Source organism: Sphingomonas sp. RB1R13 (genome assembly GCF_036663775.1).
Lineage (GTDB): Bacteria > Pseudomonadota > Alphaproteobacteria > Sphingomonadales > Sphingomonadaceae > Sphingomicrobium.
Genome location: NZ_JAXOJM010000002.1, coordinates 340876 through 454569 on the forward strand (window position 1 = coordinate 340876; position 113694 = coordinate 454569).

Here is a 113694-nt window from a genome sequence, read left to right on the forward strand (position 1 = left end):
GATAACGCTCGATAGGGGCGCGATATATTACAGCGTGACGTCGGCCTTGTGGTCCTTGCTGTGCTCCGTGCCGGGATCGACTTTGAACAGCGCTTTGAGCGCCGCCGCCTTGAGCGTCGAACCCTTGTCGGCCTCCCAGATCGTCGCGCGCTCAGTGTCAAAGCGCAGCAGCAACAGGTCGGGATCGTTCTTGCCGTCCTTGTACCAGCTGGCGACAAACGGGGTCCACAGACGGTCGATCACGGCGCGGTCGTCAGTAACCGACAACGTGCCATGGACATGGGCGAACAGCGTGTGGCCCTTGGCGGCATAGGCCGCGACCGCGCGCGCCGAACCGGTGATATTCTGGCCAACGCCATCGCTCTTCGAGGCGAAGAAGTAAATCGGCCCACCATCCTCGCCATCACCGCCTTCGGGGACGTCGACCTGCGCGGTCATCGGCCGCGTCTGGTCGTCCTCGACACCTTCCAGACCAAGCATCATGAACGGACTGTCGTCGATCGCTTTCCACAACGCCTTGGTCAGGCGGGCGTCATTGTCTTGGTCGTTGCTGCTGAACATTGGAGCGCTCCATGATGGATTTGCCCCGATAACGGTTGGGCAGGAAGGGCGTTCCTGCCCCGCAGCCCGCCACCCATCAAATGCTAGCGCAGTCGTTTGATCGCCAGCCGTCCGTCGGATCCGGTCTTTACCTCGAAATTGGGGACCGCCTTGATCAGGTCGCTGAGCCTGGAAAATCCATAGTTGCGCACCGCGAAGCTCGACACGGCGGTAGCGCGCTGGCCGACCTCCGACAGCGAGGCGAAGCCGTCGTCATCGCGCTTCGACGCCTTGAACGCGGCCCCCAAAATCTGGAGCAATTCGGCGTCGATCGTCCGCTGGCCCTCGGCCGGGGCAGGGGCCTCCATCGCCTCGGGGGCATTGGCGGCCAGTGCGGCGACATCGAAGAAACGCGTGCACGCCTGCTGGAAACTGACCGGGGTCTTGGTCGTGCCAAAGCCATAGCAGGGCAGGCCGTCCTCGCGGATTCGCTGGGCGAGCGGCAGGAAGTCGCTGTCGCTCGACATGATCCCGAACCCGTCGACATGCCCGCGATAAAGCAGGTCCATCGCGTCGATCACCATCCGCATGTCGGTCGCCGACTTGCCCTTGACGATGTCGAACTGCTGCATCGGCACGATCGAGTGAAGCCCGGTCAGCGTGCCCCACGTCTTGAGGCTGGGTTTAGACCAATTGCCATAGGCCCGCCGGATATTGATCGTGCCCAATTCGCCCAGCACAAGCAGCACTTCGTCGAGGTGATCGGGCGAGGCATTGTCGGCGTCGATCAGCAGGGCGATGTTGAGCATCTCGTCGCGGCGGGTTTCGTTCATCATGTGGCTCCAATTGAACATCCATACCGCATCGGATGCGGAACGAAACCGCCTGTTCGCACGCTTTAGGTGCCGGTGCGTATGACTCTGAGAGGAATGGACATGAAGAAATTGGTAATGGGTGCGGCGCTGCTTGGCAGCCTGTCGCTGTCGGCTTGCGCGACGAATCCGTACGACCAGTATGGCTATAACAATGGCGGCGGCTACAACAATGGCCAGCAGACCACGGCGGGCCGTGCAGTGACCGGCGCGGTTGCCGGCGGCGTGGCGGGCGGTGTTCTCGGCGCGATCATTCCCGGCGTCAGCGTAGGGACCGGAGCGCTTGCCGGTGCGGCACTCGGCGGCGTTATCGGCGCAGTCTCGGGTGGTCACCAGTGGTACCGCGATACCCGCGGCTATTGCTACTACGTCGATCGCAATGGCCAGCCGGTCTATGACTATAACACGCGCTGCTAGTTAGCGCAGGTTCGCTGGCCTCTAGGCGGGGCGGAATTTATCGTCCGCTTCGTCAAGCAGGAACAGTTGCCCCTTGAAGATCGAGAAATGGCAGCCGTGGAGCGAAAGCTTCCCGGCTGCTTCTCGCTCCGCAACGAACGGAAAGCTGCGCAAGTTCTTCAGGCTTTGGCGGATTCCGGCCTCTTCAAGCAAAATTGCCGCGTCGGCCCCCATGCCATGCTCGGACACGATCTTGTTGCGCGGCTCCTCCAATACTTCCATCCAGCCCGCGATGAAGCCGCCTTCGCCTGCGGCCGCATTGGCGAACTGACCGGTCAGCGATGCCTGGATCCCGCCGCATCGTTCATGCCCCATGACCACGATCTGCGGTACTCCGAGCTGGGTGACAGCAAACTCCAGCGCCGCCGAAACGCCGTGCCGCCCGCCCCCCGGTTCGAACGGCGGGACCAGGTTGGCGACGTTGCGAACCACGAAGATTTCACCGGGGTTGGCGTCGAAGATCGTCGCCGGATCGGCCCTGCTATCGCAGCAGGCAATGATCACCGCCGCGGGCGATTGACCCTCGGCCAATTCGCGCCAGCGCGCCCGCTCCCCGGCATAACGTTCGCCACGAAAGCGGCGGTATCCCTCGATCAGATGGCCGAACTCGTTCATCGATAAGCTCCCTGAAGCATCGCGCTGCGCCTAATCGGGCCGGGGAGGGGTGGCAAGCGGGGCCGCGCATCGCTATCTGCGCAACCATGAACGCTCCCGTCTCCGTTCCGCCCCTCCCGCTACCCCCTCGGGCGCGCAAGCCCGACTGGATCCGCGTCAAGGCGCCGACCAGCCAGGGCTATGCCGATACCAAGCGGCTGATGCGCGAACTCAATTTGGCGACAGTGTGCGAGGAGGCGGCCTGCCCCAACATCGGCGAGTGCTGGACCAAGAAGCACGCCACGGTGATGATCCTGGGCGATACCTGCACCCGCGCCTGCGCCTTTTGCAACGTCAAGACGGGGATGCCGCGTGCGGTCGATGCGCTCGAACCCCAGCACACCGCCGACGCCGCCGCCGCGCTGGGCCTTGAACATATCGTCGTCACCTCGGTCGACCGCGACGATCTTCCTGACGGCGGCGCGAGTCAGTTCGTGAAAGTGATTGAGGCACTACGCCGCACGACCCCCAACACGACCATCGAGATCCTGACCCCCGACTTCCGTAACAAGCATGAGCGCGCGGTCGAGGCAATCGTCGCGGCGCGCCCCGATGTCTACAACCACAACCTCGAGACGGTCCCCAGGCTCTACCCCACCATCCGCCCCGGTGCGCGCTACTATGCCTCGCTGCGGCTGCTCGAGACGGTCAAGAAGCTCGACCCGTCGATCTTCACCAAGTCGGGGGTGATGGTCGGCCTCGGCGAGCAGCGGCTCGAGGTGCACCAGGTGATGGACGACATGCGCTCGGCGGGGATCGATTTCCTGACGATGGGCCAATATCTCCAGCCGACCCCGCGCCATGCCACGGTCGAGGAGTTTGTCACCCCCGACGCATTCAAGGCCTATGCCTCGATCGCCCGCGCCAAGGGCTTTCTCCTCGTCGCCGCCTCGCCGCTGACCCGCTCGAGCTACCACGCCGGCGACGACTTTGCGAAGATGCGCGCTGCCCGGCAGGCGCAGCTGGCAAAATCCTCACCGAGCTTGCTCGGGGAGAAGTAATGCCGCGCCACTCGGAAACGAAGCATCTGCCCTACACCCCCGAGCAGCTCTTCACGCTGGTCGGTGACGTTGGTCGCTATGCCGAATTCCTGCCGTGGGTGGTTGCCGTGCGGGTTCGCTCTTCAACTGAGACCGAGACGATCGCCGACCTCGTTGTTGGCTTCAACGCCTTCAAGGAGCGCTTCACCAGTAAGGTGACCAAACAGGCACCTGATCGGATTACAGTCGATTACATCGAAGGCCCGCTTAAATACCTCAAGAATGAGTGGCGCTTCGAACCCGCACCGGGTGGCGGCACCAACCTTTGTTTCTCGGTCGATTTCGCGTTCAAGTCGCGCATTTTCGAAGCCATCGCCGGCCAGATGTTCGACCGCGCGCTTCGCCGAATGACCGGCGCGTTTGAAGCCCGCGCCGCCGATCTTTACGGAAGCGGCAGCAGCAGTTCGAGCGCACAAAGCGCCGCCTGAAACCGGACGCCGCTGCGATCCTCGTCGGCGAAATAACGGATGTCGGTGTCAATCTCGTTGGAATCCCCGCCGCGCATCGCGCGTGCGAAGACGACCGTTCCCACCGGCTTGCCCGGGGTGGCCCCGCCGGGCCCCGCAATCCCGGTGATCGAGACCGCAAGATCGGCGCTTGAATTGACCAGCGCCCCGCGCGCCATCGCCCAGGCGGCGGCAATGCTGACCGCGCCAAACGTGTCGAGGACCTCATTCGAGACGCCAAGCTCGGTCACCTTAGCCTGGTTGGAGTAAGTCACCCACGCCCCGTCGAACACGTCCGAAGCCCCCGATACTTCGGTAAGCGCGGCGGCGACCAGACCGCCGGTGCAGCTTTCCGCCACCACGATCCGCGTTCCCGCCGCGCGATGTCCCTCGATCACTCGCGTGGCGAGGTCGATTAGCGGTTGAGGCAGCAATATCATGGTCGCGCGCTAGCAGGTCAGCGGGGAAGGCGCACGCTGGCAATCGCCTGCGCCGATATCCCCTCGCCGCGCCCGGTGAAGCCAAGCTTTTCGGTGGTCGTCGCCTTGATGCTGACCGATCGCTCGTCGATCGCCAATATTTCCGCCACCCGTGCACGCATCGCCGCCCGGTGTGGCCCGACCTTGGGCGCCTCGCAGATCACGGTGCAGTCGACATGGTCGATGATCCCGCCCTCGGCGCGGATCAACGCGGCGGCATGCGCCAGGAAGCGGTCCGACGAGGCGCCCTTCCATTGCGGGTCCGACGGCGGAAAATGCTCGCCGATGTCGCCTTGGCCCACCGCGCCGAGCAGCGCGTCGGTGATCGCGTGGAGCACGACATCGGCATCGCTGTGCCCGGCCAGTCCGCGGTCGTGCGCGATCTCGATCCCGCCCATCATCAGCGGCCCCGGCCCATCGAAGGCATGGACGTCAAAGCCCATCCCTGACCGGCTGATCATCGCAGCCCCCAGGCGTGCCTCGGCTTCGGCGAAGTCGGCCGGCGTCGTCAGCTTGTCGAGCATATGATCTCCTTCGACGGTCGCGACCTTCAGGCCCGCCGCCACCATCACCTGGCTTTCGTCGGTCGCCAGCCTTTTGCCCTCTTCCTCCAGCGCATAGAGCAAATCCTCGCGGAAAAACGCCTGCGGGGTCTGCACCCTTAGCAGTCGCTTGCGGTCGACCTGCTCACCCAGCATCGCGTCGCCCTTAGCCAGCGTGTCGGCCACTGCCAGCACTGGCACCGCGCCATGGTTGCCCTTGGCCAGCGCGTCGAGCAGCCGGTCGATCACCGCCGCCGGACAAAAGGGGCGGGCGGCATCGTGGACCAGCACAATCTCGCCATTGATCGCGGCGAGACCCTTGGCGACGCTCTCGGCACGCTCGGCCCCGCCGGTGATGAAATCTGCGACGTCGATCCCGGCCAGCGCGTCGGCGGCCAGCGCTTCCTGCCCGGCCCCGATCACCACCCGGACAGAGTCGATCCGCGGATGCCGGACCATCGCCTCGACCGCATGACGCAACACCGCCTTGCCGCCGATCAGCCGAAACTGCTTGGGCACATCGCCGCCCATCCGGCTGCTTGCTCCGGCGGCGACGATGAGGGCGGTGACCTTGTCCATGTCCGCGCCTTGCCCGTCAGCGCCCCCTCCTGTAAAGGCGCGCCTTCCCATGGCTCGCGCACATTCCCTTGGCCCAATCTCGATCGGCCCGCTGACGCTGGACGTCCCCGTCATCCTCGCGCCGATGACCGGGGTCACCGACCTGCCGTTCCGCAAGGTCGTCAAACGCTATGGCGCCGGCCTTACCGTCAGCGAAATGGTCGCCTCGGCGGCGATGATCCGCGAAACGCGCCAGTCTCTCCAGAAGACCGAGTGGGATCCGTCCGAAAACCCCGTCTCACTCCAGCTGGCCGGCTGTTCACCGCACGAAATGGCCGAAGCGGCGAAGCTCAACCAACAGCGCGGCGCGGCGATCATCGACATCAACATGGGCTGCCCGGTCAAGAAGGTCGTCAACGGCGACGCCGGATCGGCCCTGATGCGCGACTTGCCATTGGCGAGTGCGATCATCGATGCGACGGTGAAAGCCGTCTCGCTCCCGGTCACGCTCAAGATGCGGATGGGCTGGGATCATGGCAGCCTCAACGCCCCTGAACTCGCCCGCATCGCCGAGGATCTGGGCATCAAGATGATCACCGTCCACGGCCGAACGCGGAACCAGATGTATAAAGGCTCGGCGGACTGGTTGTTCGTCGCCAAAGTGAAGGCCGCGACTAGCCTGCCGGTCATCGTCAACGGCGACATTTGCTCAGTCGACGATGCGCGTGAGGCACTGGCCCAATCGGGCGCTGACGGCGTGATGATCGGCCGCGGCGCCTATGGCAAGCCATGGCTCCTCGGCCAGGTTATGAGCGCGCTTGCCTCGGACGGTACCCGCCCGACCCCCGCGCTCGACGAGCAATTGGCGGTGATCCTCGAACAATATGACGCCATGCTGTCGCTCTACGGCGCCGATGCCGGGGTCAAGATCGCCCGCAAGCACCTCGGCTGGTACACCAAGGGGCTCACCGGTTCGGCCGAATTTCGCAACAAGGTCAACACGATCGACGATCCTGTCGTCGTCGTCTCGATGCTCCGCGAATTTTACGTGCCATGGCTCGATCGCGCCGCTGCCTGACAATTGGCGCCTCGAAGATAAATTCCTCACACTGTGTTTTTCATGCAACGCAGCCATGCTAGAGCGGCTGGCGAATGGATGCTCGGGTTCCCGATTCTGATTTAAGCCCGCCTGTCGGCTGGCTTGCGCGCGAGCGGGAAAGCGGGCGCTTTTATCGCCTTGCCAAGCTTGGCGCGGCGCTGGCCCTGATCCTCGTGCTGGGTGCCACCATCGCCGTGTTCAAGCGCGGGTCAGACCCCGGCACGCTGATCTCGCCGCCGCTGATGGCGCTTTTGCTCATCGCTAACCTCGTCCCCGCGATCGTGCTGATGGTGCTCGTCGCGCGCGATGCGGCGCGGCGCGATGCCGAACGCAGCGGGGTCGGCACCGGCCAGCTCCACACCCGCCTCGTTGCACTCTTCTCGCTGGTCGCCGCGGTGCCGACGGTATTCGTTGCCATCTTCGCGTCGCTCCTTCTCCAGAGCGGGCTCGAATTCTGGTTCTCCAACCGCGCGCAGACGATGCTCGAGAAGACCGTCTCGCTGACCAGGATCAGCTATGATCGAGAGCTCGACAGCGTCGCCAGCGACACGATCGCCATGAGCAGTGACATCGCCGGCTATCTCAAATTCGTCGCGATCGATGATCCGCGCTTTGCCTACGCTTACGGCCGCACCCAGGTTTACCAGCGCAAGTTGACCGAATCGATCATCTTCACCGTCGGCGCCGATGGCCACATCCGCACCCTGGCGCTGGTGAACCCCTATGAGCGCAACCTCGAAAAGCTCATCACTTCCGACAAGATCGCCGTGCTCGCCAAGCAGAGCGTCGTCGAGGTCAGCTCGTCTGATCGCATCGGCGTGCTCACCCGGCTTGCGGCGGGTCCCAATCTCTATCTTTATGCCGCCAAGACATTTGATCCCCAGTTCATCGAGCAAATCCAGCGCGGCAACGAAGTCTTGCGAGATTATCAGGCACTATTGGCCCGATCGCGGGTCAACCAGTTGCGCTTCAATATCGCGCTTTATCTCGGGGCCTTGCTGATCGTCGGCCTCGCCATCCTTGCCGCGCTGAAACTTGCCGACCGGCTCGTCCAGCCGGTCAGCGGACTGGTCGATGCCGCTGGTCGCATCGAGGAAGGCGATTTTTCCGCACGCGTACCGGTCGCGCAGGGGAGCGACGAAATCGCGATGCTCTCGACCGCCTTCAATCGCATGGCCGGCCGACTCGATACCCAGACCAACGCCCTGCTCACCGCCAACAGCCAGCTCGAAACCCGCCGCGCCTTCATCGAGGCGGTCCTGTCGAGCGTCACCGCCGGCGTCCTCACGCTCGATGCCTCGGGCAAGATCCTCCTGACCAATCGCTCGGCCGCCGCGCTGCTCCGCTCGGGCGGCGACGCGCTCGAGGGCAGGGTGCTCGCCGACCTCTCGCCCGAGCTTGCCGAATTCATGGCCGGTGAAGCGCGCGACGCCAATGTGCTGGTCGCCGCCGGAAGCGGCCAGCGCACGCTGGCGGTCAAGCGCGTCCGTTATGGCGAAAACACCGTCCTGACCTTCGACGACATCACCGACCAGTTGTCGGACCAACGCCGCGCCGCCTGGTCGGACATCGCCCAGCGGATCGCGCACGAGATCAAGAACCCGCTGACCCCCATCTCGCTCGCCGCCGAGCGGCTCCAGCGCCGCTATGGCAGCCAGGTGACCAATGATCGCGAGACTTTTGACCGGCTGACCGCGACGATCGTTCGTCAGGTCGGCGACCTGCGCCGGATGGTCGACGAATTTTCTGAATTCGCGCGCATGCCGAAACCGCAATTCCGCGATGAAAATATCCACGACATCGTCCGTAATGCCTTGTTCCTGCACGAAGTTGCCCACCCCGACGTCAACTTCACCATCACCCCGAAGCTGGCCGATATCCGGCTTGTGTGCGACCGCCGCCAGATGGGCCAGGCGCTGACCAACATCGTCAAGAACGGGGTCGAGGCGATCGAGGCGCGCCGCGCGCGGGGCGAGGACAGTGCCGATGGCGACCGTATCGCGCTGGCGGTCGAGCGGGTCGGCGAGCAATTGGTGATCGAAGTCACCGATACCGGCGTCGGCTTGCCCGAAGAGCGCGAGCGATTGACCGAACCCTATATGACAACGCGCGTCCGCGGCACCGGTCTCGGCCTCGCAATCGTCAAGAAAATCGTCGAGGAACATCTTGGCGATATTGCATTTCTGGATCGACAAGGCGGCGGGACCAGGGTCCGTATCGCGCTCGATGCAGACCGACTGGCGGCGCTGGAAACGAGCGGCGAACTCGCCGACATAAGCGATGATAGGGACAGTGAAGATGGCGCTTGAAGTGCTGATCGTCGACGACGAAGCCGATATTCGTGACCTGGTCGCGGGTGTACTCGAGGATGAGGGCTATACCGTCCGCACCGCGCCCGACAGCACGAGCGCGCTCGAGGCGATTGCCGAGCGGCGCCCGTCGCTGATCCTGCTCGACGTATGGCTTCAGGGGTCGAAGCTCGACGGGCTCGAAATCCTTGAACAGGTCAAACGGCGCGACCCGACCCTGCCGGTGATCATGATCTCGGGCCATGGCAACCTCGACACTGCCGTCGCCGCGGTTCGCGAAGGCGCGGTAGACTTCATCGAAAAGCCATTCGAGGCGAGCCGACTGCTCCATCTCGTCGGCCGCGCGACCGAGACCGAACGGCTCAAGCGCGAGAATGCCACGCTTCGCGAAAAGGTCGGGCAAGACGACACGCTCAACGGCTCGTCCGTCGCGATCAACTCGGTCCGCGCGACATTGAAACGCGTCGCGCCGACCGGCAGCCGGGTGATGATTACCGGTCCCGCCGGGGTCGGCAAAGAAATTGCGGCACGGACGATCCACAATTGGAGCCCGCGCGCCAACGCTCCGTTCATCGTCCTGTCGGCCGCCATGATGAGCCCCGACCGCGTCGAGGAGGAGTTGTTCGGCACCGAGCGCGAAGGCGTCGCGCGCCCCGGCCTGCTCGAGCAGGCGCATGGCGGCACGCTGTTCCTCGACGAGATTGCCGACATGCCGCTGACCACCCAGGGCAAGATATTGCGCGTCCTCACCGACCAGAGCTTCTCGCGGGTCGGTGGGCAGCGCGCGGTCAAGGTCGATGTCCGCTTCCTCTCGGCGACCTCGCGCAACCTCGCCGACGAAATCGCCGCCGGGCGGTTCCGCGAAGACCTTTACTACCGCCTCAACGTCGTTCCTGTCCGCATGCCGCCGCTGACCGAGCGCCGCGAGGATATTCCCGAACTGGTCGACCATTTCCTCGCACGCTTCGCTGCCGAGCGTCGTATTCCCCCGCCAACCCTGTCGCCCGAGGCGGCGGCAGCGCTCCAGGCCCATGAATGGCCGGGCAACGTTCGCCAGCTGCGCAACATCATCGAGCGAACCCTGATCATGGCGCCGGGCGATCGCGCCGAAAGCATCGACGTCGACCTGCTGCCGGCGGAGATCGTTGATTCACGCGGCCCCGCCGGGACCTCGACGACGACCATGGCGATCATGGGCTCTCCGCTTCGCGAAGCCCGCGAAAGTTTCGAGCGCGAATATCTCAAGATCCAGATCCGGCGTTTTTCGGGCAACATCTCGCGCACCGCGTCGTTCATCGGCATGGAGCGCTCGGCGTTGCACCGCAAATTGAAAGCGCTGGGACTTGGCGACAAGAAGGAAGAAGAACAATAATGGCTGATAAGTCCTTCTCACTGCAGGATCATTTTCTCAATGGCGTGCGCCGGGCGAAATCGCCGGTAACCATTTTCCTGATGAAAGGCGTCAAGCTTCAGGGGATTGTGACCTGGTTCGACGCCTTTTCGGTATTGCTGCGCCGCGATGGCGAGAGCCAATTGGTCTACAAGCACAGCATTTCGACGATCATGCCGGCCAATGTGCCGATCGACCTGCTCGCCGGGCTCGACCGCGGCACGCGCGAGGCGCAGGCGCGCAAAGCCAATTCGCTCCAGGATATCTTTCTCGCCGCCGCCGAGAAGGAACGTGAGCCGATGACGATCTTCCTCGTCAACGGCGTCATGCTCCAGGGTGCGATTGCCGGGCATGACCAGTTCAGCCTGCTGCTAGAACGGGGCGGGCAGGTCCAGCTGGTCTACAAGCATGCCATGTCGACCCTCCAGCCCGAGCGGCCGCTCTATCTCTCGGGCGAGGATCCCGCCGACGATACACCGCGCGACCCTGCTCGCGACGACGATGAAGACGACACCGACGATGCCGGGGCAAGGGCAGGGGACGGAAGCTGAGCGTTTTCAACCGCGCTGACGACGAGGGCGTATCGCGCGGCGAACGCGCGCTGGTGGTGTTGCCCGATCGCGTTGACGTCAAGTCGATGCGCTCGCTTGACGCGCGGCTCGACGAGGCTTCCGGGCTGGCCGCTGCGATCGGCATCGATGTCGTCGGGCGCAAGAGCTTCCGCATTCGTGCCGCGCGCCCGGCCAGCCTGTTCGGCAAGGGCCAGCTTGACGAGGTCAAGGCGCTCGCCGCCGAGGTTGATGCGCATTTGCTGATCGTGGACGCCGCGCTGACGCCGGTCCAGCAGAAGAATATCGAGGATATCACCAAAGCCAAGGTCATCGATCGCACCGGCCTCATCCTCGAAATCTTCGGCGAGCGCGCCGCGACGGCTGAAGGTCGGCTTCAGGTCGAGCTTGCACATCTCGATTACCAGGCAGGTCGACTAGTGCGCAGTTGGACCCATTTGGAGCGCCAGCGCGGCGGTTTCGGCTTCCTTGGGGGCCCTGGGGAAACCCAGATCGAAGCGGATAGGAGACTAATCCGCGACCGCATGGCAAAAATCCGCCGCGAACTAGACCAGGTAAAGCGCACCCGGGGGCTGCATCGGGAGCGGCGACAGCGGGCGCCGTGGCCGGTGGTCGCACTGGTCGGTTATACCAACGCCGGCAAGTCGACGCTGTTCAATCAGATGACGGCGGCGACGGTGATGGCCGAGGACCTGTTGTTCGCGACGCTGGACCCGACCATGCGCGACGTGCGGATCCCCGGGTTCGACAAGGCGATCCTGTCGGACACGGTCGGCTTCGTATCCGAATTGCCAACCCAGCTCGTGGCGGCATTTCGCGCGACGCTCGAGGAAGTCTCCTCGGCCGACCTGATTATCCACGTCCGTGATATCGCCCATCCCGACAGCGATGCCCAGGCGTCCGATGTTGCGACCGTGCTCGGATCGCTCGGGCTCGACGAGCCGGGATCGCCGCCCCGGCTCGAGGCGTGGAACAAGCTCGATCTGCTCGACGGCTCCGATCGCGAGGCGACGCTCAACGAAGCGGCACGGCGCGATGACGTTGTCACCCTTTCGGCGCTGACTGGGGAGGGGGTCGAGCGACTGCGCGAGGAGATTGGCCAGCGGTTGCAGGATGGGGCGGTAGTCCACCGGGTCAAGCTGTCGGCTTCGGACGGATCGCGGATCGCCTGGCTTCATGCGCGCGGCGAGGTGCTGGACCAGCGCTCCGAAGGCGAGACGATGCATCTTGCAGTCAAGCTGTCAGCTGACAATTGGGCGCGCTTTCAAGCGCTCTGAGCCAGTTTTGCCGCCTGCCAAAGCTGCTCCATTCCATCGAGTGACAAGTCGCCAAAACCAGGCGTGTTCTCGATCGCACGAAAGCGGCGCTCGAATTTTCGATTGGCTGCACGAAGCGCGTCCTCGGGGTCGATCTTCAGATGGCGTGCGAGGTTGACCACCGAGAACAATAAGTCGCCGAGTTCCTCGGCGCGTTGATCGGGCACGGCCTCGGCCAGTTCGGCCAACTCCTCGTCGATCTTGGCTCGGGGACCGCTCGCATCTGGCCAGTCGAACCCGGTTCGGGCGGCCCGCTTTTGCAATTTGGCAGCGCGTTCCAGTGCCGGCAGCGCCAGTGCAACGCCAGCCAGTGCGCTCTGGTCGGGCTTGGCGGCGCGTTCTTCGGCCTTTATCTGCTCCCACAGATGATGGCCGCCATGCGCGGCCTCACCGAAGATATGTGGATGGCGACGCTCGAGCTTGTCGCAAATCCGCCCAATAACGTCGTCGAGCGTGAAGTGGCCGGCTTCGCGCGCCATCTGCGCGTGGAACACGACTTGCAACTGGAGATCGCCAAGCTCGTCGGCCAGGTCGGCCATGTCGTCGCGCTCGATCGCATCGGCGACTTCATAGGCTTCCTCGATCGTGTAGGGCGCGATCGAGGCGAACGTCTGGACGCTGTCCCACTCACAGCCGCTGACCGGATCGCGCAGCCGCTCCATGATCGCGACGAGGCGGTCGAGATTCACCGGGGGACCCTCGACAGCGGCCAATCCTCAAGTCTGATAATATGCATTATGTAAATATCCAGCATAAGGAAGGAGGTTGTCAGCCTTCGAGGATCAGCCATCGCCCCTCGACGCTCCAGCGTTTGAGGCTCGACAGGAAACTCATTCCCACGACATTGAGATCGTCATTTTCGGCGATGTAGACGAGCTGGTCGCGGCGCACGATCGATCCCACGTCGATTGTTTCGGCATGCGCGCTCGACACGTTGACGATGCCGTTGCCGGTCCGCACTAGCTGGTCTTGATGCTCCTCCTTCTCGAGGCTGGCCTGCCGCGCAAAGGCAGCCCCTACGGTGGTCACGGTCGCACCGCTGTCGACCAGGAATTTCGCCGACACGCCGTTGATCGTGGCGTCGATCCAGAAGTGACCGTCGATCGCCATCGGGATACGGATGGTCCGGCCAGCCACGATTGGCGTGCCAAAGGTTTCGGCCTTGAGCCGCTGCCCGACATAAGTAAGATTATCGCGGAATGTGAATAGGATAAAGCCGCCGCCGAAGATCGCGACCCACATCAATGCCATCTTGACCAGCTTGGCCCAATGTTCGCGGCGCGACATCAAAGACCCCAGGACGAGCATCATCGCCATCAGGAGGTACAGGCTGCCGAGCATGAGGTCGTTGGTCATCAGAGCCTGTATTCGGCGCCGTCGAAGGCCGGGCTGGCCCATGACGGAAGCGTCTCTGCAAGGTCGGTGAAGTCCATTGAATTATCAAGGTGGGTCAGCACCAATTGCCCCACCTTAAGATCCTTTGCCCAACCAAGGACGGCATCGAGATGGGCGTGGGTCGGGTGTGGACGGCGGCGCAGGCAATCGCTGATCAACAGGTCGAGCCCCATGTAGAGCGCGGCCATCGCCTCGGTCATGTCATGATAATCGATCGCATAGGCGGCCGACCGTTCGCCTTCGTCGATGCGGATGCCGAGCGAAGTGATGCCGCCATGGGGCTGGTCGACGAAGCGGAGCCGGGCGGCACCCAGTTGCTCCTCTTCGACAAGGACTTCGCCCATTAGAACAGTGGGATAGAGCGGGCTTCCGACAAAGGCGTAGCGGAAGCGATCGACGATCCGGTCAAGGGTAATTGCCCGCGCGGCGAGCCGGACCGGGCGTCTCATGACGAGTGCAACCTGGCGAAGATCATCGATCCCGTGGAGATGGTCGGCATGATCGTGAGTGACGATGACCCGATCGAGCGTCGACACGTCGGCCGCAAGCAATTGCTCGCGAAGATCCGGGCCGCAGTCGATCAGCAGCCGCTCCCTCGCGCTTTCGACCAGCAGCGCTGATCGGCTTCGTCGGTTGCGCGGATCGGCCGGATTGCAGCGGCCCCAGTCGTTGCCGATGCGCGGCACGCCCGACGACGTCCCGCAGCCCAGCACGCGCAGCTTCACGCGGCGGCTTTCCTGAATAGACTGAAGAAGTTGGCCGTCGTACTTGCGGCTAGCTGCTCGATCGGCTCGTCGCGCAAATTGGCGACAAAGGCGGCGGTATCGGTGACGAAGGCCGGCTCGCACGTCTTCCCGCGATTGGGCACGGGCGCGAGGAACGGCGAGTCGGTTTCGACCAGCAGTCGGTCGGCGGGGACGAATTTCGCCACGTCCTGCAAGTCGCGCGCATTCTTGAACGTCACGATCCCCGACAAGCTGATGAAAAAACCGATGTCGAGCGCGGTCCGGGCGAGGTCGGCGCTGCTGGTGAAGCAGTGGAGTACCCCGGTAACGCCCCCCCTCCCGACGGCCTCGACCAGCATCGCCGCCGTATCCTCCTCGGCATTCCGGGTGTGAACGACCAAGGGAAGCCCGGTGGCGCGTGCCGCCTCGATATGCGCCGCAAACCGCTCGCGCTGGGCGGCACGGTCGGACTTGTCGTAGAAATAATCTAACCCGCATTCGCCGATCGCGACGACCCTTGGATGCGCGGCGGCCTCGACCAACGCGGCACAGCCGAGATCGGGGTGCGCGTCGGCCTCGTGCGGGTGGACCCCGACCGTTGCCCAAACATCGGGGTTGCGGTCGGCAGTGGCGATGATGTCGGCCCACTCGCTCTGGCGGGTCGAGATGTTGAGGAACCCCGCCACCCCGCGCGCCCGGGCGGTGGCAAGCACTTCGCCCTGGCGCTCGATGAGGCCGGGGTAGTTAAGGTGGCAATGGCTGTCGATCAGCGTCATTCGGGGTCTGCCGCATCGAGCTCGAGGCGCGGGAAGATCGGGGTTGGCTGCGCGATCGACTGCCCCCCTTCCCCACTGTCGATCAGCGCGATCAGCTTTGCCGCCGACCCGGGGATGATCGGCTGTACCGCCAGCGCCAACTCGCGCACTGCGGTGACCAGCGTTCCGAGCACCGCCGCCATGCGATCGGGATCGGTCTTCTTGAGGCCCCAGGGGGCGGTCGTGTCGACATAGGCATTGCAGGCGTAGACCGCCGCCATCCACGCTTCGAGTCCGGCGGCGAAGGCAAAGCGTTCGAACTCGGCGGGAAGCGTTTCGTGGCACGCAGTGCGGACGATTTCGAGCAGCGCATGATCTTCTTCGGCTTCGCCCTGTGCGGGAAGGACCCCGCCCAAATTCTTGAAAACCATTGAAAGACTGCGCTGGGCGAGATTGCCAAAGCTGTTGGCAAGCTCAGCGTTCACCCGCCCGACGATCGCTTCGTGGCTATAGCTTCCGTCCTGCCCGAACGTGACTTCGCGCAGCAGGAAATAGCGTAGGGCATCGACTCCGTAGCGCTCCGCCAGGCCGACCGGTTCGACGACATTGCCGACGCTCTTCGACATTTTCTCCCCGCGGCTGAGGAGGAAACCATGGCCATAGACCTGCTTTGGAAGCGCAATCCTTGCCGACATCAGGAACGCCGGCCAGTAGACCGCGTGGAAGCGAACGACATCCTTGCCGATGAGGTGGACATTGGCCGGCCAATAGCGGTCGAACAGTTCGCCGCCATCGGGATATCCCAATCCGGTCAGATAGTTGGTCAACGCGTCGAGCCAGACATACATGACATGGTCGTCGCTGCCCGGAACCTTGATTCCCCAGTCGAAGCTGGTCCGCGAAATCGACAAATCATTGAGTCCGCCCTCTACGAAGCGGAGGACTTCGTTGCGGCGGCTGTCGGGCTGGATGAATTCGGGGTGCGCGACATAATGGTCGAGCAGCGGCTGCTGATAAGCTGACAGCTTGAAGAACCAGCTTTCCTCGACGGTCCATTCGACCGGCGTTCCCTGCGGCGAGCGGCGCTCCTCGCCCTCCCCGGTCAGTTCGCTCGCGTCGTAAAATGCCTCGTCGCGGACTGAATACCATCCTTCGTACCGGCCGAGATAGAGGTCGCCATTGGCCTCCATCGCCCGCCAGATCGCCTGGCTCGCGCGGTGGTGATCGGGCTCGGAGGTCCGGATGAAACGATCATATGACACATCCAGTGCGTCGCACATCGCTTTGAAGTTGGCTGACATCTTGTCGGCGTAATCGGCCGGCTCGACCCCTTCGACGCGCGCCGCCTGGGCCATTTTAAGGCCATGCTCGTCGGTCCCGGTCTGGAAGCGGACGTCGCGTCCCTGTGACCGCTGGAAACGGGCGATCGCGTCGGCGGCAATTGCTTCATAGGCATGGCCGATGTGCGGCACGCCATTGGGGTAACTGATCGCGGTGGTGATGTAATATGGTTCGGCCATGGAGCGTGCCCTAGCGGGCGCGCCCGGCGGCTTCAAGGAACCGAGGCGAGGATCGCGCCCAGCTGGAAAATCGTCGCCGCCGGATCGAGCGACAAGCGCCGCGCGACCGCAGCGGTCTCGCGCGCTTCGGCATAGGCGTTGAGTGCCCGCTCACGCCGCGCGCCGTCGAGGCCACGCGCTTCGCGGGCGATCAGCGACGGGATCAGCGCCAGGAAGGCGGCATAGCGGTCGGCCGCGGCCTTACCCGACATGCCCTGCGCCAGCTTTGCGCGGCGTGCATTGTCAGGATCGCCTTCGCGCAGGATCGTCGTTGCCGCCGCTTCAAGCGGGGCGAGATCGAGCTGACCGATGTCGAGCGCACGACCCGCCGACCCCCCTGCGATCGCCACCAGTTTTGCAATCTTGCCAGCATCTTCGCCAGGGAGCGCATGTTCCAATATTGACGTCATGGCGTCATCGGACAGCGCCTGGAAATCGAGCCGACGACAGCGCGAACGGATCGTCGGTAGCAGTCGCCCGGGGGCGTGCGATACAAGCATGAACAGGCAATTGGCGGGCGGTTCCTCGAGCATCTTGAGCAGCGCATTGGCGCCCTCGGGTTCCAGATCGTCGGCGCAATCGATCACCACCGCGCGCCACGGCGACAGGAACGGCGTCGACGAGAACAGGTCGCCGAGCGAGCGCACCTGGTCGACCGAAATGTTGCGCTGGAGCCCGCCCTCCTTTCGCTCGATCCGCACCAGTTCGCGATAATCGGGGTGGCTCCCCGCCGCGAGAAAGTGCGAAATGGGGTGCTCGATCGGGGTCTCGATCCCGGGCAGCGTGACCGGCGGCCCCGCCGCTTCGGCGAGCAGCCGCCGCGTCGCCTCGCGCGCGAAGCTCGCCTTGCCGACCCCGCGCGGCCCCGCCAGCAACCACGCATGGTGAAGCGCGCCCGAGTGCATCGCCTCGGCGAAGCGGGCGACGGCGCGGTCGTGACCGATAATCACCGGCAGGTTCGCTTCACAGCAGGTCCGACAGCTGATCGAGCAACCGCGTCGTCACTGCCTCGCGTTCGCCGGTCGCATCGACCAGCCGCACCCGCGCGGGCTCAGTAACGGCGAGCTGTCGAAAGGCGCGATCGACGCTCAGGTGAAATGACGGACCGCGTCCGCCGATCCGGTCGCTGGCCCCGCCGTCGCGCGCATCGGCCCGGCCAATTCCCTCCTGCTCGCGAAGCATCAGCACCAGCGTCCGCTCGGGCAGGAAATCCTCGCTTCCAAAGGCGTGAAGCGCGCGCACCGCCTCGGTTCCCAGTTCCGCGCCGCCGCCCTGATAGGCCAGGCTGCTGTCGAGAAAGCGATCGGCCAGCACCCATCGCCCCGCCGCAAGAGCCGGGCGAATTGTCTTCTCGACATGGTCGGCGCGCGCCGCCGCAAACAGCAATGCCTCGGCCCGAGGCGACCAGCGGCTGTCGTCTCCGTTCAGTAGCAGCTGGCGGATCGCCTCGGCGCCCGGGCTTCCTCCCGGCTCGCGCGTCGTCAATAGGTCGATACCGCGGTTACGAAGGGCGTTGCCGAGCGCGGCGAGCTGGGTGGTCTTGCCCACGCCTTCCCCGCCCTCGAGGCTGATGAAGCGCCCAGGCCCCGACGTCACGCCATCCCCAGCATCTGCTTGAAGCCGATCCACGCACGCGCGAAGAAACCCGCCTCGCCAACCGCTTCACCCGCACTGAGCGGCATGACCTGTGGACCATTGTCGGTTGTCACAACCAGGTCGGCGACGTGTGCGCCCTTGGCGATCGGCGCCTGCAACGGTCCCGAATAACGGATGCGGGTCGACTTGATGTTGCTGCCCAGCCCTGCCGGCAGCGTCAGCGCGATATCGCGCGGCGCGATCAGGCTGACCGTGCTCGCCGACCCCATCTGGACATTGGCGGTTCCGACCGTGACGCCCGCTTTATACAACGGCTTGGTAGTCCACGCGGCGAACCCCCAGTTCACCAGGCGGACGCCTTCCTCGATGCGCTGGTTGAAGCTCGACATGCCGGCCATGACGACGATCAGGCGGCGGCCGTTCTGCTCGGCTGAGCCGGTAAAGCCATAGCCCGCCTCGTCGGTGTGCCCGGTCTTGAGCCCGTCAGCGCCCGGCACCCGGCCCAGCAGCGGGTTCCGATTATCCTGCTTGATGTCGGCGCCAGAGCCCAGCGTCTTGCCCCAAGTGAACGACGTCTGGGCATAGAATTTCTTGTACAGCGCGGGATGTCGTTCGATGCTCGCCCGCGCCAGCTTGGCAAGGTCGCGTGCGGTGACCATTGTGACGTCATTGTCGGGCCAGCCGTTGGGCGTTCCGAAATAACTGTTGGTGATACCCAGTTGCTTGGCCAGCACATTTTCCTGCGCGACGAACGCCTGCTCGGTCCCGGCGATGCACTCGGCCAGCACGATTGCGGCGTCATTCCCCGACAAGGTGACGATCCCGTGGAGCAAATTCTCGACACTGACCTGTTCGTTGGGCGACAGGAACATCGTCGATCCCGCCGTAGGCCCATGCCATTTCGCCCACGTCTGAGGCTGTACCGTGCACATTTTCGAAAGCGACAGTTGGCCCTTGTCGATCAGCTCGAACGCCAGTTCGGTTTCCATCATCTTGGCCATTGATGCCGGTGGCATGCGGCGGTCGGCGTCCTTGGCGTACAGCTCGGCGCCCGACGACAGGTCGATCAGATAGGCCACCGGCGCCGGGGTCTCATAGGGCGGGGCGGCGGCGGGAGCGGCAGTCGCGAGGGTCACGGCGGCAACGGAGGCAAGCAGTACGGCACGGGTCAAAGGGCGACTCCCGGGAAGCTAAAGGATGCTCCCCCTCTACCCCTGCAATCGCGCCTGCGCGAGCCTTAACGCTGTGCAATTTCGTCCGCGAGCAGGCCAACCGCCAGCGCATAGAAGTTCGAACAATTATAGGCGAGGATCGCGCGGTAATTGCCCGTCAGCAGATAGGCCGTTGCGCCCGGGCCATCGGGTTCAAGCAACGAGGCGGGCTCATCCTCGGGCAGTGATCGGCGCACCGGAACCACGCCGAGCGCCCGCCATTCGCGCATCGTCAGCCACTTGCTGTGGCGAGCGAATACCCGTGGGCAGCGCGGCGCGACCACCGGATTGCGAAGCGCGGCGCGGTCAATCCCGGCCGGCACCCGAACCGCGACACCCCACGGTACGTTTGCCTTCCATCCGGCGTCCTTGAGAAAATTGCCGATAGAAGCAAAGGCGTCAGCCTGGCTCGTCCAGATATTGGCGCGACCATCGCCGTCGCCATCGATCGCCAAGCGAAGCACTGCTGACGGCATGAACTGCGGATAACCTGTCGCCCCTGCCCAGCTGCCCTTCAACCGGCTGCGCGGCGTGCCCTGGTCGAGCAGGCGGAGCGCCGCGATCAATTCGGATTCGAACAATTCTCGGCGGCGCCCCTCATAGGCCAGCGTCACCAGCGCATCGAGCAGGTCAAAATTGCCCGTCACGCTGCCGTAGCTCGTCTCATGCCCGAAGATCGAAATGGGAATGGCGGGATCGACCCCGGTGCGTGCCTGGATGCCGGCAAGTCGCGAAGTGTTGGCAGCATAGACCAGCCGACCGCGGCGAATGAGGTCGGCGCTGACATGCTCGCGGCGGTACGGCGCGAAGGCCGGGGTCGAATTGGGATTGCCGATATTGCCCGGCTGCCCGCGATCGAGCTGGATCACGCGGGGGTTGAGCGACAGCCACGGCAGGGTCGAACTGACTGTCGTCTCGCTGATCCCGGCGGTGCGGGCGCGCGCGATGAGATGCTGCTTGTAGGCGCCGAAGGCGAACGCCGCCGAATTTGCCTGCGGTGACGGCAGGCGCGCCACCGTTGGCGCTGGCACCAGGATCGGCCTGACAGATGTCAAAGCCGGTGAGACGATGGGGCGGGACTGCTCTGGCAGCGGCGCCAGCGGATCGCGCTGCTGGGCCCATGCGGGCGAAACCAACACGCCTCCAAGCGTCGCAACCACCACCAAAACTGCCTTCACCGAATACCCCAACTCGATCATTTTACTCACGCGACGCTACGCGGGCCAACGCGCCATGCCCATGGCGGTTCATCGTAGCGCTTGCACTGTCCATCCGCTTGAGGCTAGCCGGATGAACATCGCGACAATGCGGATGGGTGGCCGAGTGGTTTAAGGCAGCGGTCTTGAAAACCGCCGTAGGTGAAAGCTTACCGTGGGTTCGAATCCCACCCCATCCGCCAGCGACGTGCCGCCAAAATGGATCGTTTCGATCGCGAAATCTGCGCAGGGGTGGGGCATGACACAGCTTCACTCGCTGGAGGCCGCAATGGGCCGGATCATCCTTGCCGAAGACGAAGAAATTTCCGGGACGATCGCCAGCAGCGCGCTGATGAATGCGGGCCATGCGGTCGGTTGGCTCAAGGATGGCAAGGAAGTGCTCGCGGCCATGGTTCGGCGGCCGCCCAACCTCGCCATCCTCGACTGCAACATGCCCGGGATGAGCGGCGTCCTTGTTCTGCGCGAGATGCGCCGCCGTGCCGACCTGTGCGAGGTGCCGGTACTGATGCTGACCGGGCGGACGAGCGATTCCGACGAGCGCATTGCCCGCTTTGCCGGGGCCGACGAATATCTGACCAAGCCGTTCGACCTTATCGAACTGGTCCAGACCGCCGAGGATCTGATGAATGGCAAGAGGCGCCGCCTCTCCTGACCCTGCTTTTCCGGATCCGCTGCTGCGGGGTGGCGTCGCTGCTCGCCCGGCGCTAAAGCGCGCCATCTTTTCAGCGCGTTGGAGACTGTCGTGAGCGAGCCCAAGATCATGCCGTTTGACTGGGCCGATCCGTTCGACCTCGACAGCCAGTTGAGCGATGAAGAGCGGCTCGTGCGCGACACGGCCGAGGGCTATGCCCAGGATAATCTCCAGCCGCGCGTAACGAAAGCCTATCTCGACGAGGATTTCGACCGCGACATCTTCCACGAAATGGGTGCACTCGGCCTCATCGGCGCGACAGTACCCGAACAATATGGCGGCGCCGGGCTGGGCTATGTCAGCTACGGCCTGATTGCCCGCGCGGTCGAGCGAGTCGACAGCGGCTACCGCTCGGCGATGTCGGTCCAGTCGAGCCTCGTGATGTACCCGATCTTTGCCTATGGGTCTGAAGAACAGCGCCGCAAATATCTGCCGGGACTGGCAAAAGGTGAACTCGTCGGCTGCTTCGGCCTGACCGAGCCCGACGCCGGTTCTGACCCCGGTGGCATGCGTACTACGGCGACGAAGACTACCGACGGCTACCGGATTTCGGGCGCCAAAATGTGGATCACCAACTCGCCCATCGCCGACGTGTTCGTCGTCTGGGCCAAGAGTGAAGCGCATGGCGGCGCCATCCGCGGTTTCATCTTGGAAAAAGGCATGAGAGGGCTGACCGCGCCCAAGATCGGCCAGAAGCTCAGCTTGCGCGCCTCGATCACTGGCGAAATCGTGATGGACGAGGTGGAGGTCGGCGAGGATTCGCTGCTCCCCAATGTCGAAGGATTAAAGGGCCCATTCGGCTGCCTCAACCGCGCCCGCTACGGCATTGGCTGGGGCGTGATGGGCGCCGCCGAGGCCTGTTACACTGCGGCGCGCCAATACACTCTCGACCGCAAGCAGTTCGGCCGACCCCTCGCCGCCACCCAACTGGTCCAGCTCAAGCTGACCAACATGATCACCGAAATCACCGTCGGCCTGCAGGCCGCGCTGCGCGTTGGCCGCCGCCTCGACGAAGGCGTCCTCGTCCCCGAGACAATCAGCCTGATCAAGCGCAACAATTGCGGCAAGGCGCTCGATATCGCCCGCGTCGCCCGCGACATGCACGGCGGCAATGGCATCAGCGCAGAATATCAGGTCATGCGCCACGCCGCCAATCTCGAGACGGTCAATACCTATGAGGGCACCCACGACGTTCACGCGCTCATCATGGGCCGGGCAATCACCGGGATCGCTGCGTTTTAGTCAGAGCGCTGTTCCGGGCCGGAACCGTTCCTCCAGCTCTAACGCCGCCGCCGGAACAGCGCGATATGCTCGTCGCGATACACCGCATCGGGTTCGCGCACGAAACCCAGCCGCTCGGCCAGTCGCATCGACTTGGCATTCTCGGGCGCAATAATCGCCGGAATTTCGGGTGGAGCATAGGTTGCGTCGATCCACGCTAGGGCAGCGCGTCCGGCCTCCCCGGCAATGCCCTGGCCATGGATTGCGCTTTCGAACACCCAACCCATTTCGGGCATGCCGCTGATGTCGGGGGTCATGCCGCGTTCAAAATCGGCAAAGCCGATCTCGCCGACCATCCGCCCGTCGGCCTTTTGCTCGACCGCCCAATAGCCCATGCCAAGCAGTGGCCAGTGACCTGCGGCCATCGTCAGTCGGCGCCAGCTATCCTCGCGATTGAAGGTATGACCGCCGAGGTGCCGCACGACTTCGCGATCGGCAAGCTTGGCTGCATGCGCGTCAAGATCGTCGCGCGTAAAGGCACGCAGCACCAGCCGCTCGGTTTCCAGTCGTGGAGCCGCAACGATCGCCAGCCGTGGCGCGGCTTGATCGGGCGAGCTTTGGCCCGGGGCGCGAGCGCCCGGGGTTCCGCTCACTTCTTGGAGAGCGAGAGACCGCCGAAGCGCTTGTTGAAGCGAGCGACCTGGCCGCCGGTATCGAGCATCCGGGAGTTGCCGCCGGTCCAGGCCGGGTGCGCGCTGGGATCGATTTCGAGCGCGAGCGTGTCGCCTTCCTTGCCCCACGTCGAACGGGTCTGGTAGGTCGTTCCGTCGGTCAGCTGGACGGTGATGAAGTGATAGTCCGGGTGAGTCCCGCTCTTCATGGCAAATTTCCTTGTGAGGTGGCTGGTTTCCGACCAGCCCGTTCAAGCGTGGCCCCCTAGCCTGCGGCTCGCCGGTTGACAAGTATCGGCTCGCCGCCGTAGCCGCACCGCAGGACTTGGGTTCCGGCGGCGAAAGCCATCGGCGAAGAGGAAGCCGGCGAACATCCGGCACTGTGCCCGCAACTGTATGCGATCATCACGATTGCAAAGTCAGATACTGGCCCCGGTCCGTCGTTCGCTTCCCCCGGCCGGGTCCAGCCGTGGGCGGAGGGCCGGGCGATATTGCTCATCCCTTTCGTGACGACAGGTCACGAAAAGGATATTTGCTGATGATTGATACCCCCCCTGCCCTTGCGGCGCATGCCGTCACGCCCGTGACTCGCGATGAGATTGTCGTCACCGCCTCGCGCCTACCAACCCGTGAAACCGCGACCGCGGCCAGCGTCTCGATCGTCGATCACGCGCTCATCGATCATCTCGCCTCTCCCTTCGTCAGCGATTATCTTCGCCTTCTCCCCTCGGTAGCGGTCGCCGTCAGCGGTCCCGCCGGATCGCAGACCGACGTCCGCATCCGCGGTGCCGAGGCCAACCACACATTGCTATTCATCGACGGCATCCGCGCCAACGACCCCGCTGCCGGCAATGCCCCTCGCTTCGAACTGCTCAACGCCGACATCGCCTCGCGGATCGAACTCGTGCGCGGGCCGCAGTCGGCGCTTTGGGGTTCCGAAGCGATCGGGGGCGTCGTCGCGGTCGAGGGCGATCCGGGCACGAAGACCGGCGGATCGCTAATGGCCGAAGCAGGCTCATTCGCGACGTATCGCGGATCGGCCTCCGGAACCTATGTCGGCAACGGCTTCACCGCCTCGCTCGCTCTTGCCCATCAGAAATCCCGCGGGACCGACGCCTTCGACGGCACCGGCGACAAGGACGGCTATGACAATCAGAGCGTGCGCGCTCGCCTGACATGGCAAGCCGCCCCCGCTCTGCTTATTGGCGCGTCGGCTTTCGCGACTTCGGCGCTATCCGAATATGACGGCTATTCGACAGTCACTTATCTCCACGCCGACACACTCGACAATACGCGCAACAAGCTCGGCGCGGTGCGTGGCTGGGCCAGCGTCGGCGCAGTGGACGATGCACTGTCGGGAACGCTTTCGGCGAGCGGGCTGTGGTCGTCAAACCTCAACCGCCTCGACCAGACCGAGATAAACCGCACACGCGCCGATCGCCGCACCCTGTCGGGCGAACTTCGCCATCATTCGCATCTTGGCGAACTTGACCAGCACATCGTCCTTGCGGTCGAGCAGGAGGACGAGAATTTCCATGCCCGCGACGTCGCCTATGGCGGCTATACCGACCAGGATCGCGACCGGCGGCATCGCTCGGTCACGCTCGAGTATAAGAGCGATTACAAAGCGCTGACCGGCGATGTTGCGATCCGGCGTGATGTCTTCAACCGCTTTCGCGATGCGACCACGGTGCGCGCCTCGGTGCTGGCCCGGCTCGGCAGGGGGTTCGAAGTCGCGGGCAGCTATGGCGAAGGCATCGCGCAACCGACCTTCTTCGACCTGTACGGCTTCTTCCCGGGCAGCTTTGTTGGCAATCCAAACCTCGTCCCCGAAAGCTCGCGCGGTGGCGAAGGATCGATCCGCTGGCATGACGCAGGCTGGAACGTGTCGCTGACCGCTTACCGCCAGCGCCTCCAGAACGAGATCGTCGGCACCTACGACCCGTCGACCTTCCTCTCGTCGACCGCCAATGCAACCGGCACCAGCCGCCGCGAGGGCGTCGAGGCCGAACTGGGCTGGAACCCCTCCCCGGCGCTGCGGATCCGTGCGCAAGGCACTTATCTTCATGCCACCGAGCCGAATGTTCTTGGTCAGCAAATCAAGGAAGTGCGGCGTCCCAAATGGTCGGGCGCGCTGGTTGCCGATGGCGAGCAGGGCAAGCTGAGCTATGGCGTGTCTCTGGCTTATAACGGCGCCCGGACCGACGTCGATTTCGACCAATTTGACCCGGTGACAAAAAGCAGCAAGGTGGTCAGGCTCAACGGCTATGTCCTTGCGGGCGCACGGGTGGGGTATCGTGTGTCGCCGGGGGTCGAGTTGTTCGGCCGGATCGCGAACGCGTTCGACCGTGACTATCGCGACGTCGTCGGTTATCGCCCGTCAGGGAGGAGCGTTGATGGCGGCATTCGCCTCGCTGTTGGCCGCTAGCACAGTCCGGCTCGCCTCGCTCAACCTGTGCAGCGATGAATATGCCCTCCTCCTCGCCCACCCGGGCGAGGTGGTGAGCGTGTCGCGCCTGTCACAGGATCCGGCCGAAAGCGCGCTTGCCCCCTTGGCGAGGCGCGCAGCGGCTAACCGCGGCCGGCTCGAGGATATCGTCGCCACCCGCCCGACTATCGTTCTTACTATGGGCGGCGGTGGGCGGTCGAGCGCGGCAATCGCCAGAGCGCTGGGCCTGACCGTCATCGACTTGCCCCAGCCCGCGACGATGGCCGACGTCGCCGCCAACCTCATCCGTGTCGCGTCAGCCCTCGGCGATCGCTCGCGCGCGGCGCCATGGATTGCGCGACTAGCGATCCTGCAGGCGCGCCTGCCAGTCCAGCGCGACGCCATCTACCTCGGCCATGGCGGGCTCAGCCAGTCGCCGGGCTCGCTCGGCTCAACATGGATGGGGCTTGCCGGTCTTCGCCAGCGCTCGCTTCCGGCTGGCCGCGCCACGCTCGAAACCCTCGCGACGCGCGCGCCACAAGTCTTGCTGCTGAGCAACTACCGCAGCGGGCAAGTCTCCAGTGGCCAGCGCTGGCTCCACCACCCACTCCTCGCCCAGCTCAAGTCACGCCGCCTCGTCACCGACGGTCGGGCATGGACCTGCGGCGGGCCGCTGATGATCCCCGAGATCGAGCGTTTGCGGCGGCTTGCGCGTTGAAGTCCCTCCTCGCAGTCCTGCTGACCTTGCTTGCCCTTGTCCATCTGCTCACTCCGTGGAGCGTCCTGGCGATTAACCCCGACCTCCGCTCGCTGCTGCTGATCGACCTGCGCCTTCCCCGCACCCTGCTCGTCATCGGCTATGGTGCAACCCTCGGCTTGACCGGCGCGGCGCTTCAGGCCCTGTTCGCCAACCCCCTCGCCTCGCCCGACGTCACCGGGAGCAGCAGCGGCGCCGCCCTCGGCGCGGTCGTTGGCGGCTATTGGCTTGGTCTCACGGAACCGCTCGCGCTGGCGGCGTGTGGCGCCGCAGGTGCCCTCATCGCTCTCCTCGGGCTGCTCGCGCTGGCCGGACGTCGCGCCGAGACTTCGACCCTGCTTCTGGGCGGGCTCGGCGTCTCGCTGGCGTGCGGCGCCGCGACCAGCCTCGCACTGGCGCTCGCTCCCTCGCCGTTCGCCTTTTACGACGCCTTCGACTGGCTGATGGGCAGCTTCACCGACCGGAGCCTGACCCAGGCCGCCGCCGCACTCATCCCCGCCGCGCTGGCCGGCGTAGTCCTCATACGCAAAGCCCGCGCCCTCGACGTGCTCGCGCTCGGCGAAGACGTCATGGCGTCACTCGGCCATTCGCCCGCCGCCACCGCGCGAATCATCGTCGTTGCCAGCGCAATTGCCATCGGCGCCTGCGTCGCGGTGTGCGGAGCAATCGGCTTCGTCGGGCTAATCGCGCCCTTCCTCGCCCGGCGCCTGACGCGCGGTCACCCGGGACAGGCGATGCTGCCCGCCGCGCTGATCGGCGCACTGCTGCTGCTGCTCGCCGACTTCGCGACGCGCAGTTTTGACCGGCCGATCCCGATCGGAGTCCTCACCGCGCTCGTCGGCACTCCGCTTTTCCTGTGGCTGATCACGCATCGCCGAAGGGGGATGGCGCTGTGACGCCGCTGCTCGACGCGCGTGCCCTGACACTCGAATCGCGTCTCGCCTGTCTCGATCTTGTCGCCCAAAGCGGCGAGATGGTTGCCCTTGTCGGTCCCAACGGGTGCGGCAAGACCAGCCTGCTTCGCGCTCTTGCCCGGGTTGAGGGAGCAGGCGGTGACGTCCTCGTCGGCGGCGAGCCGCTCGACCGCGAGCCTGAGCCGCGCCGCCGCCAGCTACTCGCCTTCCTGCCCGCCTCACGAGACGTGCCGTGGCCGATCAGTGTGCGCGACATCATCGCACTGGGCCTGTCCGGGCGTGACCATGGCCGGGTGGAGCGCCGGATCGCCGACTTCGACCTAGACGAGGTGCGCAACCGCCCGATCGGCAGCCTATCGACCGGCGAGCGTTCGCGCGTCCTGCTCGCCCGCGCAATGGTCGCCGAACCCCGCCTGCTGCTGCTCGATGAGCCACTCGCCAACCTCGATCCCTATTGGACGCTGCGAACGATCGAGCTGTTGCGCGAAGCCGCCGCAGCCGGGTCGGCGGTCATCATCGCCCTGCATGACCTGGCCCAAGTCGATGCGTTCGATCGGCTGATGCTGATGCGCGCTGGAAAGGTCGTCGCCGACGGCACCCCCGGCCAGCTACGCGACCAGCTTGGTGCTCTGTTCGGGGTCGAAGCGGCAGAAGGCGGCTGGCGCCTGCGCCGCTAATCAATCGCTCGGCGGGTCGGCAATCATGGCGGTAAAATTGGCTTCGGCAGCAAGCTTGTCGCCAATCAGCGCGCGGCCTTTGAACTTGCACACGCTTGACCGCTTCTGGACAAACTCGACCTCTAGCGTCAGCAGCACGCCCGGCTCGACCGGGGTGCGGAACTTGGCTCCGTCGATCGCCATGAAATAGACCAGCTTGCCCGACCCGGCGAGGCCGAGGCTTTCGACCGCGAGGACGCCGGCGGCCTGCGCCAGCGCCTCGACGATCAGTACCCCGGGCATGATCGGCCGTCCGGGAAAATGGCCGGCAAAGAAGGGCTCGTTGATCGTTACCGCCTTGGTGGCGACGATCCGAACGTCGGGCTCCAGCCTCTCGACCCGATCGACGAGCAGCATGGGATAGCGATGTGGCAGCGCCGCCATCACCTTGCGCACGTCCATCGGTCCGAGGGCCGGGCGCCCTGCCCCGTCTTCGCTCATTTCCGGGTTTAGCGGCCGGTGGTGGTGGTGGCGGCTGCGCCCGGGGTCACGCTGACCGACGGGAGCACGGCATTGAGCGCGACCAGCACGTCGGCGGTCACGTCCATGCCCGAACCAACAGCCAGCGTGTTGTTCATGTCGATGGCAAGATTGGCACCCTTCGCCAGCATGACCTGCTTGATCGCTGGCCCAAGTTTGGCATTAATCTGGCGAAGCACATTGGCCTGACTCGACTGCAGGTTCTGCTGGAGGCGGCTCAGTTCCTGGTTGGCGCTGTTCTGCTTGGTCTGGAAAGCCGTGGCACGCGCCTGAAGCGCAGCGTCCGGGGTTTTGCCAGCCAGCGCATCGGCAGCAGCCTGAAGCGCCTGGGCTTCGGTCTTCAACGGAGCGGCAAGCGCCGTCTGGCGCGCCTGGATCGTCGTGGCCTGCGCCTGAAGGCTGGCCTGGGCCGAACGGCATGCATTGCACTCGGCATAGATGCGCTCATTGTCGACGACGACGACGTTCGCGGGCGCGGCCGATGCTGCCACCGGAAGGGTCACTGCAAACGCGGCAAGCGAGGCGAGAAAAACAGTTTTTGTCATCAGAATTGGGTTCCTACGTTGAATGAAAAGAGCTTGGTTTCGTCGCCCTTCTGCTTGAGCAGCGCCTTGGCGAGATCGATGCGCAAGGGGCCGAAAGGCGAAGTCCAGTTGACGCCGATGCCGATCGACAGCCGCGGTTTTGGCGAATTGCCAAGGAAGGTTTCCTTGTAACCCGGCGTGCGGGTGTAAGTGCCTCCCAGCGTCGGACAAGGAGTCAGCGCGGTCCGGATCAGCGTTGTCGTTCCCGTCGTGTTGGTCGCATCGGGCGTGCAAACCGCATAGATGTTGTCGACCACTGGCGATTTGAGTGACCAAACCGATCCGGCATCGATGAACGCTGTCGGGCGAAGGCCCAGGCTGCGCGCGCCCGCACCCAGCGGAATCTCGACCTCGAGGCGGCCCATGTAATAAGCCCGGCCGCCAAGCGAATCGCTGTAGTTGTTGTTCTTCGTCACCGGAATAAGTGCCTCGGTGGTGTCGTAGGTTTGGCGCGTGATCCGCGGGCCGATGCCACGAATGTCGAAACCGCGCATCTGCGCTCCGAAAAAGCGATCGGTCAGCCGGATCGCGTCGATCTGGTTGCCTGAACTATCAAACTTCTTGCCACCAAGCGGCATGATATAGCCGCCCTCGGCATGTGCCGAGAAGATGAACCCGCGCGGCAGTGCGACATATTTTGTGCCGTTGATCTGGCTGCGAAGATATTTGACGCTGCCACCTAGCCCGGCAAAATCCTGGCTGAAGGTCAGGCGTTGGCCGCGCGTCGGGCGGATGCCGTCGGTATTGTCATAGCCAAGCGAGTAACCGACCGACGAGGTGATCCGCGTCCCGATTTCGTCGCACAAGTAACGCCCGGCCTTGAGCGGATCGCACGTTAGCACCCCATTCTTAAGTGAATAGAAGGTCGCCTTGTCGAGCGTGACCTTGTCCTGGATAAGCGAATAGCGCGTGCCGAAGCTCGCAAATTCGGTAATCGGAAAGCCCAGCTTGATGTCGCCGCCGGTCGACAGCTGTGAATAGGTCGTATTCCGCTGGGTGCCGATATAGTTGAAGCTGTTGTAATCGCGCCGGTACAGATCGCCGCCAAGCAGGATCTGCTTGTCGAGGAAATAAGGCTCGGTGAAGCCCAAATTGACCGACTTGGAATAGCGTGACCAGTTGACCCCGGCCGACAGCGTCTGGGCCATCCCGCGGAAGTTGTTCTGCTCGATCGACGCCGAGATGATGAATTTCTCGAGGCTTGAATAGCCGGCCGACAGCTGCAAATTGCCGGTCGCCTTTTCCTCGACGTCGACACTCAGGTCAACTCGATCGTCGGTCGTTCCCGGGGTCTGCTTGATCTCCAGCTTCTCCTGGAAAAAGCCCAGGCTCTGGATGCGGTCCTGGCTGCGCTTGACCTTCAGCGAGTTGAACGCATCGCCTTCGTTAACGCGGAATTCGCGGCGGATGACCTTGTCTCGCGTCGCGGTATTGCCCTGGATGTTGATGTGCTCGACATAAACCCGCTTCGCTTCGTTCGCGTGGAAGGTGATGTTCATCACCTTATGCTCGCTGTCGCGGTCATAGTTGGGCGAGATGTCGGCAAAGGCGTAGCCCAGCGTTCCTGCCAGCTCGTTGAGCCCGTTGACGGTATCCTCGACCGCCTTGGCGTTGAACCAGGTGCCTTCCTTCAGCCTGACCAGCGAGTTGAGCTTGGCGGCATTGAGGTCGCGAAGGTCGCTTTCGGCGTTGATCTTGCCGAATTTGTAGCGCGGGCCTTCCTCGACCACATAGGTGATCACGAAGTCCTTGCGGTCAGGCGTCAACTCGGCGAGCGCGCTGATCACGCGGAAATCGGCATAGCCCTGCGTCAGGTAGAAGGCGCGCAGCTTCTGCTGGTCGGCTGCCAGCCGGTCGGGATCATAGCTGTCGTTCGACTTGAGAAAGCCAAGCGCGCCGCCAGTTTCCTTGGTGTACATCTGCTTGCGCAGGATCCCGGCCGGGAAATGCTCGTTGCCGATCAGGTTGATCGCGCGGACCTTGGATTTGTCGCCCTCGCGGATTTCGAACACCAGGTCGACCCGGTTCTGGTCGAGCTGGACGATCTTGGGTTCGACCGAAGCAGCAAACCGTCCCTGACGCTTGTATAACTCGATGATCCGGTCGACGTCGGCGCGAACCCGATCGCGCGTGAAGATCTGCCGCGGGGCAAGCTTGATCTCGGGGGTGATCTTGTCCGACTTCAGCCGCTTGTTGCCCTCCAGCACGATGCGGTTGATGACCGGATTCTCGCGGACCGTGATGACGATCGTGCCGGTGTCGGCACCGCCAATCACGACGTCTGCGAACAGCCCGGTCGCGTAAAGATCCTTGAGCGCGGTATCGAGCGTCTCGGTCGTATACGTCTGGCCCGCCGCGAGGTTGGCGTAGGCACGGATCGTCTCGGGCTCGAGGCGCTCGGCCCCGCGAACCGAGATCGACTGGATCGTCCCCTGGCTCGGCGCGGCGACGGTGGTCGCGGCTGGGGTGGTCGCGGCTGGGGTGGTCGCGGCTGGCGGGACCGCCGCCGGTGCCGTCTTGGCCGCCGGAGCGCTCGTTTGTGCCATCAGTGGCGTTGCGCCCGAAGCCAGCGCCGTCCCGATAAGGAACATCGCACCGGTTCGCCGAAAGTGATTATTGGTCGCTACGTTCACGCGTCCCGCCCTTCAAATACCAAATCGGGCGTCTTGACGGACGCCCATTGCGGCCCTGCCCTAACCCCCGGTTTCAATCAAGCTTGTCCGCCGATCAACCGGCCGAGCCGTGCCCAAACTCCGAACGAGTTGAGATCATTAGTTGTCGTGAACAAAAGCAGCGCAAGGATCAGCGCCAGCCCGCCACGAAAAGCCCATTCCTGCACCCGGTCGCTGACCGGCCGTCGCCGCACCGCTTCGACCAGATAAAAAAATAAGTGGCCGCCATCGAGCATCGGCACTGGCAACAAGTTGATGAATCCCAGATTAATTGAAATCAGCGCGACCAGCTGGATGAACTGGAACATGCCAAGGCTGGCCTGTTGTCCGGCGACTTGCGCAATCTTCAGCGTGCCTCCCATCTCCTTGACTGACCGCTCGCCCGTCAGAATCTGGCCAAGGCCCGTGATCATCGATCGCGTCAGGGAAAAAGTATAGCGAGTCGCCTCGGGGATCACCGACAGAAGCGGAGGGTGGATCCACTCAAGCCGGGTCGTCGCAACCCCCAGCTGGCCGATGCGCGCCGCCTGGCCGAACTGGTCGCGCCGCTCGGTTTCGCCAAGCCGGACGGGACGCACCTGCTCCACCCCATTGCGGCTGAACCGAATGTCGAGCTGCTCGCCGGGCCGCAGCGAAACGGTTCGCAAAATATCTTCGAACGAGCTGATCGAAGTCGATCCGATCGCTTCGATCCGGTCGCCAGGCTTCAATCCGATCGATGCTGCTGCCGAGTTGGGCATGACCATGCCCACCACCGGCGCGCTGCGCGGGATGCCGAGCGCCACGAACAACCCTGCGAAAATCAGGATCGCAACGATGAAATTGGTCGCTGGCCCGGCCAGCACAATCAAGAATCGCTGCCACCACGGCTTGGTGTGAAAACTTCGGTCATGCTCTTCGGGGGTTAGCGGCTCGGCGCCGGGCCGGCTCACCGCATCCGCATCGCCGGCAAATTTTACATAACCGCCCAGCGGGATCAGGCTGACCTTCCACCGCGTGCCGCGCTTGTCGGTCCATCCGAACAACTCGGGGCCAAAGCCGAACGAGAAGCTGTCGGCGCCCACCCCGAATGCCCGCCCGACCAGATAATGGCCAAGCTCGTGGAGAATGACGAGCGGCCCGATCACGGACAGGAAGGCGATCAGGATGAACCAGATGGGGGGCTGCGCGAGCATCAGGCCATGTGCGCTAGCATGAGGCCACGCATCTCGTCGCGCGCCATGCGGTCGATGTCCACGACCTCCGCGATGGAGCGGGGCGCGGGCGCGTCCACCCGCACCAGCAGGTCTTCGACTAGATCCGCGATGTCGCCAAAACCGATTCGCTGGTCGAGGAAGGCGGCGACCGCCTCCTCGTTGCCAGCATTCAGCACGATCGGCGCAACGGCACCCGAATCGAGCGCCTCGCGGGCTAGCCGAAGCGCCGGAAAGCGGTTCTCGTCGGGCACTTCGAAGTGAAGGCTGGCGAGCTTAGCCAGGTCGAGCCGCGCCGCCGGGGTCGCGATTCGCTCGGGCCAGGCCAGCGCGTGCGCGATCGGGATCCGCATGTCGGGACTGCCCATCTGCGCCAGCACCGACCCGTCGACATATTCGACCATCGAATGAATGACCGATTCGGGATGGACCAAAATATCGATCCGGCCGGGCGGGAGCCCGAACAGATGATGCGCTTCGATCAGCTCGAGACCCTTGTTCATCATCGTCGCCGAATCGACCGAAATCTTCGCGCCCATCGTCCAGTTGGGATGAGCGACCGCCTGTTCGGGAGACATGTCGCGCATCTGGGCGAGGCTGCACGTCCGGAACGGCCCCCCGCTCGCGGTCAGGATAATCCGTGACACATCCTGCGAACGACTGCCGGCAAGGCACTGGAAGATTGCATTATGCTCGCTGTCCACAGGCAGGATCGTGGCGCCATGCTGCTTCGCCGCCCCCATCATCAACGCACCCGCCGAGACCAGCGCCTCCTTGTTCGCGAGCAGGATCGTCCGCCCTGCAGCGATCGCCGCCATGACCGGTTCGAGCCCGGCACAGCCGACGATCGCCGCCATCACCACCTCGGCCGACACCGCCGCCTCGATCAGCGCGTCGCGCCCCGTCGCGGCGCGGCAATCGGTCCCCGCCAGCCGCTGCTCGAGCTCGGGCAGCAACGCCGCGTCGTCGATCACCGCCAGTCGCGCGCGTGTCCGCCGCGCGGCATCGGCCAGCTCGGCCACCCGCGTCGCTGCGGTCAGCGCGACCACCTCGAACCGCTCGGGATGGCGTTCGACCAGGTCGAGCGTCGAGGTCCCGATCGACCCCGTCGCACCAAGGATCGCCAGTGTCCTGCTCATTGCGCCATCGCCAGCATGGTAAAGCCGGTCAGCACCGCGACGACGACCAGCCCGTCGAGCCTGTCGAGCGCGCCGCCGTGCCCGGGCAGCCACGTCCCGCTATCCTTGACCCCGGCCCGTCGCTTGAGCCCGCTTTCGAAAAGGTCGCCCATCTGCGCGCCCAGCGCGAACAGCGGCGCCAGCAGCAGCAACAGCCGCGGCAGGTCGAGAAACATCACCCACGCCCCGCCCAGGACGGCAGCGGCAATCATCCCGCCGATCAGTCCCGCCCAGGTCTTGTTGGGGCTGACCGTTGGCGCCAGCTTTGCCCCGCCAATCGCGCGCCCGGCGAAATAGGCCCCGATGTCGGTCGACCAGGTGACGATGAATACCCAGATGAGCATCTCCAGCCCATTCGGCCCGCGCTCGCGGATCCACAGCAGGGCAAGCGACGGCAGCAGCGCATAGGCGAACCCCGCGACGAACCAGCCCGCGCCCCAGCCACGGACGATCCGGCTCCATTCGTAAAACATCATCGCGCCCGCAGCCGCGACCAGCACCGCGAAAAAATAGCCTCCGGTCACCGCTGCACCCAGCGCAACAATGATCATGACCACCCCCGCAAGGGCGCGCCTGGCAAGTTCGTTCATCGCGCGCTCAACGCCCGCCAAAACGGCGCTGACGCCGGCCATATTGGGCAAGCGCGTCGGCGAACACCGCCTGGTCGAAGTCGGGCCACAGCGTGTCGAGGAAGATGAGCTCGGCATAGGCCGCCTGCCACAGCAGAAAATTAGACAATCGCACTTCGCCCGAGGTGCGGATCAGCAAGTCGAGTTCGGGCCAGCGCGCGGTCTGAAGCTCGGCCGCGATCATCCCCTCGTCGATCGCCGCCGGGTCGATCTCGCCCGACTTGGCCCGCTCCGCCAGCCGCCGCGTCGCCGTCGCCATCTCGCCGCGCGAGCCATAGTTTAGCGCCATCACCAGCGTGATCTTGTCATTGCCGCGGGTCCGCTCGACCGCTGCTTCGAGCCGCGCGGCGAGGTCGGGTCCGAAGCCCTCGGGTTCCCCGATCAGCTCAAGCCGCACGCCTTCTTTCTCGAGGCTGGCAAGTTCCCGCTCGAGGTAGAAGCGCATCAGCCCGGTAAGGTCCGATACTTCCTCGGCCGACCGCCGCCAATTCTCCGACGAGAAAGCGTAGAGCGTAAGCACTTCGACCCCGGCTTCGGCCGCCGCGCGCACGGTTGTCCGCACCGCTTCGGCCCCGGCACGATGCCCGGCAACGCGAGGCAGTCCGCGCTTGGCGGCCCAGCGACCATTGCCGTCCATGATGATCGCCACGTGGCGCGGGACACGCAACTCGCCGCCCGCGGGGGCGCCCTCGCTCTGTAACTGAGCTATCGGGCGCATCGGCTTCATTTGCCCAGGATTTCCTGTTCCTTGGCATAGGCCGCGGCGTCGATGTCCTTGATCGTGTCGTCGGTCATCTTCTGGACTTCGGTCTCGTGACGCTTGCGCTCGTCTTCGCTGATCTCGTTCTTCTTCTCGTCGGCCTTGAGCGCGTCATTGCCGTCGCGACGAACGTTGCGCGCCGCGATGCGCGCCTTTTCGGCATATTGATTGGCCAGCTTGGCCAGCTCCTTGCGGCGCTCTTCGGTCAGGTCGGGAATCGGAAGCCGGATGGTCGTCCCGTCGACAATCGGGTTGATCCCCAGGCCGGCATTGCGGATCGCCTTTTCGACCGGGGTCACGTTCGACCGGTCCCACACCTGGACCGAGATCATCCGCGGCTCGGGCACAGACACGGTCGCCACCTGGTTGAGCGGCATGTTCGCGCCATAGACCTCGACCTGGATCGGATCGAGCAGCGCAGTCGACGCGCGCCCGGTGCGCAAGCCCACGAGGTCGCTCTTGAGGGCTTCGGTCGCGCCGGCCATGCGGCGCTGGATGTCGGACTTGTCATAGGCAGCCATAATCTATTCCTCGCTTTGCACGATCGTCGCGACGCCTTCACCGGCAAGCACCTTGGCAAGATTGCCCGGCTCGCGAATGTTGAACACGACGATCGGAATATCATTGTCGCGGCACAGCGCCACCGCAGAGGCGTCCATGACCTTCAAATCATCGGCCAGCACGCGGTGGAACGACAATTGGTCGTAGCGCTGCGCGGTCGCCACCTTCTTGGGATCGGCATCATAGACGCCATCGACACTGGTGCCCTTGAACAACGCGTCGCACTTCATTTCGGCGGCGCGCAGCGCGGCTCCGCTATCCGTCGTGAAATATGGGCTCCCCACTCCGGCCGCGAAGATCACGACGCGGCCCTTCTCCAGATGGCGCTCGGCGCGGCGACGAATGACGGGCTCGCACACCTGATCCATCTTGATCGCCGACTGGACCCGAGTTTCGACGCCCAGCTGCTCAAGCGCATTCTGCATGGCGAGCGCATTCATGACCGTGGCGAGCATCCCCATATAGTCGGCCTGCGCGCGGTCCATGCCCTTGGCGGCGCCGGCCATCCCGCGAAAGATATTGCCGCCGCCGATCACCAGGCACAGTTCGAAACCAGCTTCCTTGGCGGCCTTGACCTCGCCCGCCAGCCCAACGACGGCATCATTGTCGATTCCGAAGCCCTGAGTGCCCATCAGCGCCTCGCCCGACAGCTTGAGCAGGATGCGATGGAAGCGCGGGCGAGTCATCGTGTGGTTCATCCTCTCAGCCCGAACAGCAAAACGGGGCCGGAAGCGCTCTTACGCACCCCCTGCCCCGCTGCCAACCGCCTAAGCGGCGTCGCGTACGTTAAGCGACCGGGTCGACCTTCTTGATGCCCGCAGTCGCAGCGACTTCGGCGGCGAAATCGCTCGTCGCTTTCTCAATGCCCTCGCCCAGCTGGAAGCGCTCGAACGCCTTCAGCACGATTGGCGAACCGGCGTTCTTCGCGGCGGCGGCAACCACGTCGGCGACGGGGGTCTTGCCATCGATCACGAACAGCTGGCTGAGCAGCGCATTCTCCTTGCGATACTTCGCAAGACCACCCTCGACCATCTTCTCGATGATGTTGGCCGGCTTGCCGCTGTCCTTGGCCTTTTCCATCGCAATCGCGCGCTCGCGCTCGACCAGTGCGGGGTCGAGGTCGGCGGCATCAAGCGCCAGCGGATTGGCAGCGGCAATGTGCATCGCCAGCTGCTTGCCCAGCGCGGTCAGCACATCACTCGGCGCCGCGCTCTCGAGCGCGATCAGCACCCCGATCTTGCCCATATTGGGGGCGGCAGCATTGTGGACGTAGGACACGACCGCGCCCTGCGACACTTCGAGGATCGCAGCGCGGCGAAGCGACTGGTTCTCGCCGATTGTGGCGATATTGTTGGTCAGCTTCTCCTCGACCGTCCCGCCGCCCGGATAGGCCGACGCTTTCAGCGCTTCGACGTCGGTGCCTACGGTCAGGACAAGTCCTGAGATATCACGCACAAACGACTGGAACTGCTCGTTCTTGGCGACGAAGTCGGTCTCGGAGTTGACCTCGACGACCGCACCCTTGGTGCCTTCGACAGCAACCCCGACCAGGCCCTCGGCGGCGGTACGGCCGGCCTTCTTGGCGGCGGCGGCAAGACCCTTGGTGCGCAGCCAGTCGACCGACGCTTCCATTTCGCCGCCATTTTCCGTCAGCGCCTTCTTGCAGTCCATCATGCCAGCGCCAGTGCGCTCGCGCAGTTCCTTGACCGAGGCAGCGGTGATTTCAGCCATGGCAGATTCCTTCTCACTCCCTCCCGCTCGGCGGAAGGGTCGGGGTGGGATAAAATAATAGGGATGAGGCGCCCTTAGTTGAAGGACTGGCCCCATCCCCTGCCCTCCCGCTTGTCCGGGAGGGCTGTGGCTTACGCCAATACTTCTTCGACCGGCGGCTCGACCATCGCGCCGATGTCGACGCCCTTGGCGGCCTGGTTGCCGCTCTTGCCCGCGTTCGCCGCCTGGGCGATCGAATCGGCATAGAGGCGAATGGCGCGGCTGGCATCATCGTTACCCGGAACCGGGAAGGCGATGCCCTGCGGGTTCGAGTTGGAATCGAGGATCGCGACGACCGGGATGCCAAGCACATTGGCTTCCTTGATGGCGAGCTCTTCCTTGTTCGAATCGATGACGAACATGACGTCGGGAAGCCCGCCCATGTCGCGGATCCCGCCCAGGCTCTTCTCCAGCTTGTCGCGCTCGCGGGTCAGCTGGAGGACTTCCTTCTTGGTCAGGCCGGCGGTGTCACCCGACAGTTGCTCCTCAAGCGTCTTGAGGCGCTTGATCGAATTGGAAATGGTCTTCCAGTTGGTTAGCATCCCGCCGAGCCAGCGATGATTGACAAAATGCTGGCCCGACACGCGCGCCGCATCGGCCACGGCGTCCTGCGCCTGGCGCTTGGTGCCGACGAACAGCACCTTGCCGCCGCGCGCCGTCGCCGCCTGGACGAAGTCGAGCGCCCGAGCGAACAGGGGCACGCTCTGGGAAAGATCGATGATATGGACGCCGTTGCGCTCGCCGAAGATGTACGGCTTCATGCGCGGGTTCCAGCGATGGGTCTGGTGGCCAAAGTGGGCGCCAGCTTCAAGCAATTGCTGCAGGGTGACGACGGTGGTCGCCATAAGAGTGTCTCCTTACCGGTTATTCCTCGGCGGGGCCAAGAACCGATCGTGAGATCGGCACCGGGTGAACGGCTCCGCCTGTGGGGTGGCGCGCCCCTAGCCCAGGCCGATCGCGATTTCAACCCGGTGTCGGTTCTTCGCGGGTCGCTTCGCGCGCCCGACGTCGCGCCCTCGTCCAGCAAACCGCCAACAGCCTGTGGATAACGCGACTACTTGACACGCGCGAACAAAACAAGAACAGTGGCGCAATGGAGCGGGAAACGCCGCCGAACTGGAACGAATCGGGACGACAGGCATTCCGCCTTCAACTGGGAGACTCATTGTGATCGCTGCCCTTGCCACCCTCGCTTTCCTGATCGCCGGCTGGGCCGCGCTGACCGCCGTCATCATGACGAGCGACGACAGCGGCGCAAAGATACTCGCCGCGCTCAAGGGCAAGTCGTTGGTATCGCGGCCGCTGATGGTGCGACCGGTGACGGTCCGCTTCAGCCAGCGTTATCCGGCACCGCGCCTGGCGCCGATGCGCGCGACAGCCGAGTGGCGCGCCGCCGCTTGACCCGGGCATAGCTCGCAAGGCTCAACGGCACGCTGATCAGGTAAGCGAGCGACACCAGCAGGAGCGTGAGCCAGGGTTCGTTGATCAATGCCGCTGCAACCAGCGCGATCCCCGCCAGCGCCGCGACTCGCCAGCTCTTTCGAATGCGGATCGAGGTCCAGCTGAAAGTCGGGATCGCCGAGATCATCAGCACCGCCACGAACAGCGTCCACGGCATCACCAGCCGCCAGTCGCGAAACACGTCGTTTGACGTGATCAGCCACAGATAGATTGGCGCAAAGGCCAGTCCCGCCCCCGCTGGCGCTGGAACACCGGTATTGAAGCCGGCCGACTTGTGCGGCTGGACATCGGCATCGATCCGCGAATTGAACCGCGCCAGCCGAAGTGCACAGCTGATCGCCAGCGCCAGCGCCACCGTCCAGCCGAACTTGGGGGCTTTTGCCAATGACCATTGGAACAGGATGAGCGCTGGCGCGGTGCCAAAGCCGATATTGTCGCACAGGCTGTCGAGCTCGGCACCGAACTTGCTGTTGGCCTTCAACATCCGCGCGATCCGCCCGTCCATCCCGTCGAGCACGCCCGCCACGACGATCGCGATCATCGCCTTTTCCCACTCGCCGGCAATGCCGTAGCGGATGCCGGTCAGTCCCGCGCACAAGGCCAGTACCGTCACCGCGTTCGGGATAAATGCCCGCAGCGACAACCCCTGCCCTTCGGTCGGGCTCACTGGCTTTTGCCGCCCAGCGCACGGTTCTGGCCGATTGTACCGAGCACCGTCTCGCCGGCGATCGTCCGCTGCCCCAGCAGGACCTGCGGGCTCGTCCCCTCGGGCAGATAGACATCGACCCGGCTGCCAAAGCGGATCAGCCCGATCCGTTCGCCCGCCTCGACGACATCGCCTTCCTTGACGAACGCCATGATCCGCCGCGCCACCAGCCCGGCGATCTGCGTAAAGCCGATCGACACGCCATCGTCGCGGGTTACCAGGAAATGCTGGCGCTCATTATCCTCGCTCGCCTTGTCGAGGTCGGCGTTGAGGAACTTGCCCGGCACATAGGCGACCTTGGCGATCCGCCCCGCGATCGGCGATCGATTGATATGCACGTCGAACACCGACATGAAGATTGACACCCGGGTGAACGTCCCGCTCATCACCCCGGCAAGCTCGGGTGGCCCCTGAACAGGCACGATCATCGTGATCAGCCCGTCGGCCGGCGCAACGATCAGCGACGGATCCTGCGGCGTTGTCCTGATCGGATCGCGAAAAAAGGCCGCGACCCAGATTGTCAGGCCGACCAGCAGCCAGCCGACGAAATGGCTGACCCCGGTATAGATGACCAGCGTCAGCACTGCGGCGATCAGGGTGAATTTGCGGCCCTCGGGATGGACCGAGGGGAAGCGCCACTTGACGGCGGTCAACTGGCTGTCGGGGTTCTGTATTTCAGGCATGGCCCATCCCTACAGGGCGATGTCGGGAGCAGCAAGTTGCGTAGCCCCTGACGTTGCGTAACCCGCCCCCGACCCTTAAGGCCCGCGCCAACACCAGCCTTTCTGCGGGACGAAATTCATGGCCAAGATCAAGGTAAAGACTCCGCTCGTCGAGCTCGACGGTGACGAGATGACTCGCATCATCTGGCAATGGATCCGCGAGCGGCTGATCCAGCCCTACCTCGACGTCGACCTGATCTATTTCGATCTCGGCATGGAAAAGCGCGACGAGACCGACGACCAGATCACCATCGACAGCGCCGAGGCGATCAAGAAATATGGCGTCGGCGTGAAGTGCGCCACCATCACCCCCGACGAGGCCCGCGTCGAGGAATTCCATCTCAAGCAGATGTGGAAGTCGCCTAACGGCACGATCCGCAACATTCTTGGCGGGGTCGTCTTCCGCGAGCCAATCGTGATCAGCAACATTCCCCGCCTGATCCCCGGCTGGACCGATCCCATCGTCATCGGCCGTCACGCCTTCGGCGACCAGTATAAGGCAACCGATTTCCTTGTCCCGGGTCCGGGCACGCTGACAATGAAGTTCGTCGGTGACGACGGCCAGGTGATCGAAAAGGAAGTCTTCCAATACCCCGGCGCCGGGGTCGCGATGGGCATGTACAACCTCGACGAGTCGATCCGCGACTTCGCCCGGGCCTCGCTGAACTACGGCCTCAACCTCGGCTGGCCGGTCTACCTCTCGACCAAGAACACCATCCTCAAGGCCTATGACGGCCGCTTCAAGGATATTTTCCAGCAGGTTTTCGACACTGAATTCAAGGAGTCGTTCGCGAAAGCTGGCATCGAATATCAGCATCGCCTGATCGATGACATGGTCGCGAGCGCGCTCAAATGGAGCGGCAAGTTCGTCTGGGCATGCAAGAATTACGACGGCGACGTCCAGTCCGATCAGGTTGCGCAGGGCTTCGGTTCGCTTGGCCTGATGACCTCGGTGCTGATGACCCCCGACGGCAAGACGATCGAGGCCGAGGCCGCGCACGGCACCGTCACCCGCCATTACCGCATGCACCAGGCGGGCAAGGCGACCTCGACCAACCCGATCGCCTCGATCTTCGCCTGGACCGGCGGCCTCAAGTACCGCGGCAAGTTCGACGACACCCCCGACGTCGTCAAATTCGCTGAGACGCTCGAGCGGGTCTGCATCGAGACCGTCGAGCAGGGCGCCATGACCAAGGATCTCGCCATCCTCGTCGGCCCCGACCAGGCGTGGATGACCACCGAGCAATTCTTCGAAGCGATCCGCGCCAACCTCGAGAAAGCGATGATCGCCGAAGGCATCGCCGCTTAACCGACCGGCGACGTCACCCGCTCCCGGCGCACGCCCAGTCCGATTAGTCGGCCAGGGATGCGCCGGAACAGCGGGATCCGATCGAGCAACCGAACCGTGAAGGGCGCGCGAACGATCGCAGCGCCGCTCAGCACGCGCCCGACAATGCGATCCTGCGCCAGCTTCTGCGCCGCCTGGACCAGCCGGGTCGGCAGCAGGCGCCGATCCTGGACCTTGTGCAACAGTGGATCGACCGGTCGCCCTTGAGCAATCGGCCCGGCAAGGATGTTCGCCGCCGCCACCGCGTCCTGGATCGCAAGGTTGATCCCGATGCCGCCGATCGGTGACATCACATGGGCCGCATCGCCGATCGCCAGCAGGCCGGGCCGGTGCCATGTCGTCAACCTGTCGAGCGCCACCGTCAGCAAATGCAGGTCGTCGATCGACCGGAGCGGCGCTGGCCCGAAATCGAGATCGGGAAAGGCGCATTTGACTTCGCCCGCCAGCCACTCGACGCCGCGCGAGCGAACGCCATCGGCACCGCCCTTGGGCACGAGGTAGGCGACCTGCCAATAGCTCCGCCGGTCGATAAGCACGACCATCCGCCCGCTCGCTACCGACCCGCGCAAGGCCTCCCCGACGTTATCGAGCTTGTCGATGCGAAACCACAGCACGTCCATCGGCGCGCCGAGCACTTTTACCGCCAGCATCTTGCGCACCAGTGAGGATCGACCATCCGCCGCAATCACCAGTCGCGCACCGATCCGCCGCCCGTCGGCGAGGCTGATCGCGGGCGCCTCACCCTCCTCCATGCCGATCACTTCCGCATTCATCTCCAGCGCAAAACCTGGAAAAGCGGCCGCCTCATCACGCAGAAAATCGAGGAATTCCCATTGCGGCATCATCGCGATGAACGGCGCCGGCGTGCGCAAATGCGACAGGTCGCCGATCGCATAATCGCGTCCGGCGATACGAATTTCGGCCCGACTTAGCCGCTCATAGGGCCGCGCGAGAAACCGTTCGAGCATGCCCAGCTGGTCGAGGATCTCCATCGTCGACGGGTGGACCGTGTCCCCGCGAAAGTCGCGGAAGAAGTCGGCATGTTTTTCCATCACGCGCACCCGGCATCCGGCGCGGGCGAACAACAGCCCGGCCATCATTCCGGCCGGGCCGCCACCTACGATCACGACATCTTCAATCGCATTCATTGCACGGGGCAGTTTGCCACAATCCGCTCCGCCAGCAAACTCAACCCTTCGTGAGCGCGCCCGCCTTGTGCGCCGCCTGCTTGCCGCTCTCGGTCTCGACCAGAAATTCCGGATTATCCTTTGACGCCGCCACCTTGTGGCCCTTGATCATCCGCGGGCTGGTCAGCTTCTTGACCACCTTGCCAGTCGAATGACCCCCGCTCGACTCCCATCCGACCCTGTCCCCGACCTTGACGTCGCCGACCTTGACAGATTTCACCATGTTACACCTCCATTGCCGGGTCCAACGCGGCAAACTCGGTGCGGTGCCGTGGTGACTTGGCGCGCCGACCATGGTTAAGAGCCATCCATGGCGGCCACCAATCATTTCAGCGGCACCGGCTTCTCCGACGCGCTGACCGTGCTCCTCGCGGCGGGGATCGTCATTCCGACCTTCGCCCGGTTCAAAGTGTCGCCAGTCATCGGCTTCATTCTCGTCGGGATCATCGCCGGGCCGTTCGCGCTCGGCGCGATGGCGCAGGCCCATCCGTGGCTGGAAACCTTTTCCATCTCCAACCCCGAGGGGATCGAGCCGTTCGCGGAGCTCGGGATCATCTTCCTCCTGTTCGCCGCAGGACTGCACCTCAGCTTCCGCCGCCTTGCCACCATGCGCCGCGCGGTGTTCGGGGTCGGCGCGGCCGAACTGCTCCTCTCCGCCGGGCTCATCGCCATCGGCATGCTGGCGATTGGTGAGCGGATCAGCAGCGCGGTCGCGCTCGGCCTCGCACTCGCCCTTTCCTCGACCGCCCTCGTCCTGCCCATCGCCGGAACCAAAAGCCCGGTCGGCAAGGCCGCCTTCGCCATGCTCCTGTTCGAGGATCTGGCGCTCGTCCCCTTGCTCTTCCTGCTCGAGGTGATGAGCGGTGACGCCACCCTCGCCGGCTTCGTTCGGACCGCGGTCGGCGGCGTGCTGGTCGTGGCGGCGCTCCTCGTCGGCGGGCGCTTCCTCCTCCCCGGCCTGTTCGCCCAGGCCGCGCGGACCAAGAGTCCCGAGCTGTTCCTTGCCGTCAGCCTGCTGGTCGTCATCCTCGCCAGCCTCGCCACCGGCGCGGTCGGCCTGTCTCCGATCCTCGGCGCCATGATCGCCGGGATCCTCATCGCCGAAACTGAATATGACGCCGAAGTCGAGACCGTCACCGCCCCTCTTCGCGGGCTTGCGCTCGGAATTTTCCTCATCACCGTTGGCATGCGCATCGACCTCGCCGCGCTGATCGCCGACTGGCCCAGGCTGCTCGGCGCGACTGTCGCACTGCTCCTCATCAAGGCACTCGTCACCGCCGCGCTGCTTCGCCTCAACGGCGCTCGTCACGGCACTGCGGTCGAAGTTGGCGTCATGATGTCAAGTCCGTCGGAAACCAGCCTGATCGTCATCGGTGCCGCCGCCTCCGCCGGGCTCGTGCTTCGCGCCAGCGCCGACTTCTGGACCGTCGTCACTGCCATCGGCCTGACCGTCACTCCGCTCCTCGCTGCCGCCGGCAAGCGCATCGCACGCCGCGTCGATGATCGCAGCGCCAGCACTGACGAGATTTCGGGCGCGGGCCGCACCGTCATCTTCGGCTTCGGGCGCGTCGGGCAAATGGTCGCCGACATGCTCGCCGCCCACGACAAGCCCTATCTGGCGATCGACAGCGATATCGATGGGGTCAAGGAAGCGCGGGCAGCGGGCTATTCAGTGCAGTTCGGCGACGTCTCGCGCGGCGAACTGATCGACCGGCTCCAGCTCGGCCATGCCGCTGCGCTCGTCCTGACGATGGACGATCCGGTGCTCATCGTCCGCCTCGCCAAGCGCATCCGTGGCTGGTGCCCGACGCTGGCGATCATCGCCCGCGCGCGCGACACGGATCATGCCGCCGAACTCTATCGCGCCGGGGTCACGGATGCCGTCCCCGAAACCCTCGAAGCCTCGCTCCAGCTGTCCGAAGCCGTGCTGGTCGACATCGGCACCGCCATGGGCCCGGTCATCGCCAGCATCCACGAAAAGCGCAGCGAGCTTCGTGCCCAGATCATGGCCGAGGGCAAGCTTCAGGATCTGCCCGGGTTGGGGCGGCGGACGGCGCGGGACTCGGCGCCGAAATAGGCCGCACCTGACTCAGGCCGAGACCGTGGCAAGGGCTTCGCGAATGGCGTCCATCGCCTCGCCGGCCTTGGTGCCATCGGGACCGCCGCCCTGCGCCATGTCGGGCCGACCCCCGCCGCCCTGCCCGCCCAGCGCCGCGACCGCCGCCTTGACCAAATCGACAGCCGACACGGTGACGCCCTCGGTCACGCCGACCGCAACGCTCGCGCGGCCGTCGTTGGTCGCGATCAGCGCCGCAATCCCGGCCCCGCCCAGCCGTTGCTTCATCGCATCGACCTCGGACCGCAGCGACTTGGGGTCGAGCCCGTCGACCACTTGTCCCAGAAACGCATGGCCGCCGACTTGCTCGGGCCCCGCAGCCTCGGACTTGCCGCCGCTGCCTCCCCCATTTGCGTTGCTCAGCGCTAGCGCCTTTTTCGCCTCGGCCAGCTCGCGTTCGAGCCGCTTGCTGTTTTCGATCAGCGCCGCAACCCGGCCCGGTACTTCATCCGGGCTCGACTTCAGCGTCGCTGCGGCCTCGCGCAGCTTGGCATCGCGCTCGCCCAGCCACTGCCGCGCCGCTTCGCCGGTCAGCGCCTCGATCCGCCGGACCCCCGACGAAACCGCGCTTTCCGAAATGATCTTGAACAGCGCGATATCGCCCAGCGCATTGACGTGGGTCCCGCCGCACAACTCGACCGAATAATCGGCGTCGGCGCCGATCCCCATCGACAGGACCCGCACCTCGTCGCCATATTTCTCGCCGAACAGCGCCATTGCTCCAGCTTCGATTGCATCATCAGGCGTCATCAACCGCGTCGAAACGGGCTGGTTATGGCGGATATGCCCATTAACCTCGGCTTCGATCGCCGCTATGTCTGCCGGCGTCAGCGCGGTCGGGTGGGAGAAGTCGAACCGCAGCCGGTCGGCCGCGACCAGGCTCCCCTTCTGCGTCACATGCCCGCCCAGCCGGTTCCTCAGCGCGGCATGAAGCAGGTGCGTCGCCGAGTGATTGGCCCGCACCGCAGCGCGCCGCTCGACGTCCACATATTGCTGTACCGTATCGCCTGCTTTTATAGCTCCCGAAACGACCTTCACATGAAGCGCGTGAAGCTTTCCGAGTGGTTTCGACACATCCTCAACAACAGCCTCCAACCCATTGATCGAACGCAATACTCCAGCATCCCCAACCTGCCCGCCGCTCTCTCCGTAAAACGGCGTCTGGTTGACCAGGACAATCCCCTCCTGATCGTGTCCAAGCGTGTCGCCTCGCACCCCGTTCTCGATCACCGCCAGGACGATCCCCTCGCCCTCATGACCCGAGTAGCCGGTGAACTCGGTCGGCCCATGTTCCTCGACCAGGTCGAACCACAGATCGTCCGACGCCCGCTCGCCCGATCCCTTCCACGCCGCCCTTGCCGCCGCCTTCTGCGCCGCCATCGACTGGTCGAACCCCGCTCGGTCGACCTGCAGCGACCGCGCCCGCAGCGCGTCCTCGGTCAGGTCATAGGGAAAGCCGAACGTGTCGTAGAGCTTGAACGCGGTTGCGCCCGGCAGCGTGTCCCCCGGCCCCATCGTCGCGGTCGCCTCATCGAGCAGCCGCAGCCCGTTGACCAGCGTCCGCCGGAACTGAATCTCCTCCTGCTGCAGCGTCGCCTCAATCAGCGGCTGGGCGCGTACGAGGTCGGGATAGGCAGCCCCCATTTCGGCGACCAGCGCCGGGACCAGCCGGTGCATCAGCGGATTGGCCGCGCCGAGCAGATGGGCATGGCGCATCGCCCGCCGCATGATCCGCCGCAGCACATAGCCACGCCCCTCGTTCGACGGCAGCACTCCGTCGGCCACCAGAAAACCCGACGTCCGCAAATGGTCGGCGATGACCCGGTGGCTCGGCTGGCTGGCACCCTCGGCCCGGGTCTTGGTCAGCACCTCGCTCGCCGCGATCAGCGCCTTGAACGTGTCCGTGTCATAATTGTCGGTCACGCCCTGCATCACGGCGGCGATCCGCTCCAGTCCCATGCCGGTGTCGATCGACGGCTTGGGCAGGTTGGACATGATCACGCCACCGACCTGCTCATACTGCATGAACACCAGGTTCCAAATCTCGACGAAGCGATCGCCATCCTCGTCAGGCGACCCCGGTGGTCCTCCCGGAATGTGATCGCCATGATCGTAGAAAATCTCCGAGCACGGTCCCGACGGACCATCATCGCCCATCGCCCAGAAATTATCCTTGGTCGCGATGCGGATGATGCGCTCGTCTGGCAGCGCGGCAATCTTCTTCCACAGCGACGCCGCCTCGTCGTCGGTGTGATAGACGGTGATGGTCAATCGGTCAGGCGCGAGCCCCCATTCCCTGGTCAGCAGGGTCCACGCGTTGGTGATCGCCTGCTCCTTGAAATAGGCGCCGAACGAGAAATTGCCGAGCATTTCAAAGAAAGTGTGATGACGTGCGGTGTAGCCGACATTGTCGAGGTCGTTATGCTTGCCCCCAGCGCGAACGCACTTCTGGCTGCTCGTCGCAGTCACATAGGGCCGCGTCTCGAGCCCGGTGAAGACGTTCTTGAACGGGACCATCCCGGCGTTCACGAACATCAGCGTCGGGTCGTTGTGCGGAACGAGCGGCGCCGACGGCACCCGCGCATGACCTTGCCCTTCGAAATAGTCGAGGAACGAGCGGCGGATGTCGTTGGTGCTGGTCATGGGGCGGCGATGTAAATGGAGTGATGCTGTGCGGCAAGCGGTGGCGTCACTGCGGCGGACGGCCAGCGAACATGCGGATCATGAGCGTCGTGACATTGCGCTCTTTTTGCGAGTAATTTGGCTCGTCCATAGAAGGCCCGTCTTGGCGCCGACCCGCTACTCGCTTAAGGATCGCCGGCCCTTGGCGCGGCGTTAGGATCGCCGGCCCGAGATGGAAGACTTTGTTGACCACTTTACCTCCCTCCTTGCGCCATCCTACGGCCAATCTGGAAACGCTGTTTGCTGCCAGCCAGACTGCCATGTCGATCATCGACATGATCTTCGAAGGTGATCGCCCGGTCGATTATCGCTTCGTCGAGACCAATGCAGCAATGGAGTTACTGAGCGACGCCGGTCGGCTCAACGGGCGCTTGCTTAGCGAGATAACGCCGGATCCGGATACTAGTTGGCTCGGGCTTTTGGCCGAGGTTGCGGATGGCGCTGTCCCTCGTCGCGCCGACTTCTTCAGCGCAGCCTCGCGCCGCTGGTTCGACGTCGAACTTATTTCGCTTGATCCGGCGGTAAAGCGCGTTGCCGCAATCCTCACCGATATCACCGCGCAAAAGGAAAGCAGCGCCGCGATCGAACTAAGCGACGAACGATTTCGTCAGGCGATTGCTGCTGGTGGGGCGATCGGCGCATGGAATTGGGATATCCCTGAAGACAGGGTCATCGCCGACGAGAATTTCGCGCGGCTGTATGGTGTCGATCCAGACCTTGCTCGCCAAGGTGCCGGACTGGCCGAATTCTTCTCTGGCATGCATCCCGAAGACATCGATCGGGTACGCCGCAAAATCGACGAGGCAATCGATACGGGCGCGCTGTTCAGTGAAGAGTATCGGCTCGTCCAGCCATCGGGCGAACACCGCTGGGTGCTTGCGTCAGGCAAGGCCATCGCCGACGAGCATGGCAAGGTCACTCGCCTGCCGGGAGTTTCCTTCGACATTACCACGCGCAAGCAGGCCGAAATCCGCCACGCGACGCTGCTTTTGCTGAGCGATCGCATCCGCGAATGCACCGATCCTGACGAGATCAGCTTCGTCGCCGCCGGAGTGCTTGGCCAGGCGCTTGGCGTCGATCGCGTTGGCTATGGCGTGATCGACAAGGAAGACGAGACGATTTCGATTGCGCGCGACTGGAACGCGCCGGGCGTGACCACCATCGCCGGGACGCTCCATTTCCGCGACTACGGCAGCTATATCGATGATCTCAAGGCGGGCCGCACCGTCTCCGTCGCCGATGTTCGGCTCGACGATCGCACGCGTCATACGGCAGCCGCGCTCGAGGGAATCAATGCCCGCGCCTTCGTCAACATGCCGTTGATCGAACAGGGCGGGTTCGTGGCATTGATCTTTGCCAATCACGGCCAGCCACGCAACTTCAATGACGACGACCTCCTCCTTGTGCGCGAAATTGCCGAGCGCGTTCGCACCGCCACCGAACGATTGAGAGCGGAGGCCGCGCGTCGCGCCAGCGAGGAGCAGTTCACCGTTTTCGCGCAAGTCATGCCCAATCATATCTGGGCGGCCCGTGCCGATGGCTTTTTGTATTGGTTCAATGACCAAGTGCTCAACTATACAGGGCTGAGCATTGCAGATTTAAGTGGCGTCGATGGCTGGGGTAAAGTCGTCCATCCCGACGATCTGGCCGACGCAGGCGCGCGCTGGGGACAGGCATTGGCGACCGGCTCGGTTTATGAAACCGAGTTCCGCCTTCGTCGCCGCGATGGGGTGTATCGCTGGTTTCTGTCTCGCGCCGAGGCCGTCATGGGCGCGTCGGGCGCAATCAACGGCTGGGTCGGAAGCAATACGGACATTGACGACAAACGGCACCAGGCTGCCGAGCTCGAGCGACTTGCGGGCAGCCTGGAAACCCAGGTCGCCGAGCGCACGCGCGAGCTTGTGAGTGCCGAGGAGGCACTCCGCCAAAGCCAGAAGATGGAAGCAGTCGGCCAGCTCACCGGCGGGCTGGCGCACGACTTTAATAACCTTCTGACCGCAATCATGGGCGGGCTGGAAATCATTGGCATGCGCATCAAGCAGGGCCGCTATGACGACATCGGGCGCTATTCTGAAGCGGCCCAGGCCGCCGCGCGTCGCGCTGCTGCGCTGACCCATCGCCTACTCGCCTTCTCGCGCCGCCAGACGCTCGATCCGCGTGCGACCGATGTCAGCCGACTGGTCAACGGCATGGAGGAGCTGGTTGGCCGAACCCTTGGACCGCAGGTGGCGCTGAGCGTCGAGACCCAGCCCGGGCTATGGTCGACGATGGTCGATGCCAACCAGCTTGAAAACGCGCTGCTCAACCTCGTCATCAATGCGCGCGATGCGATGCCGGACGGGGGCACGCTGTCGATCCGGACGCGCAACGCGCCGCTCGACGAGGATCAGGCGCGGGTTCGCGACCTCGACCCCGGCGACTATGTCGCCCTCAGCGTCACCGACAGTGGCACCGGAATGTCGCCCGAAGTCATCGCCCGCGCATTCGATCCTTTTTTCACGACCAAGCCATTAGGGGAAGGCACCGGGCTCGGCCTGTCGATGATCTACGGTTTTGCGCGCCAGTCAGGCGGGCAAGTGCGGATCGACTCCGAGTTCGGCAAGGGCGCGACCTTCTCGATCTTCCTTCCGCGCCATCATGGCGCTGACCATGCTGGCGAGGAGATTGCGCCTGATACCGGCGCCACCCCGCGCGCAGGTCATGGCGAGACCGTCTTGGTTGTTGATGACGAGCCCGGGGTGCGCATGCTGATCGCTGAGCTGTTGGCCGAACTGGGCTATCAATTGCTCGAGGCCGAGGATGCGGCAAGCGGACTGGCGCTGCTGGAATCGGACGTGCGAATTGATTTGCTGGTGTCCGACGTCGGGTTGCCGGGCGGGATCAATGGGCGGCAGATGGCGGATCGCGCGCGTGAATCGCGTCCTGATCTGAGAATCCTCTTCATCACCGGCTATGCCGAGCAGGACGTGGTCGGCCAGGGATCGCTTGGCCGCGACATGCACGTCATGACGAAGCCTTTCGAGCTCGACCGGCTTGGCCGTCGCATTCGTGAGCTGATCGAGGGTATCGCCTGATGGCCAATCGATCGGTCAGTCGATCGTCGCCGTTCCGGCGTCGGAAATCCCCGAAGCGCCGCGGCGTGCTTGGCTGGATCTTCCGAATCATATTGGCGCTGATCCTGTTCAGCGTATTGTGGGTGCTGGCCTATCGATTCATCAATCCGCCGTTTACCGCAACGATGGTCAGCGACTTGATCGCCGGGCGCGGGGCCGATCGCCAATGGATGGGCATCGATCGGCTCGATCGTGACATGGTCCGCGCCGCAATCGCCGCGGAAGATGCCAAATTCTGCGCCCATAAGGGGTTCGACTTTAAGGCGATCGAGGACGCCGCCAAGCGCAATGCCTCGGGCGGGCGGATCCGCGGCGGCTCAACGATCAGCCAGCAGGCGGCCAAGAATGCGTTCCTGTGGCAAGGTGGCGGCTATGCGCGCAAGGGCGCAGAAGCGTGGTTCACCTTCCTCATCGAGCATCTTTGGGGAAAACGCCGGATCATGGAGGTCTATCTCAATCTCGCCGAGACCGGGATCGGCACCTATGGAGTCAATGCGGGATCGATGCGCTATTTCGGTCATGACGCGTCGGCGATGAGCGCGACCGAAGCCGCGCGGATCGCCGCCGTTCTGCCTCTCCCCAAAAAGCGCGGCGCCGTGGCGCCGGTTGGCTTTACCCGCCGCTATGGCAGCATCATCGCCGCGCGGATCGGCACGGTCGGCCGCGACGGGCTCGATGCCTGTGTCTATGCCGGCACGACCGCGCCGGCCAACCGCGCACCGCCGGTTGAGCGCAAGGCGACCCGGCCACTTCCGGGGAGCGAATATGAGAGCAAGACTCCCCCGCCGCCGGAGCCCGATGTCGATCAGGGTGCGCCGGAACCACTGCCGCCAGCTCCTGCGGCCAAAGTGCCCGAGGCCGCCCCATCCAGTGCCGAACCGTCGCCACCGAGCGAGACTAATGGTGTTGAAGCAGCACCTTCCAACCTGGGGTAGGTTCCAACAGCGGCGTTCGGCTATGCGACGATGGCCAGTTGTGGGGGAAGCTGAGCCGACAGGGTGACAGTTTCAGGCCCAAGCAATCGCTCGAGCCGCGCCGCAAGGTCGGCGTCGAGGGCGAAGTCTCGACCAGCCAACACTATGGCTTCCCGCGAATCATCCAACGTGATCCTGAAACGTACCGCGCCCGATCCACCGCGCGTGAGTTCATCTTGTACTTTAGGCACTTGTGCAAAATTGCTGAGGTGGATCTCCAACTGCAGCTTGGTCCTTTTCGCAAGGCTGTCGAGCGGTTGAAAGCGTTTGATGGCAACCCGGGGGACTTCGTCCCCAGGCCGCTTGTCGAGTTCGACCGTCAGCAGCCCGCATTCGCCCGTCTTGGCCGCCGCCTCGATCGCGGCGCAGGCTTCGTCTTCGAACGCAGTCGCGTCGAACTGGCCCGACGGGTCGGACATCGTCATCCGCATGTAGCGCCGGCCCTTGGCCGAAGTCGCCCATTTCGCCGTCTCGACCAGTGCCGCCATGGTCGCTGTCGATCTGCTTCCGTCGCTGTGCATCGGCAAGGATGCAAGATCGGCGAAGCGGCGAACCTTGTGCGCCGAAAGCAAGTGCCGCTGGGCATCGACCGGATGCGCCGAGAAGTAGAATCCGAAGGCATCGCGCTCGGCCGACATCCGCTCGGCCAGCGTCCAGTGGGCGTCCTTGGGCAGGCGAATCGGTGCAACCCCGCTGTCCGACGGTCCGCCGAACAACCCGCCCTGCCCGCTAGTGCGCGCGGAAGAGGCGCTTGCGGCATGAGCCAGGATCGTTTCGGCGGCGGCGTGAACTGATGCACGATCGGGATAAAGGCTGTCGAACGCCCCCGCTGCAGCAAGGCTTTCGAGTTGCCGGCGATTGAGCAACCGCGGATCGATTCGCTCGGCGAAGTCGTCCAGGCTCTTGAACGGACCATTGGCATCGCGATCTGCGACCAGCGCCTCCATCGCTTTCTCGCCGACCCCTTTGAGCGCGCCCAGCGCATAGCGCACGCCAAAGCCCTTGGGCCCCCCCTGTACGTCAAACGACGCCTGGCTCCGGTTGACGTCGGGCCCCAGCGCATCGATCCCGCTCCTCCGCATATCGTCGACGAACAAAGCAAGCTTGTCGGTCGTGGCGGTATCGAAGCTCATCGAAGCGGCAAAAAACTCCGGTGCATGATGCGCCTTCAGCCAGGCAGTGTGATAGGCGACCAGCGCGTAGGCGGCGGCGTGCGATTTGTTGAAGCCATAGCCGGCAAACTTATCGATCAGGTCGAACAGTTCATTGGCCTTGGGCCGGGCAATATCGTTCTTCGCGGCGCCCGACAGGAACCGCTCGCGCTGGGCGTCCATCTCGGCCTTGATCTTCTTGCCCATCGCGCGGCGCAGCAGGTCGGCCTCGCCCAAGCTGTAGCCGGCCAGTACCTGCGCGGCCTGCATGACCTGTTCCTGATAGACGAAGATGCCGTAGGTTTCCTTCAACACATCGACCAGCATCGGGTGCGGATAGGCAAGCTCGGCGCGGCCATTCTTGCGGTCGCCGAACATCGGAATATTGTCCATCGGACCGGGGCGATAGAGCGAAACCAGCGCGATGATGTCGCCGAACGCGGTCGGCCGAACCGCCGACAGCGTGCGCCGCATCCCTTCGGATTCCAGCTGGAACACGCCAACCGTGTCACCGCGCTGGAGCAGTTCGTAAACGGCGGGATCGTCCCACAGCAGCGCGGCGTAATCGACCGATTGACCGGTCTGGGCGAGCAGGCGCTGCGCTTCCTTCAGCACCGACAATGTCTTGAGCCCAAGAAAATCGAATTTCACCAGCCCCGCCGCCTCGACATATTTCATGTCGAACTGGGTAACGGGCATGTCCGAACGCGGGTCGCGATAGAGGGGGACAAGCTCATTCAGCGGTCGATCGCCGATCACGACCCCGGCGGCATGGGTCGAGCTGTGCCGGGGCAGTCCCTCCAACTTCATGGCGAGATCGAACAGGCGCCGCACGCCCTCGTCATTCTTATATTCAGCGGCTAGTTCGCTCACCCCGTTGAGCGCGCGCGGCAGGTCCCATGGCTCGGTCGGATGGTTGGGAATGAGCTTGGCGAGGCGATCGACCTGGCCGTAGCTCATCTGGAGGACGCGCCCGGTGTCCTTCAGCACGGCACGGGCCTTGAGCCGACCAAAGGTGATGATCTGCGCGACGCGGTCGCGGCCATATTTGGCCTGGACGTAGGATATAACCTTGTCGCGATGGGTTTCACAGAAATCGATGTCGAAATCGGGCATCGACACGCGTTCGGGATTGAGAAATCGTTCGAACAGCAGGTCGAGCGCCATCGGGTCGAGATCGGTGATCAGCAGCGACCAGGCGACAATGCTGCCCGCGCCCGAGCCACGCCCCGGGCCGACCGGAATGTCGTTGTTCTTTGCCCATTTGATAAAGTCAGCAACGATCAAGAAATAACCCGCGAACCCCATCCGCGTGATGACGTCGATTTCAAAGTCGAGCCGGGCGTAATAAGTGGCCGAGTCGGCTGGCGCCGCGCCGAGTTCGGCGAGGCGCGCAAGGCGGGCGTCGAGCCCGGCCTTGGCATCACGGCCGAGCGCTTCATCCTCGTCGTCACGAAGTCGCGGCAGGATCGGCTTGCGCTGGGGGGCGGCAACGGCGCAGCGCTGCGAAATGATCGCGCTGTTGGCGATCGCTTCGGGCAGGTCGGGAAAAAGTGCTTCGATGGCACTGCCCGACTTCATCCATGCTTCGGGTGAGCTCGTCGGGCGGTCCCTGTTCTCGACATAGGTCGAGTTGGCGATGCACAGCAGGGCATCGTGCGCGGCGTGGAAATGGGGCTCGGCATAGCAACTTGGGTTGGTCGCGACGATCGGTAGGTCGCGGGCATAGGCCATGTCCACCAGGCCGGTCTCCGCAGCCTCCTCGATACGATCTCCGCGACGGCTGAGCTCAATATAAAGCCGCCCCGGGTAGAGCGCCGTCAGCCGGTCGAGATATTCTTCGGCCTTGGCGCGCTGGCCATCGGCCAAATGGCGTGCCACCGCCCCCTCCCCACCAGCCGTCAGCGCAATCAGTCCTGCGTTGTGCGTGGCCAGCATGGCAAAGGATATGTGGGGCAGTTCATTGATCGGCCGGTCGAGGTGCGCGGCCGAGACGAGCTTGCACAAATTGTCATATCCCGCCTCATCCTGCGCCAGGAGGACGAGCCAGTCGATGGTCAGGGCGCCCTCCCCGGGCCTGGCGACCGCAAGGGTCGTCCCGACGATCGGCTGCACCCCTTCCGCCACGCAAGCATCGCCGAACGGCATCACGCCATACAGGCCGTTGCGGTCGGTCATCGCAATCGCCGGAAAGCCGAGTTTCGCCGCTTGCTTGGCGATCGCCTTGGGCTCGACCGCCCCTTCGAGCATGGTGAACGACGAAAAAGTACGAAGCGGGACGTAAGGGAGCATTGTTCGACTATGCGATGCGCCGGGCGTCAGGTGAAGTGTCGCTGGCGACTTATCCCCAGATTAGAAGGCTTGTCCTACAGCTGATCGTCCGGACGATCGGCGCGCATGATGTCGTCGATCTCGCGCATTCGCCCACGATAGCCATTGGCGATGCAGCGCGCGTCCGGGCAATTATCGCGATAGCCATAGAAGCGGTGCGCGGTGGAGCGCAGGACATCGCGCTCACGCGGTGACGCTGCGTCATAGGCGCTGCGGTATTGCGCCGCCATTCGTCTGTCGAGTTGGGCAAGTGCGGGGTCGCGGCAAATCGCAACCTCGCCGCTTGTCCGGGCTCGGGCGCAGGGAAAACTGGGGTTGGCCCCCGAAGCAGCCGTCGCCACAGGCGCTGCAGGTGGCCGAGGGGGGACGGGCACGGGATTTGATGTTGCAGGCGGCGGAGGGGGAGCAGGACGGACAACCGACGGCGCAGGCGAAACCTCACCGGGACCGTCATAGCTTGGGTTCATCGGATTGGGCTGGGTCACGCCTGCCTGTCGTCCGATCGTCGCCAGCGGGACTGCGATGGCGTCGGCGTTTGTGAACATCAGCACGTCGCCACTGCCATCCGCGGCAGGCTGGAGGGTGAAGGCGAGATCGGCGGAAAGGCTGGTCCGGCTACCCGCAACCGCCAGGCCTGGCGGTAAGTCGACCGTCGCACTCGCCTGGCAGGCGATACTGCCAAGGCCCTCATCCCGACTCGTCACGACTGGTCGCTCGATGCGAAGCGCAGCGGCGGTGGCAATTCGGTCGAACAGCGCGGGATCGGCATTTCCCCGAATCTGCGCGGCCCGTCGGAACAGTTCGCGCTTGAGCAACTCGTATGTCTGGGTCGAGGCGCAGCGTTTGGCCGGATCGACGCGAGCAGTCGTGGCCGCGCTGTTCTGACCGCTGACCTGCGTGTCGCTCAACTTGTCATTGTTTCGTTTCGAACAGCCATAAGTCCCTGCCCCGACCAGCAACAGCACCACCGCTGCGGCGCCGAGGAGGGGCATTTTTCGATTGGCTTCTGGTGGCGTTTCAGGTGACATGGCCGGTGAACGCGCGGCGCGCCAATTGGTGGCGTCAGCCGAGCACCCCTTCGTGCAGCCGCACCACTCGATCCATCCGCGCGGCCAGCCGCTCATTGTGGGTAGCGATCAGCGCGGAACTGCCTTCATCTCGAACCAGCCGAAGGAATTCGGCGAGGACGGTGTCGGCGGTCTTTTCGTCCAGATTGCCCGTTGGCTCATCGGCCAGGATCAGCGGCGGACGATTGGCCAGCGCCCGGGCGACCGCGACCCGTTGCTGCTCCCCGCCCGACAGTTTCGACGGGCGATGATCGAGCCGGTCGCCAAGTCCCAGCGTCGTCAGCAGCGCGTCGGCTCGTTCCCGCGCGACCTCCGGCAGCGCGCCGTGGATCATCTGCGGCAGGATGACATTCTCGCGGGCATCGAAATCGGGCAGGAGGTGATGGAACTGGTAGACGAAGCCCAGCGCATCGCGGCGCAGGTCGGTGCGCGCATCGGTGTCCAGTGCCGCCGCCTCGACCCCGTTGATCCGGATTGAGCCCTCGAACCCGCCTTCGAGCAGACCTACCGCCTGCAGCAACGTCGACTTGCCCGACCCCGATGGCCCGACCAGCGCCACGATTTCGCCCGGCTGGATCGAGAGGTTGACCCCGTTGAGGACGTGGATGGTAACCTCGCCTTGAGTGAAACTGCGGCGAAGGTCGGTCGTCTCGAGAACCGGCTTACTCATAGCGCAACACCTGGACAGGGTCGGTGCTTGCTGCCTTCCACGCAGGATAGAGCGTCGCAAGGAAGGACAGCAGCAGCGCGGTGACGATGATGGCGCCAATCTCGACCGGGTCCGATTTCGACGGCAGGCTGGACAGCACCCGGACCGACGGGTCCCACAAATCCTGGCCAGTCAGATATTGGATGGAATCAACGATCGGCTGTCGGAAAAACAGGAACAGGGCGCCAAGGATCACGCCAAGCATGATCCCTAGCGCCCCGATCGTGGTCCCGACCGTGACAAAGATCTTCATCATCGCGCGACGGCTCGCCCCCATCGTGCGCAGGATCGCAATGTCGCGTGTCTTCGCCCGAACCAGCATGATCAGCGAAGACAGGATGTTAAATACCGCCACCAGCACGATCAGCGACAGGACGACGAACATCGCGATCCGCTCGACCTCCAGCGCGCTGAACAAGGCCGAATTCATCTGTCGCCAATCGATCAAGATGCCGTGGCCGCGAACGATGGGCGCAAGGGGAGCTAGCGTTTCGCCAACCTTGTCAGGATTTTCTACTTGGACCTCGATCATGCCGATCTGGTCGCCCATCAGCAAAAGCGACTGCGCGTCCTCCATCGGCATGATGATATATTGCTTGTCATAGTCATAGACCCCGACCTCGAACACCGCGCCCACGGTATAGGTCACGATCCGTGGCACGCTCCCGACCGGCGTATCGCGGCCTTCGGGCGAGATCAGGCTGATCTCGGATCCGACATAGGCGCCAAGCGACTGGGCAAGCCCGCTACCGATCGCGATCTTGTTGCTGCCGGGCGCAATGTCGATCAGCTGCCCCGATTTCACATGCGAACTGATGATCGGGTTATTCTGGAGGTCTGAGGGACGCATACCGCGCACCAGCACTCCCTCGACCCGGCCGTTGGCGCTGGCCATTAGTGGTTGTTCGATCAATGGCAGCGCGGAAACCACCCCTGGCGTAGCGCGGGCGCTAGCGGCGATCCGCTGCCAGTCGCTCAGTCGCCCCTCATAGCCGTTAACAATGGCGTGGCCATTCAGACCGACGATCTTGTCGAACAGTTCGGCGCGAAAGCCATTCATTACCGACATCACGATGATCAGCGCTGCAACTCCGAGCGCCACCGCAGCCAGGCTGATTGCGGCGACCAGGAAGATGAACCCTTCGCCCTTGCCCGGGAGCAAGTAGCGGCGCGCGATCATCTTTTCGTAGCGATTGAGGATCATCAGGAGAGGCGCGCCACTGCGGCGTCGATCGGGATCTCGAATTTCTCGCCGGTGCGACGATCCTTGAGTTCGACCATTCCAGCGGCGACCCCGCGTGGCCCGACCACGAGCTGCCACGGCAGGCCCATCAGGTCCATGCCGCCAAGTTTGACTCCACCGCGCTCGTCGCGGTCGTCGTAGAGCGTCTCGACACTGGCAGCGGTCAGCTGGCGATAGAGGTCTTCGGCAACCGCGACCGAGGCCTCGTCGTCGCCGCGCATCGTCACCAGTCCGACCTTGAACGGAGCGACAGCTTCGGGCCACACGATGCCTTTATCGTCATGGCTCGCCTCGATGATCGCGCCGACGAGCCGACTGACGCCAATGCCATAGCTGCCCATCATCGGCGTGACGTTGCTGCCGTCCTTGCCCGACACCTTAAGCCCCATGGCGGCCGAATATTTGTCGCCGAAATAGAAGATGTGTCCGACCTCGATGCCGCGCCCAGTGCGCTGGCGTTCGCTCGGCACTTCAGACCATTTTGCCTCGTCATGGGTCTCGTCGGTCGCGGCATAGGTCGAGCTGACCTGGTCGAACAAGCCATGGAGACCCGCCTCGTCCGAATAGTCGATGTCGGTCTTGCTCCAGTCGATCTCCTCAAAGCGCGAATCGTAGAACACCTCGCTTTCGCCCGTGGGAGCGAGGACGATGAACTCGTGGCTGAGGTCGCCGCCGATCGGCCCGGACGCTGCCTTCATCGGCACCGCGCGGATGCCGAGCCGCTGGAAGGTCCGCAAATAGGCGAGCAGCTGGGTGTAATAGGACAGCCGCGCCCCGGCCTCGTCCAGATCGAATGAATAAGCGTCCTTCATCAGGAATTCGCGGCCCCGCATCACGCCGAAGCGCGGGCGCACCTCGTCGCGGAATTTCCACTGCACATGGTAAAGCGTGCGCGGCAGGTCGCGATAGGATTTCACGTCGTCGCGAAACAGCGCGGTGATCATTTCCTCATTGGTCGGGCCATAGAGCATCTCGCGCTCGTGACGGTCCTTGATGCGCAGCATTTCGGGGCCATAGGCGTCGTATCGACCTGACTGGCGCCATAGCTCGGCTGACTGGAGCGTCGGCATCAACAGCTCGCACGCGCCGGCCTTGTCCTGCTCCTCGCGAACAATGTCGGCAATTTTGTTGAGCACGCGCAGGCCGAGCGGAAGCCAGGCATAGATGCCCGCGGCTGTCTGGCGAACGAGCCCGGCTTGAAGCATCAGCTTGTGGCTGACGATCTGGGCGTCGCTCGGGCTTTCTTTGAGGACGGGGAGAAAGGAGCGGGACAGGCGCAAGGCAATGCTTTCGGAGGACGGGCAATATGCGGGTCGCCGTCCTCTAGGTGGCGAGGGAGGCGAACGCAATCTGGCGAAGCGATGTTGCACGGAGGCAACAGAGTGTTCGCAAAGAGTCGAAGACCGGTACTTTGGCGGTGACATGCGCCGTGATTGGCCTAGCGTCTAAGCTTCCGATCGAAGCTTAGCTGAGGTTCGGGGAGTTTGGGTCAGCAACGACTGGCCCGTTTCCAAAGGGGGCTGACGAGCAATCGTCACGCAGGAAGCCCGGGACGCGAACACGCGGCCCGGGCTTTTGCTTGTGCGAAATTTCTTTTGTTGCCCAGCCTCGCCACTTTCGATTGCGCACCGCAACCTTGACTGTCTAGGCCAGCGCAATGGCGTCACTTGCAATCCTCTATGAACATCCGCTGTGGTTCCAACCGCTGTTTCAGGCGCTCGATCGGCGCGGTGTCGACTATGTCCCCATATCCCTCACCGATCATTGCTTCGACTTTACCAGTCCGCCTCCTGCCCCGCTAATTTTCAACCGCGTCGCCCAATCGGGTTTCCTGCGCGAGCCCGAGCATCCGATCTTCTATACGGCCGCCCTGCTTGACCAGTGGCGGCGAATGGGAGCCGTCGTGCTGAATGGGCCCGAGGCGCTGGCGCTCGACTCCTCGAAGGCGCGACAACTTTCGCTGATTGCGGCGCTTGGCCATGCGATCCCGAAAACGCGAGTCGTTCATCGGGCACGCGACCTGGTTGCTGCGGCGCAAGTGATGGACTTCCCGCTGTTGGTGAAGGCAAACATCGGGGGCTCGGGGGCGGGCATCGTGCGCTATTCATCGACGGATGAAATGATCCGGTCGATTGATGATGACAGTATCCCAACCTCGATCGACAAGGTGTTGCTCCTGCAGGACTATGTGCCGCCTCGGGGGGGCGTCATCACGCGCATCGAGACGATGGGCGGGCGGTTTCTCTACGCGATCGAGGTCGAAAGCAGCGGCGACAACTTCGACCTTTGTCCCGCTGACGCCTGCGTTTCGGCGCCCGGCCGCAAGGCAATCGCCATGACCAGCGTCACTCCCGCGCCCGACGTCATCGCCGCTGCCGAGCAGATCGCGCAGGCCGTCGGCCTCGACATCGGCGGGGTGGAGTTGGTTGTGGACGACCGTGACGGTATTTCCCGATTTTATGACGTAAACGCACTGTCGAACTTCGTCGCCAAACCGCTCGAAGTGCTGGGCTGGGATCCGCACGAGCGGCTGGTCGACTGGATAATGGCACGCATTGAGGAATCCGCATGAGGTTCGGTTATTGGATGCCCGTGTTCGGCGGCTGGCTTCGCAACGTGAGCGACGAGCCCGAGGCCAGCTGGGACTATGCCAGGCGTCTGACTCAGCGCAGCGAAGAAACCGGCTGGGATCTATCCCTGATCGCCGAGCTCAACCTCAACGACATCAAGGGGGTTGAGGCCCCGGCCCTCGACGCCTGGTCGACTGCAGCCGCGCTGGCGGCAGTCACGTCGACAATCGAGCTGATGGTCGCGGTGCGTCCCAATTTTCACCAGCCGGCGTTGTTCGCCAAGGCCGCTGCCAACATAGACCGCATCGCCGGCGGGCGACTGTCGCTCAACGTGGTGTCGTCATGGTGGGCCGATGAGGCGCGCCAATATGGACTGATATTCGACGAACATGACGACCGCTACGCGCGGACCGCCGAATGGCTCGAGGTCGTCGACATGTTGTGGTCGAAGGAGCGCTCGTCGTTCGCCGGGCACTATTACAGCCTCGACAATGCCGTGTGCTCGCCCAAGCCCGTCAAGCGTCCGACGATTTATGCCGGGGGTGAAAGCGACACCGCCAAGACGATGATCGCACGGCAGTGCGACGCTTATGTCATGCACGGTGACCCTGTCGAAGCGATCGCGGACAAGATCGCCGACTTGGCAGCGCGCCGCGAGCACCTCGGGCGAACCCAGATGATTTTTGGCATGGCAGCTTTCGCCATCGTCCGTGACAGCGAGGCCGAAGCCCGACGCGAGCTTGAGCGGATTACCCGCTTGCCGCCAGAGCCTCCAAAAGGATTTGCAAATTTCGACCAGTGGCTTTCGGGGACCAAGCTTGAGCGCGAATTGAAACTTCAGGAATATTCGGTCTCGAACAGGGGCTTGCGACCCGGTCTCGTCGGTACGCCAGAACAACTGCGCGAGCGGATCGAGGAATATCAGGCCGCGGGCCTAGACCTCCTCCTGCTCCAGATGAGCCCGCAGGAGGAAGAGATGGATCGCTTCGCCGCGCAGGTCATTGCCCCCATGAAGCAAGCGCAATCGTAATTGCCTTGGCCGTGGCTCGCGTTACCTTTGCTTTCCGATCACCTGCACCGTGCAGGCGACCGGGCTAGGGGACGGGTCACCGGCAAATGCTTGCGCTGGCCTCCGTCGCGGATCGGTTGGGGATGGCAATGGTAGCGGAGGAGGGACTTGAACCCCCGACACGCGGATTATGATTCCGCTGCTCTAACCAGCTGAGCTACTCCGCCCCTTGGGGCTGCCGCGCGAAACTATGCGGGCGCGGCGTGCCTATAGGTCGCACACCAGCACCGGTCAACGCGCCACGCGCCGATTGGCTTTGGCCGCGACAAATGGCTGAGGAACCGCCACCGTTGCGCGTCGTTAGGAGTGGAAATCGGAGATTGACCAATGGAACCGCTGACGCCGCTCGAAACACTGTGCCGGATCGTTCTTCGCGGACGTGAATATGAGGCGCAGACCGCGACCGATTATGATGGCGGCGAAGCGGCCGAGAACATTGATGGCGAAGATGGCGAAGCGCTGTCGGTGCTCGATGATTCGGTCAATGACAGCGTTGAGGAAGAGCTCAAGAGCCAATTCGAGGACCTTGCCGAGGACCAGCTAGCCGAAGTGCTGGCTTTCTGCTGGGTCGGTCTTGGTACTTATGATGCAAGCGACTGGGACGAAGCGATGGAAGCAGCCACGGAGGAAGGCCAGGGCGCGATCGCCGAGCTGATGGACATGCCGATGCTCGCCTCGGTACTCGAAGCGGGCATGGCGGCATTCGAACTGAGCTGCGACGGGGTCGGCGACCTCAGCTAGGTGCCACGAAAGGGCCAGCGTTGGAGCGTGTTCCACGGCCCGTCCATGTAACGATGAAGCGCCAGCCCCGCGATCCCGACCGGCCGGGGCACGAAATGGCGCTGTTTGGCGATCAGCAGGTCGCGCGCCACGCCTGACGACACCTTGTTCTGAATGGTGACATGCGCGCGCCAGCCCTGCGCGTCCTGTGCCGTGAGACACGTCTCGAAGGCTTCGGCAATGTCGCTTCGAAGATCATCCAGTTCCGCCGACTCGATCGTGTAGGCCACGCCTGAGCCCAGGCTACGCAGCCCTGCCAGCATCGCTCTTGGCGCCGGACGGTCGGCCACAGCGGCCAACCGGCGACGAAGCTCCGGCTCGACGGATGGCGGCAGCGCGTGAAACATGGTCAGGTGCGCCGCTAATATATTGCGCTCGGGCGGAAAATGGGCGCGGCGATCGCCGTCAAAAAACGCAAAGTCGACCGCTGCAAAATCCGCAGTCACAATCAGCGCCCCGCTCATCGCCAGTCGTCTTTGGCCAGTTGTTCCAGTGCCTCGAAAGCGTGGCGATCGAGGTTCGTCGACACGCTCTCTCCTTCGACTTTGGCATCCTTCCATTCGAGCCGCCGCACGGTTTCACCAACGCCGCCGACTCCGCCACTCGTCACGACGACATAATGGAGCATCCCCAGCTCGCCGCCCGCCATTGCATCGACACAGGCCCCAATTTCGACGCCATCGGCAGCCTTGAGCTTAGCCTTGGTCAGCAGCGACACCGGGAAGAGCATTTCGCCTGGCGCGGTCTTGCTATGGGCCTGCGCCTTGGCTCCGCCTTCCTCCAGCTTGGCCTGCCGCCCAAGCCAGCGCCAGATGCCGAACAGGTTGAGCGCGGTCAGGATGATGTTCTGCCACAGCAAGTTCGACTGGCCGGTCATGACGCCCAGAGCCAGCCATGCGAGCGAGCCGACCGTAAACACCACAAACCCCCAACCAGTCACTCGGCTACCGAGGTTGGACGCAGTCATCAGTGCGGCGATGGTGGTCGCGATCGGAGCGATCCAGGTGGCGATGTCTTCCATCACCACCTAACCGCCCGCGCGCAAAAGCGTTGCGGCGATCAGATCTCGACCTGGCTGCCAAGCTCGACGACGCGGTTGGTCGGCAGCTTGAAGAATTCCATCGCGCTTTCCGCATTGCGCAGCATCCACGCGAACAATTTCTCGCGCCAGATCGCCATTCCCGGCCGCTCTGCCGTAAGCAATGTCTGGCGTGACAGGAAAAAGCTGGTCTTCATGACATTCTGGGTTCCGCAATGCTCGACCTTGGCGAGCTCGTCGGGAACGTTGATTTCCTCCATGAAGCCGTAATGCAGCGTGACGCGGTGGAAGCCGCTGCCATAATTCTCGGTCGTGGCGCGGCGCTCCTGCTTGACGAAGGGCACGTCCTCGATCCGTACGGTGACCAGGATATTGCGCTCGTGGAGCACCATGTTGTGCTTCAGATTGTGGAGCAAGGCCGGCGGCACGCCGTCTCGCGCGCTGGTCATGAACACCGCCGTATTGGGAACCCGGGTCGCCGAGCTGGCCGACTTTATGAACACCTTGAGCGGCAGGCTGTCGGCGTTCATCCGCTCGATCATCAGCTTACGCCCCTTGGCCCAGGTCGTCAGCAGAGTGAAGGCGATCACACCGATCAGCAGCGGGAACCAGCCCCCGGCGAAGAACTTCGTCAGGTTCGACGCGAAATAAACGCCGTCGATTAGCATGAAACCACCAATCACCACGATCACCAACGGCATCGGCCAGTTCCACACCTTGCGCGCCAGCACGCCCAGATTAAGCGCGGTGATGAACATCGTGCCGGTGACGGCAATGCCATAAGCCGCCGCAAGGTTGGTCGATTGCCGGAATCCAATGACGAGCAGGATGACGAGCACCATCAGCGTCCAGTTCATGAACGGCACATAGATTTGGCCCGCCGCACGTTCAGATGTGTGGGTAATATGAAGACGCGGCATCAGCCCGAGCTGGATCGCCTGCTGGACGACCGAGAAAGCGCCGGTAATCACCGCCTGGCTGGCGATAATCGTGGCGGCGGTGGCAAGGAACACCAGCGGCAGGCGCAGCGAGTCCGGCGCCATATAGTAGAATGGATTCTCGGCCGCTCCGGGGTTGTGAAGCAAAAGCGCGCCCTGCCCCAGATAGTTGATGACCAGCGCCGGGAACACCATCCACAACCACGCCAGCGTAATCGGACGGCGGCCGAAGTGGCCCATGTCGGCATAAAGCGCCTCCGCCCCCGTGACGCAGAGCACGACCGAACCGAGCGCGAGGAATGCGAGCCCCGGATCATTGGCAACAAACCGTGCCGCCCAGAGCGGGTTGAGCCCGGCGATAACACCCGGATGAGCCCAGATCTGGATCCCGCCGAGCACGGCAATCACGCCGAAATAGAACACCATGATCGGCCCGAACAGTTTGCCGACAGCATCGGTCCCGCGCGACTGGATGAAGAACAGCCCGATCAGGATAACGATCGAAATCGGGATGACAAAGCGAGTGAAGCCTTCGTTGACCGTCTCCAGCCCCTCGACCGCCGACAGTACCGACACCGCAGGGGTGATCATCGCGTCGCCGAAGAACAAGGCGGTCGCGGCAATCCCGAGCATAACGAGGCTGGTGCCCCACCGCCCGCCACCAATCGACCGCTGGATCAGCGCGAGCAGCGCCAGCGACCCGCCCTCGCCCTTGTTGTCGGCGCGCAAGATTAGCCAGACATATTTGATCGTGACGATGAACATCAGCGACCAGAACATCAAGCAGACGGTTCCGAAAATGTGCAGCTGATCAACCTTGAGCGGGTGATGCCCGACGAACACTTCTTTCATCGCATAAAGCGGGCTGGTACCGATATCCCCGAACACAACTCCCGCCGCACCCAGCGCAAGACCCCTCAGCGAGCCTTGCGCATGACCCCCGTGCGGATCGCTATAGTCGTCGGGCGCGGCCCCTGCAGTCGCCGCAGATTGGTCGGTCATCTAGTCTTAATTCCCGGAAAGCGGCGGAAGTTGCGTATGCGAAATGTCAGGCGAAATGAAGGAATGCGCGCGGTCAGATTTCGACCTGGCTGCCCAGCTCGACCACGCGGTTGGCGGGAAGCTTGAAGAATTCCATCGCGCTTTCGGCATTACGAAGCATCCATGAAAACAACTTTTCTCGCCACACTGCCATTCCCGGACGCTTCGACGAAATCAGCGTCTGGCGGGCAAGGAAGAAGCTGGTGTCCATCGCCTTGTAGCGCGGCCCGCACCCTTCCATCGATTCGAGCGCCAACGGGACGTCGATGTCCTCCATAAAGCCGTAGCGCAGCATTACTCGATAAAAGCCCTGCCCCAGATCCTCGGTCGTCATCCGCTTTTCCCCAATGACATAAGGCACGTCTTCGATCCGCACCGTCAGAAGCAGGATCCGCTCGTGGAGCACCTTGTTGTGCTTGATGTTGTGGAGCAATGCATGAGGTACGCCGACGGCGGAACTGGTCATGAAAACCGCTGTTCCGGGAACCCGCGTGGTGCTTCCGCTGGCCGACTTAATGAACACCCCGATCGGCAGCGACTCCTCCTCCAGCCGGAGGATCATCAGCTTTCGCCCGCGCGCCCAGGTGGTGAGCATGGTGAAGGCGATCGCGCCAACCAGCAGCGGGAACCAGCCGCCGACCGGAACCTTCAACAGGTTCGCGCCGAAATAGGCGACGTCGACCACCAGGAATAGCGCCACCAGCCCGCCTGCAAGCAGCCGGTTCCACTTCCACAAGGTGAACAGGACCACCGCGATCAGCAACGTATCGATGAACATGGCCCCGGTCACCGCAATGCCATAAGCGGCGGCAAGGTTTGACGAGGTGCGGAAGTTGACCACCAGCAGCAGGACCATCACCATCAGCGCCCAGTTGATCGCTGGGATATAGATTTGCCCGGCGGCGGTCTCGCTGGTGTGGGTGATCTTCAGGCGCGGGATGAAGCCCAGTTGAATCGCCTGCTGGGTGACCGAGAAGGCGCCCGAGATGACCGCCTGACTGGCGATGATCGTGGCCGCGGTCGCCAACAGGACGAGCGGTAATCGAAGCATGTCGGGGGCGAGGAAGAAGAACGGGTTCTGCACCGTCGCAACGGCCTGCGCCGGAGGCAGCGAGAGCAACATTGCCCCCTGCCCCATGTAATTGAGCGTCAGTGCGGGTAGCACGAAATAGAGCCACGACACACGGATCGGATTGCGCCCGAAATGTCCCATGTCGGAATAGAGCGCTTCGGCGCCGGTAACGGCCAGCACGACCGAACCCAGCGCAATGAACGCGCGGACCGGTGCTTCGGCGAAGAAGCGAAAGGCGTTGAGCGGGTTGAGTGCCTCGATCATAACCGCCGGGTGATCGACGATGTGGATCCCGCCGAGCACCGCCAGCGTCACGAAATAGACGAGCATGATCGGACCGAACAGCAGCCCGACCTTGGCCGTACCGCGCGACTGGATCAGGAACAGACCGACCAGGATGGCCATTGCGGTCGGGACGACAAAGGGCTGGAACCCTGGCTGAACAGTGGTCAGTCCCTCGACCGCCGACAGAACGGAGATCGCCGGCGTGATCATGCTATCGCCATAGAAAAGTGCGGTGGCGAACACCCCTAGCAGGATGATCCCCTTGGCCCATTTGCGGCTATCGGTGGTCGACCGGTTAATCAGTGCCAGCAAGGCGAGGCTGCCGCCCTCCCCGCGGTTGTCAGCCTTCATGATGATGGTGACATATTTAAGGCTGACAATGATCATCATCGACCAGAAGATCAGGCTCAAGACCCCATAAACATGAAGTGAATCGGGAACGAGCTTGTGATGGCCGGCGAAGGTCTCGCGGAAGGCGTAAATGGGCGAGGTGCCGATGTCGCCGAACACGATGCCGATCGCGCCGACCGAAAGCTTCGCCAGCGAGCCTTGCGCATGGCCGTGCGAGATATCGTCACTGGTCTCGGGATTGATCATGGCTGCGCGCGCCTAGCACTGTGCGTTGCTGCTCGCAATCGGACGGGGGAAGCGCTCAGCGGCTTGGAGCGGTCGGTTCGCCGGCAAGGGCGATCCCACCCTCGACCATCGGCCGCCAGCTCGCATCGGCCGGAGCAGTGGTGAGGAGGTTGCGCCACTGGGTGACGGCCCCTGCCCGGTCGCCCGAGCGGAGCAGGGCAAGCCCGAGGAAGAAGCGCGGGCCGGGCGCATCGGGCGACAAGGCGGACGCACGGCCGAAGGCGAGCCGCGCCGCCGGGGTCAGCGTGTGGCCGTGGTCGACGAGAGCATTAGCATAGCCGGTCCATAGTTCGGGATCGCGCGGATAGATGCGAACGGCGGTCTGGAGAATCTGCGCCGCGCCCTGCGTATCGCCGCTGCGGGCATAGGCGTCGGCAAGGACCAGCCAGCGTTCGGCGGGGGTGAAGGCACCGAAAAAAGCGTGGCGCGCACTCGATAGCGGCAGCGGCGGCGCGGAATCGGCCGGGCTCCGCGCAATTCCGGGCAATTCTGGTCGACCCTCGAGCGCATAGCCCGCCGCGCCGAACAGCAGCGCAGCGGCGGCTAGGGTCAGCAACGGACCGCGCAGTTTCAGCAAGAACAGCAGGCCGAGCGTGGCAGCGGCGGCGAGGCCAACGATGATCCAGCCGTTCATCTCTTGCTGCGCCCGGCAAAGCGCGCCCGGGCAAGCCACAGCCCGGCCAGCAGCAGGACAATCGGCGCGGCCCACAGTGGCCAGGTCAGCGGCTGGACGGGGGGCGCGAAGCTGACCCAATTGCCATAGCGGGCGATGAGCCAGTCGCGAATTGCCGAGGGCTTCTCCCCCGCCGCGATACGGGTGCGGACCATTGCGCGCATCGAGCCGGCGAGATCGGCGTCGCTGTCGGCGATCGATTGACCCTGGCAGACAAGACAGCGCAACGTTTCCATCAGCGCCTGCGCCTGCGCCTCCTGGCGAGCGTCGGGGAGTTGTTCATTGGCCCATCGCGGCTGGGCGAGGTCGGTGTCACCCAGCGCAGGGGTCGCGAAGATCAGGGCGAAGCCTAGAAGACGCTTCATTTCGCCGCCTTCGCCAGCGCAGCGCGAACCTGAGGAAGCTGCTTGGCGGTGATCCCGCCGATGAACTGGGCGCGGATGATGCCGCGACCGTCGACGACGAAAGTTTCGGGGACTCCCGACGAGCCGAGTGCCATCTGCATCGCGCTATCTGGATCAGCGCCGATTGCTGCGAACGGGTCGCCATGATCGGCGAGGAAGGCTGCGGCGGCTTCGGGCCGGTCGCGAATGCCGATGCCGACGACGGGGGTGCCTTCTCTGGCAAGCTGGTCGAGCAGGGGAAGTTCGGTGATACACGGCACGCACCAACTGGCGAACAGGTTGAGCAGGTGGGGCTTGCCGGTAGCGAGGTCGCGCGACGAAAGGCCGGGCTTGCCGGGAACGGCCGCCGGGAGGCCGAAGCTCGGCACGGGCTGGTCGATCTGCCGCGAGCGGATGAGGGTGTCGCCGGGCTCAACGAGCCGCCAGACGAGTGCGCCGACCAGCGCGAGGAATAGCGCGATGGGGAGAAAGCGAATGAAATTTTTCATGTCCCCGCGCTCCGTTGGCGCCAGCTTCGCCAGAGGCGGCCAAGCAAGGCGAGTAGCCCGCCGAGCGCGATCAGCGCGCCGCCAAGCCAGATCAGCGTGACGAACGGCTTCCACCACAAGCGCAATTGCCAGCGGCCATCGTCATTCTGGTTGCCGAGCACGGTGTAGAGCTGGCCGTCCCACAGGGTGGCGATGGCCGTTTCGTTGGTCTGGGTCGGGGGGTCCGAGAAGGTTCGCGCCTGCGGGGTGAGTATGAGGCGAGTGTCGCCGCGCGAGGCGTCGAGGCGAGCTTGAAGCGCGGTCCAATTGGGACCGGCGATCGGATCGAGCGATGCGAAGGTGACGCTCCACGGGCCGACAGCGAGGGTGTCGCCTTCGGCCGTGGCAGCGAGTTTTTCGATCGTGAAACTGCTGTCGATTGCCATTCCGGCTAGGCTGACGGCAACTCCGAAATGGGCGATCGCCATTCCCCAGGTGGCGAGCGGGGTTCGCCATGGCTTGCGGCGGGCGAGCGGCAGAAGGCTGGCGATGGCGAGCCCGCCGGCGAGCGCGAGGGCAATGCGGGGGAGCAGGGTCATCGACGGGGCGAGCAGGGTCAGCGCAAGCGCCGAAAGCGCGGCGAGCGCGCCGGGGACAATGCGCGAAAGCTTTGGCCTGACGTCATGCCGCCAGCGGAGGAGTGGCGCGAACAGCAGGAGCGCGACGAGGCCGAGCGCGAGCGGGCCGGCAGTGGCGTTGAAGTAAGGCGGGCCGACCGAGAGCTTCTCGCCGGTCATCGCCTCGGCCAACAGTGGGTAGAGCGTGCCGACGAAGACGATGCCGAGAATCACCGAGAGTAGGAGATTATTGGCAACGAGCCCGCCCTCGCGGCTCCACAGGCCAAAGCGGGCGCCTTCGCGGACGGTGCCGATGCGGGCCGCGAATAAGGCCAATGCTGCGCCGATGTAGAGGACCAGCAGCATCAGGATGAAGGCACCGCGGGTCGGGTCGACGGCGAAGGCGTGGACCGAGGTGAGGACCCCCGAGCGGACGAGGAAGGTGCCGAGCATCGACATGCTGAAGGCGACCACCGCGAGCATCATCGTCCACGCACGAAGCCCGCCACGCGCGGCGAGGACATTGAGGCTGTGGAGCAAGGCGGTGGCGGCGAGCCATGGCATGAGACTGGCGTTTTCAACCGGGTCCCAGAACCACCAGCCGCCCCAGCCAAGCTCATAATAAGCCCAGTAGCTTCCCGCGGTGATGCCGAGCGTGAGAAAGATCCACGCGCCGAGCACCCACGGGCGCATGGCGCGGGCGAGGAGCGGGCCGACTTGGCGGGTGAGCAAGGCGGCGACCGCGAGGCTGAAGGCGACCGACAGACCGACATAGCCGAGGTAGAGGGTTGGCGGGTGGAAGGCGAGACCGGGGTCCTGGAGCAAGGGGTTGAGCCCCTGCCCTTCGACGGCAGCCGGGTTGAGCCGGGCAAAGGGGTTCGACGCGAGCAGGAGGAAGGCGAAGAAGCCGAGCGCGAGTGCGGCCTGCGCGGCGAGGGTGGCGACGGTCATCGCCGCGTCAAGGCGGCGTTCGAGCAGTGCGAGGGCGGCACCAGCGAGACCGAGGACGGTCACCCACAGCAGCATCGAGCCTTCGTGATTGCCCCAGGCGCCAGCAATTTTGTACATCATCGGCTTGGCGCTGTGACTGTTTTGCGCGACGAGCGCGACCGACAGGTCGGTGCGAGCGAAAACGCCGAGAAGCGCGGCGAAGGCGACGAGGGTCAGCGCTCCCTGCGCGGTTGCGATGGCGCGTGCGGGGGCCGGGCCGCCGATCCTGTGGCGCCAGTAGCCGAGTGCGAGCAGCAGCTGGAGCAGAGCCAGCGCGGTCGCCAGCCACAATGCAACAAGGCCAGTTTCGGCAATCACTTGGCGAGCGTTATTGAAACGCGATGTTCAGCGGCTTGGTTACCCATTTGCGGCGGCATGTAGCGTTCGTCATGCTTGGCGAGGATGGTATCGGCGGTGAAAGCGGTCTCCGTCAGGCGCCCCTCGGCGACGACCCCGCTGCCCTCGCGGAACAGGCTGGGGAGGATGCCGCGGTAGGTCACACGGGTGGTCGCCGGGCCGTCGGTGACGAGAAAGCTAACGGTGACTCCGTCGGGCGCGCGGACGAGCGAGCCTTTGGTGACCATCCCGCCGAGGCGCACGCTGCGATCGGCGACGGCTTTGCCTGCGGCGATGTCGCTGGGCGTGTAGAAATAGGAGGCGCGATCGCGAAGGCCCCACATGGCGAGCAGCGCGGCGGCCATGAGCGCGGCTAGCGCGAGGAGGATGAGCGCGAGGCGCTGGTGCTTGGGTTTCACGCTGATGTCAGTCGCGGTGTTTGAGGGTATCGGCGGCGGCCTCGGCGCGGTGCATCGTCGTACAGGCCCATGCCAGCAGACCGGCGGTGGCGAGCAGCATCACGACATAGGCGACGGCGACATAGTGCCACTCGGTCACGACCTACTCCGGCGCAGGCGCGCTTCAACCTTCTGTTCGGCAAGCTCGGCGCGCATCCGCATGAGGATGGCGGCGGTGAACAGCAAGGTAAAGCCGGACAGGGTCAGCGGCAGCGGCCACAGCATTGACGGGGCAATGTGCGATCCGCCGCCGATGCTGACGCTCTGGCCCTGGTGGAGCGTGCGCCACCATAGCACGCTATAGTGAATAATCGGCAGGTTGATCGCTCCGGCGAGCCCGAAGATAGCGGCCATGCGCCCCTCCCCGCCGCGCTCCTTTTCGGCTGCGGCGAGCGCGATATAGCCGAGGTAGAGGAAGAACAGGACAAGCATCGAGGTCAGGCGACCGTCCCACTCCCACCAGCTTCCCCAGGTCGGGCGGCCCCAGATCGATCCGGTTGCGAGGCAAGCGGCGGCGAAGGTTGCCCCGGCGGGAGCGATGGCGCGGCCGGCAAGCGTGGCGAGCGGGTGGCGCCAGACGAGCTGGCTGAAGCTGGCTGCGGCAATTCCACTCCAGCCAGCCATGCCGAGCCACGCCGCGGGCACGTGAATGTAGAGTATTCGGACGGTCTCGCCCTGGAGATAGTCGGGAGGAGTGACGAACAGTCCGCCAAGGACACCGACAAGGGTAAGGACAAGGCCGAGCGCGACTGTCCACAGGCTCGCCGGTCGGGCGAAGCGCAGGAAGCGGGCGGGATTAGCGAGGGCGTGCATCTGCGCCGCCGATTAGCGACTAATGGCGCACAAGGGAATTGGCGAAGGCGATCAGGCCGTAAGTCCACTTTCGGCCTTGCGGCGCTGTTCCTCTTCGCGCAGCCGGTCGCCGCGGACGGCACGGGCGGCAAGGACATCCCACGCCGCAGCGGCGCGTAGATGGTTTTCGCGCACATTGGCGAGACCGGCTTGCTCGGCGAGGCGCACTTCGGCATCGCGGCGCTCGGTGAAGAAGAGGGTTTGGCTGGACAGGGGAGGTCTCCTCTTCGGGATGCGGTACGGCGGAAAAGATCGGCCCCCTCCGCGAGGGAGGGGGCCGGTTAGTCGTTAAGCCGACTGAAGGTTCACGGCGCTGACGCGGCCGCGACGATCGGGCTCCAGCTCGTACGACAGGCGCTGATCGGTGTTGAGCGTCTGCATGCCAGCAGCCTGCACCGCGCTGATGTGGACGAACGCATCGTTCGAGCCATCGTCCGGCTTGATGAAGCCGAAGCCCTTGTCGGTGTTAAAGAATTTGACGGTACCTGAGATCATGACGGGTTTCCTTTTCCCATGCGGCAGGCGCAAGTCGCCCGCCGGCTAGAAGCGGCGGAGAAGAGGAAGAGGACTCGTAGAGCCAGACCCGATCAGGCAACTGGTAGCCCGGCTGGTATAGGCAAGACGGGTCGAAATAGCAATTAATGCCCGCTTCTCAGCCAAAACGGCCCCGCCTAACGGCCAATAAGCGCCATCGCCATGGCATCGGCAACCTCGGCCGGGTTGCGGTTCGACGACGCACTGTCCGCCCAAATCTGTTCTAGCCGCGCAGGGATCGCTTCGATCCGCTGGCGGACCAGGCTGGCATCGCCATCTCGGACATATTCGGTCGAGACGTTGATGATTCCGCCGGCGTTGATGACATAGTCGGGGGCGTAGAGGATGCCGCGGGCGTGGATCCGTTCGCCGTCGGCATGAGTAGCAAGCTGGTTGTTGGCGCCCCCAGCAACAATCGGCGTCTTGAGCGCGGCAATGCTCTGTTCGGTCAGGATGGCGCCGAGCGCACATGGGCTGACAACATCGGCGGGGGTCGAGAGGATAGCGGCAGGATCGACGACGCTGCCCGAGACTTGCGTGGCGAGAGCTTGGGCGCGGGGTCCGTCGACGTCGGCGATGATCAGGGTCGCGCCTTCGGCAGCGGCGTGCATCGCGACCCCGCTGGCAACGCTTCCGGCGCCCTGGAGCGCAATGCGCAGCCCGGCGACACTGTCTTTGCCCAGCGCGTGTTTGACCGCAGCCTTGATGCCGAGGAACACGCCCAACGAGGTGTGCGGCCCGGGATCGCCGCCGACTGCACCCCCAGCAACAGGGAGCCCGGCGACGAAGCGGGTCTTGCGTGCGATCTCGATCATGTCGGAGACGCTCATGCCGACGTCTTCCGCCGTGACATATTGCCCACCGAGCTGGTCAATTGCGAGCCCGAAGGCGGCGAGTAGAGCGGGGGTCTTCGACCGGTCGGCGGGTGCCAGGATGACCGCCTTGCCGCCACCGAGCGGAAGCCCGGCCATGGCGTTCTTGAAGCTCATACCCCGAGATAGTCGAAGCGCGTCGGTCAGTGCATCGGCGTCGTCTGCATAATGCCAGAAACGCGTTCCGCCCGCAGCGGGGCCCAGATGGGTCGAATGGACGGCGATAATCGCGCGCAGCCCGGTCGCCGCGTCATGGACGAAGTGAAGCGCTTCGTGGGCGTCGAAATCGGGGAAGCCCCATGGGGTCTGCATCGTGGAAATACGCCCTGACTTACCAAGCGGTTGGCGGAGAGAAATGGGGCGATCGACGGGGCTTGAACCCGCGACCCTCGGTACCACAAACCGATGCTCTAACCAACTGAGCTACGATCGCCACGATACGCCGGTAGGGCGCGCGCGGTCCTTATGCGTGAGGGGCGCGGAAGGCAAGCGCGCGCCCGCGTGCAATTGCCTACCGTAATTCCCTCGGCTTCATTTGGAGCAATGCCTTGTCTTATTGCTTGTTGCGGCCCACATGTGCCCGGGGGCAGAGGAAATATTTATGGCTACGAGAGCCACACCGTCGATCAACCGTAATCCGGGGGTCGATCTAGCCCAAACATTGGTCGCCGCCGGGCTGAAGCCCGCCCTCGCCAAACGCTTCGAATCGATGCCTCAGCGCGCGCTTACGGTTGAGCCGCGCCGCCCCTTCCGCGAGCCCGGAGTCGCACGCGACGAAGTGATGTTCGTGCGGTCGGGATTGCTCAGCAAATATAAGTCGGATGGCGCCGGTCGGCGACAAATTGTCGCGCTTCGCTTTACCGGTGACGGCATCCTGCCGCGCGAGGGCACTGCCGATTATGGGGTGCAGGCGATCGTGCGCAGTGAAGTGTTGATCGGCAAGCGCGAGGATTTCGAAGCGGTGGTCGATACTGACGCCGACTATTCGCGGTTTTTCATGAAGTTGATGGAGCGCCATTCGGCGATCGGTTACGAATGGCTGGTCAATTGCGGACGCCGCGATTCGACCGCGCGGGTTGCGCATCTGCTGTGCGAGACCGTAACGCGCAGCCATGTCGATGTGGCGAAGCATGCGCTGCACAATCCTTTCACCCAGCAACAGATTGCCGACATTACCGGGCAGACCTCGGTCAACGTCAACAGGGTGTTCGCCGACCTCGAGCGGCAGGGCCTGATCAAGCGCAAGGGCCGTGAAATCTTCTTCCAGGACTGGGCCGAGATGCAGCGCGTCGCGAGCTTCCACGCAGATTATCTGCGGTAAGGTTTGTTCGCTGCGAAAAACGGCACAGGTTTTCTACCAAATAATAGCTTCAAGCATGGTGGGCGCGGCAGGGATTGAACCTGCGACCCCACCCGTGTGAAGGGTGTGCTCTACCACTGAGCTACGCGCCCATGCTCGCCGCGGAGCACCGCCTAGGCGAGGGGGAAAGACCTGTCCAGCCTGACCCGCTCATCTGCCTATTAGCGCACCGCGTCCTTGAGGATCTTGCCCGGACGGAACTTGGGCTGGGCGCTCGAGTCGATCTGCATCGGTTCGCCGGTGCGCGGGTTGCGCCCGATCGATGCCTTGCGCCGGGTAACCGAGAAATTGCCGAAGCCGACGAGGCGAACCTCGTCGCCGCGCTTTAATGTGGCGGTGACCAGTTCGAGCATCGTCTCGATCGCCCGACTGGCATCGTTACGGTTGAGCCCGGCCCGATCTGCAACCTGGCTGATGAGTTCCTGCTTGTTCATAGGTTCAACGCTCCTACCGGCCCGCATAACGGCTGACTATTGACGCGTGTTAAGACGAGGCGGGAGGCCGTGTCAAAGGCTTCGCGCGGCCCGTTCTGTGGTGGGACGGCGTCGCTTAGTGGCGAACCGTTGCTCCCGGCCCCGCGCCGTGCGTTCCCAGCGCCTCGACTGCATGCTCGTCGGCCTCGGTCCACTCGATCGGCACGAGAGGGGTCGCCATGGCGCGCGCAAGCACTTCGTCGACATGGGCCACGGGGACGATCGTCAGCGCATCCTTCACCGAGGCAGGGATGTCGGCGAGATCCTTTTCATTCTCCGCCGGGATGAGCACGGTGGTGATTCCGCCGCGAAGGGCCGCCAGCAATTTCTCCTTGAGCCCACCGATCGGGAGGACCCGACCGCGAAGTGTGACTTCGCCAGTCATGGCGATATCACGCCGGACGGGAATGCCGGTGAGAGTGGAGATCATCGCCGTGACCATGCCGATACCAGCCGAGGGCCCGTCCTTGGGGACCGCGCCTTCGGGCAGATGGACGTGAATGTCTTTGCGCGCGAAGATGGACGGCTTGACGCCATAAGAGGGGGAACGCGCCTTGACGAAGCTCATCGCCGTGGCAATCGATTCCTGCATCACATCGCCAAGCTTGCCGGTGGTTTTGATAAGCCCCTTCCCGGGGACGGTGACCGCCTCGATCGTCAGCAATTCGCCGCCCACTTCGGTCCAGGCAAGCCCGGTGACCGCGCCGACCTGGTCCTCTTCTTCGCCAACGCCGTAGCGGTAGCGGGTGACGCCAAGATACTCGCCGATATTCTGGTCGGTCAGCGTGACGCTTTCGACCTTTTTCTCGAGAATCTGGCGAAGCGATTTGCGCGCGACCTTGGCGAGTTCACGCTCGAGCGTGCGGACTCCGGCTTCGCGGGTGTAGTGGCGCAGGATCGAGCGGAGCCCGCTGTCGTCGAAGGTCAGCTCGCCTTCGGTCAGGCCGTGCGCCTCAATTTGTTTGGGGATAAGATGGCGACGCGCGATCTCGACTTTTTCGTCCTCGGTATAGCCTTCCAAGCGGATGATCTCCATCCGGTCAAGCAGCGCCTGGGGCATGTCGAGCGAGTTCGCCGTGGTCACGAACATGATGTCGCTCAAGTCGTAATCCAGCTCGAGATAATGGTCCTGGAATTTGGCATTTTGTTCGGGGTCCAGGACCTCGAGCAACGCCGACGCCGGATCGCCACGGAAATCCTGGCCGAGCTTGTCAATCTCGTCGAGCAGGAACAGCGGGTTGGAAGTACCGGCCTTTTTGAGGTTCGACATGATCTTGCCCGGCAGCGAGCCGATGTAGGTGCGGCGATGACCGCGAATCTCGGCCTCGTCGCGGACGCCGCCCAATGACTGGCGAACGAATTCGCGGCCCGTGGCGCGCGCGATCGAGCGGCCGAGGCTGGTCTTCCCGACTCCGGGCGGGCCCACGAGGCACAGGATTGGGCCTTTTAGGCGGTTGGTGCGCGCTTGGACGGCCAGATATTCGACGATCCGGTCCTTGACCTTCTCAAGGCCATAATGATCCTCGTCGAGGATTGCCTGCGCTTCGGCGATGTCGCGCTTCAGCTTCGACTTCTTGCCCCACGGCAGGCCGAGCAGCACGTCGAGATAGTTGCGCGCAACGGTCGCCTCGGCCGACATCGGCGCCATGCCCTTTAGCTTTTTGAGCTCGGCATTGGCCTTGGTCCGGGCTTCTTTCGACAGCCTGGTCTTGCGGATCTTCTGGGCGAGTTCGGCGAGTTCGTCAGCGCCTTCCTCGCCTTCATTGCCAAGCTCGCGCTGAATCGCCTTCAGCTGTTCGTTAAGATAATATTCGCGCTGGGTCTTCTCCATCTGGCGCTTGACCCGGCTGCGGATCTTCTTCTCGACCTGAAGCACGCCAAGCTCGCCCTCCATGAAGGCGAACACCATTTCGAGGCGGCGCGAAGGGTGAAGCTCGCCGAGAAGCGCCTGCTTGTCGGCGACCTTGATCGACAGGTTTGAGGCAACTGCGTCGGCCAACGCCGAGGGGTCCTCAATCTCGCCGAGTTGCATCGAGGTTTCGGCCGGAAGCCGCTTGTTTAGCTTGGCATAATTGTCGAACTGGTCGATCACCGAACGCATCAGCGCCTGCGCCTCGGGCCCTTCGGCATCGAGGTCGGCAACATCCTCAATCTCGGCCACCTGGTGACCTTCGGGCGAGATCCCCAGCGAGAGCAGGCGAGCTCGGCGGACGCCCTCCACCAGCACGCGAACGGTTCCGTCGGGAAGCTTGAGCAACTGCATCGCGGTAGCAACGACGCCAAGGTCGTAGAGCTGGTCGCGGTCGGGATCATCCTCGGCCGGGTCGAGCTGGGCGACGAGGAAGAGTTCCTTGTCGCTGCCCATCGCCGCTTCGAGCGCGGCGACCGATTTTTCGCGGCCGACGAACAGCGGCACGATGCGGTGGGGAAACACGACAATGTCGCGCAGTGGCAGGATTGGAAGTGTTTGACTCATGATCGACATATGGGATGGCGACGGCGCCAACGCAACGCCGCGCCACTATCTGTCATGGCCCTGTCAGGCGGCGTCTCCCGCCTGCGCCTTTTCCTTGCCCGAATAGACACGGACCGGGTCTTTCAACCCGGCAACGACGTCCTTGTCGACATGAACCTCGTCGACGCCTTCCATCGAGGGCAAGTCGAACATCGTGTCGAGCAGGATGCCCTCGATGATCGAGCGCAACCCGCGCGCACCGGTGCGGCGATCGATCGCCTTCTTGGCGACCGCCGACAATGCCTCTTCGGTGAAGGCAAGTTCGACCTCCTCCATGTCGAACAGCTTCTGATATTGCTTCACCAACGCATTCTTGGGTTCGACCAATATCTTGACGAGGGCTTCCTCGTCGAGATCCTCCAGCGTGGCGATCACCGGCAGGCGCCCGACGAACTCGGGAATGAGCCCGAATTTCAGCAGATCCTCGGGCTCGCAGCTTTTGAGCACTTCGCCGGTGCGGCGATCCTCCGGCGCGGCAACATGCGCGCCAAAGCCGATCGACTTGCCCTGCAGGCGGTCGCCGATGATCTTGTCGAGCCCGGCAAACGCGCCGCCGCAGATGAACAGGATGTTGGTCGTGTCGACCTGAAGAAACTCTTGCTGCGGATGCTTGCGCCCGCCCTGCGGCGGGACCGAGGCGGTGGTGCCCTCCATCAGCTTGAGCAGCGCCTGCTGGACGCCTTCGCCCGACACGTCGCGGGTGATCGAGGGATTATCCGACTTGCGACTGATCTTGTCGATCTCGTCGATATAGACGATCCCGCGCTGGGCCTTTTCGACGTTATAATCGGACGCCTGAAGCAATTTGAGGATGATGTTCTCGACATCCTCGCCGACATAGCCGGCCTCGGTCAGTGTTGTCGCATCCGCCATGGTGAACGGCACGTCGAGGATCCGCGCCAGGGTCTGGGCGAGCAACGTCTTGCCGCAGCCGGTCGGGCCGACGAGCAGGATATTCGATTTGGCCAGCTCGACCTCGGTGCCGTGCTTGGCACCATGATTCAAGCGCTTGTAATGATTGTGGACAGCGACCGAGAGAACGCGCTTGGCCTTGGACTGGCCGATCACATAATCGTCGAGCACCTTGTAGATTTCGAGCGGAGTCGGAACGCCGTCGCGGGTCTTGACCAGCGCCGACTTCGACTCTTCGCGGATGATGTCGTTGCACAGTTCGACGCATTCATCGCAAATGAACACGGTCGGGCCGGCGATGAGCTTCCTCACCTCGTGCTGCGACTTGCCGCAGAATGAGCAATAAAGTGTGCTCTTGCTGTCGCCGCCGCCTGAAAGCTTCGTCATAATCATCCTTCGCAGCGAGCCGTCGAGGCCCGGGAGCCAGCCCATGCTAGCCCGCTTTTTCGCACATTCAAACTCGTGAAGCCTTAACAGGTCCCGCCAATGATGCGAATTGTCCCAGATATGGAGAGCGGCGCGCCACGGGGCAAGGGGCTGGAATTGCTCGACGACGGCTGAATTTCCCATCTGCGCAGATATTATCTGGAGGCAAAACGAACATGACAAGTTGGCTGACACTGACCGCGGGCGATCTGGTGCTGGACCTTGCGCCCGACATCGGCGGGAGTATCGCGCGGTTCCGTAAGGGAGCGCAGGAGCTGCTCCGCCCTGCCCCGCGCCAAGCCAGCGACGCCGGGGAAATGGCCAGTTTTCCGCTCGTTCCCTTTTCCAATCGGGTGCGCGGCGGAACGTTCGTCTGCGACGGACGGACGGTTACGCTGGCGCCCAATCTGCCCGGGGACAAGAGCCCGCTCCACGGCCAGGGATGGCGCGCACCGTGGCAGGTCGAGCAGTCCGATGCGGCGAGCGCGACCCTCTCATTCGTTCACGAGCCCGGAGAATGGCCGTGGCATTACGAAGCGCGGCAGCTGTTCATGCTTGATGAAAGCGGGCTGACGGTGACGCTCAGCTGCCGCAATCGTTCGCCCGAGCGAATGCCGTGCGGACTGGCCCAGCATCCCTATTTTCCATGCGATGGCACGACTCGACTGACGACCGGGGTGACCGATGTGTGGCTGATCGACGCCGACGTGCTGCCGACCAATCGCGTCCCGGCGAGCGGCAAATATCTGCCGTCGAACGGCCCGGTGTGCGGGCGTGGCCTCGACCACGGCTTTGAAGGATGGAGCGGCGATGCGCTAGTCGATTGGGGCAAGGGCGCGAAGGTCCGGCTAACCGCCGCAGCGCCGCGCTTCCAGCTCTACGCCCCTGCAACGGGCGGGCTGTTCGTTGCCGAACCGGTCGAGAACGCCAATGCCGCGCTCAACCTGCCCCAGGAGGAATGGGTAGCCGCCGGGCTGGTGCTTCTCGACCAGGGAGAAGAACGCAGCCTGGCGGTCCGGTTCGAGGTTGAAGACTAGGCTGGCGTGATCTGCGAAGCGCCGGTCGACTCGCCCTCGACGGCGTCGGGACGCTTGTCGAACACCTGGTCGATGATCCCGAATTCCTTGGCCTCGTCGGCTTCGAGGAACTTGTCGCGGTCCATTGCAATCTCGATCGCCTCGAGCGGCTGACCGGTATATTTGGCGTACAGCGTGTTGAGGCGATGGCGCATACGCAATATTTCGCGTGCTTGGATCTCAATATCCGAGGCCATGCCCTGCGCCCCGCCCGAAGGCTGGTGAACCATGATCCGGCTGTTGGTCAGCGCCACGCGCATGCCCGGTTCACCCGCTGCCAAAAGGAAGCTGCCCATCGACGCGGCCTGGCCGATGCACACCGTGCCGACCTTGGGGCGAATATATTGCATCGTGTCATGGATCGCGAGGCCCGCCGTGACGACGCCACCGGGCGAATTGATGTACATGAACACGTCCTTCTTCGGATTTTCCGATTCCAGGAACAGTAGCTGGGCGGTGATGAGCGAGGCCATACCGTCCTCGACTACGCCAGTAACAAAGATGATCCGCTCGCGCAGCAAGCGGGAGAAAATGTCGAAGCTGCGCTCGCCGCGGTTCGACTGTTCGATGACGATCGGAACGAGGCCGGCGACGATATCCTGATGGTCCATGAATGATCCTTGGTGTGAAGCTCATGCCTTACATCGGGGCAAAGCCGGGCAGGTTCAAGCGGGGCTATCCATTACCCGGCGCGCGGTGGGCGAGATAGGCGAGGCGGCGGATTTCGCGGCGGCCGCGGGTGACCGTATCGAGGATCAGCCCGGCGAACAGGCACAAGGTCGCAACAATGCCGAGCCCGGTGATCAGGATCGCCGTAGGCAAGCGCGGGACAAGCCCGGTCGCGAGATAGGTCGAGATGAGCGGGATGGCGAGAATGACGCCGACTAGCAGCAGGCCAAGCCCGATCGAGCCGAAGAACAGCACTGGCCGCTCGATTCGATAGAGGGTGACGATCGTCTTGAGGATCCGCCAGCCATCGCGATAGGTCGATAGTTTGGAGGTCGAGCCCTCGGGGCGGGCGGCATAGACGGTTTCAATTTCGCCGATCGGCATGCGCAGTTCGAGCGCGTGAACGCTCATCTCGGTCTCGATTTCGAAACCGACCGAAAGGACCGGGAAGCTCTTCACAAAGCGTCGTGAGAAGGCTCGGTAACCCGAAAATATATCAGTGAAACTTCGTCCGAACAGTCCAGCAAGCAGACCTGTGAAAATCCTGTTTCCAAGGACATGACCGCCCCGATAAGCTTCGGCCGCTTCATGCTTGCGAGTGCCGACAACCATGTCGAGCTGGTCGGCAAGGAGCATTGCGACCATCGCCGCGGCGGCGGCCGGATCATAGGTCAAGTCGCCGTCGGCCATCAGGTACACATCGGCATCGACGTCGGCGAACATCCGCCGCACGACATTGCCCTTGCCTTGCTGCTTCTCGATCCGGACAACCGCGCCAGCGGCGAGGGCCCGTTCGATCGTCCGGTCGCTGCTGTTATTGTCGAAAACATAGATGGTGGCGTCGGGCAGTGCGGCGCGGAAGCCGGCAACCGTCCGCTCGATCGCCGCCTCCTCGTTATAACAAGGCAGGAGTACGGCAATCCGCGGTTGGCTAGCCATCTCGTCCCGTGCCCCCTGTCGGTCTGGCGGCCTCAGGCCTTCTTGGCCGCAGGCTTCTTGGCGGCGGGTTTCTTGGCCGGCTTGGCGGCAGCCTCGACGGCGACCGGAGCGTCGTCCTTCGCCGGTTTGGGTTTGGCGACCTTGGCGACCTTGGCTTCGGCAGCGGGAGCAGGCTCCGCTACCGTCTTGACAGGCTTTGCCTTGCTTGGTTGGGCCTTCGTAGCCTTCTTCGCTGACTTTGCCGGGGGGGCGACGTGGTCATGTCCGCAGTCGGGCCCGTGGACATGGCCTTCTTCACTCTCGAGATCGGCTTCGATCTCCGCGCGGGCAACCTTGCGATCGCTGATTTCGGCCTGCTCGAACAAATAGTCGACGACCTTGTCCTCATAGAGCGGGGCACGAAGCTGGGCGGCGGCCATCGGGTCCTGCTGGACATATTGGATGAACCGCTCGCGATCCTTGGGCTGATATTGCGCGGCGGCCTGCCCGATCAAGCGGTTCATTTCCTGCTGGCTGACCTCGACGCCGTTCTTGGCGCCGATTTCGGACAGGAGGAGGCCAAGACGGACTCGACGCACGGCGATGTTGCGATAGTCGTCGGCTTCGGACTCAATTTCGGCAAGCGCGGCGGCCTGATCGTCCTCATGTTCGGCTTCGTGACGAAGCTGGGCCATGATGTTCTGATATTCGGCGTCGACCATCGACGGGGGAACGTCAAAGTCATGGCTGCTGGCCAGCTGGTCGAGCAGCTTGCGCTTCATGTGGGTGCGCGTCAGGCCGTTAAGCTCCTGCTGTTGCTGGTCGCGCAGCAGGCCCTTGAGCTGGTCGAGGCTTTCAAGGCCAAGGTTCTTGGCGAAGGCGTCATCGATCTCGCCCTGCCCCTGGACCTTCACTTCGGTCACGGTGCAGGCGAAATTGGCCGGCTTGCCCTTGAGATTGGCGGCCGGATAATCCTTGGGGAAGGTGACCGATACGTCGCGCTCGTCGCCCGCCTTGGCGCCGACCAAGCCGTCCTCGAACCCCGGAATGAGCTGGCCGGATCCAAGCTCGAGCGCCATTGCTTCGCCGGTTCCGCCTTCGAACGCGACGCCATCGGCAGTGGTGCCGATATAGTCGATCACGACCTGGTCACCGATCGCCGCGGCATGGCTCTTGGGCGCCGCCACGAACGACTTTTGCGACGAGAACAGCTGGGTCAGCTGGACGTCGAGCGCGGCATCGTCAGGCTCGGCGGTAAGGCGCTCGAGCTTGATGCCCGTAATCTTGGCCTCGGGAATTTCGGGGAGCGTTTCCAGGCTGACGCGCACTTCGGCGTCCTTGCCTGGGGCATAGCCTTCGTCGAGTTCGACTTCGGGCTGCATCGCCGGCCGAATGTTTTTTTCGGCCAGCAGCGTCTGGACACCGGCCTGGACCGCGGTGTTGAGCGCATCGGCGGCAAGCGCCTCACCATGCATCTTGCGGATAAGGTTGGCGGGGACCTTGCCGGGGCGGAAGCCGGGCATTTTGACCTGCGGCGCCATGCGCTTCACTTCGCCGTCGACCCGGGCCTCGATGTCCTGGGCGGGAATGGTCAGCATGAAGCCCCGCTTGAGGCCTTCGTTCAACGTTTCGACGGTCTTCATGGTCACAGTCTCGTCCTGTCTCGTAAAATCGGGGTCGCCCAAGCGGACTTGGCGTTGGTGCGGGCGAAGGGACTCGAACCCCCACATCTTGCGATGGCGGCACCTAAAGCCGCTGCGTCTACCATTCCGCCACGCCCGCGCGGACGCTCAAGGGCGCGGGCTATAGCAAGGATGCGGTGAAGGGCAAGGGAAAGGGGCCGATCCGACGCAACCGCCCGGGCGTGCCAGTGGTTGAGGGTGAACAAGGAGATGATCATGCCCGATACATTGCCCGGCCAGCCCGACGGTCCGCCGTCAACCAGCCCTGCCCCGCCCCCGACCGTGCCCCCGTCCGAAGTGCCCTCGCCGACGCCGAATATCGACACGCCTGCGCCGTCATCACCCGGGGCGGAGCCCCCGTCGATGCCGACGGGACCGGTTGCTTGATGACCGGTCGCCTTATGGCGAGCGCGCCGATCCTGCCCGAGGAACCCGAGGGCGAACCCATATTGCCCGAAGTGCCGGTCCTGCCAGGTGAGCCCGAAGTGCCCGAGAGCCCCGACCCGGTTTAAGCCCTTAGCCTCGCCGTCGACGCCACATTTTCAAACTCCGGAAGCGCGGCGGCAAAATAATGCGCGCGGGCGGCGTCAAACAGGACGAGGTAGAGGCGACCGTTGACGACCGCGCCAACCGCCCGCCCGCGCCGCCACAATTCGTCACCATCGAGATGGTCGAAATCGAGCTGGAAGCCGGGCTGGCCGAGGAAAGGACGCGGGGCGAGAGCAATCGTCCTGAAGTCGACCGTTCCTGCGCGAGTTCTATAAAAAGTTTCGAGCATCGCGGCGACCTCCGGCGCAGTCATCGACGAGCGGAAGCGCGGCACCTGTTGATCGGCCTTGCGCGACTGGCGGACGATCGACTTGCCATCCTTCAGTCCCGAAATGAAGGACAGGCTGTCGAGCACCGGGCCATTCTGGGTCCAGTCCTCGACCTGGCGGATGTTGTCGAAGATGACCTGTCGCTGGCGGTTCCAATTCTCGCGCGGGAAGACGATCATCGTGCCGTCGCCGACCGCGCGCGGGCTGGGGCGGACGAGCGAATAGCTCGAGCCGAAGCCCGTCCCGCCACCGCCGATCGACGCGCAGCCGGACAGGGTTAGGGCGAGCGCCGGGACGATGAGAAAATGGCGCATCGATCAGCCTCCCATGACAAAAAGTTGCTGGCGAACGAACGGCGCGTCGGGCGCGGTCGGGGCCATCGCGAGATAGCGCGTGTAGGCCGCGCGCGCCTCGACAGCACGTCCGGCTTTCTGGAGCATGACGCCATGCCAGCGCCACGCATCGGGCGGGGCATCGGGCATTTGCACGGCGGCGGCATAGCCGGCAGCGGCACGTTCGGGATCGCGCTGCCTGGGATCGCCGCGAAGCCGCCAGATCTCGGCCTCGGCGAAGCGGAGCGGGCCGCTCCAGCCATCCTGGGCGAGCGTCTGGACGATATAGAGCGAGGCGCCGGGATCGTTTAATTTGACCTGATCGTCGAGGAGCATCGGGCGGAGGGTGGCGATGGTCGCGAGGTAGCGGGCGCGACCGTCGTCGTAGACACGGCCCGGGACGGTCACCTCGGCGGCCGCTAGCCGCAAGTCGGCCATCCGGCTCTCGGGCGCGGGATGGGTTTCAAACATCGAGTAACCCCGGTCGCGGTGCTTGCGGCGATATCTGGCCGACAATGTGCTTTCGGCAATCAACTGCTCCCACGTATGGGGCATGGCGAGGGGCGAGTAGCCGGCATTGGCAAGCAGGCGGATGCCCATTGCGTCGGCCTCGGCCTCAAGCTCGCGATTGTAGCGGAATAGCGACATGATCGTGCCCAACTCGGCGAGCTGCTGGAGCTGGCCAAGGTTCATCCCCGCCGCCCCGCCCGCCATTCCGCCGAGCAGCGATGCCGCTGCGAAGATGTCCGACTTCCTCTTGACGTCGCGATATTGGCGAAGCTGGTGCTTGCGCAGGAAATGGCCGCTTTCGTGGGCGATGACCCCGGCGAGTTGGGCCTCGTTGCGCATTCGCAGCAGCAGTCCGGAAAAGACGATCGCGAAGCCGGTCGGGAACATCATCGCGTTGAAATCGGGGACGCGCGCGAGATAGATGCGCATGTCGCTCGCCGCCGGGCCGCCGACCTTGCCGATCAGGGTGCGCAGGTAGGAAGTAACCGCTGGATCCTGGACCAATATGTTCGACCCCGCGACTTCCTCCTCAACTCGCTCGCACTGCTGCCACAGGCCCTTTTCGTCGGTATCGACCGGGCGATATCCGCGGCCGATCAGCGGGGTCATGGTCGCCGGCAGAATCCGCGCGGTGGCGGATCCGGCGCCAAGCCCAAGCGTCGCCGCGCCACCCAGCACCATGCGCCGCGAGAGCGCGGTCATTGCTGCCCCGCAGCGACGACCCGGCGCGCATCGCGCCCCGGCTTCATCCGCCCGAGCAGTCGTTCGACCATCTGGTCGGCCCCTGCTTGCGTTCGCAAATCGCCGAACCCCATTCCGGGCACTTGGCTGCCGGTCTGCAGGACATTGAACCACACGACTTCGCCGCTGTGGAGATTGACGAGGCTGGCATAGGCAAGCTGGCCGCTGCCCCCCGAGGGCGCGCAGAAACCGATGAAGCAGCCGGCGATGCCGATCACCTGCATTGCGACTCGCCCGCCCGAGGCAACCTGGTCCTCGGCGTGGAGGAACAGCATATAGTCGAACCCGGTCTTGCGGCCGAAGTCGATCGCGTCCTGGCCCAGCGTGTAGTCGAGCCCCATGCGCCGCTTGGTCGGCAGCGTGTTGCCCGAATACTTATGCTCGGCGATCGCCTGGTCGACTGCGGCATTGAGCCGTTCGAGGTCGGCGACGGTGGCCGCGTCGGCACCGGGGACGTTGGTACGGTGGTCGGCGATCAGCAATTGGCCGCCCCGCGCGCCCTGCTGGATGCGGAGCGCGGTGATGATTGCGGCGCGCGCAGCCTCGGTCCAGTCGGCGCGCTGTTCGGGCACTCCGCCCATCGTCAGCGAGGCGACCGAGACGTCCGGGCGAAGGACGAGCAATTTATAGTCACCTTGGGGCGGGGTAAATTGGAGGTCGGCGAACTGCCGCGTCGAGACACAGCCGGCGAGCATTGCGGTGCCAAGCAAAAGGCTGATCGTCCGGTGCATTGGCCCCTCCCACGATTATCTCGGGAAGCTGCCGCGTTTCACGAAAAGACGCAAGCCCTCAATGCGTTAGCGCGGGCAGCTGACTCCCGGGACGGTAGTAACGCAATGCCCGTCAATTGCCCCGCGCGCGATCTTGAGCCCAATCCAGGCCGCCAACGTGGGGGCGATGTCGATCGTTTCGACGGGAGCGTTGCTCGGCGCCGCCGCCATCCCCGCGTGCCAGAACAGGATCGGCACGCGGCGGTCATAGTCCCACGCGCTGCCATGCGTCGCGACATAGGTCTTGGCGTCGGCAATCGGGGTGATTCGGCGCCGAAGGAGCACGACGAAATCGCCTGAGCGCTGATCGTCGAACGAGGCGCGGGCTCGGTCACGGAGGCTCCAGGTGGCGGGATCGCCGGTGGGCAGGGGCGCGCGATCGAGCTGGGCGTGAGTGAAGACCGCCTCGACCTGCGGACTGGCCCGATAATAGGAAACCGCCGCCGCGAGCGCTCTCGTGCGGTCCGCCGGAGACAGCGCGCGGTCGAGATAGACATCCCCGAACGGCGAATCCCCCACCAGCACCGGCCCGCCAAGCCTGAGCTTGACCGCGATCGCCTTGCCCGCAGTCCCCGGAAACAGCGCCGGGTCGACCCGCGCGGCGCCTGCGACCCCGGCCAGTTGTTCGCGCTCGGGGAGGTCGTTGCCGCCATGATCGGCGGTCAGTACGACGGCATAATCGATCTTCTGCCGGTCGAGCAGGGCGAAGAAGTCGCCGAGATCGCGGTCGAGCGAGAGCAGCTGGAGGCACATTTCCTGTCCCTCGGTGCCATAAGTGTGGCCGACATAATCGGTCGCCGAGGCACCGATCGCGATGAGGTCTGTAGCCGACCCCTGCCCCAGCTTCATTTCGCCGATCAGTCCCGCCGCGAGGGCGAGAGTCGCGCCGTCGAAGGCGGGGCTCGCGCGGAACGACTTGGCATCGCCCGCGACCCGCGCGAAGGCTCCGGCTCCGACCGTCTTGCCGTCGCTGCCAACCGCGATTGCCTTCGCCTTTGCCCGGCACAAGTCGGGCGATTCGAGTGGCTCGCCCGGCGCCGAGATGAGGCGGGTAACGGCAGCATTGGTCGCGGTCGCCGCCGTCGGAACCCTCACCCCGGCCAGGTCGGTGACATATTTCTTGCCGTCCCAATACCAGCGCTGATCGAGCTTGTGCCCGCCCATCATCACCGCCGCGCGATCCTTCCCCGCCACCGCGACCGATCGGCTCTGCGGGGAGGCCAGCTGCAATCGCTCGCCCAGCGTCGGCACGCGCAGGTGCAGCGGCGAGACGGTGTAGCTTGACGACGACGACCCCGGCACGCGCTCATCCTCGGCGCAATAAACCGCCTTGTCCGATCGCGCCTGCGACTGGTCGAACCATGTGTTGGCGATGATCCCGGTGCGCGCCGGTCGGTCGCCGGTCAGGATGGTCGAGTGGCCGGGACAAGTCTCGGTCGCGGCATGGCCCTGCCAGCCGTTGCGATACGCCGCGCCCGACGCCATCCGCGCCAACCCGCCGGAGAACGCGGCGCGATATTCATCGAACAGATCGGCCGAAAACTGATCGACCGAAATGGCGATGACCAGTTTCGGCGGCGCGGCGGGGGCGGCGAGCGCGGGGGCGGCCATCGTTGCAGCGGCCAGCGCGGCGGTGATTATCTTGCGCATGTCGTTTCCACGCCCTCTTACTCGGCCAGCTTGGCCTTCAACCGCTCGTTGACCACTTGCGGGTTGGCCTTGCCAGCCATCGCCTTCATCGTCTGCCCGACGAAAAAGCCGAACAGAACTTCCTTGCCATCCTTATATTGCAAAACCTTGTCAGCGTTGGCGGCGAGGATGCCGTCGATGACCGCATCGATCGCGCCGGTATCCGAGGTCTGCTTGAGCCCGCGTTCCTCGACCACGGCCGAGGCCGACTGGCCGGTGTCGAGCATGATGTCGAACACCTGCTTCGCAAGGCTGCCTGAAAGCGTTTTGTCGGCAACGAGCCCGAGCAGTTCGGCGGCGTTCTGCGGCGAAACCGGGCTGTCCTCGATCGATCGGCCCATACGGTTGAGAGCGCCGAACAATTCGGACGAGACCCAGTTGGCGGCCTGCGCGGGCGGCGCGCCGGCGTCGAGCAACTGGTCGAACCAGCGGGCGATCTCGACCTCGGCAGTCAGTACCGCGGCGTTGTAGGCGCCGATCCCCATCTCCTCGAACCGCTTGCGCTTGGCATCGGGCAGTTCGGGGAGCGAGGCGCGGCAGGCGTCAAGGAAATCATCGTCGAGCTCGACCGGGAGCAAGTCGGGATCGGGGAAATAGCGGTAATCATGCGCGTCTTCCTTCGAGCGAAGGGAGCGCGTGACATTCTTGTCGGGATCGTACAGCCGCGTTTCCTGCGCTACCACGCCGCCGCTTTCGATCAGCTCGACCTGACGCCTGGCCTCGCCCTCGATCACCGCCATGACGAAGCGGACCGAATTGACGTTCTTGGTCTCGGTCCGCGTGCCGAACTCGTCGCCCGGTTTGCGCACCGAGACATTGACGTCGGCGCGCATCGATCCTTCTTCCATATTGCCGTCGCACGACCCGACATAGCGCAGGATCGCTCTTAACTTACGGATGTAAGCCCCTGCTTCAGCCGGAGAACGCATGTCGGGCTTGGACACGATTTCCATCAGCGCGACGCCCGATCGATTCAGATCGACGAACGACATCGTCGGATGCTGGTCGTGCATCAGCTTGCCCGCATCCTGCTCGACATGGATCCGTTCGACCCCGATCGTCCGCGAGCTAGTCTCGTCCTTTTCGTCGACCAGCACCGTCACCGAGCCCTCGCCGACGATGGGATGGTAGAGCTGCGAAATCTGGTAGCCCTGCGGCAGGTCGGCGTAGAAATAATTCTTGCGATCGAACCGCGACCATTTGTTGATCTTCGCGCCGATCGCCATGCCGGTTCGCACCGCCTGACGGATGCACTCGCCGTTGAGCACAGGCAGCATCCCCGGCATCGCTGCGTCGACAAGGCTGACTTGGGTGTTGGGCTCGGCGCCAAACGCGGTCGCCGCGCCCGAGAAAAGCTTGGCCTTGGACACGATCTGGGCATGGACCTCGAGGCCGATCACGACCTCCCACTCGCCAGTGTCACCGTGGATGCGGTAGTCGCTCACCACCATTTCTCCGCTTTGGCCGTAAATCCGGCGCGTTCCTCGATGGCCAGCGCAGCGTTGAGGACGCCCTGCTCATCGAGTTCTCGCCCGATCAGATGGAGCCCGAGCGGCAGCCCCTGCGCATCGAGGCCGCCGGGGACCGACATGGCGGGGAGGCCGGCGAGGCTGGCAGGAACGGCGAACACGTCGTTGAGATACATTGCCAGCGGGTCGCTCATCTTCTCCTTCAACCCGAATGCCGCCGAGGGCGCGGTCGGGGTCAGGATGAAGTCGCATTTCTCAAACGCTTCGGTGAAATCGCGCTTGATCAGGGTGCGGACCTTCTGCGCCTTGGTGAAATAGGCGTCGTAAAAGCCTGCCGACAGCACATAGGTGCCGATCATGATGCGGCGCTTGACCTCGGCCCCAAAGCCCGCGGCGCGGGTTGCGGCGTACATGTCGTCGAGCGTCTTCACTCCGTCTTCGCGCAGGCCATATCGGACCCCGTCATAGCGGGCGAGGTTTGACGAGGCTTCGGCCGGCGCGATGATGTAATAGGTCGGCAGCGCATGGGCGGTGTGGGGTAGCGAGATTTCGACCGGCTCGGCGCCGGCGTCGCGGAGCCATTCGACCCCTTTGTCCCACAGCGCGTCAATCTCGGCGGGGACGCCGTCGATCCGATATTCCCTCGGGATTCCGACGCGCTTGCCCTTGAGGTTACTCGACAATCCGGCTTCGTAGCGCGGAACGGGAAGGTTGAGCGAGGTCGAATCCTTCTTGTCATACCCGCTCATCACTTCGAGCATGATCGCGCAATCGCGGACGGTTTTCGCCATCGGCCCAGCCTGGTCGAGCGACGAGGCGAAGGCGATCACGCCCCAGCGCGAACAGCGCCCATAGGTCGGTTTTATCCCGCAAATGCCGGTGAAGGCGGCGGGCTGGCGGATCGATCCGCCGGTGTCGGTTCCGGTTACGCCCGCAGCCAGCCCGGCGGCGACGGCGGTCGCCGATCCACCCGAACTTCCGCCCGGGGTAAGCGCCACATTGCCGCCGTCGTTGCGCTGCCAAGGGCTGATGACGGGCCCGTATGCACTTGTCTCGTTGGACGAACCCATCGCGAACTCGTCCATGTTGAGCTTGCCCAGCATGCCCGCGCCCGCGGCCTTGAGCTTGCCCGAGACGGTCGATTCATACTGCGGCTTAAAACCTTTGAGGATGTTGGACCCGGCGGTCGTGTCGACGCCTTCCGTCGCGAACAAATCCTTGATCCCCAGCGGGATGCCGGCGAGTGCTCCCAATGTGTCTCCGCTACTGCGCGCCTTATCTGCGGCATCGGCGGCGGCCAGTGCCAACTCGGGGGTCTCGACCGTATAGGCATTCAGCGCCCGCCCGCCCGCCACGGCGGCGTTATAATCGGTTGCGACTTCACCCGCAGAGAAGGACCCGCCGGCAAAGCCGTCGCGAAGCTCGGCAATCGTCTTGGTCGTGAGGTCGGACACTATTCAATCACCTTGGGAACGGCGAAGAAGCCATGTTGCGCGGCGGGCGCATTGGCGAGGACCTTGTCGCGAACGTTGCCGTCGTCGATGACGTCATCGCGCAGCCGCAGTTTCTGCTCGATCACGGCTGTCAGCGGCTCGACCCCGTCGGTATCGACCGCGGACAATTGTTCGACCCAGCCAAGGATCTGGTTGAGTTCGGGGACCAGCGCCTCGATCGCCTCGTCGCTCATCGCGATCCGGGCGAGCTTGGCAATGTGGCGGACCTGCTTCGTATCGATCGACATGCGTTTCTCGTGGGCGGGATGCGGGGGCGCATCCCATGTGGCGCCGATAGCCGCCCTACCCGCCCCCTTCAAGCATCGTGCCGCGTGTCATTCGCCCGCGCCCTATTCAAACGGTTCGCCGACGGGCTTGCCATCAACGACCAGCTGTCGCCGCTGGACAGTTCGCAAATCGATTGGCGCGGTTGCCACATTCACCGCATGTTCGGGTTGCGATTGCCCGGGCGTGGTTAATACCGGCGGCGCCATATAGTCGCCCATATCCTCCCAATTGCCTTCCTTGCGCAGGATGAACGTCGACTGCGACAGGCCGATATCCTGCCGTCGCTCTCCGGCAATTAGCACCCGCTGATCGTCAACCCAGATTGCGGCGCAGGGCTGGTCACGACAAAATTTGCTCTGGGCGATCGCATCGCGAAGCGCGGGCGGCGCGGGACGGGTGGCGGGGACCATCCGTAGCCAGTGATCGAGCGAACCCGCCGCCTGCACCGTGCCGACGTCATCATCGACCTGCCAGCGATTCTTGGCCGCCAGCGCGGCGGAGGCCAGCGGGCGCTGATCAACCGGCCCGTGCTCGGCAATTGCTTTCAGATCTCGCCGCCCCGCCGGGCCAAAGCTGAACGCCATCGCGCGCCAGTCGAACTTGGCGGTCGTCACCAACCCGCGCGCCAAGCGGTCCATCTGGGAGCGGGTGGAAATCGCCCCGAAGTCGAGGATCGGCAGCGCCAGGAAGAGGGCAACCGCGCATAGCCCCAGTGCCATCTTGATCTGGAGCGGGCGCAGCAGCGCGTCGAAATCCATCCGCCCGCGCGCCACCGACCACCATCCCGCCGCGCCATAGATCAACGCCACGGCGACACACAGCACGCCCCAGATTCGTTCGGGGGTCCAACCATGCTGGTCGACGCGTTGCGCCAGCGAGACGGCTCCGATCACCGCCAAGGGCAGGACGCACAGGCAAAGCAGCAGCGCCGACTGCTGCAGGATTCGCCCCGGCCGCCGATCTTCGTTGCCGACGCCATCGCCAATCACGGCATTGGTCAACAGCACCGCAAAAGCCGCCGCCGATAGCATCAGCGGGGTCGTCGGCAGCGATGAAGCCCACAGCTTGCCAAGCCCGGTGAAGGGCAAGGACAGCAGGAACAGCCCGAGCCCGACCGCCAGCACAGGTGCCAACACCGACAGCACGACTGTCACCAGCCGCTGGAGATTGGCGACCAGCGCATCGCGCTCGCGCAGCAGCCCGACCGCACTTCCGAACGAGAAGCCAGCCAGGATCCAGCCGAACCAGTCCTCCTTCATCAACTGCTTGAGGACATCGATGCCGATCAGGTCGAACAACGCCGCCAGCAGCCACGCCAAGATGAAGGCAATCCCGACAAACACCAGTCCCGCGAACCCGATCACTGCGTCGGACCAGGCGTGGCGGTGGAGGGTCACATAATCGAACCGCCACGCGCCGGCGTCGCGCACCGTCTGGAACAGCGGCGCGGCAAGCAGCACCGCGAACAGGCCAGACAGAAACGGCCATTCGAACATCGTCGCGATGTGGTTGTAGCTGAGGGTGAAATAGCCGACCAAGCCGATCACCGCGCCCCACGCCAGTGCGAAGGCGGCAGACCACCACAATCGCTTTTGTTCAACGGTGATCGAGAAGGACAGGGCTGCGATCGCGACCGCGGTGGCCACCGGTTCGCGCCATGCGTGGGCTGTTTCGGCGAAAAGATAACGCCCCGCCAACCGCTGGAAGGTCAATCCGGCAAGCGCGCATACGCCGGCCAGGATCCACGGTCTCAGGGGCCAGTCGGATGTCTCGGCATCATGCCGTTCGTTACGCATAAATTGTCCCCCCGCTTGTCGCGGCAAGGATGGCAGGAGCGTCGGCAATGAACAAGCGTCACGCATCTGCGCGACTTGCCCGCTTCAGCCCCCTCCCCTAGTGCCCGCCGCCATGTGCGCTCGCCGTTTCCTGCTGGTCGTCTTCTGGATGATCCTGATCTTCGTTGCCGGGGCATTCGGCATTTATCAGTTCGGGAGTGCGATCCTAGCCCGGTCGGCGACGCCCGCCGGTCACTATGCCGCGCCACCGCCGCGCAGCGGGCCGGATTACGGCAAGGGGGCAAGCTGGCTCGCGCGGCCGGGGCTGGCGGGCGATCAGTCAACATGGTTGCCCGGTGGCATGACCGCGCCCCCCGGCGAAAAGCGCGCGGCGGTGTTCTACATCCACCCGACGACCTATTTGCAAAGCGACCGCTGGAACGCCCGCGCCGACGAGCCGGGGCAGGCCGCGATCAACGACGCCCTGTTCGTTCGCAGCCAGGCGAGCGCCTTCAACGGCGTCGGCGAGATCTGGGCGCCGCGCTATCGCCAGGCGGCGTTCGGGGCGTTCCTGCTCAAGTCTGACGACGCGACGAAGGCCCTCGACCTTGCCTATGGCGACGTCCTTGCCGCGTTCGACCGCTTCCTTGATGACCAGCCCAAGGGTCGTCCGATCATCCTTGCCGGGCACAGCCAGGGCTCGCTCCATTTATCGCGGCTCCTGGTCGATCGGCGTGCGGTGCTGAAAGGGCGAATAGTGGCGGCCTACGTCGTGGGCTGGCCACTGTCGGTCAGCGCCGACCTGCCCGCGACGGGGCTGGCACCGTGCGCCGGACCGGACGAGACCGGCTGCGTGCTGTCTTGGATGAGCTTCGCCGAGCCCGCCAATCCGTCGATCATCCTTGAAAACTGGGTCGGGACCGAAGGCCATGGCGGAAAGCGTGCCCAGACCGACCTGCTATGCGTCAATCCGCTGACTGGCACGACGAATGGCGTCGCGACAGTCGACAAAAATCCCGGCACGCTGGTGCCGACGGCCGATTTCGCGACTGCGACCCTCCTTCCCGGCGCGGTCGGCGCGCGCTGTGACGAAGGGCTGCTCAAGATTGGCGGGACGATCCCCCCGCTTGGACCGTTCGTCCTGCCAGGCAATAATTACCACGCCTATGATTATGCCCTGTTCTGGGGGGCGATCCGGGCCGATGCCGCCAGGAGAGTCGCCGCATGGCACTAACGTCGTCGGTCGGCGAGTTCGGCCATGCCCTTCCGCCCGGGGGTAAGCTTGCCGGACTCGATGTCGGGACGAAGACCATCGGGCTTGCGCTGTGCGATGCCAGCTGGAGCTTCGCTGGCCCGTCCGAGACGCTTCAGCGGACCAAGTTCGCGATCGACCTTGCGCTGCTTCGCCAGTTCATCGCGAAGCACGCCGTCGTCGGGCTGGTCGTTGGACTACCGCTCAACCTCGACGGGAGCGATTCGCCGCGCACCCAGTCGGTCCGCGCTTTTGCCCGCAACCTCCTACCCCTCGACCTTCCCACCCTGCTGTGGGACGAGCGCTGGTCTACCCAGGCGGTCGAGCGGGCGATGATTGCCGCCGATGTCAGCCGAGCCAAGCGGGCACTGGCGGTCGACAAGCTTGCCGCAGCACATATCCTCCAGGGCGCGATCGACGCTCTGGCCAATCTGCCCCGCGACGACTAACCCATCGCCTCATGCATTTGCTCTCGATCGACAATCTCTCCGACGCTCAGATCGGCCTGATCCTTGACGAGGGCGCGCGCTGGTTCGCCTATAACCGCCAGCCACGGCGCAATGCTAAACGGCTCGACGGACTGACCGTGATTAACGCCTTTTTCGAAAATTCGACGCGGACGCTGCTGTCGTTTGAAATTGCCGCCAATCGCCTCGGCGCGCAGGCGGTGGCGATGCAGGTTGAACAATCGAGCATCAAGAAGGGCGAGACACTCGAGGATACTGCGCGCACGCTCAACGCGATGCGGCCCGACGCGCTGGTCATCCGCCACCGCGACGTCGGCGCGCCCGCCAGCATTGCAGCGATCATGGACTGTCCGGTGATCAATGCCGGCGATGGGATTGGCGAGCATCCAACGCAGGCGCTGCTTGACGCCGCTACCATCCGTCAGCGGTTTGGGCGGATTGCGGGGCTGAAGGTCGCGATCTGCGGGGACCTCAAGCACAGCCGGGTGGCCCGATCGAACGTCAAATTGCTCAGCCGCCTTGGGGTTGAGCTTCGACTGGCCGGGCCGCCCTCGCTGATGCCTGCCGACCTGCCCTGCGCGGCCGGGTCGATCGACGAAGCCGTCGATGGTGCGGATGTCGTGATGATGCTTCGCGTCCAGCGGGAGCGGATGACCGAGGATCTGGGCGACGGCCCGGGGGAATATCTGGCGCGTTTTGGGCTCACGGCAGCGCGGCTCGCGATGGCCGCGCCTCACGCCGCGATCATGCACCCCGGCCCGATCAATCGCGGGGTGGAAATCGAGGGAGTGCTGGCCGACAATCCCCAGCGGTCGCTGATCACGCTTCAAGTTGAAATGGGCGTTGCGGTGCGAATGGCCTGCCTGGATCTTCTCACCGCCGAGCGAATTAGCCCTTAAAGGCTTAGCGCGATGCCATGCGGACAGGCGCATCGCCGGCGACGTTGCGGACAAAGCAGGTTGCCCCGGCCCGCTTCAGCCCCGAGCACATTGCGATTGCATCGCGCGCGCTGCCGAAGCCCTGGACCGAAAGCCGGAAGAAAGTCCCCCGCTCGCCGTTGAACCGCGCCGCGACCGGCGTGAAGCCGCGCAGTGCCGAGAATTTACCCGACACATGACGCCACGCTGTGGTGACGCTGCCGCGCGAGGCATAGGCGCCAAGCTGAACCACTGCGCGGCTGCGCGGTTCGTTTAGCGACAGCGCGGCGTGGCGGTACAAGGTGCGGGCATCAGTCAGCGCGGCGGCGCGCGGTGACAGCGACGGGCGCGGCGCATTTGCGTTAGACCGGGGTGCAAGCGAGGCGACCGGTGCAAAAGTCAGCGGGCGGACCGCAGTGGCGCGATGCTGAGCAGGGACCGCAACGGCGATAACCGGGCGAGCAACGACCGGCGTGGAGGCAGCGATCGGAGCGGGGTTGATGGTTTCCGCCACCACCGGCGACGTTTCGGCGGGGACGGTGACTGGCACCGGATCTGCCATTGGCGCAGCTGGCGCTGCGGCGGCAAGCCTGACATTATCGTCACGCAGCGCCAGCCGCAGGGGCTGTCCCGGATCACTCGCCGCAGCGGCAATTCCTGTCAGCGAGGCGAGCTGGTCCGACGAGCGGGCCGGCTTGGCGAGCAGCATCCACGACTGGATGCGGGCGTCGAGCTGGTCGGCCGATACATCTTGTGCCGCGACCGATCGCGCCCCTGTCCAGTCACCCGACAGCGCCAGCGCAAGGGCAAGATTTTGGCGAACGCGCGAATCAGCCCCGACTTGCTCGGCTGAATGGCGAAGCACGACGGCCGCATCCTGCGGACGACCGGCCAGCGCGAGGCCAAGACCATAGTCGGCCGGGTCGATCACGGCTCGCGCCGCTTCGAGGAAGGCGAGCCCTTGCGCATTCTTGCCCTGCGCGATGCTGACCAGCGCCAGTTTGAGCGCGACCTGCGGCTGGTCGGCCGACAGGGTCAGCGAGTCGCGATAGGCGGCTTCGGCGGAGGCGAAGCGGCCGCCGGCGAAATAGCTGTTGCCCAGGATCAGTCGGAATGCGGGTTCGTTGGGCGTGGCTTCGACTGCGCGCTGGGCGAAATCGATCGCCTGGACCGCATCGCCAGCCACCAACGCTGCCTGCGCGCGAGTGGCGAGCCCGGCGTTGGCGTTCGCCACCGGGCGCGCCTCAACCGAGGAAAATTTATGTGGCGACCCGGCGCATCCCCCCAGGGTCGTTGCCAACAGGGCGGCGCTCAATGCAGTGCCGAAGCGAAGTGACTTGTTCATCGAGCGTCCCCCTGTTTTTATCGGGCAATCAATTGATTTTGCGCGCTTGCGGTGCGCGTTCCGCCATGCCGTCGAGTTCGGGCATGCCGGCCAGCAATTCGTCGAGTGCTTCGGTCACCAGCATCTGCGCCGAACGACCCGTCACGGCACACGCCAGCCGAAGCTTGAGGTGACGAGCAGCATCGAGGCGAAGCGTGAACGCGGCCTTGGCCTTGGTCCCCGGCGCAGCGCGCGGTGCGGCAACCCTGCGAGCTGCAGGGCGCGCCGAGAGATCGGGCACAATGACCCGCTGCTCGTTAGCCGGCTCTGGTGTCACTACTTTCGCAACTGGCGCGAGATCGAGAGGCTCAGCGGTCGGATCATCCTCATCTTCCTCGCCCGGCTCAAGGTCATAGCCCGCGAAACGGTCGGCGAGTTCGGCGTGTTGACTGTGCACCGGCGACGGCGCGCCGCCACCGATCGGCGTCAGCCCGGCGAGCGGGTGACGGATCGCGGGCTCGGGGATATCGTCACCGAAGGCGTCATGGTCGGCATCGCGCACCGCGGCGAGCGCGGGCTTGGGCGCTTCGAAGCCCATGTCGTTCCAGCCGAGATCTTCGATATTGCCGCCCAGCTGGCCGAAGCCCTGGGGCCGCATCGCTGGCCTCGCCGCGCCCTTGCGGGCCAGGAGGCCCGACGAAAGGGAAGCAAAGACTTTGGGTTCGCCCATCTTCCGCGCTCCCTTACTGGCCAACGACACGGCGACCGAAGCCGCCGACGGGGCGTGGCGAAGACGCCGTCACCGGACCCGCGCCAGGAGCAGCGAACACAGTGCGACGGAAATTCTTCTCGAGCCGGTCGGAAATATAATCCCATAGTTCGACCACTTCACGCGCCGAACGACCCTTGGGATCGACTTCCATGACCGTGCGGCCATCGATCATCGAGGCGGCGAAATCAGTGCGGTGATGAAGGGTTACAGGAGCAACGGTGCCATGCTGCGACAGCGCGACCGCGGCTTCATAAGTGATCTTGGCCTTTGGCGTTGCGCCATTGACGACGAACAGCAGCGGCTTTCCGGCGCGATCGCACAAATCGACCGTGGCACCGACGGCGCGAAGATCATGCGGGCTCGGGCGGGTCGGGATGACAATCAGCTCGGCTACCGCGATGACCGACTGGATAGCCATGGTGATCGCCGGCGGCGTGTCGATAACGGCAAGGCGGAAGCCCTGCTGGCGAAGCACTTCGAGATCGGCCGACAACCTGGCGACGGTGGTCTGGGCGAAGGCCGGCATATCGGCCTCACGCTCGTTCCACCAGTCGGCAAGGCTACCTTGCGGATCGATATCGATCAGGCAGACGGGGCCCGCCCCGGCCATCTGCGCTTGCACCGCCAGATGCCCGGATAGGGTCGTCTTGCCCGATCCGCCCTTCTGCGATGCCATTGCCAGAACGCGCATTCTCTTCCCCTCGTCCAGATGACGACCTGTTCGCGAACCAACTGCGGCCAAAGCTCCTAAAGTCTGGTTAACAAGCGCCAACTCGTGTTGCGTGGCGCCGCGAGGTGGCTAGGAAGGGCCGATGGCAACTAGAAGATTTCTTTATGCAATTGCGATTGGGGCCTCGCTGCTCGCATCGACTGCTTCAGCGCAAAGCGTCCGTAGCGGGATCGAAGCGTGGGGCCGCGGGGACTATTCCGCTGCGCTTGGCCAGTGGCGCCCACTCGCCGCACGCGGCAATGCCGACGCGATGTTCAACATCGGGCAGGCCTATCGCCTCGGTCGCGGAATGCCGATCGACCTTGGTCAGGCGGAGGACTGGTACACCCGCGCTGCGCGGCTCGGCCATGTCGATGCCCAGACCCAGCTAGGCATGATGCTGTTCCAGAACGGCTATCCGCGTGCGGCGATGTCGTGGCTCAAGCGCGCTGCAGACAAGGGTGATGCGCGGGCACAGCTGCTCTATGGCACCGCGCTCTATAATGGCGACGGGGTAGCCAATCGCGACGTGCTGCTCGCCTATTCCTACGTCGCCAAGGCGGCTGCCCAGGGGCTCGGCCCCGCCCGATCGACGATGGCCGACATGGATCGCGAGATCCCGGAACATTTGCGCAAGCTGGCCTTGTCAGGGGCGACCTCCCAGCCCGCGCCGGCCGCGGCGACCCGCCCTGCTCTGCCGCCCGTTATAAGGACGGCGACAGTAATAGCACACACGCCCGCGCTTCCGCGCGACGGAGGATGGCGAGTCCAACTCGGCGCATTCAGCCAGAGGGGCGCCGCCGAAGCGCTGTTCCGGAAATTTGCCCCCGGACCGCTTGCCGGGCGGCAACCCTTTCTAATCCCGATCGGCGCGGTAATCAGGCTTCAGGCGGGGCCGTTCGGCTCACGCGAAGAAGCAGCGCGAACCTGCGCCGCCCTCGCTGCGCGCGGGCAGGCGTGTTTCGCAATCGCGGCGCGCTAAGCCTCGACCCAAGCCGATCGCGGCAGGCCCATTCCCCACAGCAGCGCGTCGAGCCCGTGATGTTCGATCCGGGCGTCGGCCGCTGCCGCCAGTGCCGGCTTGGCGTGATAAGCGATACCCCATCCCGCCGCCTCGACCATTGGCCGGTCATTCGCGCCGTCGCCGATCGCCATGGTCATATCGCGCGCAATCGCCAGTTCGGCTTCCCATTCCTCCAGCACGGCTAATTTGGCCCGCGAATCGACGATATCGCCTTCGACCGCCCCGGTTAGCAAACCGTCCGCCTGCCCGAGCAAGTTGGCGCGAACTTCATCGAAACCGAGCATCGCCCCGACCGGCTCGGCAAAGGCGGTGAACCCGCCAGACACCAGCAGGCAGGTTGCGCCATGGAGGCGAAGCGTCCCGACCAGCGTTTTCGCTCCCGGATTAGGCCGCACCCGCTCGGCGAGGCATTTCGCCAGCACCCCGACAGCGAGCCCCTTCAGCAACGACACCCGTTCCTTCAGCGCCCCGACGAAATCCAGTTCGCCCTGCATCGCCCGCTCGGTGATCGCCGCGACTTGCGGCTTGACCCCGGCGTAGTCAGCCAGCTCGTCAATGCATTCCTGCCCGATCATGGTCGAATCCATGTCGGCGACGAACAACTTGCGGAGCCGTGGCCCGGTTGTGACCGGCAAAAGGTCGACCCCTTCCCATCCCACCAGCGCATCGCGCGCGGCGACGACGTCTCCAATCAAGACGAGATCGCGTGCGTCGCCGTCGTCGATCCACGCCGCGACCGATGCCGCCAGCCCGGCTGCCGCGAGCCGCTCGATGACCGCCCTCGTCAGGCTATCGTCGAGCCGCCCGGCTGCTATCAGCGTCGCGGTGAATGATCTTGGTTCTGTCACGCGTCCTCCGCTGGCGCTCATCGCCGGTCCGACGGCCAGCGGCAAGTCAGCATTGGCGCTGGCACTCGCTGCACGGACCGGCGGAGTCATCATCAATGCCGACAGTGCCCAGCTTTACCGCGACCTGGACCTACTCAGCGCGCGCCCGTCGCCCGCCGACCTCGCCCGTGCCGAGCATCGTCTCTACGGCATTCTCGACGGCGCCGATCCCTGTTCAGCGGCGCGCTGGGCGGCGCTGGCCAAGGTTGAGATCGACGACCTCCATACGGCGGAGCGCCTCCCGATCCTCGTCGGCGGGACTGGCCTCTACCTGCGCACCCTGATCGACGGAATTTCTCCGATTCCCCCGATCGACCCCGCCATTCGCGCCCGCGTGCGCGTTGCGGATGTCGCCGACAACCGAGCGGCGCTCGAAACGCTCGATCCCGCCGCCCACGCCCGGCTTGGTCCCGCAGACACCACCCGCATCGCCCGCGCGCTCGAAGTCGTTCAGTCTAGCGGTCGTCCGCTCGGCGACTGGCATTCCGAAACGAGCGGCGGGATCGGCGGGCAGGTGACGCTCATGCCGCTGATCCTGCTCCCCCCGCGCGACTGGCTTTATGCCCGGTGCGACCAGCGCTTCACCGCGATGCTCGACTGCGGTGCGGTCGAGGAGGTCAAGGCATTGCTCGCCCGAAACCTTGATCCCGCGCTTCCAGTCATGCGTGCGATCGGGGTGCCCGACATTGCCGCGCTGATTCGCGGCGACGTGTCGCTCGACCAGGCCCGCATCGCCGGTGCCCAATCCACCCGTCGCTATGCCAAGCGCCAATATACCTGGTTCGCGCACCAGTCGCCGCACGACTGGCCGCGCTATGGCGAACCGCTGAACGAGACCACGCAAGGTGCCGCGCTAGCCTTGCTTGGCGCACCCGCCTAGCAAGTGTCGATGCCGTTTGTTCGCGACCCCGACATCGATCCCACCCCGCTGGCGACCAAGCGGATCGCGATCCTGGGTTATGGCAACCAGGGCCGGGCCCAGGCGCTCAATCTTCGCGACGGTGGGCATGATGTCATCATCGGACTTCGCGAGGAATCGCCGAGCGCCGCGAAAGTGACGGCTGACGGACTCGTCCATTGCCCCTTAGCGGAAGCGGCTTCCAGCGCGGACGTAGTCATGCTTCTCGCTCCCGATGAAATTCTTGCAACGCTTTATAATGCCATCGAGCCCGCCATCCGCCGCGGTGCTGCGCTCGGCTTCAGCCATGGTCTCGCGATTCGCTTCGGACTGATCGCGCCGCGTCCCGATCTCGACGTCTTCATGGTCGCGCCCAAGGGCCCCGGCAGCGCGCTCCGCTCGCTGTTCCTCGAAGGCAAGGGCATGGTCGCGCTGTGGGCGGTCGCGCACGACGCCACGGGCCACGCCGAAGCACTCGCCAAGGCATATGGCGCAGCGATCGGCTGCGGTCGGGCGGGGCTGATCGCATCGAGCTTTGCCGAGGAGTGCGAGGCCGACTTGTTCAACGAACAGGCCGTGGTGTGGGGCGCGGTGCCGGCGATCCTTGAAGCGGGCTTCCAGACATTGGTCGAGGGCGGAATCTCGCCGGAAGTTGCCTTCCTCGAGTGCGTCGGCGAGCTCAAGCTGCTCGCCGAGCTGGTTGAATCGGGCGGGCTGTCGGGGATGCGCGAGGCGATCAGCAACACCGCCGAGCTGGGCGCGGTGCTGGGCGGGCCCAAGATCGTTGACAAGCGGGTACGCGAAGGAATGCGCGCCATCCTCGCCGAAATTCGCGCCGGTGACTTTACCAGGCAACTCGAACGGGATGCGGTCGGCGGCTATCCGATATTGAACGAATCACGATCGCTGGCCCGAATCGCCCCGATCGAGCAGGTCCGTCTCACGCTGGCGAAGCAGCTCGCCGACGATAGCTGACGAACATTTATCTTCGCCCGAACAATCGCTCAATGTCGCCATGGGCGAGCTTCACCCAGGTCGGACGACCATGGTTGCACTGGCCCGAATTGGGGGTGACCTCCATCTCGCGAAGCAACGCGTTCATTTCGACCACCGACAGCACTCGCCCGGCACGGACCGAGCCATGGCAGGCGATCGTCGCGGCGACGAGGTCGAGCCGGTCACGGAGCGAGATTGCCCCTCCAAACTCGGCGATTTCACCGGCGAGGTCGGCGAGCAACGCAGTCACATCGGGCTTGCCGAGCGCAGCGGGCACGGCGCGGACGATCATCGCAGTCGGCCCGAATCGTTCGATGTCGAGCCCGAAGTCGGACAGGCCGGGCGCCGCCTCCTCAAGGCGATCGCAATCGACCTCGTCGAGCTCGACCGTCTCGGCGATCAGCAACACTTGGCGCGCAACTTCGCCATCGGCGCGGGCGGCACGCATCCGTTCGAGCACGAGCCGCTCGTGCGCGGCATGCTGGTCGACGATAACCAGTCCATCGTCGGCCTCGGCGACAATATAGGTTTGCGCGACCTGCCCGCGCGCGACCCCCATCGGGTGGGCGACGAGCGGCGCGGTGGCGGGCTCTGCGCGCGCTGCAGGGGCAAGCTGGCCGAAGTCGAGGCGCTGTTCATGCACAGTTTGGCTGATCGGCGGTGCTGGTGTCCAGCTAGTGCCGATGAAGCCTGCGGGTCGTGCGATCTGGCTTTCTTTCGAACGGCGAGTCAGGTCACTGGTCCATTGCACCGGCGCCGCCATCTGCTCGCGCGCCGCGCTGCGATGGCCAGCTTCCTCCAGAGCCTGCCTCAGCCCGCCGACGATCAGCCCACGCACTGCTGCCGGGTCGCGGAAGCGGACTTCGGTTTTGGCGGGGTGGACGTTGATATCGATCTCGCTGCCAGGCACGCTGATGAACAGCGCCGCGACTGGGTGGCGATCGCGCGCAATGAGGTCGCGATAGGCTGCCCGAAGCGCGCCCACGAGTAGCCGATCCTTCACCGGGCGCGAATTGACGAACAGATATTGTTGGTCGGCCATGCCACGGTTGAAGGTCGGCAGACTGACGACCCCGGTCAGCCGCATTGCCTCGCGGACATGGTCGATGCCGACGCCGTGGCGCTCGAGCCCTGGATCGAGCAGTGCGGCCACTCGGGTCGGAGCGTCGCTCGGCTGAACCGCGATCGAACGGCGCCCGTCATGTTCAAGGCGAAAGCCGACGTCGGGGCGGGCGAGCGCAAGCCGTTTCACCGCATCAACGCAGGCGGCATATTCGGCGCGGGGGGAGCGGAGGAATTTACGTCGCGCGGGTATCTTGTCGAACAGCCCCTCGACGCGGACTCGAGTGCCTGGTGGGACAGCGGCGGGTCCCTCGCCTACCGGAACCCCGTGATCGATGGCGATTCGCCAACCTTCGGAGCTTTGGGGAGCCTGGCCTCCGCCGCCGAGCACGCGCTCGCGGCTCTCGATCGTCAGGCGCGAAACGCTGGCGATCGACGGCAGTGCCTCACCGCGAAAGCCGAAGCTTACCACATTCTCGATATGCTCATCGGGCAATTTCGAGGTCGCATGGCGCTCGAGCGCAAGCGCCATTTCGGCCTGCGCCATGCCGGAACCGTCGTCACTGACCTCGACTAGGTCGAGCCCGCCGGCCGACAGCCGCACCGCGACGAAGGTCGCCCCGGCATCGAGCGCATTCTCGACCAGTTCCTTGAGCGCGCTCGCTGGACGCTCGACCACCTCGCCCGCGGCGATGCGATCGATCAGTCCGGAGGGAAGCCTTCTTATTGACATCGTGCGCTGTCCTAGCCCAATCGGGATGCCCTCGCGAAGCGCTGATTTTTCCACCACTTCACGCGCTTTTCACGGGTTCGGAGTTAATCCCGGTTAATGGTGACCTGCCGTTGCCGCCCTCGATGCGAAAGTGACCGTTGAATGTTCTGGACTCGCTGGTTCAAATGGATGTCGCATGACATGGCGATCGATCTGGGAACGGCCAACACGCTGGTCTATGTGCGGGGTCGTGGCATCGTCCTCAACGAGCCGTCGGTGGTGGCGATCGAAACCATCAACGGGGTCAAGCGGGTCAAGGCCGTCGGCAACGACGCCAAGCTGATGATGGGCAAGACCCCCGACCAGATCGAGGCGATCCGCCCCTTGCGTGACGGGGTCATCGCCGACATCGATGTCGCCGAGCAGATGATCAAGCATTTCATCCACAAGGTCCATGGCGGCAAGATGCGCGCCTGGCGCTTCCCCGAGATCGTGATCTGCGTCCCGTCGGGATCGACCAGCGTCGAGCGCCGCGCGATCCGCGATGCTGCTTCCAATGCCGGGGCAAGCCAAGTCTATTTGATCGAGGAGCCGATGGCTGCGGCGATCGGCGCCGACATGCCGGTGACCGAGCCGATCGGGTCGATGGTCGTCGACATCGGCGGCGGCACGACCGAAGTCGCGGTGCTGTCGCTGCGCGGCCTCGCCTACACCACCTCGGTTCGCGTCGGCGGCGACAAGATGGACGAGGCCATCTCATCCTACGTGCGCCGAAACCACAATCTCCTGATTGGTGAAGCCACCGCTGAGCGGATCAAGAAGGAAGTCGGCATCGCCAAGCCGCCGGTCGACGGCATCGGCAAGACCGTCCACATCAAGGGCCGCGACTTAGTAAATGGGGTGCCCAAGGAAATTTCGATCAACCAGGGACAGATCGCCGAAGCGCTGTCCGAGCCCGTTGGCACGATCGTCGAGGGCGTTCGAATTGCGCTCGAAAACACCGCGCCCGAGCTTGCCGCCGATATCTGCGAGCAGGGCATCGTGCTGACGGGGGGCGGTGCGCTGCTCCAGGGGCTCGACGAAGTGCTTCGTGACGAAACCGGCTTGCCCGTGACTGTCGCCGAGGATCCGCTGACCTGCGTTGCGCTCGGCACCGGCCGCGCGCTTGAGGAAGCGCAGTTCCGCGGCGTCCTCCAGACCGCCTAGGGAATAAGACGATGGTGGCGCCACCGGCAGGGTCGCGCCCAGGCTGGTCACGGCGCGCGCAATATGGGCTGTTTTTCAGCCTGATCGCGACGATTGCTGGCGTGATCGTCGGGCTAGTCATGCTTGTCCTCTCGCTGGTCGCGCCATCGAGCTATTCCGGGGTGCGCGGAGCGGCGATTGATGCGACTGCTCCGATCACCGGGTCGCTGCGTGCGGTCACGACGACCGCGACCGGGCTGACCAGCGGCGCGTCCGATTATTGGGATGCCGCTCGCCAGAACGGGGAATATCGCCGCGAGCACCGCGCTTTCCTACAGCGGATGATCGAGGCCAAGGCAATCCAGCTTGAAAATGCCCAACTGAAGGCTGTGCTCCAGCTGCGCGAACGTAGTCGCGAGGCGGTTGCCACCGGGCGGATCATCGGCTCGAGCTTCGAAAGCCCGCGCCGCCTCGCCGTGCTGTCTGCGGGCAGCGGTGACGGTGTCGCGGTCGGAATGCCGGTGCGCAGTGCCTCGGGACTGATCGGTCGAGTGATTGACGCGGGACGCTTCGCCAGCCGGATCATGCTGATCAGCGATCGCGCCAACATTATCCCCGTACGGCTGCTCCGCGATGGGCTTCCCGCCATTTCAACCGGGCGCGGCGACGGCACGCTCGATATCCGCCCGCTCGAGGTTGGGCGCAACCCGTTCAAGCCGGGTGACCTGCTCGTGACGTCGGGCACCGGTGGCCTTTATCCACCGCTCGTCCCAGTCGCCAAGATCATCCGCCTCGATGACGATGGCGCGGTGGCAATCCCCCTCGCCGATCCATCGAGCGCCAGCTTTGCGATTGTCGAGCGTCCGTTTGAGCCGCTTGCCCAACAAGCGCCGCCCCCGCCCCCGCCGCCGCCCCCAATGCCCAAGCCTAAGGCCAAGCCTTGATGGTCCGCTCGGCGCTCCACCAACGCTCAGGCGCAATCGGCCGTGGTCCGCGGCGAAGCGCGCTGGTCGCGCCGGCGTTGTCGGTCGTGTTCGGCTCGCTACTGTCGACCCTACCGATCGTCTCGACCGCGGTTTGGGTCCCCGATGTCGGCTTCCTCATGCTGATCGCGTGGCGGCTGCTTCGCGCCGATGCATGGCCGGCGTGGTGGGCGGCGCCCCTGGGGTTTGCCAACGACATCATCACCGGCGCCCCGATCGGCCAGTCGGTCGCGCTGTGGCCTGCCGTGATGCTGCTGCTCGACCTTGCCGATCGCCGCACCATGTGGCGCGACTATTGGATCGAGTGGCTGCTGGCGGTGTTGCTGATCATTGCCAACGCCGCCTTCACCTGGCGCGTCGCGGCGTGGGACGGCGCTCAGTTGCCGTTCAGCGCGATGCTGCCATCGGTGCTGCTCAGCATGATTGCCTTCCCCCTCGCCGCCGGTTTTGCCGGCCTGATCGACCGCTGGCGGCTGGGCTCGTGAGCAAGTGGCAGCGCGTCACTGCGGTCCATCAATCGCTAAGCTTCTCGCGGCGGATGATCTTCGTCGGGGGGGCGCAGGCTGCGTTTGGGGCGTTGCTGGCCGGGCGCATGGCCTATCTTTCGATCACGCAAAACGAAAAATACCAACTGCTGTCCGAAAGCAACCGCGTCCAGCTGATCCCGGTGCCGCCGCGCCGCGGGTGGATCATCGACCGTAATGGCAAGCCGATCGCAATCAATCGCTCAAGTTTCCGCGTCGATCTCATCCCGCAACAGATTATGGACCGGGTGAAAATTGTCGCCGACCTCGCCCAGATCCTTGCGCTGTCTCCCGACGAAATCGACCGGATCAACGGTGAACTCGACGATGCACGCGGGTTTAAGCCGGTCTCTGTCGCCGACAATATTCCTTACGAACAATATGCCGCGATCACCGTCCGCCAGCCCGAGCTTCCCGGCGCCGCGCCGTCGCGCGGCTTTGCCCGATTTTACCCCGGCGGATCTACAGTCGGCCAGCTTGTCGGCTATGTCGGCGCAGCCTCGGCCAAGGAATATGAGCGCGAGAACAAGAATCCGCTGTTAATCATTCCAGGTGTCAAGATCGGCAAGGAAGGTCTTGAGCAAACGATGGAAATGACTCTTCGCGGTCAACCCGGTGGGCAGCGCGTCGAAGTCACCGCGCGGGGCAAGCTGGTTAAGGAGCTCGACCCCAAGCCCGACCGCAGCGGCGGGTCGATCAAACTCACCATCGACACCGACTTTCATCAGTATGCGGCGAGGCGTATCGGTGATCAGTCGGGATCGGTGGTCGTGCTCGACGTGGCGTCGGGCGACATTCTCGCTATGCCGTCGATGCCCTCGTTCGACCCCAATAATTTCTCCGACGGGATTAGCCGCAACGAGTGGCGGATGTTGTCGGAAAACGACCATCTACCGCTCGTCGACAAGGTGACCGAGAGCCTTTACCCGTCGGGATCGACGATCAAGCCGCTGATGAGCCTGGCTTTGCTTCAGGCCAATATCAACCCGAAGGACCATGTCCTTTGTACGGGTTCCTATCGCGTCGGCAATGCCATCTTCCACTGCGACAAGGTCCACGGATCGGTCGCGATGGCCGATGCGATCATGAAGAGCTGCGACATTTATTTCTACGAAATGGCGCGACGCGCCGGGGTGGAGGTAATCGCCCCGATGGCGCGGCGGATGGGCTTTGGCGAAAGTTTCGACCTGCCCTTCTCGTCCCAGCGTTACGGCACCGTCCCCGACCCCGAATGGCTGATGCGCCGCTACAAGCGGAAGTGGGAAATATACGACACGGTCAACATGTCGATCGGCCAGGGCAATGTACTCGTCAATCCGCTCCAGCTGGCGGTGATGGCGGGGCGGATCGCCAGCGGCAAGGTCATCCAGCCGCGCCTGATCGCCAATGCGCAGACCCCTGCCCCGGTCACGCTCGATGTGACGCCCGAGCATCTCGAATTCGTCCGTCAGGCGATGGGCGGGGTGGTCAACAATCCCAATGGCACCGCCGGCGCGGTCCGCCTGCCGCTCGACGGCATCCAGATGGCGGGCAAGACTGGCACCGCGCAAGTCCGCCGGATCTCGATGGCCGAGCGCAATTCGGGCGGGGTCCGTTCGAACGAGAGCCTCAACTGGAAAATGCGCGATCACTCGCTGTTCGTCGCCTTCGCCCCGGTCGAGAACCCCAAATATTGTGCCGCGGCAGTGATCGAGCATGGCGGCTTCGGCTCGCAAGTCGCCGCGCCGATGGTGCGCGACACCTTGCTATACCTGTTCGACAAGCAGAAGGGCCTCGCCGCGCTCGACGCCTATGAGCAGGGCATCGGCGGGTCGCTCGACCAACGCATTGCCGCCAAGACCGCCACTTGGCGCGTCGCCAACGGCCTCGCCAAGGCCGAGCCCAAAGCATGATCGGTTCCACGATCATCCCGCGCCCCTTGGCCAAGCTCCCGTGGCGACTGATCTTCATGGTCAGCGCGATCGCCGGGTTCGGGCTTGTTGTGCTTTATTCGGCGGCCGGCGGATCCATCCATCCGTGGGCGGTCAAGCAGGCGATCATCTTCCTGTTCTTTCTCGGGCTGGCGACAATGATGTCGTCGCTTAACGAAAGTACCATCAAGGCCGCGACCTTCCCGATCTTCGCGATCATCGTCGTCATGTTGGTTGGGGTTGAAGCTCTCGGCCTCGTCAAGAAAGGCGCTCAGCGCTGGCTTGAGATTGGCCCGATCCGCCTTCAGCCGTCCGAGTTCATGAAGCCTGCGATCGTCCTCGCGCTGGCCCGTTTCTACGAACTTCTTCCCGCCGGCGAGATCCGCAAGTGGCGCGCGATCTGGCCGGCGCTGACGCTGCTCCTCATCCCCGCCTTCCTGATCCTGGTTCAGCCTGACCTTGGCACCTGCATCATGGTGCTTCTGTGCGGGATCACGGTGATGTTCCTCGCCGGACTTCCGCTGTGGCTGTTCGTCGGGCCGGCGGTGGTGATCTCGGCCGCTGCCCCGATCGTCTATCACCTGATGCACGGCTATCAGCGCAAGCGGATCGACATCTTCCTCGACCCCGAAAGCGACCCGCTCGGCGCCGGCTACCACATTAGCCAGTCAAAGATCGCCATCGGGTCGGGCGGGATCTGGGGCAAGGGCTTCCTCAACGGCAGCCAGAGCCACCTCGACTATCTCCCCGAGGGCCACACCGACTTCGTCTTTGCGACGATGGCCGAGGAATGGGGCCTCGTCGGCGGCGTCCTCCTCATCCTTGCCTTCGGCATGGTCATCCGCTGGGGCATGAATGTCAGCGCCAACGCCAAATCACGCTTCGCCCAGCTTGCGGCGGCCGGCCTGTCGATGACCATATTCTTCTATGTCACGATCAATCTGATGATGGTCATGGGGCTTGCCCCGGTGGTCGGCGTGCCGTTGCCGCTGGTCAGCTTCGGCGGATCGGCGGTGATGACGATCATGATTTGCCTCGGCATCCTGATGGCGCTGGAGCGTCAGCAGCGGACCCAATCCCGGCTCGAATAGCTGCGGCCTTACGCCGGCGAGGACCAATTATGCGGCCGATAATCTGGCGCCGCTGCATGAAGATGTGGTGGATCGGCTCGGGCTCGAACCGAGGACCATTCGATTAAGAGTCGAACGCTCTACCAACTGAGCTACCGATCCACGCTGCTTGGTTGCCGGTCGTATAGCGGTATATCCGAGGGGTTCAAGTGTCCGCCAAAGGATGTTTTCGAAGAGATGTGAGCTGCTGGCACTGGCGCAGGCTAAGCTGTTCTAAGGAAGCTTTTCGCCGGGAAAATCCCGGGCCGCAATACGCATATTTTACGCATAAGACATTGATTATATTTATTATATAGTTTTGCGCGTCGCAAGGCTTGTTATTGGACAGCGTTCCTGTGCACGTTCGCGTTGCGAACCGCAGCCGGAGATCTTGTCGCGGAGGTCGGATGAGCCCCGTCCTGATCGCCTCACTTTTTGCTGGTCGTGCTTGCCTTGGTCGAGGGGACCGGGGTCTGGCCGCGGGTGATGGCGGCGCCGAGGTCGGACAGCTGGGGGCAGCCCTTGCCGCACAGCGACTGGAGCTTCGCGAGGTTTTGCTGGGCGCGCGGAGTGGCGCCGAGTTCGACCATCGCCACGCCCTGCACAGCGAGCGCGTCGCGGTCATTGGGCTCGAGCGCCAGTGCCTTGTTGGTAAAGCGGATCGCCTTGCCGAACAATTTCTGGCGCGTGGCGACGCGGGCAAGATCGACGAAGGCCGCGCGGTTGCGCGGATCGACCGCAAGCGCAGTCTCGAGCGAATCGTCGGCAGCCGAAAGGCTTCCCGCCGCCATCTGCGCCTGTCCCTGCTTCAACAGCTGGACCGACAAGGGCGCAATCTGGTCATCGGGCTTTTGCGCAACGAGCGGCGCGGCAGCCGAGCAAGCCAGTGCGAACGTCAACAGTAACAAGCGCTTAGCCATCATTATCTCCACCTCGACGTCATCCGCCTATCACGAGCGGATGAGCCTTGCGACGAAAAATCCATCGGTCTGGTCATGGCCCGGGGTGAGCAACCGCCCTGCCCCGTCCTGCCGCCCGATGCTTCCGAACGGATCTTGCAACGTCCAACCTGAATGGCGCCCCAAGAAAGTGGCGACCTGGCCCATTCCCTCGCGGGTAAGCAGCGAGCAGACCGCATAGACCAGCGCCCCGCCAGGCTTGACCAACGGCGCGGCGAGATCGAGTACGCGCGCCTGGAGCGCGATCACTCGGTCAAGTCGATGCGCGGTCAGCCGCCACCGCCCCTCGGGGCTTCGCCGCCAGGTGCCGCTGCCCGAACAGGGTGCATCGACCAGGACGATGTCGGCGGTGGCGGCAAGGTGGGCCAGTTCAATGGCTTCGTGGGGGGGGTTAAGCAGTTGGGTGGTGATGATGGCCCCTGCGCGATCGGCGCGGGGGGCGAGTTTCGACAAGCGTTGGCGATTGGTGTCGCAGGCGATGATCTCGGCGCCATTGCCCGTGGCCGAAGCGAGCGCGAGCGCCTTGCCGCCGGCCCCGGCGCACAGGTCGATGATCCGCATCCCGGGCTTGGCCGCGCAGGCGAGCGCGATGAGCTGGCTGCCCTCGTCCTGAATTTCGACGAGACCCTGGGCAAAGGCGGGGTGCTGGTCGGCGCGGCTCTCGGCAGGAAGGCGGAGCCCCCATGGGCTGTGCGGGGTAGTCTCGGCACCATCGAACGCATCGATCATCGCGGCGATGCTCGTTCGCGCGGCATTGATGCGAACGTCGAGCGGGGCGCGTTCGACCAGCGCCGGCCATTCGTCACGAGCGACGAGCGGCGAAAGTTCACGCTCGATCCACTGCGGGACGATGCTCGGCCGGGTGCGCTTCTCGCCCTTGACGACGGGATCGGGACCGTGGGGCGGGCCGGTGAAGCTGTCGAGGATCTCGCGGTCGTCGGCGGACAGGCCGAGCATTGCCGTTCGGCCGCTGTCGGGAATCTCGGCCGATCGACGAATCGCGCGGAACACCAACTCGCGAACTGCGCGGCGGTCCTTTGACCCGGCATAGCGACGGGTCTTGAAATAGGCCGCGACGATGGCGTCGGCGGGGGGGCCGTCGTCGCGTGACGATGTGACCACCTGGTCGAGGATGTCGATGCCCGCCTGGACTCGTGCCGAAGGAGTCATTTTGAAACGCTCGCAGGAGTGTTTTGGACACGGTAGACAGCGCCACGCGATTTACCCGAGGGCGATGCCAGGCGGTATCTGCGAGCCGCGTTTTGGACACGGTAGACAGTTCCACGCGATATTGACGCGGGCGCACCGTGAGCATCGTTTTGGACACGGTAGACAGTGCCGCGTGAAATCGGCGCGGCGAGGCTGGCGGCGGCAAAAGCGGCGCGCTGACGCGGGTGCGGGATCATGGTCATCATGGCCTCACCCCATGCGCCATCGAGGTTGCTGTAGGACAGGAAAATCTTCTTTCGTCCGATCATGGTTTCGCGGGTAGTCGGGCGGTCCCGCCCCCAGCCCCTCGCGTGAGCGGGAGGAGAGTCTGTGCGCTAGCGCGTCGGGTAATTGGGGGCTTCGCGAGTGATCGCGACGTCGTGGACATGGCTTTCGCTCAGGCCGGCATTGGTGATGCGGACGAACTGGGCGCGCTTCTGCAAATCCTCGATCGTCGGCGATCCGGTATAGCCCATTGCCGCC

Annotated in this window: 109 protein-coding genes, 6 tRNA genes, 1 pseudogene and 1 riboswitch (1 of these 117 only partly in view); of the genes and pseudogenes, 38 read left to right on the forward strand and 78 right to left on the reverse strand. The window is 64.3% G+C overall.

What is annotated here, in order from left to right:
- Positions 1-27: 27 nt before the first annotated feature.
- Both U1700_RS07825 and U1700_RS07830 read right to left on the reverse strand, forming a co-directional pair.
- Positions 28-561 (reverse strand): pyridoxamine 5'-phosphate oxidase family protein, encoded by a 534-nt coding sequence (locus U1700_RS07825; RefSeq protein WP_332751689.1) that lies wholly within the window; start codon positions 559-561, stop codon positions 28-30.
- Between the two features lie 83 nt (positions 562-644).
- Positions 645-1373 carry an NYN domain-containing protein gene (locus U1700_RS07830; RefSeq protein WP_332751690.1) on the reverse strand — a complete coding sequence of 243 codons (729 nt, stop codon included), beginning with the start codon at positions 1371-1373 and terminating at the stop codon, positions 645-647.
- 102 nt (positions 1374-1475) lie between these two features.
- Between U1700_RS07830 and U1700_RS07835 the strand changes: the two genes are divergently transcribed.
- Positions 1476-1829, forward strand: coding sequence for a hypothetical protein (locus U1700_RS07835; RefSeq protein ID WP_332751691.1), 354 nt, complete (start codon positions 1476-1478; stop codon positions 1827-1829).
- 21 nt (positions 1830-1850) lie between these two features.
- Here the strand turns inward: U1700_RS07835 and U1700_RS07840 are convergent, their stop codons facing one another.
- Positions 1851-2483, reverse strand: a complete 633-nt coding sequence (locus U1700_RS07840; RefSeq protein ID WP_332751693.1) for a carbonic anhydrase — start codon at positions 2481-2483, stop codon at positions 1851-1853.
- A gap of 86 nt (positions 2484-2569) precedes the next feature.
- On the opposite strand from U1700_RS07840, the gene lipA reads away from it, so the two are divergent.
- Positions 2570-3523 carry a lipoyl synthase gene (gene lipA / locus U1700_RS07845; RefSeq protein ID WP_332751694.1) on the forward strand — a complete coding sequence of 318 codons (954 nt, stop codon included), beginning with the start codon at positions 2570-2572 and terminating at the stop codon, positions 3521-3523.
- Positions 3523-3990 carry a type II toxin-antitoxin system RatA family toxin gene (locus U1700_RS07850; protein ID WP_332751696.1) on the forward strand — a complete coding sequence of 156 codons (468 nt, stop codon included), beginning with the start codon at positions 3523-3525 and terminating at the stop codon, positions 3988-3990. Before lipA ends, U1700_RS07850 begins: the two co-directional genes overlap by 1 nt.
- Here U1700_RS07850 and U1700_RS07855 read toward each other — a convergent pair.
- Together U1700_RS07855 and U1700_RS07860 are read right to left on the reverse strand one after the other, a co-directional pair.
- Complete coding sequence (locus tag U1700_RS07855) at positions 3945-4448, reverse strand: CinA family protein (RefSeq protein ID WP_332751697.1); 504 nt, start codon at positions 4446-4448, stop codon at positions 3945-3947. The genes U1700_RS07850 and U1700_RS07855 overlap by 46 nt on opposite strands.
- Before the next feature lie 17 nt (positions 4449-4465).
- Positions 4466-5608 (reverse strand): bifunctional 2-C-methyl-D-erythritol 4-phosphate cytidylyltransferase/2-C-methyl-D-erythritol 2,4-cyclodiphosphate synthase, encoded by a 1143-nt coding sequence (locus U1700_RS07860; RefSeq protein WP_332751698.1) that lies wholly within the window; start codon positions 5606-5608, stop codon positions 4466-4468.
- A gap of 49 nt (positions 5609-5657) precedes the next feature.
- Here U1700_RS07860 and dusB point away from each other — a divergent pair, with 49 nt between their 5' ends.
- The 5 genes from dusB (at position 5658) to hflX (ending at position 12231) form a co-directional block, all read left to right on the forward strand.
- Positions 5658-6665: a tRNA dihydrouridine synthase DusB gene (gene dusB / locus U1700_RS07865; RefSeq protein ID WP_332751699.1), complete on the forward strand. Its 1008-nt coding sequence runs from the start codon at positions 5658-5660 to the stop codon at positions 6663-6665.
- Between the two features lie 74 nt (positions 6666-6739).
- Complete coding sequence (locus U1700_RS07870) at positions 6740-8995, forward strand: sensor histidine kinase (protein WP_332751701.1); 2256 nt, start codon at positions 6740-6742, stop codon at positions 8993-8995.
- Positions 8985-10367 carry a nitrogen assimilation response regulator NtrX gene (gene ntrX, locus U1700_RS07875; protein ID WP_332751702.1) on the forward strand — a complete coding sequence of 461 codons (1383 nt, stop codon included), beginning with the start codon at positions 8985-8987 and terminating at the stop codon, positions 10365-10367. The genes U1700_RS07870 and ntrX overlap by 11 nt, the downstream gene beginning before the upstream one ends.
- Positions 10367-10936: an RNA chaperone Hfq gene (gene hfq / locus U1700_RS07880; protein WP_332751703.1), complete on the forward strand. Its 570-nt coding sequence runs from the start codon at positions 10367-10369 to the stop codon at positions 10934-10936. The genes ntrX and hfq overlap by 1 nt, the downstream gene beginning before the upstream one ends.
- Entirely contained in the window at positions 10933-12231 is a 1299-nt protein-coding gene (hflX, locus tag U1700_RS07885; protein ID WP_332752270.1) for a GTPase HflX, read from the forward strand. Before hfq ends, hflX begins: the two co-directional genes overlap by 4 nt.
- Here the strand turns inward: hflX and mazG are convergent.
- The 9 genes from mazG to U1700_RS07930 form a co-directional block, all read right to left on the reverse strand.
- The gene (mazG, locus tag U1700_RS07890; protein ID WP_332751705.1) at positions 12219-12959 is read right to left on the reverse strand and encodes a nucleoside triphosphate pyrophosphohydrolase; all 741 of its coding nucleotides are present in this window, start codon (positions 12957-12959) and stop codon (positions 12219-12221) included. The two genes, hflX and mazG, sit on opposite strands and share 13 nt — an antisense overlap.
- 79 nt (positions 12960-13038) lie before the next feature.
- Positions 13039-13626 carry a retropepsin-like aspartic protease family protein gene (locus tag U1700_RS07895; protein WP_332751707.1) on the reverse strand — a complete coding sequence of 196 codons (588 nt, stop codon included), beginning with the start codon at positions 13624-13626 and terminating at the stop codon, positions 13039-13041.
- On the reverse strand, positions 13626-14390 hold the full coding sequence (locus U1700_RS07900) for an MBL fold metallo-hydrolase (protein ID WP_332751709.1): 765 nt from the start codon (positions 14388-14390) through the stop codon (positions 13626-13628). The genes U1700_RS07895 and U1700_RS07900 overlap by 1 nt, the downstream gene beginning before the upstream one ends.
- A complete protein-coding gene (locus U1700_RS07905) occupies positions 14387-15166 on the reverse strand; it encodes a TatD family hydrolase (protein WP_332751711.1) in 780 nt (259 codons plus the stop codon). The genes U1700_RS07900 and U1700_RS07905 overlap by 4 nt, the downstream gene beginning before the upstream one ends.
- Positions 15163-16665 (reverse strand): methionine--tRNA ligase, encoded by a 1503-nt coding sequence (metG, locus tag U1700_RS07910; RefSeq protein ID WP_332751713.1) that lies wholly within the window; start codon positions 16663-16665, stop codon positions 15163-15165. The genes U1700_RS07905 and metG overlap by 4 nt, the downstream gene beginning before the upstream one ends.
- A gap of 32 nt (positions 16666-16697) precedes the next feature.
- On the reverse strand, positions 16698-17654 hold the full coding sequence (locus U1700_RS07915; RefSeq protein ID WP_332751715.1) for a DNA polymerase III subunit delta': 957 nt from the start codon (positions 17652-17654) through the stop codon (positions 16698-16700).
- A 13-nt stretch (positions 17655-17667) separates the two neighbouring features.
- Entirely contained in the window at positions 17668-18300 is a 633-nt protein-coding gene (gene tmk / locus U1700_RS07920; RefSeq protein WP_332751717.1) for a dTMP kinase, read from the reverse strand.
- Positions 18297-19472: a D-alanyl-D-alanine carboxypeptidase family protein gene (locus U1700_RS07925; RefSeq protein ID WP_443025908.1), complete on the reverse strand. Its 1176-nt coding sequence runs from the start codon at positions 19470-19472 to the stop codon at positions 18297-18299. Before U1700_RS07925 ends, tmk begins: the two co-directional genes overlap by 4 nt.
- Before the next feature lie 65 nt (positions 19473-19537).
- Positions 19538-20710, reverse strand: a complete 1173-nt coding sequence (locus U1700_RS07930) for a lytic murein transglycosylase (protein WP_332751719.1) — start codon at positions 20708-20710, stop codon at positions 19538-19540.
- Between the two features lie 110 nt (positions 20711-20820).
- Here U1700_RS07930 and U1700_RS07935 point away from each other — a divergent pair.
- The 3 genes from U1700_RS07935 to U1700_RS07945 all read left to right on the forward strand — a co-directional run bounded on the left by U1700_RS07935 (position 20821) and on the right by U1700_RS07945 (position 22661).
- Positions 20821-20910 (forward strand) — tRNA-Ser (locus U1700_RS07935).
- 56 nt (positions 20911-20966) lie between these two features.
- Positions 20967-21380 (forward strand): response regulator transcription factor, encoded by a 414-nt coding sequence (locus U1700_RS07940; RefSeq protein WP_332751721.1) that lies wholly within the window; start codon positions 20967-20969, stop codon positions 21378-21380.
- Between the two features lie 108 nt (positions 21381-21488).
- Positions 21489-22661, forward strand: coding sequence for an acyl-CoA dehydrogenase (locus U1700_RS07945; RefSeq protein ID WP_332752274.1), 1173 nt, complete (start codon positions 21489-21491; stop codon positions 22659-22661).
- A gap of 38 nt (positions 22662-22699) precedes the next feature.
- Here U1700_RS07945 and U1700_RS07950 read toward each other — a convergent pair whose 3' ends face one another.
- Together U1700_RS07950 and rpmE are read right to left on the reverse strand one after the other, a co-directional pair.
- Entirely contained in the window at positions 22700-23293 is a 594-nt protein-coding gene (locus tag U1700_RS07950) for a GNAT family N-acetyltransferase (RefSeq protein ID WP_332751723.1), read from the reverse strand.
- Complete coding sequence (gene rpmE, locus U1700_RS07955; protein WP_332751725.1) at positions 23290-23520, reverse strand: 50S ribosomal protein L31; 231 nt, start codon at positions 23518-23520, stop codon at positions 23290-23292. Before rpmE ends, U1700_RS07950 begins: the two co-directional genes overlap by 4 nt.
- A gap of 101 nt (positions 23521-23621) precedes the next feature.
- Positions 23622-23760: riboswitch (cobalamin riboswitch) on the forward strand.
- Between the two features lie 89 nt (positions 23761-23849).
- Between rpmE and U1700_RS07960 the strand changes: the two genes are divergently transcribed.
- The 4 genes from U1700_RS07960 to U1700_RS07975 are packed head-to-tail and all read left to right on the forward strand — an operon-like array spanning position 23850 to position 28087.
- Positions 23850-25739 (forward strand): TonB-dependent receptor plug domain-containing protein, encoded by a 1890-nt coding sequence (locus U1700_RS07960; protein ID WP_332751726.1) that lies wholly within the window; start codon positions 23850-23852, stop codon positions 25737-25739.
- Entirely contained in the window at positions 25708-26457 is a 750-nt protein-coding gene (locus U1700_RS07965) for an ABC transporter substrate-binding protein (RefSeq protein WP_332751728.1), read from the forward strand. The genes U1700_RS07960 and U1700_RS07965 overlap by 32 nt, the downstream gene beginning before the upstream one ends.
- Entirely contained in the window at positions 26454-27392 is a 939-nt protein-coding gene (locus tag U1700_RS07970; RefSeq protein ID WP_332751730.1) for a FecCD family ABC transporter permease, read from the forward strand. Before U1700_RS07965 ends, U1700_RS07970 begins: the two co-directional genes overlap by 4 nt.
- A complete protein-coding gene (locus U1700_RS07975) occupies positions 27389-28087 on the forward strand; it encodes an ABC transporter ATP-binding protein (RefSeq protein ID WP_332751732.1) in 699 nt (232 codons plus the stop codon). Before U1700_RS07970 ends, U1700_RS07975 begins: the two co-directional genes overlap by 4 nt.
- Here U1700_RS07975 and fabZ read toward each other — a convergent pair whose 3' ends face one another.
- The 11 genes from fabZ to rpsB all read right to left on the reverse strand — a co-directional run bounded on the left by fabZ (position 28088) and on the right by rpsB (position 38798).
- Complete coding sequence (gene fabZ / locus U1700_RS07980) at positions 28088-28567, reverse strand: 3-hydroxyacyl-ACP dehydratase FabZ (RefSeq protein ID WP_332751734.1); 480 nt, start codon at positions 28565-28567, stop codon at positions 28088-28090.
- Positions 28568-28575: 8 nt separating this feature from the next.
- Positions 28576-29151, reverse strand: a complete 576-nt coding sequence (locus tag U1700_RS07985; protein ID WP_332751736.1) for an OmpH family outer membrane protein — start codon at positions 29149-29151, stop codon at positions 28576-28578.
- A complete protein-coding gene (bamA, locus tag U1700_RS07990; RefSeq protein ID WP_332752275.1) occupies positions 29151-31781 on the reverse strand; it encodes an outer membrane protein assembly factor BamA in 2631 nt (876 codons plus the stop codon). The genes U1700_RS07985 and bamA overlap by 1 nt, the downstream gene beginning before the upstream one ends.
- Positions 31782-31900: 119 nt before the next feature.
- Positions 31901-33037, reverse strand: coding sequence for an RIP metalloprotease RseP (gene rseP / locus U1700_RS07995; protein WP_332751737.1), 1137 nt, complete (start codon positions 33035-33037; stop codon positions 31901-31903).
- Positions 33037-34194 (reverse strand): 1-deoxy-D-xylulose-5-phosphate reductoisomerase, encoded by a 1158-nt coding sequence (locus U1700_RS08000; RefSeq protein ID WP_332751738.1) that lies wholly within the window; start codon positions 34192-34194, stop codon positions 33037-33039. The genes rseP and U1700_RS08000 overlap by 1 nt, the downstream gene beginning before the upstream one ends.
- Positions 34191-34823, reverse strand: a complete 633-nt coding sequence (locus U1700_RS08005; protein WP_332751740.1) for a phosphatidate cytidylyltransferase — start codon at positions 34821-34823, stop codon at positions 34191-34193. Before U1700_RS08005 ends, U1700_RS08000 begins: the two co-directional genes overlap by 4 nt.
- A 7-nt stretch (positions 34824-34830) precedes the next feature.
- Entirely contained in the window at positions 34831-35580 is a 750-nt protein-coding gene (locus U1700_RS08010; RefSeq protein WP_332752276.1) for an isoprenyl transferase, read from the reverse strand.
- Between the two features lie 5 nt (positions 35581-35585).
- On the reverse strand, positions 35586-36143 hold the full coding sequence (gene frr / locus U1700_RS08015; RefSeq protein WP_332751742.1) for a ribosome recycling factor: 558 nt from the start codon (positions 36141-36143) through the stop codon (positions 35586-35588).
- 3 nt (positions 36144-36146) lie between these two features.
- Positions 36147-36869 carry a UMP kinase gene (gene pyrH, locus U1700_RS08020; RefSeq protein WP_332752278.1) on the reverse strand — a complete coding sequence of 241 codons (723 nt, stop codon included), beginning with the start codon at positions 36867-36869 and terminating at the stop codon, positions 36147-36149.
- Positions 36870-36969: 100 nt separating this feature from the next.
- Positions 36970-37914 carry a translation elongation factor Ts gene (gene tsf / locus U1700_RS08025; RefSeq protein ID WP_332751744.1) on the reverse strand — a complete coding sequence of 315 codons (945 nt, stop codon included), beginning with the start codon at positions 37912-37914 and terminating at the stop codon, positions 36970-36972.
- A 131-nt stretch (positions 37915-38045) separates the two neighbouring features.
- A complete protein-coding gene (rpsB, locus tag U1700_RS08030) occupies positions 38046-38798 on the reverse strand; it encodes a 30S ribosomal protein S2 (RefSeq protein ID WP_332751745.1) in 753 nt (250 codons plus the stop codon).
- Between the two features lie 322 nt (positions 38799-39120).
- Between rpsB and U1700_RS08035 the strand changes: the two genes are divergently transcribed.
- Positions 39121-39354, forward strand: coding sequence for a hypothetical protein (locus tag U1700_RS08035; protein ID WP_332751747.1), 234 nt, complete (start codon positions 39121-39123; stop codon positions 39352-39354).
- Here the strand turns inward: U1700_RS08035 and U1700_RS08040 are convergent.
- On the reverse strand, positions 39284-40081 hold the full coding sequence (locus U1700_RS08040) for a CDP-alcohol phosphatidyltransferase family protein (RefSeq protein WP_332751749.1): 798 nt from the start codon (positions 40079-40081) through the stop codon (positions 39284-39286). The genes U1700_RS08035 and U1700_RS08040 overlap by 71 nt on opposite strands.
- The gene (locus U1700_RS08045) at positions 40078-40803 is read right to left on the reverse strand and encodes a phosphatidylserine decarboxylase (protein ID WP_332751751.1); all 726 of its coding nucleotides are present in this window, start codon (positions 40801-40803) and stop codon (positions 40078-40080) included. Before U1700_RS08045 ends, U1700_RS08040 begins: the two co-directional genes overlap by 4 nt.
- 118 nt (positions 40804-40921) lie before the next feature.
- On the opposite strand from U1700_RS08045, the gene U1700_RS08050 reads away from it, so the two are divergent.
- Complete coding sequence (locus U1700_RS08050; RefSeq protein WP_332751753.1) at positions 40922-42151, forward strand: NADP-dependent isocitrate dehydrogenase; 1230 nt, start codon at positions 40922-40924, stop codon at positions 42149-42151.
- On the opposite strand, the gene U1700_RS08055 is transcribed toward U1700_RS08050, so the two are convergent.
- Positions 42148-43338: an FAD-dependent oxidoreductase gene (locus tag U1700_RS08055; RefSeq protein ID WP_332751756.1), complete on the reverse strand. Its 1191-nt coding sequence runs from the start codon at positions 43336-43338 to the stop codon at positions 42148-42150. The genes U1700_RS08050 and U1700_RS08055 overlap by 4 nt on opposite strands.
- A gap of 40 nt (positions 43339-43378) precedes the next feature.
- A complete protein-coding gene (locus tag U1700_RS08060) occupies positions 43379-43600 on the reverse strand; it encodes a DUF2945 domain-containing protein (protein WP_332751757.1) in 222 nt (73 codons plus the stop codon).
- Between the two features lie 87 nt (positions 43601-43687).
- Here U1700_RS08060 and U1700_RS08065 point away from each other — a divergent pair, with 87 nt between their 5' ends.
- Positions 43688-45454 (forward strand): cation:proton antiporter domain-containing protein, encoded by a 1767-nt coding sequence (locus tag U1700_RS08065; RefSeq protein ID WP_332751758.1) that lies wholly within the window; start codon positions 43688-43690, stop codon positions 45452-45454.
- A gap of 12 nt (positions 45455-45466) precedes the next feature.
- Here the strand turns inward: U1700_RS08065 and alaS are convergent, their stop codons facing one another.
- Positions 45467-48136 carry an alanine--tRNA ligase gene (alaS, locus tag U1700_RS08070; protein ID WP_332751760.1) on the reverse strand — a complete coding sequence of 890 codons (2670 nt, stop codon included), beginning with the start codon at positions 48134-48136 and terminating at the stop codon, positions 45467-45469.
- A 224-nt stretch (positions 48137-48360) separates the two neighbouring features.
- Here alaS and U1700_RS08075 point away from each other — a divergent pair, with 224 nt between their 5' ends.
- Together U1700_RS08075 and mtgA are read left to right on the forward strand one after the other, a co-directional pair.
- Positions 48361-51249, forward strand: coding sequence for a PAS domain-containing protein (locus tag U1700_RS08075; protein ID WP_332751762.1), 2889 nt, complete (start codon positions 48361-48363; stop codon positions 51247-51249).
- Positions 51249-51974, forward strand: a pseudogene (gene mtgA / locus U1700_RS08080) (monofunctional biosynthetic peptidoglycan transglycosylase); the annotation flags it as partial. The gene U1700_RS08075 and the pseudogene mtgA, both read left to right, overlap by 1 nt.
- A 269-nt stretch (positions 51975-52243) precedes the next feature.
- Here mtgA and dnaE read toward each other — a convergent pair.
- The 5 genes from dnaE to proS all read right to left on the reverse strand — a co-directional run bounded on the left by dnaE (position 52244) and on the right by proS (position 60043).
- Positions 52244-55705, reverse strand: coding sequence for a DNA polymerase III subunit alpha (gene dnaE / locus U1700_RS08085; RefSeq protein WP_332751764.1), 3462 nt, complete (start codon positions 55703-55705; stop codon positions 52244-52246).
- Between the two features lie 74 nt (positions 55706-55779).
- A complete protein-coding gene (locus U1700_RS08090) occupies positions 55780-56736 on the reverse strand; it encodes a lysozyme inhibitor LprI family protein (protein WP_332751766.1) in 957 nt (318 codons plus the stop codon).
- A gap of 70 nt (positions 56737-56806) precedes the next feature.
- Positions 56807-57481, reverse strand: a complete 675-nt coding sequence (locus U1700_RS08095; protein WP_332751768.1) for an ABC transporter ATP-binding protein — start codon at positions 57479-57481, stop codon at positions 56807-56809.
- Complete coding sequence (locus U1700_RS08100; RefSeq protein WP_332751770.1) at positions 57474-58724, reverse strand: lipoprotein-releasing ABC transporter permease subunit; 1251 nt, start codon at positions 58722-58724, stop codon at positions 57474-57476. Before U1700_RS08100 ends, U1700_RS08095 begins: the two co-directional genes overlap by 8 nt.
- Entirely contained in the window at positions 58724-60043 is a 1320-nt protein-coding gene (proS, locus tag U1700_RS08105) for a proline--tRNA ligase (RefSeq protein ID WP_332751772.1), read from the reverse strand. Before proS ends, U1700_RS08100 begins: the two co-directional genes overlap by 1 nt.
- 377 nt (positions 60044-60420) lie before the next feature.
- On the opposite strand from proS, the gene U1700_RS08110 reads away from it, so the two are divergent.
- Together U1700_RS08110 and U1700_RS08115 are read left to right on the forward strand one after the other, a co-directional pair.
- Entirely contained in the window at positions 60421-61335 is a 915-nt protein-coding gene (locus U1700_RS08110) for an ATP-grasp domain-containing protein (RefSeq protein ID WP_332751773.1), read from the forward strand.
- The gene (locus U1700_RS08115) at positions 61332-62363 is read left to right on the forward strand and encodes an LLM class flavin-dependent oxidoreductase (RefSeq protein ID WP_332751774.1); all 1032 of its coding nucleotides are present in this window, start codon (positions 61332-61334) and stop codon (positions 62361-62363) included. The genes U1700_RS08110 and U1700_RS08115 overlap by 4 nt, the downstream gene beginning before the upstream one ends.
- 129 nt (positions 62364-62492) lie before the next feature.
- Here U1700_RS08115 and U1700_RS08120 read toward each other — a convergent pair.
- Positions 62493-62569: transfer RNA gene (locus tag U1700_RS08120), tRNA-Met, on the reverse strand.
- A gap of 160 nt (positions 62570-62729) precedes the next feature.
- On the opposite strand from U1700_RS08120, the gene U1700_RS08125 reads away from it, so the two are divergent.
- Positions 62730-63143 (forward strand): DUF3775 domain-containing protein, encoded by a 414-nt coding sequence (locus U1700_RS08125; protein WP_332751775.1) that lies wholly within the window; start codon positions 62730-62732, stop codon positions 63141-63143.
- Here the strand turns inward: U1700_RS08125 and U1700_RS08130 are convergent.
- The 15 genes from U1700_RS08130 to U1700_RS08200 form a co-directional block, all read right to left on the reverse strand.
- On the reverse strand, positions 63140-63646 hold the full coding sequence (locus tag U1700_RS08130) for a 2'-5' RNA ligase family protein (protein WP_332751777.1): 507 nt from the start codon (positions 63644-63646) through the stop codon (positions 63140-63142). The two genes, U1700_RS08125 and U1700_RS08130, sit on opposite strands and share 4 nt — an antisense overlap.
- Entirely contained in the window at positions 63643-64203 is a 561-nt protein-coding gene (locus tag U1700_RS08135; RefSeq protein WP_332752280.1) for a PRC-barrel domain containing protein, read from the reverse strand. Before U1700_RS08135 ends, U1700_RS08130 begins: the two co-directional genes overlap by 4 nt.
- 38 nt (positions 64204-64241) lie before the next feature.
- Positions 64242-66161: a potassium transporter Kup gene (locus U1700_RS08140; RefSeq protein WP_332751778.1), complete on the reverse strand. Its 1920-nt coding sequence runs from the start codon at positions 66159-66161 to the stop codon at positions 64242-64244.
- Positions 66162-66234: 73 nt separating this feature from the next.
- Positions 66235-68154 (reverse strand): potassium transporter Kup, encoded by a 1920-nt coding sequence (locus tag U1700_RS08145; RefSeq protein WP_332751780.1) that lies wholly within the window; start codon positions 68152-68154, stop codon positions 66235-66237.
- Between the two features lie 55 nt (positions 68155-68209).
- Positions 68210-68827: a tetratricopeptide repeat protein gene (locus U1700_RS08150; protein WP_332751782.1), complete on the reverse strand. Its 618-nt coding sequence runs from the start codon at positions 68825-68827 to the stop codon at positions 68210-68212.
- Entirely contained in the window at positions 68824-69231 is a 408-nt protein-coding gene (locus U1700_RS08155; protein ID WP_332751783.1) for a cytochrome c-type biogenesis protein, read from the reverse strand. Before U1700_RS08155 ends, U1700_RS08150 begins: the two co-directional genes overlap by 4 nt.
- On the reverse strand, positions 69228-69758 hold the full coding sequence (locus tag U1700_RS08160) for a DsbE family thiol:disulfide interchange protein (RefSeq protein ID WP_332751785.1): 531 nt from the start codon (positions 69756-69758) through the stop codon (positions 69228-69230). The genes U1700_RS08155 and U1700_RS08160 overlap by 4 nt, the downstream gene beginning before the upstream one ends.
- On the reverse strand, positions 69755-71662 hold the full coding sequence (locus U1700_RS08165) for a heme lyase CcmF/NrfE family subunit (protein ID WP_332751787.1): 1908 nt from the start codon (positions 71660-71662) through the stop codon (positions 69755-69757). The genes U1700_RS08160 and U1700_RS08165 overlap by 4 nt, the downstream gene beginning before the upstream one ends.
- Positions 71659-72099 carry a cytochrome c maturation protein CcmE gene (ccmE, locus tag U1700_RS08170; protein ID WP_332751789.1) on the reverse strand — a complete coding sequence of 147 codons (441 nt, stop codon included), beginning with the start codon at positions 72097-72099 and terminating at the stop codon, positions 71659-71661. The genes U1700_RS08165 and ccmE overlap by 4 nt, the downstream gene beginning before the upstream one ends.
- Positions 72100-72106: 7 nt before the next feature.
- A complete protein-coding gene (locus tag U1700_RS08175; RefSeq protein WP_332751792.1) occupies positions 72107-72238 on the reverse strand; it encodes a hypothetical protein in 132 nt (43 codons plus the stop codon).
- Positions 72235-72951, reverse strand: coding sequence for a heme ABC transporter permease CcmC (gene ccmC / locus U1700_RS08180; RefSeq protein WP_332751794.1), 717 nt, complete (start codon positions 72949-72951; stop codon positions 72235-72237). The genes U1700_RS08175 and ccmC overlap by 4 nt, the downstream gene beginning before the upstream one ends.
- Before the next feature lie 51 nt (positions 72952-73002).
- Positions 73003-73158, reverse strand: coding sequence for a hypothetical protein (locus U1700_RS08185; protein WP_332751796.1), 156 nt, complete (start codon positions 73156-73158; stop codon positions 73003-73005).
- Positions 73159-73278: 120 nt separating this feature from the next.
- A complete protein-coding gene (locus tag U1700_RS08190) occupies positions 73279-73485 on the reverse strand; it encodes a cold-shock protein (RefSeq protein WP_332751798.1) in 207 nt (68 codons plus the stop codon).
- 176 nt (positions 73486-73661) lie between these two features.
- Entirely contained in the window at positions 73662-74708 is a 1047-nt protein-coding gene (locus U1700_RS08195) for a Leu/Phe/Val dehydrogenase (protein WP_332751800.1), read from the reverse strand.
- Between the two features lie 44 nt (positions 74709-74752).
- Positions 74753-74829, reverse strand: a tRNA-His gene (locus tag U1700_RS08200).
- Positions 74830-74997: 168 nt separating this feature from the next.
- On the opposite strand from U1700_RS08200, the gene U1700_RS08205 reads away from it, so the two are divergent.
- On the forward strand, positions 74998-75717 hold the full coding sequence (locus U1700_RS08205) for a Crp/Fnr family transcriptional regulator (RefSeq protein WP_332751802.1): 720 nt from the start codon (positions 74998-75000) through the stop codon (positions 75715-75717).
- A gap of 56 nt (positions 75718-75773) precedes the next feature.
- Here the strand turns inward: U1700_RS08205 and U1700_RS08210 are convergent.
- The 4 genes from U1700_RS08210 to clpX form a co-directional block, all read right to left on the reverse strand.
- Positions 75774-75848: transfer RNA gene (locus tag U1700_RS08210), tRNA-Val, on the reverse strand.
- A gap of 69 nt (positions 75849-75917) precedes the next feature.
- A complete protein-coding gene (locus tag U1700_RS08215; protein WP_332751804.1) occupies positions 75918-76190 on the reverse strand; it encodes an HU family DNA-binding protein in 273 nt (90 codons plus the stop codon).
- A 115-nt stretch (positions 76191-76305) separates the two neighbouring features.
- Entirely contained in the window at positions 76306-78705 is a 2400-nt protein-coding gene (gene lon, locus U1700_RS08220; protein ID WP_332751807.1) for an endopeptidase La, read from the reverse strand.
- Positions 78706-78768: 63 nt separating this feature from the next.
- Complete coding sequence (gene clpX, locus U1700_RS08225) at positions 78769-80043, reverse strand: ATP-dependent Clp protease ATP-binding subunit ClpX (RefSeq protein ID WP_332751809.1); 1275 nt, start codon at positions 80041-80043, stop codon at positions 78769-78771.
- A 215-nt stretch (positions 80044-80258) separates the two neighbouring features.
- Here clpX and U1700_RS08230 point away from each other — a divergent pair, with 215 nt between their 5' ends.
- Positions 80259-81119, forward strand: a complete 861-nt coding sequence (locus tag U1700_RS08230; protein ID WP_332751811.1) for an aldose 1-epimerase — start codon at positions 80259-80261, stop codon at positions 81117-81119.
- Here U1700_RS08230 and U1700_RS08235 read toward each other — a convergent pair.
- From U1700_RS08235 to U1700_RS08250, 4 genes are all read right to left on the reverse strand, one after another.
- On the reverse strand, positions 81116-81769 hold the full coding sequence (locus U1700_RS08235) for an ATP-dependent Clp protease proteolytic subunit (RefSeq protein ID WP_332751813.1): 654 nt from the start codon (positions 81767-81769) through the stop codon (positions 81116-81118). The genes U1700_RS08230 and U1700_RS08235 overlap by 4 nt on opposite strands.
- A gap of 64 nt (positions 81770-81833) precedes the next feature.
- Positions 81834-82766, reverse strand: a complete 933-nt coding sequence (locus U1700_RS08240) for a glycosyltransferase (protein WP_332751815.1) — start codon at positions 82764-82766, stop codon at positions 81834-81836.
- Between the two features lie 32 nt (positions 82767-82798).
- Entirely contained in the window at positions 82799-84388 is a 1590-nt protein-coding gene (tig, locus tag U1700_RS08245; RefSeq protein WP_332752282.1) for a trigger factor, read from the reverse strand.
- A gap of 55 nt (positions 84389-84443) precedes the next feature.
- Positions 84444-84527 (reverse strand) — tRNA-Leu (locus U1700_RS08250).
- A gap of 116 nt (positions 84528-84643) precedes the next feature.
- Here U1700_RS08250 and U1700_RS08255 point away from each other — a divergent pair.
- Both U1700_RS08255 and U1700_RS08260 read left to right on the forward strand, forming a co-directional pair.
- Entirely contained in the window at positions 84644-84814 is a 171-nt protein-coding gene (locus tag U1700_RS08255; RefSeq protein WP_332751817.1) for a hypothetical protein, read from the forward strand.
- Positions 84814-84939, forward strand: coding sequence for a hypothetical protein (locus U1700_RS08260; RefSeq protein ID WP_332751819.1), 126 nt, complete (start codon positions 84814-84816; stop codon positions 84937-84939). Before U1700_RS08255 ends, U1700_RS08260 begins: the two co-directional genes overlap by 1 nt.
- Here the strand turns inward: U1700_RS08260 and U1700_RS08265 are convergent.
- The 8 genes from U1700_RS08265 to U1700_RS08300 form a co-directional block, all read right to left on the reverse strand.
- A complete protein-coding gene (locus tag U1700_RS08265) occupies positions 84936-85559 on the reverse strand; it encodes a hypothetical protein (protein ID WP_332751821.1) in 624 nt (207 codons plus the stop codon). The genes U1700_RS08260 and U1700_RS08265 overlap by 4 nt on opposite strands.
- 3 nt (positions 85560-85562) lie before the next feature.
- Entirely contained in the window at positions 85563-86789 is a 1227-nt protein-coding gene (locus U1700_RS08270; RefSeq protein WP_332751823.1) for a M48 family metalloprotease, read from the reverse strand.
- On the reverse strand, positions 86786-87559 hold the full coding sequence (locus U1700_RS08275) for a hypothetical protein (protein ID WP_332751825.1): 774 nt from the start codon (positions 87557-87559) through the stop codon (positions 86786-86788). The genes U1700_RS08270 and U1700_RS08275 overlap by 4 nt, the downstream gene beginning before the upstream one ends.
- A gap of 66 nt (positions 87560-87625) precedes the next feature.
- On the reverse strand, positions 87626-89248 hold the full coding sequence (locus U1700_RS08280) for an alkaline phosphatase family protein (RefSeq protein WP_332751827.1): 1623 nt from the start codon (positions 89246-89248) through the stop codon (positions 87626-87628).
- A 17-nt stretch (positions 89249-89265) separates the two neighbouring features.
- On the reverse strand, positions 89266-90732 hold the full coding sequence (gatB, locus tag U1700_RS08285; protein WP_332751829.1) for an Asp-tRNA(Asn)/Glu-tRNA(Gln) amidotransferase subunit GatB: 1467 nt from the start codon (positions 90730-90732) through the stop codon (positions 89266-89268).
- Positions 90729-92210, reverse strand: coding sequence for an Asp-tRNA(Asn)/Glu-tRNA(Gln) amidotransferase subunit GatA (gatA, locus tag U1700_RS08290; RefSeq protein ID WP_332751831.1), 1482 nt, complete (start codon positions 92208-92210; stop codon positions 90729-90731). The genes gatB and gatA overlap by 4 nt, the downstream gene beginning before the upstream one ends.
- Positions 92210-92497: an Asp-tRNA(Asn)/Glu-tRNA(Gln) amidotransferase subunit GatC gene (gene gatC / locus U1700_RS08295; RefSeq protein ID WP_332751833.1), complete on the reverse strand. Its 288-nt coding sequence runs from the start codon at positions 92495-92497 to the stop codon at positions 92210-92212. Before gatC ends, gatA begins: the two co-directional genes overlap by 1 nt.
- A gap of 102 nt (positions 92498-92599) precedes the next feature.
- A complete protein-coding gene (locus U1700_RS08300) occupies positions 92600-94333 on the reverse strand; it encodes a DUF4153 domain-containing protein (protein WP_332751835.1) in 1734 nt (577 codons plus the stop codon).
- 112 nt (positions 94334-94445) lie between these two features.
- On the opposite strand from U1700_RS08300, the gene U1700_RS08305 reads away from it, so the two are divergent.
- From U1700_RS08305 to U1700_RS08315, 3 genes are read left to right on the forward strand one after another with little or no spacing between them, the layout of a single operon-like run.
- The gene (locus U1700_RS08305; RefSeq protein ID WP_332751837.1) at positions 94446-95546 is read left to right on the forward strand and encodes a DUF3089 domain-containing protein; all 1101 of its coding nucleotides are present in this window, start codon (positions 94446-94448) and stop codon (positions 95544-95546) included.
- Positions 95537-96013: a Holliday junction resolvase RuvX gene (gene ruvX / locus U1700_RS08310; RefSeq protein ID WP_332751839.1), complete on the forward strand. Its 477-nt coding sequence runs from the start codon at positions 95537-95539 to the stop codon at positions 96011-96013. Before U1700_RS08305 ends, ruvX begins: the two co-directional genes overlap by 10 nt.
- Before the next feature lie 11 nt (positions 96014-96024).
- On the forward strand, positions 96025-96930 hold the full coding sequence (locus U1700_RS08315) for an aspartate carbamoyltransferase catalytic subunit (protein WP_332751841.1): 906 nt from the start codon (positions 96025-96027) through the stop codon (positions 96928-96930).
- Positions 96931-96934: 4 nt separating this feature from the next.
- Here U1700_RS08315 and U1700_RS08320 read toward each other — a convergent pair whose 3' ends face one another.
- The 3 genes from U1700_RS08320 to U1700_RS08330 are packed head-to-tail and all read right to left on the reverse strand — an operon-like array spanning position 96935 to position 99735.
- Positions 96935-98293, reverse strand: coding sequence for an SPOR domain-containing protein (locus U1700_RS08320; protein ID WP_332751843.1), 1359 nt, complete (start codon positions 98291-98293; stop codon positions 96935-96937).
- Positions 98294-98321: 28 nt separating this feature from the next.
- Positions 98322-99002 (reverse strand): hypothetical protein, encoded by a 681-nt coding sequence (locus U1700_RS08325; RefSeq protein ID WP_332751845.1) that lies wholly within the window; start codon positions 99000-99002, stop codon positions 98322-98324.
- Positions 99003-99015: 13 nt separating this feature from the next.
- Positions 99016-99735, reverse strand: a complete 720-nt coding sequence (locus U1700_RS08330; protein ID WP_332751847.1) for a ParA family protein — start codon at positions 99733-99735, stop codon at positions 99016-99018.
- Between the two features lie 121 nt (positions 99736-99856).
- Between U1700_RS08330 and U1700_RS08335 the strand changes: the two genes are divergently transcribed.
- The gene (locus tag U1700_RS08335; RefSeq protein ID WP_332751849.1) at positions 99857-100735 is read left to right on the forward strand and encodes an SPOR domain-containing protein; all 879 of its coding nucleotides are present in this window, start codon (positions 99857-99859) and stop codon (positions 100733-100735) included.
- Here U1700_RS08335 and serB read toward each other — a convergent pair.
- Positions 100732-101625, reverse strand: a complete 894-nt coding sequence (gene serB / locus U1700_RS08340; protein WP_332751851.1) for a phosphoserine phosphatase SerB — start codon at positions 101623-101625, stop codon at positions 100732-100734. The two genes, U1700_RS08335 and serB, sit on opposite strands and share 4 nt — an antisense overlap.
- Between serB and miaA the strand changes: the two genes are divergently transcribed.
- Complete coding sequence (gene miaA, locus U1700_RS08345; RefSeq protein ID WP_332751853.1) at positions 101603-102544, forward strand: tRNA (adenosine(37)-N6)-dimethylallyltransferase MiaA; 942 nt, start codon at positions 101603-101605, stop codon at positions 102542-102544. The two genes, serB and miaA, sit on opposite strands and share 23 nt — an antisense overlap.
- 9 nt (positions 102545-102553) lie before the next feature.
- Positions 102554-103537: a ketol-acid reductoisomerase gene (gene ilvC / locus U1700_RS08350; RefSeq protein WP_332751855.1), complete on the forward strand. Its 984-nt coding sequence runs from the start codon at positions 102554-102556 to the stop codon at positions 103535-103537.
- Between the two features lie 7 nt (positions 103538-103544).
- Here the strand turns inward: ilvC and mutL are convergent, their stop codons facing one another.
- Positions 103545-105353 (reverse strand): DNA mismatch repair endonuclease MutL, encoded by a 1809-nt coding sequence (gene mutL / locus U1700_RS08355; RefSeq protein ID WP_332751857.1) that lies wholly within the window; start codon positions 105351-105353, stop codon positions 103545-103547.
- A gap of 141 nt (positions 105354-105494) precedes the next feature.
- On the opposite strand from mutL, the gene U1700_RS08360 reads away from it, so the two are divergent.
- From U1700_RS08360 to rodA, 5 genes are read left to right on the forward strand one after another with little or no spacing between them, the layout of a single operon-like run.
- Complete coding sequence (locus tag U1700_RS08360) at positions 105495-106538, forward strand: rod shape-determining protein (protein ID WP_332751859.1); 1044 nt, start codon at positions 105495-105497, stop codon at positions 106536-106538.
- A gap of 11 nt (positions 106539-106549) precedes the next feature.
- Positions 106550-107461: a rod shape-determining protein MreC gene (gene mreC / locus U1700_RS08365; RefSeq protein WP_332751861.1), complete on the forward strand. Its 912-nt coding sequence runs from the start codon at positions 106550-106552 to the stop codon at positions 107459-107461.
- Positions 107461-107985, forward strand: a complete 525-nt coding sequence (gene mreD, locus U1700_RS08370) for a rod shape-determining protein MreD (RefSeq protein WP_332752284.1) — start codon at positions 107461-107463, stop codon at positions 107983-107985. The genes mreC and mreD overlap by 1 nt, the downstream gene beginning before the upstream one ends.
- A complete protein-coding gene (gene mrdA / locus U1700_RS08375; protein WP_332751863.1) occupies positions 107982-109916 on the forward strand; it encodes a penicillin-binding protein 2 in 1935 nt (644 codons plus the stop codon). Before mreD ends, mrdA begins: the two co-directional genes overlap by 4 nt.
- Positions 109913-111025 (forward strand): rod shape-determining protein RodA, encoded by a 1113-nt coding sequence (rodA, locus tag U1700_RS08380; protein ID WP_332751866.1) that lies wholly within the window; start codon positions 109913-109915, stop codon positions 111023-111025. The genes mrdA and rodA overlap by 4 nt, the downstream gene beginning before the upstream one ends.
- Positions 111026-111090: 65 nt before the next feature.
- On the opposite strand, the gene U1700_RS08385 is transcribed toward rodA, so the two are convergent.
- From U1700_RS08385 to guaB, 4 genes are all read right to left on the reverse strand, one after another.
- Positions 111091-111166, reverse strand: a tRNA-Lys gene (locus tag U1700_RS08385).
- Between the two features lie 305 nt (positions 111167-111471).
- Positions 111472-111966: a tetratricopeptide repeat protein gene (locus U1700_RS08390; RefSeq protein ID WP_332751868.1), complete on the reverse strand. Its 495-nt coding sequence runs from the start codon at positions 111964-111966 to the stop codon at positions 111472-111474.
- 27 nt (positions 111967-111993) lie between these two features.
- Positions 111994-113172 (reverse strand): RsmB/NOP family class I SAM-dependent RNA methyltransferase, encoded by a 1179-nt coding sequence (locus tag U1700_RS08395; RefSeq protein WP_332751869.1) that lies wholly within the window; start codon positions 113170-113172, stop codon positions 111994-111996.
- A gap of 374 nt (positions 113173-113546) precedes the next feature.
- Positions 113547-113694: the 3' portion of an IMP dehydrogenase gene (guaB, locus tag U1700_RS08400; RefSeq protein ID WP_332751870.1), read on the reverse strand. Its footprint extends 1328 nt past the window's final position; the window shows 148 of its 1476 coding nt (coding positions 1329-1476); the start codon falls outside the window, past its right edge; it ends in the stop codon at positions 113547-113549.

Coding starts and splice junctions, on each gene's coding strand:
- U1700_RS07825 (WP_332751689.1), bottom strand. CDS start 561: ATGTTCAGCAGCAACGACCAAGACAATGACGCCCGCCTGACCAAGGCG.
- U1700_RS07830 (WP_332751690.1), bottom strand. CDS start 1,373: ATGAACGAAACCCGCCGCGACGAGATGCTCAACATCGCCCTGCTGATC.
- U1700_RS07835 (WP_332751691.1), top strand. CDS start 1,476: ATGAAGAAATTGGTAATGGGTGCGGCGCTGCTTGGCAGCCTGTCGCTG.
- U1700_RS07840 (WP_332751693.1), bottom strand. CDS start 2,483: ATGAACGAGTTCGGCCATCTGATCGAGGGATACCGCCGCTTTCGTGGC.
- lipA (WP_332751694.1), top strand. CDS start 2,570: ATGAACGCTCCCGTCTCCGTTCCGCCCCTCCCGCTACCCCCTCGGGCG.
- U1700_RS07850 (WP_332751696.1), top strand. CDS start 3,523: ATGCCGCGCCACTCGGAAACGAAGCATCTGCCCTACACCCCCGAGCAG.
- U1700_RS07855 (WP_332751697.1), bottom strand. CDS start 4,448: ATGATATTGCTGCCTCAACCGCTAATCGACCTCGCCACGCGAGTGATC.
- U1700_RS07860 (WP_332751698.1), bottom strand. CDS start 5,608: ATGGACAAGGTCACCGCCCTCATCGTCGCCGCCGGAGCAAGCAGCCGG.
- dusB (WP_332751699.1), top strand. CDS start 5,658: ATGGCTCGCGCACATTCCCTTGGCCCAATCTCGATCGGCCCGCTGACG.
- U1700_RS07870 (WP_332751701.1), top strand. CDS start 6,740: ATGGATGCTCGGGTTCCCGATTCTGATTTAAGCCCGCCTGTCGGCTGG.
- ntrX (WP_332751702.1), top strand. CDS start 8,985: ATGGCGCTTGAAGTGCTGATCGTCGACGACGAAGCCGATATTCGTGAC.
- hfq (WP_332751703.1), top strand. CDS start 10,367: ATGGCTGATAAGTCCTTCTCACTGCAGGATCATTTTCTCAATGGCGTG.
- U1700_RS07895 (WP_332751707.1), bottom strand. CDS start 13,626: ATGACCAACGACCTCATGCTCGGCAGCCTGTACCTCCTGATGGCGATG.
- U1700_RS07905 (WP_332751711.1), bottom strand. CDS start 15,166: ATGACGCTGATCGACAGCCATTGCCACCTTAACTACCCCGGCCTCATC.
- metG (WP_332751713.1), bottom strand. CDS start 16,665: ATGGCCGAACCATATTACATCACCACCGCGATCAGTTACCCCAATGGC.
- U1700_RS07930 (WP_332751719.1), bottom strand. CDS start 20,710: ATGATCGAGTTGGGGTATTCGGTGAAGGCAGTTTTGGTGGTGGTTGCG.
- U1700_RS07940 (WP_332751721.1), top strand. CDS start 20,967: ATGACACAGCTTCACTCGCTGGAGGCCGCAATGGGCCGGATCATCCTT.
- U1700_RS07945 (WP_332752274.1), top strand. CDS start 21,489: ATGCCGTTTGACTGGGCCGATCCGTTCGACCTCGACAGCCAGTTGAGC.
- rpmE (WP_332751725.1), bottom strand. CDS start 23,520: ATGAAGAGCGGGACTCACCCGGACTATCACTTCATCACCGTCCAGCTG.
- U1700_RS07960 (WP_332751726.1), top strand. CDS start 23,850: ATGATTGATACCCCCCCTGCCCTTGCGGCGCATGCCGTCACGCCCGTG.
- U1700_RS07965 (WP_332751728.1), top strand. CDS start 25,708: ATGGCGGCATTCGCCTCGCTGTTGGCCGCTAGCACAGTCCGGCTCGCC.
- fabZ (WP_332751734.1), bottom strand. CDS start 28,567: ATGAGCGAAGACGGGGCAGGGCGCCCGGCCCTCGGACCGATGGACGTG.
- U1700_RS07985 (WP_332751736.1), bottom strand. CDS start 29,151: ATGACAAAAACTGTTTTTCTCGCCTCGCTTGCCGCGTTTGCAGTGACC.
- bamA (WP_332752275.1), bottom strand. CDS start 31,781: ATGTTCCTTATCGGGACGGCGCTGGCTTCGGGCGCAACGCCACTGATG.
- rseP (WP_332751737.1), bottom strand. CDS start 33,037: ATGCTCGCGCAGCCCCCCATCTGGTTCATCCTGATCGCCTTCCTGTCC.
- U1700_RS08000 (WP_332751738.1), bottom strand. CDS start 34,194: ATGAGCAGGACACTGGCGATCCTTGGTGCGACGGGGTCGATCGGGACC.
- U1700_RS08005 (WP_332751740.1), bottom strand. CDS start 34,823: ATGAACGAACTTGCCAGGCGCGCCCTTGCGGGGGTGGTCATGATCATT.
- U1700_RS08010 (WP_332752276.1), bottom strand. CDS start 35,580: ATGCGCCCGATAGCTCAGTTACAGAGCGAGGGCGCCCCCGCGGGCGGC.
- frr (WP_332751742.1), bottom strand. CDS start 36,143: ATGGCTGCCTATGACAAGTCCGACATCCAGCGCCGCATGGCCGGCGCG.
- pyrH (WP_332752278.1), bottom strand. CDS start 36,869: ATGACTCGCCCGCGCTTCCATCGCATCCTGCTCAAGCTGTCGGGCGAG.
- tsf (WP_332751744.1), bottom strand. CDS start 37,914: ATGGCTGAAATCACCGCTGCCTCGGTCAAGGAACTGCGCGAGCGCACT.
- rpsB (WP_332751745.1), bottom strand. CDS start 38,798: ATGGCGACCACCGTCGTCACCCTGCAGCAATTGCTTGAAGCTGGCGCC.
- U1700_RS08045 (WP_332751751.1), bottom strand. CDS start 40,803: ATGCCTGAAATACAGAACCCCGACAGCCAGTTGACCGCCGTCAAGTGG.
- U1700_RS08050 (WP_332751753.1), top strand. CDS start 40,922: ATGGCCAAGATCAAGGTAAAGACTCCGCTCGTCGAGCTCGACGGTGAC.
- U1700_RS08055 (WP_332751756.1), bottom strand. CDS start 43,338: ATGAATGCGATTGAAGATGTCGTGATCGTAGGTGGCGGCCCGGCCGGA.
- U1700_RS08060 (WP_332751757.1), bottom strand. CDS start 43,600: ATGGTGAAATCTGTCAAGGTCGGCGACGTCAAGGTCGGGGACAGGGTC.
- U1700_RS08065 (WP_332751758.1), top strand. CDS start 43,688: ATGGCGGCCACCAATCATTTCAGCGGCACCGGCTTCTCCGACGCGCTG.
- alaS (WP_332751760.1), bottom strand. CDS start 48,136: ATGACCAGCACCAACGACATCCGCCGCTCGTTCCTCGACTATTTCGAA.
- dnaE (WP_332751764.1), bottom strand. CDS start 55,705: ATGCTCCCTTACGTCCCGCTTCGTACTTTTTCGTCGTTCACCATGCTC.
- U1700_RS08090 (WP_332751766.1), bottom strand. CDS start 56,736: ATGCCCCTCCTCGGCGCCGCAGCGGTGGTGCTGTTGCTGGTCGGGGCA.
- U1700_RS08095 (WP_332751768.1), bottom strand. CDS start 57,481: ATGAGTAAGCCGGTTCTCGAGACGACCGACCTTCGCCGCAGTTTCACT.
- U1700_RS08100 (WP_332751770.1), bottom strand. CDS start 58,724: ATGATCCTCAATCGCTACGAAAAGATGATCGCGCGCCGCTACTTGCTC.
- U1700_RS08110 (WP_332751773.1), top strand. CDS start 60,421: ATGGCGTCACTTGCAATCCTCTATGAACATCCGCTGTGGTTCCAACCG.
- U1700_RS08115 (WP_332751774.1), top strand. CDS start 61,332: ATGAGGTTCGGTTATTGGATGCCCGTGTTCGGCGGCTGGCTTCGCAAC.
- U1700_RS08125 (WP_332751775.1), top strand. CDS start 62,730: ATGGAACCGCTGACGCCGCTCGAAACACTGTGCCGGATCGTTCTTCGC.
- U1700_RS08130 (WP_332751777.1), bottom strand. CDS start 63,646: ATGAGCGGGGCGCTGATTGTGACTGCGGATTTTGCAGCGGTCGACTTT.
- U1700_RS08135 (WP_332752280.1), bottom strand. CDS start 64,203: ATGGAAGACATCGCCACCTGGATCGCTCCGATCGCGACCACCATCGCC.
- U1700_RS08140 (WP_332751778.1), bottom strand. CDS start 66,161: ATGACCGACCAATCTGCGGCGACTGCAGGGGCCGCGCCCGACGACTAT.
- U1700_RS08145 (WP_332751780.1), bottom strand. CDS start 68,154: ATGATCAATCCCGAGACCAGTGACGATATCTCGCACGGCCATGCGCAA.
- U1700_RS08150 (WP_332751782.1), bottom strand. CDS start 68,827: ATGAACGGCTGGATCATCGTTGGCCTCGCCGCCGCTGCCACGCTCGGC.
- U1700_RS08155 (WP_332751783.1), bottom strand. CDS start 69,231: ATGAAGCGTCTTCTAGGCTTCGCCCTGATCTTCGCGACCCCTGCGCTG.
- U1700_RS08160 (WP_332751785.1), bottom strand. CDS start 69,758: ATGAAAAATTTCATTCGCTTTCTCCCCATCGCGCTATTCCTCGCGCTG.
- ccmC (WP_332751794.1), bottom strand. CDS start 72,951: ATGCACGCCCTCGCTAATCCCGCCCGCTTCCTGCGCTTCGCCCGACCG.
- U1700_RS08190 (WP_332751798.1), bottom strand. CDS start 73,485: ATGATCTCAGGTACCGTCAAATTCTTTAACACCGACAAGGGCTTCGGC.
- U1700_RS08195 (WP_332751800.1), bottom strand. CDS start 74,708: ATGCAGACCCCATGGGGCTTCCCCGATTTCGACGCCCACGAAGCGCTT.
- U1700_RS08205 (WP_332751802.1), top strand. CDS start 74,998: ATGGCTACGAGAGCCACACCGTCGATCAACCGTAATCCGGGGGTCGAT.
- U1700_RS08215 (WP_332751804.1), bottom strand. CDS start 76,190: ATGAACAAGCAGGAACTCATCAGCCAGGTTGCAGATCGGGCCGGGCTC.
- lon (WP_332751807.1), bottom strand. CDS start 78,705: ATGAGTCAAACACTTCCAATCCTGCCACTGCGCGACATTGTCGTGTTT.
- clpX (WP_332751809.1), bottom strand. CDS start 80,043: ATGACGAAGCTTTCAGGCGGCGGCGACAGCAAGAGCACACTTTATTGC.
- U1700_RS08230 (WP_332751811.1), top strand. CDS start 80,259: ATGACAAGTTGGCTGACACTGACCGCGGGCGATCTGGTGCTGGACCTT.
- U1700_RS08235 (WP_332751813.1), bottom strand. CDS start 81,769: ATGGACCATCAGGATATCGTCGCCGGCCTCGTTCCGATCGTCATCGAA.
- U1700_RS08240 (WP_332751815.1), bottom strand. CDS start 82,766: ATGGCTAGCCAACCGCGGATTGCCGTACTCCTGCCTTGTTATAACGAG.
- tig (WP_332752282.1), bottom strand. CDS start 84,388: ATGAAGACCGTCGAAACGTTGAACGAAGGCCTCAAGCGGGGCTTCATG.
- U1700_RS08255 (WP_332751817.1), top strand. CDS start 84,644: ATGCCCGATACATTGCCCGGCCAGCCCGACGGTCCGCCGTCAACCAGC.
- U1700_RS08260 (WP_332751819.1), top strand. CDS start 84,814: ATGACCGGTCGCCTTATGGCGAGCGCGCCGATCCTGCCCGAGGAACCC.
- U1700_RS08265 (WP_332751821.1), bottom strand. CDS start 85,559: ATGCGCCATTTTCTCATCGTCCCGGCGCTCGCCCTAACCCTGTCCGGC.
- U1700_RS08270 (WP_332751823.1), bottom strand. CDS start 86,789: ATGACCGCGCTCTCGCGGCGCATGGTGCTGGGTGGCGCGGCGACGCTT.
- U1700_RS08275 (WP_332751825.1), bottom strand. CDS start 87,559: ATGCACCGGACGATCAGCCTTTTGCTTGGCACCGCAATGCTCGCCGGC.
- U1700_RS08280 (WP_332751827.1), bottom strand. CDS start 89,248: ATGCGCAAGATAATCACCGCCGCGCTGGCCGCTGCAACGATGGCCGCC.
- gatC (WP_332751833.1), bottom strand. CDS start 92,497: ATGTCGATCGATACGAAGCAGGTCCGCCACATTGCCAAGCTCGCCCGG.
- U1700_RS08300 (WP_332751835.1), bottom strand. CDS start 94,333: ATGCGTAACGAACGGCATGATGCCGAGACATCCGACTGGCCCCTGAGA.
- U1700_RS08305 (WP_332751837.1), top strand. CDS start 94,446: ATGTGCGCTCGCCGTTTCCTGCTGGTCGTCTTCTGGATGATCCTGATC.
- ruvX (WP_332751839.1), top strand. CDS start 95,537: ATGGCACTAACGTCGTCGGTCGGCGAGTTCGGCCATGCCCTTCCGCCC.
- U1700_RS08315 (WP_332751841.1), top strand. CDS start 96,025: ATGCATTTGCTCTCGATCGACAATCTCTCCGACGCTCAGATCGGCCTG.
- U1700_RS08320 (WP_332751843.1), bottom strand. CDS start 98,293: ATGAACAAGTCACTTCGCTTCGGCACTGCATTGAGCGCCGCCCTGTTG.
- U1700_RS08325 (WP_332751845.1), bottom strand. CDS start 99,002: ATGGGCGAACCCAAAGTCTTTGCTTCCCTTTCGTCGGGCCTCCTGGCC.
- U1700_RS08330 (WP_332751847.1), bottom strand. CDS start 99,735: ATGCGCGTTCTGGCAATGGCATCGCAGAAGGGCGGATCGGGCAAGACG.
- U1700_RS08335 (WP_332751849.1), top strand. CDS start 99,857: ATGGCAACTAGAAGATTTCTTTATGCAATTGCGATTGGGGCCTCGCTG.
- ilvC (WP_332751855.1), top strand. CDS start 102,554: ATGCCGTTTGTTCGCGACCCCGACATCGATCCCACCCCGCTGGCGACC.
- mutL (WP_332751857.1), bottom strand. CDS start 105,353: ATGTCAATAAGAAGGCTTCCCTCCGGACTGATCGATCGCATCGCCGCG.
- U1700_RS08360 (WP_332751859.1), top strand. CDS start 105,495: ATGTTCTGGACTCGCTGGTTCAAATGGATGTCGCATGACATGGCGATC.
- mreC (WP_332751861.1), top strand. CDS start 106,550: ATGGTGGCGCCACCGGCAGGGTCGCGCCCAGGCTGGTCACGGCGCGCG.
- mreD (WP_332752284.1), top strand. CDS start 107,461: ATGGTCCGCTCGGCGCTCCACCAACGCTCAGGCGCAATCGGCCGTGGT.
- rodA (WP_332751866.1), top strand. CDS start 109,913: ATGATCGGTTCCACGATCATCCCGCGCCCCTTGGCCAAGCTCCCGTGG.
- U1700_RS08390 (WP_332751868.1), bottom strand. CDS start 111,966: ATGATGGCTAAGCGCTTGTTACTGTTGACGTTCGCACTGGCTTGCTCG.
- U1700_RS08395 (WP_332751869.1), bottom strand. CDS start 113,172: ATGACTCCTTCGGCACGAGTCCAGGCGGGCATCGACATCCTCGACCAG.